At 74.9% G+C, this 101,946-nt stretch carries 85 protein-coding genes, 1 other RNA gene and 1 riboswitch; of the genes, 41 read left to right on the forward strand and 45 right to left on the reverse strand.

All coding sequences use genetic code 11. The features are described from left to right. Positions 1-58: 58 nt before the first annotated feature. The gene (locus tag ACFVVL_RS03645) at positions 59-499 is read right to left on the reverse strand and encodes a hypothetical protein (RefSeq protein ID WP_387671130.1); all 441 of its coding nucleotides are present in this window, start codon (positions 497-499) and stop codon (positions 59-61) included. 118 nt (positions 500-617) lie between these two features. Further along, entirely contained in the window at positions 618-1,274 is a 657-nt protein-coding gene (locus ACFVVL_RS03650; protein ID WP_387671132.1) for a TetR/AcrR family transcriptional regulator C-terminal domain-containing protein, read from the reverse strand. Positions 1,275-1,395: 121 nt separating this feature from the next. Between ACFVVL_RS03650 and ACFVVL_RS03655 the strand changes: the two genes are divergently transcribed. Next, positions 1,396-3,000, forward strand: a complete 1,605-nt coding sequence (locus tag ACFVVL_RS03655) for an FAD-dependent monooxygenase (RefSeq protein WP_387671134.1) — start codon at positions 1,396-1,398, stop codon at positions 2,998-3,000. Between the two features lie 127 nt (positions 3,001-3,127). On the opposite strand, the gene ACFVVL_RS03660 is transcribed toward ACFVVL_RS03655, so the two are convergent. Then, the gene (locus ACFVVL_RS03660; protein WP_380297898.1) at positions 3,128-3,892 is read right to left on the reverse strand and encodes a hemerythrin domain-containing protein; all 765 of its coding nucleotides are present in this window, start codon (positions 3,890-3,892) and stop codon (positions 3,128-3,130) included. Between the two features lie 256 nt (positions 3,893-4,148). Between ACFVVL_RS03660 and ACFVVL_RS03665 the strand changes: the two genes are divergently transcribed. Beyond that, entirely contained in the window at positions 4,149-4,682 is a 534-nt protein-coding gene (locus ACFVVL_RS03665) for a sigma-70 family RNA polymerase sigma factor (protein ID WP_387671136.1), read from the forward strand. A 54-nt stretch (positions 4,683-4,736) separates the two neighbouring features. Then, complete coding sequence (locus ACFVVL_RS03670; RefSeq protein WP_387671138.1) at positions 4,737-5,612, forward strand: hypothetical protein; 876 nt, start codon at positions 4,737-4,739, stop codon at positions 5,610-5,612. A 19-nt stretch (positions 5,613-5,631) separates the two neighbouring features. Here ACFVVL_RS03670 and ACFVVL_RS03675 read toward each other — a convergent pair whose 3' ends face one another. After that, positions 5,632-6,774: an alpha/beta hydrolase gene (locus tag ACFVVL_RS03675; protein ID WP_387671140.1), complete on the reverse strand. Its 1,143-nt coding sequence runs from the start codon at positions 6,772-6,774 to the stop codon at positions 5,632-5,634. Positions 6,775-7,149: 375 nt separating this feature from the next. On the opposite strand from ACFVVL_RS03675, the gene ACFVVL_RS03680 reads away from it, so the two are divergent. Beyond that, positions 7,150-7,893 carry an SDR family oxidoreductase gene (locus tag ACFVVL_RS03680; protein WP_380297893.1) on the forward strand — a complete coding sequence of 248 codons (744 nt, stop codon included), beginning with the start codon at positions 7,150-7,152 and terminating at the stop codon, positions 7,891-7,893. Between the two features lie 243 nt (positions 7,894-8,136). Here ACFVVL_RS03680 and ACFVVL_RS03685 read toward each other — a convergent pair whose 3' ends face one another. Together ACFVVL_RS03685 and pulA are read right to left on the reverse strand one after the other, a co-directional pair. Continuing rightward, the gene (locus ACFVVL_RS03685; RefSeq protein ID WP_387671143.1) at positions 8,137-10,434 is read right to left on the reverse strand and encodes a M4 family metallopeptidase; all 2,298 of its coding nucleotides are present in this window, start codon (positions 10,432-10,434) and stop codon (positions 8,137-8,139) included. Between the two features lie 609 nt (positions 10,435-11,043). Beyond that, on the reverse strand, positions 11,044-16,548 hold the full coding sequence (gene pulA, locus ACFVVL_RS03690; RefSeq protein WP_387671145.1) for a pullulanase-type alpha-1,6-glucosidase: 5,505 nt from the start codon (positions 16,546-16,548) through the stop codon (positions 11,044-11,046). 331 nt (positions 16,549-16,879) lie between these two features. Here pulA and ACFVVL_RS03695 point away from each other — a divergent pair, with 331 nt between their 5' ends. Next, positions 16,880-17,791 (forward strand): phosphatase PAP2 family protein, encoded by a 912-nt coding sequence (locus ACFVVL_RS03695; protein ID WP_387671147.1) that lies wholly within the window; start codon positions 16,880-16,882, stop codon positions 17,789-17,791. 94 nt (positions 17,792-17,885) lie between these two features. On the opposite strand, the gene ACFVVL_RS03700 is transcribed toward ACFVVL_RS03695, so the two are convergent. The 3 genes from ACFVVL_RS03700 to ACFVVL_RS03710 form a co-directional block, all read right to left on the reverse strand. Next, positions 17,886-20,909 (reverse strand): bifunctional [glutamine synthetase] adenylyltransferase/[glutamine synthetase]-adenylyl-L-tyrosine phosphorylase, encoded by a 3,024-nt coding sequence (locus ACFVVL_RS03700; protein WP_387671149.1) that lies wholly within the window; start codon positions 20,907-20,909, stop codon positions 17,886-17,888. Between the two features lie 161 nt (positions 20,910-21,070). Beyond that, the gene (locus ACFVVL_RS03705) at positions 21,071-22,204 is read right to left on the reverse strand and encodes a hypothetical protein (RefSeq protein WP_387671151.1); all 1,134 of its coding nucleotides are present in this window, start codon (positions 22,202-22,204) and stop codon (positions 21,071-21,073) included. Between the two features lie 153 nt (positions 22,205-22,357). Further along, complete coding sequence (locus ACFVVL_RS03710; RefSeq protein ID WP_376150213.1) at positions 22,358-23,719, reverse strand: glutamine synthetase family protein; 1,362 nt, start codon at positions 23,717-23,719, stop codon at positions 22,358-22,360. Positions 23,720-23,868: 149 nt separating this feature from the next. On the opposite strand from ACFVVL_RS03710, the gene ACFVVL_RS03715 reads away from it, so the two are divergent. Further along, positions 23,869-25,623, forward strand: coding sequence for an NAD+ synthase (locus ACFVVL_RS03715; RefSeq protein WP_380295867.1), 1,755 nt, complete (start codon positions 23,869-23,871; stop codon positions 25,621-25,623). A gap of 25 nt (positions 25,624-25,648) precedes the next feature. Here the strand turns inward: ACFVVL_RS03715 and ACFVVL_RS03720 are convergent, their stop codons facing one another. The 3 genes from ACFVVL_RS03720 to ACFVVL_RS03730 all read right to left on the reverse strand — a co-directional run bounded on the left by ACFVVL_RS03720 (position 25,649) and on the right by ACFVVL_RS03730 (position 29,583). Further along, positions 25,649-26,698, reverse strand: coding sequence for an endonuclease/exonuclease/phosphatase family protein (locus tag ACFVVL_RS03720; protein WP_380295865.1), 1,050 nt, complete (start codon positions 26,696-26,698; stop codon positions 25,649-25,651). A gap of 292 nt (positions 26,699-26,990) precedes the next feature. Continuing rightward, complete coding sequence (locus tag ACFVVL_RS03725; RefSeq protein WP_387671153.1) at positions 26,991-27,632, reverse strand: TetR/AcrR family transcriptional regulator; 642 nt, start codon at positions 27,630-27,632, stop codon at positions 26,991-26,993. A 316-nt stretch (positions 27,633-27,948) separates the two neighbouring features. Next, a complete protein-coding gene (locus ACFVVL_RS03730; protein WP_380295177.1) occupies positions 27,949-29,583 on the reverse strand; it encodes an MFS transporter in 1,635 nt (544 codons plus the stop codon). Positions 29,584-29,858: 275 nt separating this feature from the next. Here ACFVVL_RS03730 and panB point away from each other — a divergent pair, with 275 nt between their 5' ends. The 3 genes from panB (at position 29,859) to ACFVVL_RS03745 (ending at position 32,718) form a co-directional block, all read left to right on the forward strand. After that, positions 29,859-30,731: a 3-methyl-2-oxobutanoate hydroxymethyltransferase gene (gene panB / locus ACFVVL_RS03735; RefSeq protein WP_380295175.1), complete on the forward strand. Its 873-nt coding sequence runs from the start codon at positions 29,859-29,861 to the stop codon at positions 30,729-30,731. 149 nt (positions 30,732-30,880) lie between these two features. Then, the gene (locus ACFVVL_RS03740; protein ID WP_387671155.1) at positions 30,881-31,909 is read left to right on the forward strand and encodes an ATP-binding cassette domain-containing protein; all 1,029 of its coding nucleotides are present in this window, start codon (positions 30,881-30,883) and stop codon (positions 31,907-31,909) included. Beyond that, entirely contained in the window at positions 31,906-32,718 is an 813-nt protein-coding gene (locus tag ACFVVL_RS03745; RefSeq protein WP_380295171.1) for an ABC transporter permease, read from the forward strand. Before ACFVVL_RS03740 ends, ACFVVL_RS03745 begins: the two co-directional genes overlap by 4 nt. A 111-nt stretch (positions 32,719-32,829) precedes the next feature. Here the strand turns inward: ACFVVL_RS03745 and ACFVVL_RS03750 are convergent, their stop codons facing one another. After that, a complete protein-coding gene (locus ACFVVL_RS03750) occupies positions 32,830-36,186 on the reverse strand; it encodes a BTAD domain-containing putative transcriptional regulator (RefSeq protein ID WP_387671158.1) in 3,357 nt (1,118 codons plus the stop codon). 205 nt (positions 36,187-36,391) lie between these two features. Here ACFVVL_RS03750 and ACFVVL_RS03755 point away from each other — a divergent pair, with 205 nt between their 5' ends. Then, positions 36,392-37,207 carry a site-2 protease family protein gene (locus ACFVVL_RS03755; RefSeq protein WP_380295167.1) on the forward strand — a complete coding sequence of 272 codons (816 nt, stop codon included), beginning with the start codon at positions 36,392-36,394 and terminating at the stop codon, positions 37,205-37,207. A gap of 8 nt (positions 37,208-37,215) precedes the next feature. On the opposite strand, the gene ACFVVL_RS03760 is transcribed toward ACFVVL_RS03755, so the two are convergent. After that, positions 37,216-37,401 (reverse strand): hypothetical protein, encoded by a 186-nt coding sequence (locus ACFVVL_RS03760; RefSeq protein ID WP_380295165.1) that lies wholly within the window; start codon positions 37,399-37,401, stop codon positions 37,216-37,218. A 109-nt stretch (positions 37,402-37,510) separates the two neighbouring features. Beyond that, a complete protein-coding gene (npdG, locus tag ACFVVL_RS03765) occupies positions 37,511-38,203 on the reverse strand; it encodes an NADPH-dependent F420 reductase (protein WP_380295164.1) in 693 nt (230 codons plus the stop codon). A gap of 46 nt (positions 38,204-38,249) precedes the next feature. Here npdG and ACFVVL_RS03770 point away from each other — a divergent pair, with 46 nt between their 5' ends. Continuing rightward, entirely contained in the window at positions 38,250-38,846 is a 597-nt protein-coding gene (locus ACFVVL_RS03770; protein WP_387671161.1) for a hypothetical protein, read from the forward strand. 97 nt (positions 38,847-38,943) lie between these two features. Beyond that, positions 38,944-40,308: an MFS transporter gene (locus tag ACFVVL_RS03775; RefSeq protein ID WP_387671162.1), complete on the forward strand. Its 1,365-nt coding sequence runs from the start codon at positions 38,944-38,946 to the stop codon at positions 40,306-40,308. Between the two features lie 16 nt (positions 40,309-40,324). Here the strand turns inward: ACFVVL_RS03775 and ACFVVL_RS03780 are convergent, their stop codons facing one another. Next, positions 40,325-40,558, reverse strand: a complete 234-nt coding sequence (locus tag ACFVVL_RS03780) for a hypothetical protein (protein WP_380295158.1) — start codon at positions 40,556-40,558, stop codon at positions 40,325-40,327. A 157-nt stretch (positions 40,559-40,715) separates the two neighbouring features. Here ACFVVL_RS03780 and map point away from each other — a divergent pair, with 157 nt between their 5' ends. Beyond that, complete coding sequence (map, locus tag ACFVVL_RS03785) at positions 40,716-41,561, forward strand: type I methionyl aminopeptidase (RefSeq protein ID WP_380295156.1); 846 nt, start codon at positions 40,716-40,718, stop codon at positions 41,559-41,561. 66 nt (positions 41,562-41,627) lie between these two features. Here map and ACFVVL_RS03790 read toward each other — a convergent pair whose 3' ends face one another. Then, positions 41,628-42,329, reverse strand: a complete 702-nt coding sequence (locus ACFVVL_RS03790; protein ID WP_380295154.1) for a bifunctional DNA primase/polymerase — start codon at positions 42,327-42,329, stop codon at positions 41,628-41,630. 406 nt (positions 42,330-42,735) lie between these two features. Between ACFVVL_RS03790 and ACFVVL_RS03795 the strand changes: the two genes are divergently transcribed. Together ACFVVL_RS03795 and ACFVVL_RS03800 are read left to right on the forward strand one after the other, a co-directional pair. After that, complete coding sequence (locus tag ACFVVL_RS03795; protein WP_380295152.1) at positions 42,736-42,966, forward strand: hypothetical protein; 231 nt, start codon at positions 42,736-42,738, stop codon at positions 42,964-42,966. Positions 42,967-42,995: 29 nt separating this feature from the next. Further along, on the forward strand, positions 42,996-43,193 hold the full coding sequence (locus ACFVVL_RS03800) for a hypothetical protein (protein ID WP_380295150.1): 198 nt from the start codon (positions 42,996-42,998) through the stop codon (positions 43,191-43,193). Positions 43,194-43,226: 33 nt separating this feature from the next. Here the strand turns inward: ACFVVL_RS03800 and ACFVVL_RS03805 are convergent, their stop codons facing one another. Further along, the gene (locus tag ACFVVL_RS03805) at positions 43,227-43,883 is read right to left on the reverse strand and encodes a PadR family transcriptional regulator (protein ID WP_380295148.1); all 657 of its coding nucleotides are present in this window, start codon (positions 43,881-43,883) and stop codon (positions 43,227-43,229) included. 180 nt (positions 43,884-44,063) lie between these two features. Here ACFVVL_RS03805 and ACFVVL_RS03810 point away from each other — a divergent pair, with 180 nt between their 5' ends. Together ACFVVL_RS03810 and ACFVVL_RS03815 are read left to right on the forward strand one after the other, a co-directional pair. Next, the gene (locus tag ACFVVL_RS03810) at positions 44,064-44,480 is read left to right on the forward strand and encodes an ACT domain-containing protein (RefSeq protein WP_387671166.1); all 417 of its coding nucleotides are present in this window, start codon (positions 44,064-44,066) and stop codon (positions 44,478-44,480) included. Positions 44,481-44,586: 106 nt separating this feature from the next. Then, positions 44,587-44,844 (forward strand): Prokaryotic metallothionein, encoded by a 258-nt coding sequence (locus ACFVVL_RS03815; RefSeq protein ID WP_380295144.1) that lies wholly within the window; start codon positions 44,587-44,589, stop codon positions 44,842-44,844. 65 nt (positions 44,845-44,909) lie between these two features. Here the strand turns inward: ACFVVL_RS03815 and rnpB are convergent. Continuing rightward, positions 44,910-45,308: RNase P RNA component class A (gene rnpB, locus ACFVVL_RS03820), an RNA gene on the reverse strand. Positions 45,309-45,321: 13 nt separating this feature from the next. Next, the gene (locus tag ACFVVL_RS03825) at positions 45,322-46,821 is read right to left on the reverse strand and encodes an MFS transporter (RefSeq protein ID WP_380295143.1); all 1,500 of its coding nucleotides are present in this window, start codon (positions 46,819-46,821) and stop codon (positions 45,322-45,324) included. Positions 46,822-47,031: 210 nt separating this feature from the next. Here ACFVVL_RS03825 and yaaA point away from each other — a divergent pair, with 210 nt between their 5' ends. Then, positions 47,032-47,817, forward strand: a complete 786-nt coding sequence (gene yaaA, locus ACFVVL_RS03830; RefSeq protein WP_387671423.1) for a peroxide stress protein YaaA — start codon at positions 47,032-47,034, stop codon at positions 47,815-47,817. 48 nt (positions 47,818-47,865) lie between these two features. On the opposite strand, the gene ACFVVL_RS03835 is transcribed toward yaaA, so the two are convergent. Genes ACFVVL_RS03835 through ACFVVL_RS03845 form a run of 3 tightly spaced genes read right to left on the reverse strand, consistent with a single transcriptional unit; the run spans position 47,866 to position 50,628 of the window. Continuing rightward, positions 47,866-49,014: a bifunctional RNase H/acid phosphatase gene (locus tag ACFVVL_RS03835; protein WP_380295141.1), complete on the reverse strand. Its 1,149-nt coding sequence runs from the start codon at positions 49,012-49,014 to the stop codon at positions 47,866-47,868. Positions 49,015-49,024: 10 nt separating this feature from the next. Beyond that, positions 49,025-49,768 carry a zinc ribbon domain-containing protein gene (locus ACFVVL_RS03840; RefSeq protein WP_387671169.1) on the reverse strand — a complete coding sequence of 248 codons (744 nt, stop codon included), beginning with the start codon at positions 49,766-49,768 and terminating at the stop codon, positions 49,025-49,027. Positions 49,769-49,791: 23 nt separating this feature from the next. Then, positions 49,792-50,628 (reverse strand): Nif3-like dinuclear metal center hexameric protein, encoded by an 837-nt coding sequence (locus ACFVVL_RS03845; protein ID WP_380295137.1) that lies wholly within the window; start codon positions 50,626-50,628, stop codon positions 49,792-49,794. Between the two features lie 546 nt (positions 50,629-51,174). Between ACFVVL_RS03845 and ACFVVL_RS03850 the strand changes: the two genes are divergently transcribed. Next, entirely contained in the window at positions 51,175-53,190 is a 2,016-nt protein-coding gene (locus tag ACFVVL_RS03850) for an alpha/beta fold hydrolase (RefSeq protein WP_387671171.1), read from the forward strand. 244 nt (positions 53,191-53,434) lie between these two features. Then, positions 53,435-53,611, forward strand: a complete 177-nt coding sequence (locus ACFVVL_RS03855; RefSeq protein ID WP_380422771.1) for a hypothetical protein — start codon at positions 53,435-53,437, stop codon at positions 53,609-53,611. Positions 53,612-53,672: 61 nt separating this feature from the next. On the opposite strand, the gene ACFVVL_RS03860 is transcribed toward ACFVVL_RS03855, so the two are convergent. After that, positions 53,673-54,749: an alcohol dehydrogenase catalytic domain-containing protein gene (locus ACFVVL_RS03860; RefSeq protein WP_387671173.1), complete on the reverse strand. Its 1,077-nt coding sequence runs from the start codon at positions 54,747-54,749 to the stop codon at positions 53,673-53,675. A gap of 159 nt (positions 54,750-54,908) precedes the next feature. On the opposite strand from ACFVVL_RS03860, the gene ACFVVL_RS03865 reads away from it, so the two are divergent. The 5 genes from ACFVVL_RS03865 to ACFVVL_RS03885 all read left to right on the forward strand — a co-directional run bounded on the left by ACFVVL_RS03865 (position 54,909) and on the right by ACFVVL_RS03885 (position 60,946). Continuing rightward, entirely contained in the window at positions 54,909-56,279 is a 1,371-nt protein-coding gene (locus ACFVVL_RS03865) for a M48 family metallopeptidase (protein WP_387671175.1), read from the forward strand. Between the two features lie 211 nt (positions 56,280-56,490). Continuing rightward, on the forward strand, positions 56,491-57,147 hold the full coding sequence (locus ACFVVL_RS03870; protein WP_380291892.1) for a class I SAM-dependent methyltransferase: 657 nt from the start codon (positions 56,491-56,493) through the stop codon (positions 57,145-57,147). Between the two features lie 208 nt (positions 57,148-57,355). Continuing rightward, positions 57,356-58,633, forward strand: coding sequence for a hypothetical protein (locus ACFVVL_RS03875; RefSeq protein WP_387671177.1), 1,278 nt, complete (start codon positions 57,356-57,358; stop codon positions 58,631-58,633). A gap of 7 nt (positions 58,634-58,640) precedes the next feature. Then, complete coding sequence (locus ACFVVL_RS03880) at positions 58,641-59,762, forward strand: N-acetylmuramoyl-L-alanine amidase (protein WP_387671178.1); 1,122 nt, start codon at positions 58,641-58,643, stop codon at positions 59,760-59,762. Positions 59,763-60,013: 251 nt separating this feature from the next. Next, positions 60,014-60,946 carry a hypothetical protein gene (locus ACFVVL_RS03885; protein ID WP_387671180.1) on the forward strand — a complete coding sequence of 311 codons (933 nt, stop codon included), beginning with the start codon at positions 60,014-60,016 and terminating at the stop codon, positions 60,944-60,946. A 122-nt stretch (positions 60,947-61,068) separates the two neighbouring features. On the opposite strand, the gene ACFVVL_RS03890 is transcribed toward ACFVVL_RS03885, so the two are convergent. The 3 genes from ACFVVL_RS03890 to ACFVVL_RS03900 all read right to left on the reverse strand — a co-directional run bounded on the left by ACFVVL_RS03890 (position 61,069) and on the right by ACFVVL_RS03900 (position 64,385). After that, the gene (locus tag ACFVVL_RS03890) at positions 61,069-62,151 is read right to left on the reverse strand and encodes a prenyltransferase (protein ID WP_387671182.1); all 1,083 of its coding nucleotides are present in this window, start codon (positions 62,149-62,151) and stop codon (positions 61,069-61,071) included. After that, on the reverse strand, positions 62,148-62,921 hold the full coding sequence (locus ACFVVL_RS03895) for a class I SAM-dependent methyltransferase (protein ID WP_380291901.1): 774 nt from the start codon (positions 62,919-62,921) through the stop codon (positions 62,148-62,150). Before ACFVVL_RS03895 ends, ACFVVL_RS03890 begins: the two co-directional genes overlap by 4 nt. 153 nt (positions 62,922-63,074) lie before the next feature. Beyond that, entirely contained in the window at positions 63,075-64,385 is a 1,311-nt protein-coding gene (locus tag ACFVVL_RS03900) for a glycosyltransferase family 4 protein (RefSeq protein WP_387671184.1), read from the reverse strand. Between the two features lie 211 nt (positions 64,386-64,596). On the opposite strand from ACFVVL_RS03900, the gene ACFVVL_RS03905 reads away from it, so the two are divergent. The 6 genes from ACFVVL_RS03905 (at position 64,597) to ACFVVL_RS03930 (ending at position 71,281) form a co-directional block, all read left to right on the forward strand. Further along, entirely contained in the window at positions 64,597-65,202 is a 606-nt protein-coding gene (locus ACFVVL_RS03905) for a TetR family transcriptional regulator (protein ID WP_387671425.1), read from the forward strand. A gap of 159 nt (positions 65,203-65,361) precedes the next feature. Then, positions 65,362-65,427: riboswitch (cobalamin riboswitch) on the forward strand. A 116-nt stretch (positions 65,428-65,543) separates the two neighbouring features. Continuing rightward, positions 65,544-66,827 (forward strand): hypothetical protein, encoded by a 1,284-nt coding sequence (locus ACFVVL_RS03910; protein ID WP_387671186.1) that lies wholly within the window; start codon positions 65,544-65,546, stop codon positions 66,825-66,827. 116 nt (positions 66,828-66,943) lie between these two features. Beyond that, positions 66,944-67,579 carry an SCO2322 family protein gene (locus tag ACFVVL_RS03915; protein ID WP_387671427.1) on the forward strand — a complete coding sequence of 212 codons (636 nt, stop codon included), beginning with the start codon at positions 66,944-66,946 and terminating at the stop codon, positions 67,577-67,579. Positions 67,580-67,635: 56 nt separating this feature from the next. Next, the gene (locus tag ACFVVL_RS03920; RefSeq protein WP_387671188.1) at positions 67,636-68,817 is read left to right on the forward strand and encodes a CbiQ family ECF transporter T component; all 1,182 of its coding nucleotides are present in this window, start codon (positions 67,636-67,638) and stop codon (positions 68,815-68,817) included. Then, complete coding sequence (locus ACFVVL_RS03925; protein WP_387671190.1) at positions 68,814-70,430, forward strand: ABC transporter ATP-binding protein; 1,617 nt, start codon at positions 68,814-68,816, stop codon at positions 70,428-70,430. The genes ACFVVL_RS03920 and ACFVVL_RS03925 overlap by 4 nt, the downstream gene beginning before the upstream one ends. Further along, complete coding sequence (locus ACFVVL_RS03930; protein WP_387671192.1) at positions 70,427-71,281, forward strand: ECF transporter S component; 855 nt, start codon at positions 70,427-70,429, stop codon at positions 71,279-71,281. The genes ACFVVL_RS03925 and ACFVVL_RS03930 overlap by 4 nt, the downstream gene beginning before the upstream one ends. Positions 71,282-71,375: 94 nt before the next feature. On the opposite strand, the gene ACFVVL_RS03935 is transcribed toward ACFVVL_RS03930, so the two are convergent. Next, positions 71,376-71,702, reverse strand: a complete 327-nt coding sequence (locus ACFVVL_RS03935) for an antibiotic biosynthesis monooxygenase family protein (protein ID WP_380291912.1) — start codon at positions 71,700-71,702, stop codon at positions 71,376-71,378. A gap of 111 nt (positions 71,703-71,813) precedes the next feature. Beyond that, on the reverse strand, positions 71,814-73,886 hold the full coding sequence (locus ACFVVL_RS03940; RefSeq protein WP_380291914.1) for an MFS transporter: 2,073 nt from the start codon (positions 73,884-73,886) through the stop codon (positions 71,814-71,816). Between the two features lie 316 nt (positions 73,887-74,202). On the opposite strand from ACFVVL_RS03940, the gene ACFVVL_RS03945 reads away from it, so the two are divergent. Next, positions 74,203-75,462: a peptidoglycan-binding protein gene (locus ACFVVL_RS03945; RefSeq protein WP_387671194.1), complete on the forward strand. Its 1,260-nt coding sequence runs from the start codon at positions 74,203-74,205 to the stop codon at positions 75,460-75,462. Between the two features lie 29 nt (positions 75,463-75,491). Here ACFVVL_RS03945 and ACFVVL_RS03950 read toward each other — a convergent pair whose 3' ends face one another. The 4 genes from ACFVVL_RS03950 to ACFVVL_RS03965 form a co-directional block, all read right to left on the reverse strand. Further along, on the reverse strand, positions 75,492-76,079 hold the full coding sequence (locus ACFVVL_RS03950; RefSeq protein WP_380291918.1) for a TMEM165/GDT1 family protein: 588 nt from the start codon (positions 76,077-76,079) through the stop codon (positions 75,492-75,494). A gap of 242 nt (positions 76,080-76,321) precedes the next feature. Continuing rightward, the gene (locus tag ACFVVL_RS03955; RefSeq protein ID WP_380291920.1) at positions 76,322-77,107 is read right to left on the reverse strand and encodes an ABC transporter permease; all 786 of its coding nucleotides are present in this window, start codon (positions 77,105-77,107) and stop codon (positions 76,322-76,324) included. 3 nt (positions 77,108-77,110) lie between these two features. Continuing rightward, positions 77,111-78,718, reverse strand: coding sequence for a dolichyl-phosphate-mannose--protein mannosyltransferase (locus ACFVVL_RS03960; RefSeq protein ID WP_387671197.1), 1,608 nt, complete (start codon positions 78,716-78,718; stop codon positions 77,111-77,113). Between the two features lie 220 nt (positions 78,719-78,938). Then, on the reverse strand, positions 78,939-80,267 hold the full coding sequence (locus ACFVVL_RS03965; RefSeq protein WP_387671199.1) for an MFS transporter: 1,329 nt from the start codon (positions 80,265-80,267) through the stop codon (positions 78,939-78,941). A 181-nt stretch (positions 80,268-80,448) separates the two neighbouring features. On the opposite strand from ACFVVL_RS03965, the gene ACFVVL_RS03970 reads away from it, so the two are divergent. Next, positions 80,449-81,009, forward strand: coding sequence for a MarR family winged helix-turn-helix transcriptional regulator (locus ACFVVL_RS03970; RefSeq protein WP_380291926.1), 561 nt, complete (start codon positions 80,449-80,451; stop codon positions 81,007-81,009). Between the two features lie 112 nt (positions 81,010-81,121). Here ACFVVL_RS03970 and ACFVVL_RS03975 read toward each other — a convergent pair whose 3' ends face one another. From ACFVVL_RS03975 to ACFVVL_RS03985, 3 genes are all read right to left on the reverse strand, one after another. Further along, positions 81,122-82,921 (reverse strand): glycosyl hydrolase family 18 protein, encoded by a 1,800-nt coding sequence (locus ACFVVL_RS03975; protein ID WP_387671201.1) that lies wholly within the window; start codon positions 82,919-82,921, stop codon positions 81,122-81,124. A 339-nt stretch (positions 82,922-83,260) separates the two neighbouring features. Further along, positions 83,261-83,890 carry an FxLYD domain-containing protein gene (locus tag ACFVVL_RS03980; protein ID WP_387671203.1) on the reverse strand — a complete coding sequence of 210 codons (630 nt, stop codon included), beginning with the start codon at positions 83,888-83,890 and terminating at the stop codon, positions 83,261-83,263. Between the two features lie 152 nt (positions 83,891-84,042). Next, a complete protein-coding gene (locus ACFVVL_RS03985) occupies positions 84,043-84,603 on the reverse strand; it encodes a DoxX family protein (RefSeq protein ID WP_387671205.1) in 561 nt (186 codons plus the stop codon). Between the two features lie 181 nt (positions 84,604-84,784). Here ACFVVL_RS03985 and ACFVVL_RS03990 point away from each other — a divergent pair, with 181 nt between their 5' ends. Further along, on the forward strand, positions 84,785-85,420 hold the full coding sequence (locus ACFVVL_RS03990) for a MarC family protein (protein WP_380291934.1): 636 nt from the start codon (positions 84,785-84,787) through the stop codon (positions 85,418-85,420). A gap of 37 nt (positions 85,421-85,457) precedes the next feature. Here ACFVVL_RS03990 and ACFVVL_RS03995 read toward each other — a convergent pair whose 3' ends face one another. Beyond that, positions 85,458-86,000: an NADPH-dependent FMN reductase gene (locus tag ACFVVL_RS03995; protein WP_387671208.1), complete on the reverse strand. Its 543-nt coding sequence runs from the start codon at positions 85,998-86,000 to the stop codon at positions 85,458-85,460. A gap of 22 nt (positions 86,001-86,022) precedes the next feature. Then, positions 86,023-86,457, reverse strand: a complete 435-nt coding sequence (locus ACFVVL_RS04000) for an Lrp/AsnC family transcriptional regulator (protein ID WP_380291938.1) — start codon at positions 86,455-86,457, stop codon at positions 86,023-86,025. Positions 86,458-86,693: 236 nt separating this feature from the next. On the opposite strand from ACFVVL_RS04000, the gene ACFVVL_RS04005 reads away from it, so the two are divergent. Further along, positions 86,694-87,524, forward strand: a complete 831-nt coding sequence (locus ACFVVL_RS04005) for a tryptophan 2,3-dioxygenase (protein WP_380291940.1) — start codon at positions 86,694-86,696, stop codon at positions 87,522-87,524. A 71-nt stretch (positions 87,525-87,595) separates the two neighbouring features. Continuing rightward, complete coding sequence (kynU, locus tag ACFVVL_RS04010) at positions 87,596-88,822, forward strand: kynureninase (protein ID WP_387671210.1); 1,227 nt, start codon at positions 87,596-87,598, stop codon at positions 88,820-88,822. Positions 88,823-88,980: 158 nt separating this feature from the next. Here kynU and ACFVVL_RS04015 read toward each other — a convergent pair whose 3' ends face one another. Next, positions 88,981-90,552: a choice-of-anchor A family protein gene (locus ACFVVL_RS04015; protein WP_387671212.1), complete on the reverse strand. Its 1,572-nt coding sequence runs from the start codon at positions 90,550-90,552 to the stop codon at positions 88,981-88,983. Positions 90,553-90,850: 298 nt separating this feature from the next. Here ACFVVL_RS04015 and ACFVVL_RS04020 point away from each other — a divergent pair, with 298 nt between their 5' ends. The 3 genes from ACFVVL_RS04020 to ACFVVL_RS04030 all read left to right on the forward strand — a co-directional run bounded on the left by ACFVVL_RS04020 (position 90,851) and on the right by ACFVVL_RS04030 (position 93,027). Then, positions 90,851-91,537 (forward strand): 4'-phosphopantetheinyl transferase family protein, encoded by a 687-nt coding sequence (locus ACFVVL_RS04020; protein ID WP_387671214.1) that lies wholly within the window; start codon positions 90,851-90,853, stop codon positions 91,535-91,537. Positions 91,538-91,671: 134 nt separating this feature from the next. Beyond that, a complete protein-coding gene (locus tag ACFVVL_RS04025; protein WP_380291948.1) occupies positions 91,672-92,154 on the forward strand; it encodes a DUF2269 family protein in 483 nt (160 codons plus the stop codon). Between the two features lie 33 nt (positions 92,155-92,187). Continuing rightward, complete coding sequence (locus ACFVVL_RS04030; RefSeq protein ID WP_387671216.1) at positions 92,188-93,027, forward strand: helix-turn-helix domain-containing protein; 840 nt, start codon at positions 92,188-92,190, stop codon at positions 93,025-93,027. On the opposite strand, the gene ACFVVL_RS04035 is transcribed toward ACFVVL_RS04030, so the two are convergent. Together ACFVVL_RS04035 and ACFVVL_RS04040 are read right to left on the reverse strand one after the other, a co-directional pair. After that, the gene (locus tag ACFVVL_RS04035; RefSeq protein WP_380291952.1) at positions 93,028-93,447 is read right to left on the reverse strand and encodes a hypothetical protein; all 420 of its coding nucleotides are present in this window, start codon (positions 93,445-93,447) and stop codon (positions 93,028-93,030) included. Between the two features lie 156 nt (positions 93,448-93,603). Further along, positions 93,604-94,620 (reverse strand): Lrp/AsnC family transcriptional regulator, encoded by a 1,017-nt coding sequence (locus ACFVVL_RS04040; protein ID WP_387671218.1) that lies wholly within the window; start codon positions 94,618-94,620, stop codon positions 93,604-93,606. A gap of 99 nt (positions 94,621-94,719) precedes the next feature. On the opposite strand from ACFVVL_RS04040, the gene ACFVVL_RS04045 reads away from it, so the two are divergent. Beyond that, a complete protein-coding gene (locus tag ACFVVL_RS04045) occupies positions 94,720-95,532 on the forward strand; it encodes an inositol monophosphatase family protein (RefSeq protein WP_387671220.1) in 813 nt (270 codons plus the stop codon). Between the two features lie 258 nt (positions 95,533-95,790). On the opposite strand, the gene ACFVVL_RS04050 is transcribed toward ACFVVL_RS04045, so the two are convergent. The 4 genes from ACFVVL_RS04050 to ACFVVL_RS04065 form a co-directional block, all read right to left on the reverse strand. Further along, positions 95,791-97,428, reverse strand: coding sequence for an acyl-CoA dehydrogenase family protein (locus ACFVVL_RS04050; RefSeq protein WP_387671222.1), 1,638 nt, complete (start codon positions 97,426-97,428; stop codon positions 95,791-95,793). Further along, on the reverse strand, positions 97,412-98,041 hold the full coding sequence (locus tag ACFVVL_RS04055; RefSeq protein WP_387671224.1) for a TetR/AcrR family transcriptional regulator: 630 nt from the start codon (positions 98,039-98,041) through the stop codon (positions 97,412-97,414). Before ACFVVL_RS04055 ends, ACFVVL_RS04050 begins: the two co-directional genes overlap by 17 nt. 241 nt (positions 98,042-98,282) lie before the next feature. Next, a complete protein-coding gene (locus tag ACFVVL_RS04060; RefSeq protein ID WP_380294731.1) occupies positions 98,283-99,758 on the reverse strand; it encodes a S28 family serine protease in 1,476 nt (491 codons plus the stop codon). A gap of 154 nt (positions 99,759-99,912) precedes the next feature. After that, entirely contained in the window at positions 99,913-100,827 is a 915-nt protein-coding gene (locus ACFVVL_RS04065) for a serine protease (RefSeq protein ID WP_387671226.1), read from the reverse strand. A gap of 197 nt (positions 100,828-101,024) precedes the next feature. On the opposite strand from ACFVVL_RS04065, the gene ACFVVL_RS04070 reads away from it, so the two are divergent. Beyond that, on the forward strand, positions 101,025-101,897 hold the full coding sequence (locus ACFVVL_RS04070) for a metallophosphoesterase family protein (protein WP_380294734.1): 873 nt from the start codon (positions 101,025-101,027) through the stop codon (positions 101,895-101,897). The last annotated feature ends 49 nt before the right edge of the window (positions 101,898-101,946 follow it).

The raw sequence follows: 101,946 nt of genomic DNA on the forward strand, positions 1-101,946 counted from the left end.
GCGCTCACCCGTGCCGGACCGGTCCGGCACGGGTGAGCGCAGGTGGGCACGGGTGGGGTCAGCGGACGACGCGGAGCTCGGCGGTGTGGTCGTGCGCGTTCGCGTGGCGCAGGGTGACCGTCGCGGAGCCGATGACGGTCGCGGCCCCCTCGGTGAGGGTCCTGGTCTCGTCGCCGAGCTTGACCTCGGCCGTGGTGTCGGTGATCCGGCCGACGGTCAGCTTGAGGGTCTTGTCGCCGCCGAACACCTCGGCGCTGTAGGTGGAGTCGGCGTTCTCGGTCCGGACGGCGACGTCGCAGCTGTTGTCGTCGAGGCAGAGCGAGACGCCGCCCTTGCAGGCGGTGAGCCCGGCGCCGAGGAGCAGGACGGCGCCGGCCGCGAGCGCGGCCGAGCGGACGGCCGGCCCCCGGCGGCGGCCGGGGCTCGGGCGGGACCGGCGGGCGGCCGGGCGGGAGGTCGGGTGACGGTCCTGGTGCGGGGAGGTGGGCGCACTGGTCATGGCTCCGACGGTAGGCGCGCGCCGTCAGCCGCACATCGGCCCCCGGCGGTACCCGGCCCCTGGCCCGTCCCGGACGCCCCCGGCCGCCGATCGGCCCCGCGCCCCGAGGGGTGAACCCTTAGGGGACGGCCGGAGTTGACGGTGCGACCTGCGAGGCCCCGATCCCGGCGACGACGATCGCCAGGCCGCGTTCGAAGCGCTGCTCGAAGTCGCCGAAGAGCTCCCGGCTCGCCGCGGCGGCGAGGGCGTGCTCGGGCTCGATGCCGGCGGCGCGGCGGTCCGGGTCGTAGCCGGGCGCCCGCTCCCCCGGCACCGGGTGGACGGCCTGCTCCTCGATCACGAAGCCGGTGGTGAACGCGTACGCGGTGGTGAAGGCCAGGACGGCGTCGGCGAGTTCGAAGCCCGCCCGGTCGAACACGGCCAGCAGGGCGTGCTGCCGTCCGGCGTGGCCGGAGTCGGTGAGCCGGGTGCCGCTGAAGACCTTGGCGCCGTCCCGGTAGCCGAGCAGCGCGGCGCGCAGGGCGCGGCAGGTGCCGGTGAGCGCCTCCCGCCAGTCGTCCGGGACGGCGGGCGGGCCGGCGGACATCCGGCGGAGCATCTCGGTGGCCATCTCGTCGAGCAGCGCCTGCTTGTTGGCGAAGTGCCAGTACAGCGCGGGGGCCTTGACGTCCAGCTCGGTGGCGATCCGGCGCAGGGTGAGCCCGTCCAGCCCGGTCTCGTCGAGCAGCCGCAGCGCGGTGTCGACCACCTGCGCGCGGTCCAGCTTCGGCGGCATCTCGCGGTTCCCTCCGGGCGGCTGCTGTCGTCCCGGCCCGATGGCCGGCATTGACAATTTAACACCGTTAAGCCGATGCTTCCGGATGTCCGCCACTTAACAACGTTAAGGAGAGTGTGCGATGGCGCACGCCCAGAACCGGAGCGGGACCGGCGTCCCGAGCGAGACCGACGTCCTGATCGTCGGCGCCGGGCCGACCGGGCTGACCCTCGCCTGCGACCTGGCCCGGCGCGGGGTGTCCGCGCTGCTGGTCGAGCAGGCTCCGGCGCTGTTCCCCGGCTCACGCGGCAAGGGCCTCCAGCCCCGCACCCAGGAGGTCTTCGAGGACCTCGGCCTGCTCGCCGCCGTGCACGCCGTCGGCCGCCCCTACCCCCGCATGGTGAACTGGGAGAACGGCGAGCGGCAGGGCGAGTGGGAGCTCGTCGGACGCCCGGAGCCGGACCCGACCGTGCCGTTCCCGGCGGTCTGGATGCTCCCCCAGTGGCGCACCCAGGAACTGCTGCACGACCGGCTGCGCGAGCTCGGCGGCGAGGTCACCCTCGGCACCGCGCTGAGCGGCCTGGAGCAGCACCCCGACCGGGTCGAGGCCCGGCTGACCGGCCCCGACGGCATCGCGCGCACGGTCGCCGCCCGCTATCTGGTCGCCGCCGACGGCGGCCGCTCCACCGTCCGCAGGGCGGTGGGCATCCCGATGGCGGGCGAGCAGGTCGACCCGCACCCCGCGCTGGTCGCCGATGTCGAGATCGACGGCCTGGACCGCGACAACTGGCACTGCTGGCCGAAGGCCCCCGGCGGCGCGCTGCTGCTCTGCCCGCTCCCGGGCACCACCGCCTTCCAGCTGTTCGCCCGGTTCGACGCGGCCGGGGACGGCGCGACGGGGAATCCCGCGGCGGACGGCGGCACCGCGGGCGGCGGCCCGGCGGGCGACGGCACCGCGGGCGGTGACCTCGCGGAGCCCGACACCTCGGCCCGGGCCGTGCGGCGGACCGTCGCGGCCCGCACCCACCTGCCGGAATCCGCGGTCGGCGCCGTGCACTGGGCGTCCGGCTTCCGGCCGCGCGCGGCGCTGGCCGAGCGGTTCCGCGAGGGCCGGGTCTTCCTGGCCGGCGACGCCGCGCACATCCACTCCCCGGCCGGCGGCCAGGGCCTCAACACCAGCGTCCAGGACGCCTACAACCTGGGCTGGAAGCTCGGCCAGGTGCTGCGGCACGGCGCCGACGAGGCACTGCTGGACAGCTACGAGCAGGAGCGCCTGCCCGTCGCCGCCGAGGTGCTGGAGATCTCCACCCGGCTGCACCGCGCGGGCGGGGTCCGGGCCGGCGGGCTGCGGCGCGGCCCGCGCACCGAGCAGCTCGGGCTCGGCTACGAGGACGGCCCGCTGACCGTCGAGGCACGGCCCGGCCTGCCCGAGGACGCGCTGCGGGCCGGCGAGCGCGCACCCGACGCCCCGCTGGACGGCAGCGGGCTGGACGGCGCGCCGGTGGCCGCCGTGGCCGGGCGCCGGCTGTTCGACCTGTTCCGCGGCCCGCACGTCACCGTGCTCGCGATCGGCCGCGCCCTGCCGCGGCTGCCCGCCGGGGTGCGCGGGCACCGCGTCGACGGCGGCGTCGCCGAGCGGGCGTACGGGCAGGGCCTGTTCGTCGTCCGGCCGGACGGCTACCTGGGCCTGGCCACCCACGATGCGGCCGACCTGCCGGGCTACCTGGCCCGCCTCGGCCTGCACTGAACGGCGCCCACCCGGGCCGTGGCCCGCCCGGGGCGCGTCCGGGCACATGCCACGGGCTCATGCCACGGCCTCATGCCTCACGGGTATGCCACGCGCGTAGATCAACGGCCGACGAAAAGCCGGGCGTTCAGTCGCCGGCCGTGTCCCACGCCCCGGGCGCGCCCCACAGCGGCGCCGTGCAGCGCTGGTAGGTGGCCTGCCAGTGCGGCCAGTGCCGGGCCACCAGGTCGTCGCAGTCGGCGAGCAGCCGCTCGACCACCGCCGGCTCGACGCCGTCCAGCAGCCAGGCGAGCGCGTCCGGGCTGCCCGGCCCGTCGGCCGAGTGCAGCACGTCCAGCAGCTCGGGCAGGCTGCCGACCCGCGAGCTCTCCGCGAAGACCCCCTCCATCCGCGGCAGCAGCTGGCGCTCCTCGACCCGCAGGTGGGTCTCCAGCCGGGCCGCCAGGTCCTCGATGGCGTAGGCCACCGGCCAGACCGATCCGGTGTCCCGGCTGGCGATCCGGACCAGGGTGGTGACCCGGGTGAACGAGTGGTCGAGGTTGTGGTGGTCCGACTCCAGCCAGTTCAGCAGCAGCCTCAGCTCGGGCGCGAACCGGCGCACGATCGGCCAGATCCGGGTGTCCTGCTGCTCGTGGTGGCAGGTCAGCATGGCGGTGACGAAGGTCCAATGGCGCAGCAGCGCGGCGCCCTTCTCGTCCTCGCCGGGCTGCAGCAGTCGCAGCGCGTTGGGCAGCCTGGCGAGGTCGCGACGGAGCGCGGCGTGCACCAGCCGCAGCCCGGCGAAGCGCATGACCTGCGGTTCCTCGTCGGCGGTGTGCTCGTGCACGGGGCCGCCCTGGGCGGGCACGACCGCCGGGGCCGGGGACGCTACGGGCAGCAGGTGGCTGGGCATGGCACTCTTTTCACGCTCGGGCAAGGGCTTGGCTCGACCTGGCACAACTGGCGGGCTGGCTCTCCCACCACAGTGGTGAGAGGACATCAGAGGCGAATCAATGTCCGATTGACGTGCAGCTCAGCGGCCGTTCGACCGGTTCCGGCGGGCGGCCCGGCGAACGCGACGCAACATTCCGCCGCACCCGCCCCGTGTAACAGGGCGAGGGTGCGCCACCCGTCGCACCGGGGAAGCCGACGAGGAACAGCGAGGCCGGATGTCACCGGATCAGGAGCGGACGTTCGACGAGTTCGTCGCGGGCCGGTACGCCGCGCTGCGCCGCACCGGGTATCTGCTCTGCGGCGACTGGCACCTCGCCGAGGACCTCGTGCAGACCACCCTGGTGAAGCTGTACGCCCGCTGGCCGCGGCTGCGCGAGCCGGAGACGGCGTACGGCTACGCCCGGACGACGCTGGTCCGCGCGTACGTCGACACCCGGCGCCGGCGCGCCGCGCAGGAGGTGACCGCGCCGGACCCCGGCGTCCTCCTGGAGGACGGCCGCGGCGGCGGGCGGCGGACCGGCTCGCAGGCCGACCCGGAGCGGCGGCTGGCGCTGCTGGCGGCACTGGCGCAGGTCAGCCCGGCCTACCGGGCGGTGCTGGTGCTGCGGTTCTGGGAGGACCAGTCGATCGAGTCGACGGCGGCCGCCCTGCGGCAGAGCACCGGCGCGGTGAAGTCCGCGACCAACCGGGGCCTGGCCCAGCTGCGGGCGATCCTCGGCGACTCGGTGCACGAGATCGCCGCGGGCTGACCGGGCACCGCGGGCTGAAACGACCACCACGGGCTGACGAGGAGAGGGAGGACCATGGGCCAGGAGGACCGGGATCTGGGCGCCGAGCGGATGGGCGCGCTGTTCCGCACGGTGTTGGACCAGCAGGAGCCCGCCGTGCCGCCGGTGGGACCGCAGGTGAAGCGGGCCGGCGCCAGGCTGCGGCTGCGGCGGCGGGTGCTGACCGTGACGGCGGCGGCGGTCGCGGTGGCGGCGGTCGCCACGGCCGGGGTCGCGGTGACCGGCCGCTCCGGGCCCGAGGCCCCGGCGGCGGCGCCGACCACCGCCCCGGCCTCCGTGACCACCTCGACCGCCCCGACCGCGCCGCCCACCCCGACGCTCCCACCCGCTCCGGCCGCTCCGGCCGCCCCGACCGCCCAGACCTCCCAGACCTCCCAGGAGCTCGTCGCCGAGGACTGGCGGCTCAACGCCGTGGGCCACGCCGAGCTGCTGCGGTTCCTGCGCGAGCACCCGCTGCCGGGCGTCACCGCGGTGGAGGAGGGCGCGAGCTCCCGCGACTTCACGCTGCAGCGCGCGAACGACGGCCGGATCAGGTTCATGCGGGAGTTCAACGGCCCCGCCCACAGCCCCTACGACCGGGAGACGCCCTGCGCCCCGAAGCTCCCGAGCGGCGAGCCGGCGAACCCCTTCGGCACCGACTGTCTCGCCGTGCCGCTCCCCGACGGCGCCCTGGCGTGGGTCCTGCACCCGGTGCACCGCGGGCCGTCGGCGTCCTCCGTCTGGATCTGGCTCGTCACGGCCCAGGGCCGGATGCTGATCCTGAGCCTCGACTCCGCCCCGGTGAACGGCGTCTACACCACCCCGCCGCTGGAGACGGTGCGGGACTTCGCCATGACGCCCGGGTTCGTCCGGGCGGTCGACGAGGGCTGGCGGGACTCGGCGGTCCGCTGAGCCCGCCCGGCCCCCGGGCTCAGTCGCCCTGCGGCCCCGCGAGGTTCTTGCTGAGCCACTGCAGGGTGTCCGGGATCATCTTCTTGAAGTCGCTGGTCAGGTGCTTCCCGCCGGGCTGCTCGTAGTACTCGACGGTGAGCGGCGGCGCGGCCTTCGCGACCCAGGCCTTGACCAGCTTCATCTCGTACGCGTTGCCGCCGCCGGCGGTGGCCAGCATCCGCACGTCGGCCTTGCCCTCGGCGACCAGCAGGTCGGGGCTGTTGGCCTGGCGCTCGGCCTCGTGGCCCTTCCAGAGCGGCGAGTCGGGATTGAAGTAGCCGTCGATCGGGACGGCGGCCTTGAAGGTGTCGGGGTACTGGAGGGCGAGCTTGGCGCTGCAGAACGCGCCGGTGGAGGCGCCCATCAGGCCCCAGCCGTCGCGGCCCTTCACGGTGCGGAAGTTGGCGCGGACGAAGTCGGGGATGTCCTCGGCCATCCAGGTGCCCATCTTCGGCTGGCCCGGGATGTCCGCGCACTCCAGGGCCTTGGCCTCGTTGGAGTCGAGGTTCTGCACCGGCATGATCATGATGAACGGATGCGCCTTGCCCTGCTTGGCGAGGTCGGCGTCGACCTCCTGGATCGGCAGCTGGTTGTCGGTCCAGGTGTTGTAGCCGGCGCTCTGGCCGCCCGCGTACAGGGTGAGCACCGGGAAACCGGTCCTCGCGTACTTGGGGTCGTTGTACTCCGGCGGGAGCCAGACCCAGACCTTGCCGGTGACCCCGGACTTGGGGCCGGTCAGCGTGGTCATCATGATCTGGCCGGCGGCGGTGTCCCTGGCCTTGCCGAACGCGGCCTGCGGGCCGGTCGGCATCAGCACCTTGCCGCTCGGCGCGGGCGGCGTGGTCGCGGGCGGCGCGCCCGTGGCCGCCGTCGGGCTCGAACCCGCGGCCGAACCCGAACCCGAACCCGCGGCCGGGGACCCGGGCGCGGACGACGACGCCGAGCCCGTCGAGCCACCGGCGCCGCCGGCGACCGCCGCCGCCGCGGTGGCGCCCTTCGCCGCGTCCCCCGACTTCCCCGCGGTCCCGCCGTCCGCGCTCCCGCAGGCCGCCAGCGCGGCGGCCAGGGTGAGGACGGTGGCGCCGGTCAGCACGGCGCGGGAACGGGAGGACTGCGGCTGCACGGTGAGAACTCTCCGACCGGTGTCGCGCCCGCTCCCACGGAGCCGGGCGGTGGCCCCCGGGTGGGGCCGGACAGGCCCGGGGCGCGGCTGTCTGCGAGACCCCCGGGAGGCTGCGCGCCGCCCTCACGAGGGGCGCGCCGCCCTGCGATCTTATGACGTGGACCGCCCCACCCCGGTTGCGCATTGGCCAGCACCGATCCAATGTTTGTTCCCGATCGGGTAAAGCCCGCCGGGCGCCCCTCCCGACCGGCGGGGACCCTCCCCCGCCACTCGGCGGGGCCGGTCCCGGGCTGGCAGCGGGAGTCCGTCGCTGACATCGTTGAGCGGATCGCGCAGTCCGTCCGAGCCCCGCAGTCCCCGGCCGAGGAGCCCGCCATGCTGGAACGCGTCGCCGTCGTCACCGGAGCCGGAAGCGGGATCGGGCGGGCGGTGGCGGTGGAACTCGCCGCCGGGGGGTGGCGGCCGGTGCTCGCCGGGCGGCGGGAGGCGGCGTTGCGGGAGACCGCGCGGCTGAGCGGCGCCGGGGCGGTCGCGGTGCCGACCGACGTCACGGACCCCGGGGCCGTGGACGCGCTGTTCGCGGCCGCTGTGGAACGCTTCGGGCGGGTGGACCTGCTGTTCAACAACGCCGGGGCGTTCGGTCCCGCCGGCACGGTGGACGAACTCGACGTCGACGCGTGGCGGGCGGTGGTCGACGTCAACCTCACCGGCGCCTTCCTCTGTGCCCGCGCCGCGTTCCGGCAGATGCGGGCGCAGCAGCCGCAGGGCGGCCGCATCATCAACAACGGGTCGATCTCCGCGCACGCCCCGCGTCCGCGCTCGGCCGCCTACACCGCGACCAAGCACGCCGTCACCGGGCTGACCAAGTCGCTCTCGCTCGACGGCCGTCCGTACCGGATCGCCTGCGGGCAGATCGACATCGGCAACGCCGCCACCGAGATGACCGCCGCGATGAGCAGCGGCGTGCCCCAGGCGGACGGGCGGGTCGCGGTGGAGCCGACGATGGACGTCGCCGACGTGGCGCGCACGGTGCGGCACATGGCGGAGCTGCCGCTGGAGGCCAATGTGCAGTTCGCGACGGTGATGGCGAGCGCGATGCCGTACATCGGCCGCGGCTGACCTCCCGCTCAGCTCAGCCGGACGACGGGACCCCCGTCCGCCGGAGACGAGGGTCCCTGATCCGCCGGACGCGCTCTTCTGCCAGGTGCCGGAGCCGGACCGGAGCCCGTCAACACCTCGCGCACGCCGCCCCGGTGCGCCTCCCGCGCACGACACCCCGCGCACGACACAGGGCCCGGCGGTCGCACCCGCCGGGCCCTGCCCCTGTCTCACCTGGTTTCCGCCGGTTTCACCGGCGCCGGGTCAGCTCGTGGCGATCGAGGTGTCGTCGATGACGAAGCTGGTCTGCAGCGAGGCGTCCTCGGTGCCGGTGAACTTGAGGGTCACCGACTGGCCCGCGTAGGCCGAGAGGTCGAAGGTCCGCAGCTGGTAGCCGGCGGCCGCGTCGGCGTTGGAGTAGGTCTTCAGCGTGGTGCCGTTGACCTGGACGGTCAGCTTGTCGTACGCGGTGGTGCCGGACTCACCGGTGTCGATGTGCAGGTAGAAGCTCAGCGTCGCCTTGCAGCCGGCCGGAATGGAGACCGTCTGGGACAGCGTGTCGGTGTGGGTCGAGCCGTAGCCGTTCAGCCAGGCCTTCCACGAACCGCCGTGCGCCGCCTGCGAGGACGAGTTGTCGACCACCCCGCTGGAGGCGGTCCACGGCGTGGCCGTGCCCGTCTCGAAGCCGGCGTTGCCGAGCAGCTGCGCCGGGGTGCAGCTGGTGTTGGGGTCGGTGACCGCCCAGGTGAAGCTGGTGGTCCCGGTCTTGCCCGCCGAGTCCTTGGCCGTCACGGTGACGCTGGAGCTGCCGATGGTGGTCGGGGTGCCGGTGATCACGCCGGTGGAGGCGTTGATCGACAGCCCGGCCGGCAGGCCGGTGGCCGAGTAGGTCAGCGCGCCGGTGCCGCCGCTCGCCTTGATCGCGAGGTTGACCGCGGTGCCGGCCTTGGTGCTCTGGTTGCCCGGGTTGGTGACGGTGACGCCGCCCGGGTTCGGGGGCACGGTGCCGACGTTGACGCCCGCCCAGGCGGTGCCGACCGCGATCACCTCGGGGCTGCCCGCGCCGTAGAGGTCCTTGGCGGCGTTCTCCGTCGCGGTGCGCGCCGCGGCGTAGTTGGTGGTGGAGGTCATGTACGAGGTCAGCGCCTTGTACCAGATCTGCAGCGCCTTGTCCCGGCCGATGCCGGTGACGGTGACGTTGTTGGCGGTCGGGCTGTTGTAGCTGACGCCGTTGATCACCTTGGCGCCGCTGCCCTCGGCCAGCAGGTAGAAGAAGTGGTTGGCGACACCGGACGAGTAGTGCACGTCCAGGTTGCCGACGCCCGAGTACCAGGAGTCGGCCGAGCGGCCGTCCTTGGAGGGCTTGTCCATGTAACGCAGCGGCGTGCCGTTGCCGTTGATGTCGATGAGCTCGCCGACCAGGTAGTCCGGGTTGTCCTTCGGCAGGTTGGCGTAGAACTCGACCGCGTTGCCGAAGATGTCCGAGGTGGCCTCGTTCAGACCGCCGGACTCGCCGGAGTAGTTGAGGTTGGCGGTGGCGGAGGTGACGCCGTGGCTCATCTCGTGGCCGGCCACGTCCAGCTCGGTCAGCGGGTGGGTGTCGCCGTCGCCGTCGCCGTAGGTCATGCAGAAGCAGCCGTCGTCCCAGAAGGCGTTGACGTAGCCGGTGTCGTAGTGGACCCGGCTGAAGGCGCCGACGCCGTCGTTGCGGATGCCGCTGCGGCCGAAGGTGTTCTTGTAGAAGTCCCAGGTGGCGGCGGCGCCGTACTGGGCGTCGACCGCGGCGGACTCGCGGTTGGCGGCCGAGCCGTTGCCCCAGGAGTCGGTGGACTTCGAGAACAGCGTGCCGTTGCCGGAGGTCCGGTTGCCCATGTCGGTGGTGTACTGACCGCCGCGGGTGCCGTCCTTGAGCTGGTACGAGGACCCGCTCTGGGTGGTGGTCAGCGGCACGGTGCCGACGAAGACACCGTTGCCGGTGCCGGTCTTGATGCCCTCGACCTTGCTGAGCACGGCGCCGGTGGCGGCGTCGGTGACGACCTTGAGGCGGCTCGGGGTGCCGTTCTCCTGCTTGCCGGAGACGACGGTCTCCCAGGCGAGCTTCGGGGTCCCGTCGGCGGCCCAGACGACCAGGCGCGGGGCGGTGTCGAGCGCGGAGCCGGACTCGGAGGCCAGCGCGGCCTCCTGGGCCTTCGGCGCGGCGAGCTTCGGCGTGGTGGTGACGCCGCTCAGCACGGCCTCGCTGGCCTTGGTCACGCCCGTGGTGGCGCCGGTGGCGTCCTGGTGGACGATCAGGTCGCCGCCGAGCACCGGCAGGCCGGCGTAGGTGCGCTCGTAGCGCAGGTGGCGGGCGCCGTTGGCGTCCTGGACGACGTCCTTGGTGACCAGCTTCTCGTCGCCGGTCAGGCCCAGGGTCTGGGCGAGGCCTACGGTCTGCTGGTTCGCGGAGGCGATCAGCTCGGCCCGGCCGGCCTGCTGCGCGGCGACGGCCGCCGGCGCGTCAGGGGTGACCGCCTGCGCGATGACCGGGATGCCGGTCACCAGCAACGCAGTGGTTGCGGCCATGACAACCGCTGCCTTCCGGGCGTGGGCGTAACGGGACATGCGGACTCCTTTTCCGACCGCCACGGGGTTCGCGGCGGTGGAGAGAACCTGGCCGCAGGGTTGCGGCTCAGTGGGGGCCCCCGCCGCCGATACGCGGCGCGGGTGCGGTTGCGGAGCGAGGTGGTCGGGCGTTTTCCGGCAGGGGACGCGCTGTTCCTCACCTGGGACAGCTGCACCGGGGGGTGGGGTCCCCTCGTCTGCAGCCGGAGGAATCGTGGCAGCAAACGAGCCGTTAATGACAGATGCATGCCATGGATTGGCCGATTAGCTACCGGCCCGTACATCCGTCAGGAGGGCGGCGGTGTTACGGCGGTAAGAACTTCTGAAGATCGTTTTCACTACCGCCGAAAAGGTTTGATCACCTCCGGCGGGCACTGACCAGCGCTCAGGGCCCGCACCCGGCCCGAACGGCGGCGGACAGCGCCGGACGGGCGCGGCACGTCACCTTTCCGGCCGTGCCATGGTCGGTTTTCGGACAACTCCATTCATTGAATGGAACCGGAAGCGGCTCGAAACAGTCCGGGCCCCGCACCGCCGGAGGCGGCACGGGGCCCGGACGGCGACGCCCCGTCAGCGCTGCACGAACACCGCCACGGTGCGGCCCGGCACGGTGAAGGTGCCGGTCGCGGCGTCGAAGCCGGCCTGCTTCACCACCGGGTCGGCGCCCCGCGCCTGCACCGGGTGCAGCGCCTGAGCCGTCCCGGCGAGCCCGGGGACGCGCTGGCCCTGCGCGTCCGGCGTGGCGTTGAACACCACCGTGACGCCCTTCTCCGCGCCCGGCAGCCCGGCGCCGTCGAGGTGCAGGGTGATCACCCCGGGCAGTTCGCCGGAGGTGCCGGACAGCGGGTAGGAGAGCCGCTGCTGGACGGCCGCCAGGGTGGGCAGCGCGAACAGCGGCGAGGAGCCCTTGATCCGCACCAGGTCCTGGTACCGCGCGCTCGCCGCCCGGATGTCACCCGCACCGACGGTCAGCCGCGGATCCGCCAGCAGGCCCTTCGCGGCGGGCCACATCTCCCGGTTGTCCGCCGCCGGCGGCAGGCCCCGCCCCCAGCCGTTGCCCTGCGCCGGGTCCCAGTGGATGGCGTTGAACCAGTCCCCGGAGTCGAAGGAGTTGGCGTCCAGCGACTTGGAGCGCAGCAGGTCGCTGCCCGCCTGGGCGAAGCCCGGCCCCTGGGAGAGCGCGGTCAGTGACAGCGCCAGCACCTGCATCCGGGCCCGGTCGGCGGGCGCGGTACCGGCCGGCAGCTTGTACGCGAGCGCGTCGAACAGGTCGGCGTTGTCGTGCGCGTCCACGTACGCGAGGGCCTCGCCGGGCCGGGCCGCGTAGCCGGTCGGGGCACCGTTGTAGTCGACGTCCTTGCCGGTGACGGTCCGTCCGGAGCTGTCGGTGAAGGAGTAGCCGGCCAGGTTGCCGGTCAGCCCCACCTTGAGCTGGTCCATCTGCCGCAGCAGCCGGGCCCGCTGCTCCTGCGGCGTGCCGTTGGCGGGCGAGCCGTTCGGGTCGGTGAACAGGCCCGAGGCGAAGCCCTGCCGGGGCGCCGAGGAGAGCTGGAAGTCACCGCCGCGGGCGGCGTCCCGCAGCCGGTCGTCGAAGGTGGCGATGCCGGTGCCCGCCATGGTCAGCTGGGTGGCCTGCTCGAACCGGGCGCCGTTCGCGACCGTGCCGAAGTTCCAGCCCTCGCCGTAGAGCAGGACGTTCCTCCCGTCCACGCCGTCCGAGTCCGGGGTCATCCGGCGCAGCGCGGCCTGCACGTCGAGCATGGTGGACTTCGGGTCCAGGCCCATGAGGTCGAAGCGGAAGCCGTCCACCTTGTACTCGCGCGCCCAGGTGGTGACCGAGTCGACCACCAGGCGGTTCATCATGGCGTGCTCGGGCGCGGTGTCGGCGCAGCAGCTGTCGGTGGTCACCCTGCCGTCGGCGTCCAGCCGCTGGTAGTAGCCGGGCACCACCCGGTCCAGCACCGAGTGGCCGTCCTGGCCGGCGGCGGCGGTGTGGTTGTAGACGACGTCGAGCACCACCCGCAGGCCCGCCGCGTGGATCGCCTGCACCATCCGCCGGAACTGCACGGTGCGCGCGGTCCCCTCGGGGTCGGTGGCGTACGAGCCCTCCGGCACGGTGTAGTGCAGCGGGTCGTAGCCCCAGTTGTAGGCGTCCTCGGCGGCGACGGCGGCCACGCACTCCTGCTGCCGGTCGCTGTCGGCGGCCAGTGCGGCGAGGTCGCAGGCGGGCAGCTTCTGCTCGGCCCGGTTCTCCCGGACGGTCGCGAGGTCGAAGACCGGCAACAGGTGGACGGTGGTGACCCCGGCCCCGGCGAGTTCGCGCAGGTGCTGCATGCCCGCCGAGCCGGACTCGGTGAAGGCCAGGTAGCTGCCGCGCTCGGCGGCGGGCACGGTGTCGTCGGCGACCGAGAAGTCACGGACGTGCAGCTCCTGGATCTGCTCCCGGCCGAGCGGGACGGCCGGCGGCACGGTGTGGTCCTCCCAGCCCGGCGGCTTCAGCCCCGTCGCGGAGAGGTCGGCGACCAGGCTGCGCCGGGAGTCGGTGGAGAGCGCGACGGAGTAGGGGTCGGTGACGGTGTTGACCACCACCTGCTGGACGGACGGCGCCCAGACCTTCACCTGGTACAGGTAGTACCGGCCGTCGAGCTCCGCCTTGTCGCGGACCACCTCCCAGACGCCGGTCTCGTCGTCGCGCTTGAGCGGCAGGGTCCGCGGGGTGCCGCCGGCGGCGGTGTCGAAGACCTGGACGGAGACCTCCTGCGCGGTCGGCGCCCAGAGCGAGAGCGCGACCTTGCCCCGGTAGTACGCGGGGCCGAAGTCGACCCGGCCGGTGCGGCGGGCGTACAGGTCGTCGAGCACCCCGGGCAGTTGCACGCCGGTGGCGGCCAGCACGGCGCCGTTGGGCAGGTGCTCGGTGAAGAGCAGCTGGCCGCGCAGCGCGGCGGGCACCCGGGCGGCGTCGCGCGGGTCGACGGTGAAGGCGCGGTAGCCGGCCAGGTGCGGGTACGCGCTCCGCTGGGCGTCGCTCAGCCCGCCCCGGACGGGCTCCAGCCGGATCCACCGGCCGGGCTTGCTGAGCACGCCGTTCTCGGCGCGGATGCCGCCGGCCGGGTCGTACACCAGCTGGGCGCTGGTGCCGGCGGCCAACGCGGCGTCCCCGGCGCCGTACCCCGGCGGAACGACGACGGTCCGCGCGTCGATCCACTGCGCCTTGGCGGTACCGGGGTCCAGCTGGGAGGAGGCGGTGGCGGTCTGCGGCAGCAGGTGGCCGGGGCGGCCGCCGAGGAGCCAGACCTCGCGGCCGTCGGCGGAGAGGTCGAGGGACTGGTCCTCGGGCAGGTCCTTGTCGTTGCCGCGGTGCAGGATGTAGGCGAGGCTGCCCGCCCCGGCGGCGAGCGGCACCTCGAAGACGGCGCCGAAGGCGTCGCGGCGCACCGGCAGGAGCGGCTTGCCCCAGTCGGTGGGGGTGGCCGCGCCGGTCCAGGTGTGCAGGCCCCAGCCGTCGTAGTCGCCGTCGGCCCGGTTGTAGTGGAGGACGGCGGTGCCGGCGGGCTGGGTGTTCACCGGGCCGGGGTTGGTGGTGCGGACGGTGGGGTCGCCCTCCTTCACCCAGACCTCGCCGGTGGTACCGACGTCGAGGTGACGGTCGGCGTCGACGTCCTTGACCCCGTTCTTCTCGACAACGAAGCCGACGTCCGAGGCGCCGGGCTTGAGCTTCACGTAGGCGAAGGCCCCGTAGGCGTCCCGGCCGGTGAACGGGTGGCCGGCCGGCCACGGGGTGCTCTCGCCGTCGGCGAGGTCGCCCCAGGCGTAGAGGTTCCAGCCGTCGTAGTCGCCGTCCTCGCGCTGGTAGTGGACGACCGCGTAGGGGCGGGTGGCGGCGGTGGGCACCGGCTGGGGCGCGGGGGTGCCGGTGGTGAAGCCGCCGGTGGCGGAGCCCAGCCGGCCGGCGGCGTCCTGGACCACGGCCTTGTAGCGCACCGGCGTGCCGGGGGCGACGCCGGCGAGGTCCTGGGTGACGGCGTAGCGTCCGGTGTCGGAGGTGCCGAGCACCTGCCAGGGCCGGTCGCCGACCTGGGCGGCGAAGGTGACCCGGCCGAAGCCGCCGCCGGGGACGTCCGCGCGGACGGTGACGGTCCCGGTGGAGCCCTCGGCGGGTGCCCCGAGGGTGATCGCGGGCGCTCCCGCGGCGGAGGCCGTCCTGCCGGCGGCCCTGAGCACGACCGAGGAGAGCGCGGGCACGGTGACGGTGACCTTGCGGTCGGCGCCGCTGGTGGCCCGCTCCCCCGCGGCCGGGTAGATCCGGTCGAAGGCCAGGCCGGCCGAGAAGGTGTCCAGGGTGACGGTCTTCGCCTCGGTGGCGTTGTTGACCGCGACCAGGTACTCGACCTGCTGGGCCGCGTCGATCCGGGAGAAGGCGTAGACGCCCGGCCCGTCGGCGGCGTAGCGCTCGATCTGGGCGCCGTCGGCGAGCGCCGGGTGGTCGCGGCGCAGCTTCGCGAGGGCCGCGACCACCCGGTACGGCTCGCCGTCCTCGCCGTAGCGGTCGGCGGAGCCGGCGGTGCCGCCGAGCACCCGGTCGGTGTTGTAGGAGGGGGTCTGCGAGGCGAAGAGGTCCTGCCGGGCGTCCTTGTCCCCGCCGGCGCCGGTGAAGCCCTGCTCGTCGCCGTAGTAGACGACGGGCTGGCCGCGGGTGAGGAACATCAGCTCGTTGCCGAGCCGGTCCTTCTTCAGCAGGGTGGCCTCGTCGGCGCCCGGGTTGTCGGCGAGCAGGAAGGAGCCGAACCGGCCCATGTCGTGGTTGCCGAGGAAGGTGGGCAGCTCGTAGGCGTCGGTGGCGGCGGTGGTGTAGCGGTGGTCCTGGGCGTAGAGGTCGGCGAGGGCGCGCGCCGGGCCGCCCTGGGAGGCGTAGGAGCGGGCGGCGTTCTGGAACGGGAAGTCGAGGGTCGCCTGGAGCCTGCCCCTGGTGACGTAGGGCGCGGTGACCGCCGGGTCGCCGGAGTAGACCTCGCCGAACATGAAGAACCTCTTGTTGCCCTGCTCGGCGGCGAAGTCCTTGAGCGCGGGAGCCCACTGCTGCCAGAAGGCGAGGTTGACGTGCTTGACGGTGTCGATCCGGAAGCCGTCCACCCCGGCGTCCTCGATCCACTGCCGGTAGATCTTCTCGAAGCCCTTGACCACCTTGGGGTTCTGGGTGTCGAGGTCGTCGAGGCCGGAGAAGTCGCCCTCGGTGGCGGACTCCCCGGTGAAGGTGGAGTCGCCCCGGTTGTGGTAGAGCGCGGGGTCGTTGAGCCAGGCCGGGGTCTTGGCGGTGGCGTCGGCCGGCTTGCGGAAGACCGGGCTGTAGGGGAAGGAGTCCCGGGTGAGCTTCGGCCAGGCGGCTCCGGTGCCGGCGAGCGCGGTCTCGTCGACCGGGTTGCCGTCGGTGTCCAGCACCGGGTAGGCGCCGGTGCTGCGGTAGCCGGACTGCTGCTGCCGGTTGTCGATGACGTCGGCGGTGTGGTTGGTGATGACGTCGAAGAAGACCTTGATGCCGCGGGCGTGGGCCTTGGCTATCAGCTCCTTCAGCTGCTCGTTGGTGCCGAAGTGCGGGTCGATGCGGGTGAAGTCGGTGATCCAGTAGCCGTGGTACCCGGCGCCGGCGTCGTCCCCGCTGCCCTGGACCGGCTTGTTGACGAAGAGCGGCGCCATCCAGATGGCGGTGGTGCCGAGGTCCTGGATGTAGTCGAGCCGCTGGATCAGCCCGGCGAGGTCGCCGCCGTGGTAGAAGCCCTTGTCGGCCGGGTCGAGGCCGTGGTCCAGACGGGTCCCGGTGATGCCTCCCGTGTCGTTGCCCCGGTCGCCGTTGGCGAAGCGGTCCGGCAGGACGAAGTAGAACTGCTCGCGGGTGAGGTCGTGGCGCCCGGCGGTGGCCGCGAGCGCGGCGTCCGAGGGCGGGGCCGGCGGGGCGGCGGCGAGGGCGGCGGGACCGGCGGTGCCGAGGGTGGCGGCGGTCAGCGCGACGGCGAGCAGCACCGCCGTCCGGCCGGGTCCGCGGGGGTTGCTCCGCCTGCGGCGGGGCGGGAGTTCGGCCACTGGGGGCTCCCTTGCGGGGGTGAGGGTGGTCGGGTTGCCGAGAAGTTGCCGAGACGCTAGCGGGCTGCAATATGTTCCAGCAAGATGCAGAAAGTGTTTCGGGCGACGACGATGCGTTCCCCCCGTCCACTGCCCCACCCCCGATTGCGCCACCCGGCCCTCCCGGCATGACAATGGGACGTATGCCCGTCCCACCGGTCCGCACCAGACCCGATCGCACCCCCTCCCCCGGTGGGAGCCACCCCCTCCCTCTCAAGGGGGACAGCCGGTGAAGAATCCACTTCCGGAGGATGAGCGGACGGCTACGGGACGTCTGGCAGACTTCTCGTCCATGGGGGAACCGACCGAGATCCAGCAGAACGGCGGCCGCATGCCCGACGGAGCCACCCGCGCCGCCCAGACCCGTACCTCCGCCCTGCGCGACCGCGTCCGCGACCAGCGCCGTTCGCCGGCGCGCCCGCGGATCTGGTTCGAGCTGGCGCTGATCGGTCTCAGCTACTGGGTCTACTCGCTGGTGCGCAACGCCGTCCCCGAGCAGGAGTCGGTGGCGCAGAAGCACGCCGGCTGGATCTGGGACCTCGAACACTCCCTCGGCGTCGCCGTCGAGCGCTCGGTCAACCACGCGGTCGACAGCGTCGGCTGGCTGATCACCGGGATGAACTACTACTACGCGACGCTGCACTTCATCGTGACCATCGGCGTCCTGGTCTGGCTCTACCGTTGGCACCCCGGCCGCTACGTCGCGGTCCGCACGGTGCTGTTCGTCACCACGGCGATCGCGCTGGTCGGCTTCTACTTCTTCCCGCTGGCGCCGCCCCGGCTGATGACCGACGGCGGCTTCATCGACACCGTGAAGACCCACGGCACCTGGGGCTCGATGGCCTCCGGCCCGGCCACCCACGTCTCCAACCAGTTCGCCGCGATGCCCTCGATGCACATCGGCTGGTCGACGTGGTGCGGTCTGACCATCTTCTTCCTGGCCCGCCGGACCTGGGTCCGGGTGCTCGGCCTGCTCTACCCGGTGGCCACCCTGGTGGTGATCGTCGCGACCGCCAACCACTTCTGGATGGACGCCGTCGGCGGCCTGCTCTGCCTGCTGGTGGGCTTCCTCGCCGCCCGCTGGCTCTACCACTCCTGGGTCTATCGCCTCCCCCAGGTGCCCGCCCGGGAGGCGGAACCGGCCGAGCCGGTCACCGTCCCGGAGCAGTGGAGCGAGCCCGCGGTGACCAGCGCGCGGCGGTAGCGCCCGCACATCGCGGAAGAGGGGCCCCGGATCACCGGGGCCCCTCTTCCGTCGCCCCGCTGCCGCGCCCCGACCAGCCCCTCCCCGCCCCGTCTCAGCCGTAGAACAGCCGCTCCACCACCGACCGGGCCCGCCGGGTGGTGCGCCGGTAGTCGTCCACCAGCTCACCGCTGTGCCCGGCCCCGTACCCCAGGTAGCGGGCCACCCCCGCCAGCTCCCGGGCGTCCGCCGGGAAGGAGTCCCCCGGCCGGCCGCGCACCAGCATCACCGCCGAGCGCACCCGGGAGGCCAGCACCCAGGCCGCGTCCAGCACCTCCGCGTCCTCCGCCCCGACCAGCCCGGCCCCGGCCGCCGCCGCCAGCGCCGCCCTGGTCCGGGTGGTGCGCAGCCCCGGCAGCCCGTGCCCGTGCTGCAACTGGAGCAGTTGGACGGTCCACTCGACGTCCGCCAGCCCGCCCCGGCCGATCTTGGTGTGGGTGGTCGGGTCGGCGCCGCGCGGCAGCCGCTCCGCCTCGATCCGGGCCTTGATCCGGCGGATCTCCAGCAGGTCCCGCTCCGGGACCCCGGTGCCCGGGTAGCGCAGCGGGTCGACCAGCTGCCGGAACCGCTCCCCCAGCCCGGGGTCGCCCGCCACCGGCTCGGCGCGCAGCAGTGCCTGGCTCTCCCAGGCGTGCGACCAGCGCCGGTAGTACGCCGCGTACGAGGCCAGCGAGCGCACCAGCGGGCCGTTGCGCCCCTCCGGCCGCAGGTCGGCGTCCACCTCCAGCGGCGGCTCGGTGGACGGCGCGGCCAGCAGGGCGCGCAGCTCCAGGCAGACCGCCTGGGCGGCCCGGGCGGCGTCCTCCTCCAGCGAGCCGAGCAGCGGCTCGTGGACGAAGAGCACGTCCGCGTCCGAGCCGTAGCCCAGCTCGTGCCCGCCGAACCGGCCCATCGCGATCACCGCGATCCTGGTCGGCAGCGCGCCGTTGCGTTCCTCCCAGCCCGCCACGCAGGCCCGCAGCGCGCCCTGCAGGGTGGCGGCGTTCAGCGCGGTCAGCGCCTCGCCGGCGGTGTCCAGCGCCTGCGCCGGGTCCTCGCCGAGCCGCCCGAGCACATCGGCGGCGGCGGTGCGGAACAGCTCGCGGCGGCGCACCGAGCGGACGGCGGCCACCGCGGCGGCGGTGGAGTCGGCCCGGCCGGCGGCGGCCAGCACCTCCCGCTCCACGGCGGCCCGTCCGCGTGGCACCAGGCCCTGCGGGTCGCCGAGCACGGCGACCGCCTCGGGCGCCCGCAGCAGCAGGTCGGGGGCGAGCCGGCCGGCCGACAGCACCCGGGCCAGCTGTTCGGCGGCGGCGCTCTCGTCGCGCAGCAGCCGCAGGTACCAGGGGGTGCGGCCGAGCGCGTCGGAAACCTGCCGGAAGTTGAGCAGCCCCGCGTCCGGGTCGGCGGAGTCGGCGAACCAACCGAGCATCACCGGCAGCAGGGTGCGCTGGATGGCGGCCTTGCGGCTGACCCCGGAGGCGAGCGCGGTGAGGTGGCGCAGCGCCGCCGCGGGATCGGCGTAGCCGAGCGCCTCCAGCCGGGCCCGGGCCGCCTCCGGACGCAGGCCGGCCGCGCCCGGCGGCAGTTCGGCGACGGCGTCCAGCAGCGGCCGGTAGAACAGCTTCTCGTGCAGCCGCCGCACCTCGACCGCGTGCCGGCGCCACTCCCGCTGGAGGGCGGCGACCGGATCGGCCCGGGTGTCGTCGTTGATCAGCGGGGCGAGCGAGCGGGCGAGCCGGCGCAGGTCCTCCTGGCCGGTGGGCATCAGATGGGTGCGGCGCAGCCGGTGCAGCTGGATCCGGTGCTCCAGCGAGCGCAGGAACCGGTAGGCGGCGTCCAGCGAGGCGGCGTCGGCGCGCCCCACGTACCCGCCGCGGGAGAGCGCGGCCAGCGCCTCCAGGGTGTTGCCGCTGCGCAGCGCCTCGTCGGTGCGGCCGTGCACCAGCTGGAGCAGCTGGACGGAGAACTCGACGTCGCGCAGCCCGCCGGGGCCGAGCTTGAGCTGGCGGTCCAGTTCGGTGGCGGGGATCGAGTCGACCACCCGGCGGCGCATCTGCTGCACGTCGGCGACGAAGTTCTCCCGGGCGGCGGCCTGCCAGACCATCGGCGCCAGCGCGGCGGTGTACGCCTCGCCGAGCTCCTGGTCGCCGGCCACCGGGCGGGCCTTGAGCAGCGCCTGGAACTCCCAGGTCTTGGCCCAGCGCTGGTAGTACGCGAGGTGGCTGGCCAGGGTGCGGACCAGCGGGCCGTTGCGGCCCTCGGGGCGCAGATTGGCGTCGACCGGCCAGATGGTGCCCTCGCCGGTGGTGTCGGCGCACAGCCGGGTGAGCGCGGCGGCCAGCCGGGTGGCGGCCCCGACCGCCTCCTGCTCGTCGACGCCCTCGCGCGGCTCGGCCACGTAGATGACGTCGACGTCGGAGACGTAGTTGAGCTCGCGCCCGCCGCACTTGCCCATGCCGATGACGGCGAGCCGGCAGGCCGCGGCGGCCTGCGGGTCCTCGGCGGCGGCCAGGTCGAGGGCGGTCTGCAGGGTGGCGCCGGCCAGGTCGGCGAGTTCGGCGGCGGTCTGGGCGAGGTCGGTGGTGCCGGTGAGGTCGCGGGCGGCGATGGCCAGCAGGCAGCGGCGGTAGGCGACGCGCAGCGCGTCGGCCGGGCGGCCGGCGGGGCCGGCGGCGACGCCCTCGGCGAGCGCGCGGCGGAAGTCCTCCGGGCCGGGGTGCATGTCGCGCAGCTCGAAGGTGACCAGCACGTGCCAGTCGTGCGGGTGCCGGGCCAGGTGGTCGGCGAGGGCGGTGGAGGCGCCGAGCACGCCGAGCAGCCGGTCGCGCAGCGGTTTGGAGGTGGTCAGGGTGTCCCGCAGGGTCTGCCGGTCGACCGGGTCGGCCGCCTCCAGCAGCCGGGACAGGCCGAGCAGCGCGAGATCGGGGTCGGCGGTGGCGGCGAGCGCGTCGAGCAGCAGCGGGTCCGCGGCCAGCCCGTCCAGGGCCGGTTCGGCGAGCAGCCGCAGCGCCTGCCCCGGATCGGTGAACCCGCGCCGCACCAGCCTGATCTCCGGCCGGCTGACCCGGCTTCCGGCCCGCTGTTCGTCCACCGCCATCGGCCTCTCCGTCCGTCCGCTCCAGCAGGGTACGCGCCCGCGGCCCGCCCCACCCGCGAGCCGCACACGACCGACGGGCGGTGCGCCGTCTCGCGCACCGCCCGTCGGTCGTTCGTTCCTCCGCTCACGCGCTCACCCGGCGCCCTGCGGGCCGGGCCCGGTCACGCGGACCGGCGGCCCCGGCCGACCCGCACGGCCGCGGCGCCCGCCGCGACCAGCGCCGCCGAGAGGCCGAGCAGGGCCGGCGAGGCGCCGCTGCCCGTCTCGGCCAGCTCCTCGTGGTGACCGCCGTACTCCTGCCCGTGGTGGCCGCCGTACTCCTCGCCGTGGCCGCCGCCCTGGCCGCCCTCGTGGCCGTGGCCGCCCTGACCGCCGCCCTGGCCCTGGTGGCCGGAGTGGGACGGCTTGTAGGACGCCCGCTCCTTCTCGCCGAACTTGGCCTTGTTGACGTTGGAGAGGCTGTTGTTCTGCGAGGCCGACTGGTTGGTGTTCGCCGTGTTGCTGGCGGTGTTGCTCGCCGAGTTCTGCGCGGAGTTGTGCACCGTGTTCTGCGAGGTGTTGTTCGCGCTGCTGGTGGCGCTGTTGTTCGCGCTGTTGTCGTTGTGGATGTGGTTCTGCACGATGACCGTCACGTTGACGTGCTGCGACTGGGCCTGCTCACCGCTCTGGGACTGGCCCTGGGCCTGCTCCTGGGCCTGCGCCTGCTCCTGGGCCTGGGCCTGCTCCTCGGACTGGGCCTGCTGGCCGCCGCTCCCCCCGTTGCCACCGTTCCCGCCGTTGCCGCCGTTGCCGCCGTTCCCGCCGTGACCCTCGTGGCCGCCGTGGCCCTCGTGGTCACCGTGGTGGCAGGGGCAGACGGGCTCCTCGTGGCAGTGCTTGCCGGTGGGGGCCGACGCTTCGAGCAGCTCCTCGCCGGCGACCGGCGTCGACGGCCGCGGCGCGGGCCGGCCGCGGTCCGCCTCGTCCTGCCCGACCGCCGCCTCCGCCGGCCGGGCCGCCTCGACCTGCCCGGCGGCGGCCGCCGCGTCGGCGCCGTCGGTCCAGAAGGAGTGACTGACCGTCGCCTCGGCCGGGAGGACACCGCGGTTGTCGAAGGTCCAGGTGTGGACGGCGCTGTCGCGGCCCTCCGCGGCCTGGCGGAGAAGCCCGTCGACCCATTCACCCTGGGCCTCCGCCGATTCGGCGCCGACACGGTGGTCCACGGAGGACGAGGCGTAGGCCGCGGAGGCGGTACCCCACACGAGGGCGGCCGAGGTCAGTCCGGACAGAGCCAGGATGGTGATTCGAGTACGCATGACACTCCAGGGTGATCCGCAAAACGGATCTTCTGAATACGCCCCTTCACCGCCCCGCACCGGCTCGCACCGCTGCAGAGTAACCGCAATGGCCTAACGGATTACCGTGCGCGGGGGACACCCCCCGCACGGCCCCCACCGCTTGACGTACCGTCAGAGCACCTGGAGGTTCTTCCGCAGCTCGAACGGGGTGACCTCGGAGCGGTACTCCTCCCACTCCTGCTTCTTGTTGCGCAGGAAGAAGTCGAAGACGTGCTCGCCGAGGGTCTCGGCGACGAGTTCGCTGCGCTGCATGAGGTCGATGGCCTCGCCGAGGTTCTGCGGCATCGGCTGGATGCCGAGGGCGCGGCGTTCGGCGTCGGTGAGGGCCCAGACGTCGTCGTCGGCGCCGGGCGGGAGTTCGTAGCCCTCCTCGATGCCCTTGAGGCCGGCGGCCAGGGTGACGGCGTAGGCGAGGTAGGGGTTGCAGCCGGTGTCGAGGGAGCGGACCTCGACGCGGGTGGAGCCCTGCTTGCCCGGCTTGTACATCGGGACGCGGATCAGCGCGGAGCGGTTGTTGTGGCCCCAGCAGATGTAGGACGGGGCCTCGCCGCCGGCGCCGGCGGTGCGCTGGGAGCCGCCCCAGATCCGCTTGTAGGAGTTCACCCACTGGTTGGTGACGGCGGCGGTCTCGGCGGCGTGGCGCAGCAGGCCGGCGATGAAGGAGCGGCCGACCTTGGAGAGCTGGTACTCGGCGCCGGACTCGTGGAAGGCGTTGCGGTCGCCCTCGAACAGCGAGAGGTGGGTGTGCATGCCCGAGCCGGGGTGGTCGGAGAACGGCTTGGGCATGAAGCTCGCGTGGACGCCCTGCTCCAGCGCGACCTCCTTCATCACCAGCCGGAAGGTCATGATGTTGTCGGCGGTGGAGAGCGCGTCGGCGTACCGCAGGTCGATCTCCTGCTGGCCGGGGGCGCCCTCGTGGTGGGAGAACTCCACCGAGATGCCCATCGACTCCAGCATGGTGATCGCCTGGCGGCGGAAGTCGTGGCCCACCCCGCGCGGGGTGTGGTCGAAGTAGCCGGACTGGTCGGCGGGGATCGGCGGGGTGCCGTCGCCGGGCAGGTTCTTCAGCAGGAAGAACTCGATCTCGGGGTGGGTGTAGAAGGTGAAGCCCTGGGCGGAGGCCTTCTCCAGGGTGCGCTTCAGCACGAACCGCGGGTCGGCGTACGAGGGCGAGCCGTCCGGCATCAGGATGTCGCAGAACATCCGGGCGGTGCCCGGGGTCTCCGAGCGCCACGGCAGGATCTGGAAGGTGGTCGGGTCCGGCTTGGCGATCATGTCGGACTCGTAGACCCGGGCGAAGCCCTCGATCGCCGAGCCGTCGAAGCCGATGCCCTCCTCGAAGGCCTGCTCCAGTTCGGCCGGCGCCACCGCGACCGACTTCAGGAACCCCAGGACATCGGTGAACCAGAGCCGGACGAACCGGATGTCACGCTCTTCGAGCGTCCGAAGCACGAACTCCTGCTGCTTGCCCATGGGGACAGTCTCACCTCTGCTCTTTACGTTCGTGTTACGCCCGGAACCGCCCGGAAGCGGCCCTCCCCATCATGGCGGATCACCGCGCCCGGGGGCAGCGGCGACCCCGGCCGAGACATTGCGTCAGATCGACGATTAGACTCGGTGGCATGCCCAATCTCCGTCTCGCCCTCTGCCAGACCGACCCGTGGGTCGGTGACCTCGCACGCAACAGCGATGAGGTGATCCACTGGACCAAGCGGGCCGCCGAGGCCGGTGCCCAGCTGGTCGCGTTCCCCGAGATGGCCCTGACCGGGTACCCGGTCGAGGACCTCGCGCTGCGCCGTTCCTTCGTCGAGGCGTCGCGGGCCGCGCTGGTCGAGCTGGCCGCGCGGCTCGCCGCGGAGGGACTCGGCGAGGTGCCCGTCGTGGTGGGCTACCTCGGCCGCTCCGACCAGGCCTCGCCGCGGTTCGGCCGGCCGGCCGGCTCGCCGCAGAACTGCGCCGCCGTGCTGTTCCGGGGCGAGGTGGTCACCCGGTTCGCCAAGCACCACCTGCCGAACTACGGCGTGTTCGACGAGTACCGCTGGTTCGTCCCCGGTGACCAGCTGCCGGTGCTGCGGCTGCACGGGGTGGACGTCGCGCTGGCGATCTGCGAGGACATCTGGCAGGACGGCGGCCGGGTGACCGCCGCCCGCGAGGCCGGGGCCGGCCTGCTGCTGGTGATCAACGGGTCGCCGTACGAGCGGAACAAGGACGACGCCCGGCTGGAGCTGGTCCGCCGCCGGTCCGCCGAGGCGGGCTGCGCGCTCGCGTACGTGAACATGGTCGGCGGCCAGGACGAGCTGGTCTTCGACGGCGACTCGATCGTGGTCGCCCCGGACGGCGAGGTGCTGGCCCGCTCGCCGCAGTTCGAGGAGCACCTGCTGGTGCTGGACCTCGACCTGCCGGCCGCGAGCAGCGACCACACCGACGGGCTGCTGCTGGCCGACGGCCTGCACCTGGTCCGTGCCGAGCTGGGCGGCGAGCCGGGCCCGGCGCCCGCCGAGCCGGTCCGCGCCGAGGTGGCGCCGCGGCTGAGCGACGAGGCGGAGATCTGGTCCGCGCTGGTCTCCGGCACCCGGGCCTACGTCCGCAAGAACGGCTTCCGCTCGGTGCTGATCGGCCTGTCCGGCGGGATCGACTCGGCCCTGGTGGCCGCCCTCGCGGTGGACGCGCTGGGCGCCGGGAACGTGCACTGCGTCTCGATGCCGAGCCGCTACTCCTCGCAGCACTCCCGGGACGACGCGGCCGAGCTGGCCCGCCGCACCGGGCTGAACTTCCGCACCGTGCCGATCGCCCCGATGTTCGACGCCTACATGGCGGCCACCGAGCTGACCGGCCTGGCCGAGGAGAACCTGCAGTCCCGGCTGCGCGGCACCCTGCTGATGGCGATCTCCAACCAGGAGGGGCACATCGTGCTCGCGCCCGGCAACAAGAGCGAGCTCGCGGTCGGCTACTCCACCCTGTACGGCGACTCGGTCGGCGCGTTCGGCCCGATCAAGGACGTCTACAAGTCGCTGATCTTCCGGCTGGCGCGCTGGCGCAACGAGGAGGCCGAGCGGCTCGGGGAGGTCCCGCCGATCCCGGAGAACACCATCTCCAAGCCGCCGTCCGCCGAGCTGCGGCCGGACCAGAAGGACACCGACTCGCTGCCCGACTACGACCTGCTGGACACCGTCCTCGACCTGTACGTCGAGGGCGACCAGGGCCGGGACGCGATCGTGGCGGCCGGCTTCGACCCGGCCGTGGTGGACCGGGTGGTGCGGCTGGTGGACACCGCCGAGTACAAGCGGCGGCAGTACCCGCCGGGCCCGAAGATCTCGGTCAAGGGCTTCGGCCGGGACCGCCGGCTGCCGATCACCAACCGGTGGCGCCAGGGCTGAGCGGCGCCCGCCCGGTCCGCGGACCTCACCGGTAGCGGTAGGTGGCGGCCACCGCGAGGTGGTCGCTGCCGTCCCGCTCCAGGGTCCGCGAATCGGTGGGCGTCAGCCCGCCCTTGCTCATGATCTGGTCGATCCGGGCCATCGGGAACGACGCCGGCCAGCTGAAGCCGAAGCCGTCGCCGGCCGCGCCCTGGGCCGAGCGCATCTGCGAGGTGACCGGCGCCAGGCTGCGGTCGTTCATGGTGCCGTTGAGGTCGCCGAGCAGCAGCACCTTCTTCACCGGCTCGGCCTGGATCGCGTCCCCGAGCGCCTGGGCGCTGACGTCCCGCTGGTTGACGGTGAAGCCGCCCTCGGCCTTGAGCCGGACCGACGGCAGGTGTGCGACGTACACCGCGAGCGGGCCCTGCGGGGTGCTGACCTCGGCCCGGAACGCCCTGGTCCAGCCCATCTTGATGTCCACCACCCGGACGTCGCCGATCGGGTACTTGGACCAGAGCCCGACGGTGCCCTCGACGGCGTGGTACGGGTAGCTGTCGGCCAGCCCGGACTCGTAGGCGCGCAGCGGCCGGCCGGCCAGCTCCTGGAGCGCGACGATCTGCGCCCCGGACTCCTCCAGCATCCGGACGGTGCCCTGCGGGTCGGCGTTGAGGGCGGCCACGTTGTGGCTGACCACCGTGAAGTCGCCGGTGCCGCCGCTCTTGTCGGTGAGCAAGCCGCCGAACATGTTGGTCCAGATCACCGTCGGCACCAGCAGCGCGAGCAGCGCGGTGGCGGAGCGGCGCAGCAGGGCGGGGACGAGCAGCACCGGCACGGCCAGGCCCACCCAGGGCAGGAAGGTCTCCAGCAGGCTGCCGAGGTTGCCGGTGCTGTTGGGCACCTCGGAGTGGAAGGCCATCAGGGCGCCGGCGAGCAGGGCGAGGACGGCGAGCACCAGGCCGCGCCGCCAGGCGGTGGCGCCCCGGGCGTCCCGGCCCCAGCGCCGCACCCCGAGGAGTCCGGCCGCGGGGCGCCGGCCGGATCCCGGGTCGCCGGCCTCCGCCGTGACCACCCGGTCCGCCCTGTCCGCCTGCGCCATGCCGTGGCTCCCGTCGTTCGTGCCGTCCGGCCGCCCGCGGCCGGTCCGGCGCGGGCCTCCGCCGGGTGGCGGGAGGGCGTGCCGGACTGGTGCGGGTTTGGCCGGATTCCCGGCTCAGCCTATGCCGGGACAGACGTCCGGCCGGTGGACCGGGGTTCCGGCGTGGCCCGGTTGGTGAGCCAGGCCACGTGCGCCGGGGCGGTGTCCCCCCGGCGATCCCCGGCGATCCCCCGGTGATTCCCCGGTGATTCCCCGGCGGCCCTGCGGCGGTCCCCCGGCGGGCCGTGGACGGTCAGGCGGGCACGGGCGGGCGCAGGGCCGGGCCGGCCAGGCCCTTGAGCAGCGCGTCGACCATCCGCTCGGCGAGTTCGGGGTCGTCCAGGTCGGAGTCGTCCCACAGGATGCTGCGGGCCAGGATCGGGCCGATCAGCAGGTCGGCGAGCAGTTCCTCGTCGAGGTCGGCGCGCAGCTCGCCCCCGGCGATGCCCCGGCGGATGACCTCGCGGGCGGCCTCCCGGCGCGGCACGATCACCCGTTCGCGGTAGGCGGCGTGCAGTTCGGGCCAGCCGTGCATCTGGCCGAGCGCCGCCTTGAGCACCCAGCGGGAGCGCTTGGCGAGCCCGCGCAGCCGCATGTACTCGATCATCGCGACCAGGTCGCCGCGGATCGAGCCGGTGGACTCGGGCAGCGGCTCCTCCATCCTGCTGACCATGTCGACCAGCAGGGCCTCCTTGTTGGGCCAGCGCCGGTAGATGGTGGCCTTGCCCACGCCGGCGCCGGTGGCGATGCCCTCGATGGTCAGCTCGGACAGGCTGGTGCCGGCCGCCATCTGCTCCTCGACGGCAGCGAAGATCGCCTGCTCGGCGGCCTCGCTGCGGGGCCTGCCCCGGCGCGGGCCGGTGCAGGGCGGCGCGGCCGTCGGCTCGGTCTTCATCTCACATCTCCCGGTGGTGGGGCTCCCGCCCCGGCGCGGGGGCGGGGGTCGCACGCGCTCGTGGGCCCTGGCGCCGGCGGGTTCCCGGTGCCAGGGCCCCATTCTCGCTCAGCGCGGCCCCGGGCCGGACGTGCCCGGCCCGGGGTCGCGGACCGGTCGTCGCAGGTCGGGCGTCCGCGGGCGGGTGTCGCGGCCCGGGCGGGCCCGGACCGGGCGGGCCGGGACCGGGCGTCCACCCGGGCCGCGCGGGCGACGGGCCCGGCGTGCGCGGCCCGGTGCCCGAGACTCGGCCGCCCGAGGCTCAGGCGTCCGCGGCTCAGGCGTCCGCGGCCGCCGCGCTGCGGAGCGCCGCGTCCGGTGCGCCCGCCTCCTTCGCGCCGGACGGCCCGCCGGGAGCCCCCGCGGCACCCGCCGGGGCCTTGCCGGGCAGCAGGAACCAGGCCAGCAGCGCGCCGACCAGGGTGATCCCGGCGGAGAGCGCGGCCACCACGTGCATGGCGTGGATGAAGGAGTCGTTGGCCGGGCCGATCAGCTCCGTGCCCCGGTCGCCGAGCCGGGCGGCGACCGCCAGGGTGGCCTCCAGCGACTCGCCGGCCTTCTCCCGCAGTTCGGCGCTGGGCAGCTGGGCGAGCCGGTCGGAGATCCCGTCGCGGTAGACGGTGGAGAGCACCGCACCGAGCACGGCGACCCCGAGCGAGCCGCCGACCTGGCGGAAGGTGTTGTTGACCGCCGAGCCGGCGCCCGCCTTCTCGCGGGGCAGCGAGCCCATGATCGCGACGGTGATCGGCGGCATGACGTGCGCCATGCCGACGCCCATCAGCAGCCCGAGCACGACCAGCACCCAGATCGGGGTGGTGGCGCCCAGCAGCAGGTAGCCGAGGAAGCCGACCGCGATGAACAGCATGCCGACGGCGCAGGTGGCGCGGACGCCGAAGCGGTCGACCACCAGCCGGGCGCGCGGGGCGAAGACCAGCTGGGCGGCGGCCAGCGGCAGCATCAGCACGCCGGCCTCCAGCGCGCTGTAGCCGCGCACGCTCTGGGTGTAGAAGACGCCGAAGAACGAGACGCCCATCAGCGCGAAGAAGACCACGCCGACCACCACCACCGAGGCGCTGAACACCTTGTTGCGGAACCAGTTGACGTCCAGCGCGGGGTGCGCGGCGCGGCGCTCGTGGAGCACGAAGGCGGCCAGCGCCAGCAGGCCCACCAGCACCGGGCCCCAGGCCTCGACCGCGGTGAAGTCGGCCAGCTCGCCGCCCTTGATGATGCCGTAGATCAGCGCCACCAGGCCGACGATGGACAGCAGCACGCCGACCGGGTCCATCCGGCCCGGGTTCGGGTCCTTGGACTCGGGGACCAGCACCGTCATGGCGATCAGCGCCACGACCACGATCGGCACGTTGATCAGGAAGACCGAACCCCACCAGAAGTGCTCGATCAGCAGGCCGCCGGTGATCGGGCCGATCGCGATGGCCAGGCCGACGGCGCCGGCCCAGATGCCGATCGCCTTGGGCTGCTCGGAACGCTCGAAGACGTTCATGATGATGGCGAGCGTGGCCGGCATGGCCAGCGCGCCGCCGACGCCCATCAGCGCGCGGTAGCCGATCAGCTCGCCCGGCGTACTGGCGAGCGCGGAGAGCAGCGAGGCGACGCCGAAGACGGCCATGCCGGCCAGCAGCGCCCGCTTCCGGCCGAAGCGGTCACCGAGCAGGCCGGAGGTGAACAGCAGTCCGGCGAAGACCAGGGTGTAGGAGTTGATCGACCATTCCAGGTCGCTCTGGCTGGCGCCGATGCCGGTGGGCGCCGGGGACGCGATGGTCTTCATCGCGACGTTGAGGATCGAGTTGTCGAGGACGACGACGAGCAGGGCGAGCACCAGGGTGCACAGGATCGCCCAGCGGCGGCGGTGGATGGCTTCCGGCACACGGGGTGGCGCGGCTGCGGTGGTCATGGATTCTTCCCGTCGTGGTACGGCGTGGCACTGGCGGGCATTTCGATCCGCGATCGTCTCGTAAACCCCCCTCGGCCAGCGTAGCGAGCTTTTCGATACGAGACGAATCCGTATCGTAAAACCGTGGCAAAGACTCACCGGTGCCCCGGCGGCGGGCCGCCGCAAGCGGAGTGACCCCCGCCCCTTTTGCGCCCGCGCCGGGCCGTGCAAGCATGGAGGTGATCCGGGGACGCCGCACGGCGCCACGAGACGACAACCCTTCAGGAGCCTGTTCGATGAACGCTTCTTCGCCCTCGCCTGCCCAGAACCGGGCGACGACGACCGCCACCCTCTACGGTGGGGTCACCAACCGCCGCGTCACCGTCCGCGACCTCGCCGCCGCCAAGCAGCGCGGCGAGAAGTGGTCGATGCTGACCGCCTACGACGCCCTCACCGCCGGCGTCTTCGACGAGGCCGGCACCCCCGTCCTGCTGGTCGGCGACTCCGCCGGCAACTGCCACCTCGGCTACGAGACCACCGTGCCGGTGACCATGGATCAGATGGTGATGCTCGCCGCCGCCGTCGTCCGCGGCACCGAGCGGGCCATGATCGTCGCCGACCTGCCGTTCGGCTCGTACCAGGAGTCCCCGGCCCAGGCCATGCGCAACGCGGCCCGGCTGATGAAGGAGGCCGGGGTCGGCGCGGTCAAGCTGGAGGGCGGGGAGCGCAGCGCCCGCTCGATCGAGCTGCTGGTCGAGGCCGGCGTCCCGGTGATGGCCCACATCGGCCTCACCCCGCAGTCCGTGCACGCCTTCGGCGGCTACCCCGTCCAGGGCCGCGGCGACGAGGCCGCCCACCAGCTGCTGCGCGACGCCAAGGCGGTGCAGCAGGCCGGCGCCTTCGCGGTGGTGCTGGAGGCGGTGCCCGCCGAGCTGGCCCGGGAGGTCACCGAGCAGCTCGCCGTTCCCACCGTCGGCATCGGCGCCGGTGCGGACTGCGACGCCCAGGTGCTGGTCTGGACCGACTTCGCCGGGATGACCGCGGGCCGGGTGCCCAAGTTCGTCAAGCAGTACGCCGACCTGCGGGCCGTCCTCGGCGGCGCCGCCCGCGCATTCGCCGAGGACGTGCGCGGCGGCGCCTTCCCGGCTCCGGAGCACACCTTCCACTGACGCGCACCGTCACCGGGGCCCGGCCGCGGCCGTGGCCGGGCCCCGGTGACAGCGGGCTGACAGCGGGCCGACAGTGCCCCGCGGGCCCGCCGCCGCACCGGCCGGCCCGCTGACAGCGGGGTGACAGCCGGGGCGGACAGCCTTGGGGCATGACACGCATCGCCACCGCCCCGAACGACCGGGGGCCCGCCGCGGGGAACGCCGTGGAGGTCCACGGCATCGTCAAGCACTTCGGCGAGACCAAGGCCCTCGACGGGGTCGACCTCACCGTCCGCGAGGGGACCGTCCTCGGTGTGCTCGGCCCCAACGGGGCCGGCAAGACCACCCTGGTCCGCGTCCTGTCCACGCTGATCAAGCCCGACGCCGGCACCGCCTTCGTCGGCGGCTACGACGTGCTGCGCCAGCCCAAGCAGCTGCGCCGCACCATCGGCCTCACCGGCCAGTACGCCTCCGTCGACGAGCTGCTCTCCGGCTACGAGAACCTCTACCTCATCGGCCGGCTGCTCGACCTCTCCCGCCGCGACGCCAAGGCCCGCGCCACCGAACTGCTGGAGCGGTTCTCGCTCACCGAGGCCGCCAAGCGGCCCGCCAAGACCTACTCCGGCGGCATGCGCCGCCGCCTCGACCTGGCCGCCTCGATGATCGGCCGGCCCCGGGTGCTCTACCTGGACGAACCCACCACCGGCCTCGACCCGCGCACCCGCAACGAGGTCTGGGACGAGGTCCAGCGGATGGTCGCCGAGGGCTCCACCGTGCTGCTCACCACGCAGTACATGGAGGAGGCCGAGCAGCTCGCCGGCGAGCTGACCGTCATCGACCGCGGCCGGGTGATCGCCGCCGGCGGCGTCTCCGACCTCAAGGCCCAGGTGGGCGGCCGGACCCTGCAAGTGCGCCCGGTGCGCCCGGCCGAGCTGCCCGAGATGGCCCGCTGCCTCCAGGACACCGGCATCACCGCCACCTTCTCCGCCGACACCGGCGTGCTGTCGGTGCCGATCACCGCCGACGAGCAGCTGACCGCCGTCATCGGCGTGCTCGGCACCCGCGGCTTCGCGGTCGCCGGCATCGACACCAAGCTGCCCAGCCTCGACGAGGTCTTCCTCGCCATCACCGGCAAGCCCGCGGACCGTCCGGCCCCCGCGGACACCGTCCCCAGCCTCGCCAAGGAGCCCGTCGCATGACCACCGCCACGCTCGCCCCCGCCCGGGCCGAGGACACCGGGATCGGCCTGGCCGGCCACCTGCGGCACGTCGGCGCCCTGACCCGCCGCAACCTGATGCGGATCAAGGCCGACCCGGAGTCGATGTTCGACGCCGTCCTGATGCCGGTCATCTTCACGGTGCTGTTCGTCTACGTCTTCGGCGGCGCCATCTCCGGCGGCCAGGACGCCTACAAGCAGTACATGATCCCCGGCCTGCTCGGGCAGACCGGGCTCACCCTGGCGATGGCCGTCGGCACCGGCCTCAACAGCGACTTCCAGACCGGCGTGATGGACCGCTTCCGCACCCTGCCGATCGGCCGCTCCTCGGTCCTGCTGTCCAAGATCGCGGCGGAGACCTGCCGCGCCCTGCTGTCCTTCACCATCCTGATCGTGTTCGCGCTGATCCTCGGCTTCGAGCTGAACGGCGGCCCGCTGAGGACGCTGGCGGCGGTCGGCCTCTCGCTGGTGTTCGGCATGTCGATCGTGTGGATCTCGATGCTGCTGGGCATGGCCCTGCGCAGCGCCCAGGCCGTCCAGGGAGTCGCCATGCTGGTGCTGATGCCGATGCAGTTCGGCAGCTCGATCTTCGCCCCGACCGACACCATGCCGGGCTGGCTGCAGGCCTTCACCAAGGTGAACCCGCTGTCCGGACTGGCCGACGCCTGCCGGGCGCTGATGAACGGCCACGGCGCGGTGGCGCACCCGACCTTCGTCGTGCTGGCCTGGTCGGCCGCCATCACCGCGGTCTTCGCGCCGCTCGCCGTCGCCCGGTTCCGCAAGCGGACCTGAGCGGTGGGCGAACGACCGGACCCCGGGGTGCGCGAGGGGAGCACCCCGGGGTCCGGCGCGTCCCGGGCCGTGGGGCGGCCGTCGGCGGGGCGTGCGCCGGCGGGGCGGCCGTCAGCCGACCACCCGGTTGAGCAGCGCGGTGGCCTCCAGCACGGACAGCGCGCGCCCCTCGGCGGCCACCGCCTCGAACACCGCGTCACCCAGCAGGTCCCGCAGGCTCTCCTCGGCCCGCTCGCGCTCCACCCGGTCGAGGAAACCGCCCCGCGGCCCGTTCATCCCGGCGTGCGCGCCGAACAGCACCGCGGCCCGGCGGGCCTTGTCGAGGTCCCCGTCGCGCCGGGCGAAGACCTCCAGCACCCCGATCACCGGCGGCAGCATCATCACCGACAGCTGCTCGACGAACCCGCTCGCGGCCGCCGACACCGAGCGCAGCAGCACCCGTCCCTCCTGGACGAGTTCGAGCCCCCGGTCCGGATCGCCGCCACGGGCGGTGATCCAGCCCCGGGTGACGGTCAGCATCCCGCCGACCACGTCCGGGGCGAACGCGCCGACCCGCGTCCAGTTCAGCGCGTCCAGCTCCGCCAGCGCCGCCTCGTGGTCGCCGCGCAGGGCCTGGATGCCGCAGAGCATCAGGCGCCCGAAGAGCAGCGCGCCGTTGGTCGACTGCTTGTCGCCCGGCGTGATCCCGGCCAGCGCCTCGCGGATCACCCGCTCCCCCGCGTCCCTGTCCTGGTCCAGCATCGCCGAGCCCAGGTGCACCCGCAGCATCGGCACCTCCTGCGGCGCGCCCAGCTCCTCGGCCAGCTCGATCGCCCGCCGGTACGCCTCGACGGCCTCCGCCGCCCGCCCCTGGTTGGCCAGCGACTCGCCGCGCGCGGACAGCGCCTGGGACATCCCCCACAGGTCGCCGGACCGGCGGTACAGCTCCAGCGACTCCTCGCCGTCCAGGGTGCTCTGCGCCGCGCCGTCCGGCCAGTCGTTCATCATCTTGGCCCGGATCTGCAGGATGAACGCCAGGTCGGTGGAGCTGCCGTGCCGCCGGCAGCCCTCCACCGCGTCGTCCAGCAGCTCCTGCATGGTGTCCAGCTGCCCGACCAGGAAGGCGCCGAAGACCCGCATCAGCCCGGGGAAGCGGTAGGCCTGCGGCAGGTCCGGGGTGTAGGCCTCGGTGACGTTCCGGGCCAGGGCGACCGCGTCAGGGTCCGCCAGCACGTCCAGGTTGCCCTCGAACAGGCTGATCAGCCGGCAGATGACGACCGCCCGGCGGGCCTCGTCGGCCACCTCCGGCGGCATCGGCAGCGGGTACTCCAGCACCGGCCGGTCCAGCGGCACCGGGCGGGTGTCCGGGCCGAACGGGTCCGGGCCGATCGTCAGCACCGCCTCGTACCAGCGGCGGGACTCCTGGCTGAAGCCGCGCAGCGACCAGTACCAGCTCATGCCCAGCACCAGGACCAGCGCCTCGCCCTCGTCCCGGCGGTCGACGGCGCGGCGCAGCGCGGTCCGAATGTTGTCGTGCTCCCGCTCCAGCACCGCCAGCCAGTGCAGCTGCGCCGGGCCGTGGACGTTGAGGTCGGCGGTGCGGACGAGCTCGCGGAAGTACGCGACGTGCCGGGCCTCGGTCGCCCCGGTCTCCCGCGCCTCGGCCAGCCGCTCGACCGCGTACTCGTGGATGGTCTCCAGCATCCGGTAGCGCGGCGGGCCGTCCCCGGTCAGGTCGGCGACCAGCAGGGACTTGTCGACCAGCGAGAGCAGCAGGTCGGCGACCTCCTCGCCGGGCACCTCGGCGCCGTCCGAGCAGACCGCCTCGGCCGCCTCCAGCGTCCAGCCGCCGGCGAACACCGCCAGCCGGCGCAGCACCGCGCGCTCCTGCTTGCCGAGCAGGTCCCAGCTCCAGTCGACCACCGCGCGCAGCGTCTGCTGACGCGGCAGCAGGGTGCGGCTGCCGGCGGTGAGCAGGGCGAACCGGCCGTCCAGCCGGTCGGCGATCTGCCGGGCGGTCATCACCCGCAGCCGGGCGGCGGCCAGCTCGATGGCGAGCGGCAGGCCGTCCAGCCGCCGGCAGATCTCGGCGCACGCCTCCGGGTCGCTCTGCGGGTCGAAGCCGGGCCGGGCGGCGGCGGCCCGCTCGGCCAGCAGCCGCAGCGCCACCGGGTCGGGCAGCGGCTCCACCGGCAGCACGGTCTCCCCCGGCACGCCCAGCGGCTCGCGGCTGGTGGCCAGCACGGTCAGGCCGGGGCACTCGGTGAGCAGGCTCTCGGCGAGGTCGGCGGCGGACTGGATGAGGTGCTCGCAGTTGTCCAGGACGAGCAGCATCCGGCGACGCCCGCAGTACTCGACCAGCCGGCGCACCGGGTCGTCGCTGCGGGCCTCGATCACCTCGGCGACCATGCTGGCGCCGGTGTGCAGGACGGTCTCGCGCAGGCCGAGCGCGGAGACCACCGCGCCGGGCACCGCGTCCGGGCGCTCCAACGGGGCCAGCTCGGCCAGCCAGACGCCGTCCGGCCAGTGCCCGGCGGCCTGCTCCAGGCGTCCGGCCTCGACCGAGAGACGGGTCTTGCCGGAGCCGCCGGGGCCGGTCAGGGTGACCAGTCGGCTGGTGGCCAGCACCGAGCGCAGGGCGGCGAGGTCGTGCTCGCGGCCGACGAAGCTGGTGAGGCGGCCGCGCAGATTGCCCGCGGGGCGGGCCGGCGCCGGGGCGGGGGGTACCGGGGCCGCGGGCGCCGCTGTCGCGGGCGGGGCCCCGGTGGGCGGTCCGGCGGGGGCCAGCAGCTCGGCGTGGAGGGTCCGGAGCTGGCGCCCCGGGTCGACGCCGAGTTCCTCGGCCAGCGCGCGCCGGGTGCGCTCGTAGTGCTGCAGCGCCTCCGCCGTCCGGCCGCTCTCGTGCAGCGCCCGCACCATGAGGTACTGCAGCGGCTCGTCCAGCGGCTGCCGCTCGCACAGCTCGGCGAGCTCGGCCACCAGCTCGGCGGCCCGGCCGAGGCCGAGGTCGGCGGTGATCCGGTGCCGGCGGGCCTCCTCGCGCTGCGCCTCCAGCCGGGTGGCCGGGCCGCCGCGGTCCGGCAGGTCCGCGAGCACCGGGCCGCGCCACAGCGCGAGTGCGGCCCGCAGCCGCTCGGCGGCCTCGGCGTGGTCGCCGCGCTCCAGCGCCCGGCGGCCCTCGCCGGCCAGCCGCTGGAACTCGCCGAGGTCGGTCACCGGGTCGGTCAGCCAGTACCCGGCCGGGCCGGAGCCCACCCGGTCGCGGCCGATGGTGCGGCGCAGCCGGCCGACCAGGGTCTGCAACGCCGCCGAGGAGTCCTGCGGCGGATCGGCGTCCCACACCTCGTCGACGAGCAGGTCGGCCGGCACCGGGCGCCCGTGCCGCAGCGCCAGCGCGGCGAGCAGGGCGCGCAGCCGGGCGCCGCCGAGCGGAACCGGGGTGCCGTCGTCGTGGTGGGCGGTGGTGGTGCCGAGGATGCCGTAGTGCACCGCACCATTCTGGTGGATCGGCGCGGCCGGCCACGCACATTTGTCCGGTCCGCCACCCTGACCCGACCCTGACTCCCGGAGCCCCCCGGAACCGGTACCGGGCTCCGTACGTTCATCCGGGGCGGCTTGTCCGGCGCGGGCGCGCCCGGCATGATCGGCCTCTGCCCCTTCCCCACGCGACCCCGACCACCGGAGCACCCACACCATGACCTTCGCCGCCACGCAGCGCTCCCGCAGCGAGGACCGCCGGATCAGTCCGGTGTTCTGGGCGCTGCTCGCGATCCTCGTCACCGCCGGCATCGCCGTCCACCAGGGGTACGGCAACGCCCGTTTCGGGATCTTCCTGTTCGTGGTGGCCGGCTGGATGGTCTCGCTCTGCCTGCACGAGTACGCGCACGCGCGGACCGCGCTGCACGGCGGCGACATCAGCGTGGGCGCGAAGGGCTACCTGACCCTCAACCCCTTCAAGTACGCCAACGTGCTGCTCAGCTTCGTGCTGCCGATCGTCTTCGTGCTGCTCGGCGGCATCGGCCTGCCCGGCGGCGCGGTGTGGATCGAGCGGCACCGGGTCCGGGGCCGGCTCAAGCACAGCCTCATTTCGGCCGCCGGACCGCTGGTGAACCTGCTCGCCGCCGTGCTGCTGCTGGTCCCGGTCGGCGCCGGCTGGCTCGACGACCCGGCGGTGCACGCGGTCTGGAACGGCTTCGAGCTGAACGTCTCGCCGTTCGCGCTGGCGCTGGGCTTCCTCGGCATGCTGCAGCTGAGCGCGACCCTGCTGAACCTGCTGCCGGTGCCCGGCCTGGACGGCTACGGGATCATCGAGCCGTGGCTGTCGTACCGGACCCGGCGGGCGATCGAGCCGTTCGCGCCGTACGGCATGCTGGCGGTCTTCGCGCTGCTCTGGCAGCCCGAGGTGAACCACTGGTTCTTCGAGGCCGTGTACGGCGTGATGGACCTGCTGGGCGTCGACCGCGCCTACCCGCAGGTGGGCCACGAGCTGTTCACGTTCTGGAAGGACTGACCCGCGGGTCAGGACTGCTCGGCGGCCGCCCGGGCCAGCTTCTCGCGGCGCACGTTCATCCAGAGCACGTTGCTGGCGATGCCCGCCATCGGAAGCCAGATCAGGCCGAGCCACCAGCCCTGCACCAGCGAGACCACGGCGGCGGCCAGCGCGAGAACGGCGACGATCGAGGCGAGGACGGACGTGCGGGGCATGGCGGCAGACTCCTGGGGCCGGTGGACGGACGGTCCCCATTCTCGCCGACCTCACCTGCGGACCGGGTCCAGGGGTGAGGTCGGCGAGCCGGTGATCGGACGTCGGTGATCAGACGTCGGTGATCCGCAGGCCCGCGTGGGCCTTGTAGCGGCGGTTGACCGAGATGAGGTTCGCCACCAGCGACTCCACCTGGTGGGCGTTGCGCAGCCGGCCCGCGAAGATGCCGCGCATGCCGGGGATCCGCCCGGCCAGCGCCTGCACGATGTCGGTGGCCTCCCGCTCCTCGCCGAGCACCATCACGTCGGTGTCGATCCGCTCGATCGACTCGTCCTGGAGCAGCACCGCCGACAGGTGGTGGAAGGCGGCCGTCACCCGGGAGTCCGGCAGCAGGGCGGCGGCCTGCTGGGCGGCGCTGCCCTCCTGCGGGACGAGCGCGAAGGCGCCCTGCTTGTCGAAGCCGAGCGGGTTGACGCAGTCCACCACGATCTTCCCGGCCAGCTCCTCGCGGAGCGCGGTGAGCGTGGCGGCGTGGCCGTCCCACGGCACCGCGACGATCACGATGTCGCTCTCCCGGGCGGTGGCGGCGTTGTCGGCGCCGCGCACGCCGTGGCCGATCGCGTCCGCCGAGGCCTGCGCGCGGGCCGCGTCGCGCGAGCCGATGATCACCTGCTGGCCGGCCTTGGCCAGCCGCAGGGCCAGCCCCCGCCCCTGGTCGCCGGTGCCGCCGAGGACACCGACCACGAGCTGCGAGACGTCCGGCAGCTCGTGGGCCGGGTTTGTCGCTGAATCGAGGGAAGTCATGGCCCGATCCTGCCAACCGCCGGGCCTCCGCGTCATCCTGTGGCCCATGGACGCGGTGAGAGTTTCGGCACTTCGGGAGCGGTTGGAGGGCACCGGCTGGCTGGAGGCCGTCGGCGGTTTCGCCGGTGAGCTGCGGCGGTCGGTCTCCCGGCGCGGCGCGGGCGAACTGCTGCTGGTCGGCACCGAGGCCTACGAGCCCTGGCACCTGGCCGCCCATCTGGAGGACGAGGCCGCCTGGTCGGCCGTCCCCCGGCTGGCCCCGACGCTGCTGCGGCACCGGGTCCCGGAGCGGGCGCCGGCGCACCTGGCGCACGGCCTGGGCCGGCTGACCGGGGCCGGGCGCGGGGCGACGGTGCTGGTGGTCGCCCCGGCGGCGGCCGGCGGGACGCTGCTGGAGCGGGTGCACGACGCCCGGCGGCACGGCGCGACGGTGCTGGCGGTGGACGGCGCCGGGTCCGCCGACCTGGCCGGGCTGGCGCACCGGCGGCTCACCGTCGGCACGGGCGAGGAGGAGCCGTTCGACCTGGCGCAGCACCTGGTCAGCGCCGCCGCCGGGCAGCGGCCCGCGCGGCGGGCGGCGCTGGACCGGCTGGCGGCGCTGGCCGGGCGGCTCGCGGCGGGGCCGACGGTCAGCCGCTGGTAGGGCGCGCGGCAGGGGCCGGGGCGGGGGTACGGCCGGGGGCGCGGCGGGCCGGTAAATCGATTGCGGCCCGGCCGGGCGCCCCGCAGGATGGTCGCTCGTGAACGACGCCGCCGCGCCCCCGACCGGCCGGGCGAGGTCCCTGCTGCGCTCGGTCGCCCCCGACCTCTCCCCCTGGCGCTCCTCCCGGGACTTCCGCCTGCTCTGGCTCTCCGGCTGCGTCACCAGCTTCGGCAGCTTCCTCACCTACGTCGCCGTGCCGCTGCAGATCAAGGAGCTCACCGGCTCCTCCTTCGCGGTCGGCCTGGTCGGCGCCTTCGAGCTGGTCCCGCTGATCGTCTTCGGCCTCTGGGGCGGCGCCCTCGCCGACGCCCTGGACCGCCGCCGGCTGGTGCTGTTCGCGGAGGCCGGGCTCGGCCTGCTCAGCGTGCTGCTGCTGGTCAACGCGCTGCTGCCGACGCCGGTGCTGTGGCCGGTCTACCTGGTGGCCGCGCTGGTCGCCGCCGCCGACGGCCTGCAGCGCCCGTCGCTGGACGCGCTGACCCCGCGGGTCGTCCGGCACGACCAGCTGGCCGCCGCCTTCGCGCTCAACTCCCTCTACCGCAACGTCGGTTCGGTGGCGGGACCGGCGCTGGCGGGCGTCGTGGTGACCTTCGCCGGGGTGCAGACCGCGTACGCGCTGGACGTCGTCACCTTCGGTGCCTCGTTGCTGCTGCTCGCCCGGATCCGCGCCGTCCCGCCGCCGACCGACGCCGAGAAGCCCTCGGTGCGGGCGGTGCTCACCGGGATCCGCTACGCGTGGAGCCGCAAGGACCTGCTGGGCACCTACGCGATCGACCTCTGCGCGATGCTGTTCGCCTTCCCGGTGGCGATCTTCCCGTTCCTGGCCGCCGATCTGCACGCCGACTGGGCGCTCGGCCCGATGTACGCCGCCTCGGCGGTCGGCGCCCTGCTCGTCTCGGTCACCAGCGGCTGGACCTCCCGGGTCCACCGGCACGGCCGGCTGCTGCTGGCCGCCGCGCTCGGCTGGGGCGCGGCGATCGCGGTGGCGGGCCTGTCCGGCTCGGTCTGGTGGGTGCTGCTCTGCCTGGTCGCGGCCGGGGGCGCCGACGAGGTCAGCGGCATCGCCCGCTCCACGCTGTGGAACCAGTCGATCCCGGACGAACTGCGCGGGCGGATGGCCGGGGTGGAACTGCTCAGCTACTCCGTGGGGCCGCAGCTCGGCCAGGTCCGGGCGGGCGGCATGGCCGGGCTGGTGGGCGTGCGGGCCTCGGTGTGGATCGGCGGCGCCGCCTGCGTGGTGGGCGTGCTGGCACTGGCCACCGCGTTGCCCCGGCTGCTCTCGTACGACGACCGCACCGACCCGAACGCGGCCGCCGTCCGCGCCGAGCACGAGCGGGCGGCCGCCCTGCGGGAGGCGGCGGAGCGGGGGCCCGCGGAGCAGGCGCCGGCGGACGCGTCCTGAGCCGGCGCCCGGCCCGTCACTCCCCGGGCGGGTCCGCGGGCCTGTCGCTCCAGCGCGGGTCGTTGGTCCACTCCCGGTTGCGCAGCTCGGCGGTCTCCAGCGCGTGCGCCGCCTCCTCCCGGGTGGCGTACGGGCCGAGGCGGTCCTTGGCCGGGCACTCCGGCCCCTCCTCGACCTTGCCGTGCTTGATGCAGTAGAACCACTCGCCGGGCCGGCCGGTCGGCTTGCTGCGGCGGAATCCCAGGGGCATGGTGTGGTCACCTCCGTGTCAGTGGGTCGTGGCTCGCGTTCCCGGTGCGGCGTCGCGTCGTCCCGATCATTCCCCGCCCGGGCACCGTCCGCACACCCGGTGCCCGGCCGCGGCGCCCGGCCACGGCCTGCGGGGCCCGCCAACTAGACTCGCCGCCATGGCTCTCGTACCCGGCATCCAGTCCCCCACTCGCAAGGTCCCGGCGCACATCGCGCGCCCCGAGTACGTCGGGAAGCCCGCCCCGGCGGCGTACACCGGGCCCGAGGTGCAGACCGCCGAGACGATCGAGAAGATGCGGATCGCCGGCGGGATCGCCGCCCGGGCGATGGCCGAGGCGGCCGCGCTGATCGCGCCCGGCGTCACCACGGACGCGCTGGACGCGGTCGCCCACGCGTACATGTGCGACCACGGCGCCTACCCGTCCGACCTCGGCTACCGGGGCTTCCCCAAGTCGGTCTGCACCTCGATCAACGAGGTCATCTGCCACGGCATCCCGGACTCGACCGTCCTCCAGGACGGTGACATCGTCAACATCGACGCCACCGCCTACATCCACGGGGTGCACGGCGACCTCAACGCCACCTACCCGGTCGGCGACGTGGACGAGGAGTCCAGGCTGCTGGTCGAGCGGACCCGGGAGTCGCTCGACCGGGCGATCAAGGCGGTCAAGCCCGGCCGCCGGATCAACGTGATCGGGCGCGTCATCGAGTCCTACGCCAAGCGCTTCGGCTACGGCGTGGTGCGGGACTTCACCGGGCACGGCATCAACACGTCGTTCCACTCCGGCCTGATCATCCCGCACTACGACAGCGAGCGGGCCACCGAGGTGATCAAGCCGGGCATGACGTTCACCATCGAGCCGATGCTCACCCTCGGCACCCACGACTACGAGATCTGGCCGGACGGCTGGACCGTCGTCACCAAGGACCGCAGGCGCACCGCCCAGTTCGAGCACACCCTGGTCGTCACGGCGGACGGCGCAGAGATCCTCACCCTGCCGTGACGACCGCTCCGGCGCGCCCCGGGCCGAGGGGCGCGCCGGAGACGGGCGTGCGGTCGAGGGCGCTGGTCAGCCGATGAGCCACTGCTCCTCGGCGACGGCGCCCACCTCGGTGCAGGCGTCGGTCAGCACGTCCAGGACGCGCAGCGGGTCCGGCAGCGGCAGCTCGGGGCCGCGCAGCCAGCGCACCTCGGAGCCGTCCGGCAGCGCGGCCGGCGGCAGCAGGGTGTACGAGCCGCGGCAGTGCCAGCGCAGGCCGGGGTGCTCGGACATGGTGTCCGGCGTGGAGTCCAGGGCGCTCGGCCACCACTCGTCCTCGTCCACCGGGGTGCCCCTGGTGGCGGTGAAGAACAGGTAGCGGTCCTCGCCGACGGCGGCCACCGGACCCTCGACGCCGAGGGCGGCCAGCCGCTCCAGGGCGAGGCGTCCGGCCTCGGCCGGTACGTCCAGCACGTCGTGGACGCGGCCGGTGGCGGTGATGAAGTTGGCCTGCGGGTCGCGGGAGAGCCAGCGGGCGAGCTGCTCGGGATCGGTGGTCGCCTGGGTCTGCCAGGCGAAGGAGACCGGGTGCTGGGCGGGAGCAGGACAGGCGACCCGGTCACAGGAACAGCGGTAGCCCGCCGGATGGGCCGCGGGGGCGAGCGGGAACCCGGCGCGGACCGCGCCGAGCAGTTGGTCCAGTCTGGCTGCGGGGCTGTCGGCGGCCGCCGGGCGGCCCCTCTCACGGTCACGCTTCTGCCACCAGGCCGTCCACCTGCCGCCGGATTCCATCGGGCCCCTTCCGCGCATTGCCGTGCCTGGTGTGACACAGCGTTCGACGTACCACTCCGACGCAACGCACGGCGCCCCCCGCTGCTTCCCCGGGTGGTGCTCGGCCCTGCATTCCCGCGCCCTGCCGGCCGGAGCCGGGGTAGCCGGACGGCCGACGCCGGGGTCACGGTACGGAGTCACTGCGGCACGACGGCTGCGGCTCGGCGGCCCGGCGGGGCACGGTGAGGTGCGCCTCGCCCGGCCCGTACGGGCCCGCTGACCCGGGTGGACCCCGAGGGCGTAACAGGAAGGATAAGGGTGCGCGGGCCCTCCGGATGACCGGGGGCGGTGCCTCTCCGGTCACACTCCCGCCACCCGGCCCCCACACCGCCTCCGCCCCGCCCCCGCGGGGTGAGACCCTGGTGGGGTGAAGAGCGCGGACACCGAATTCGTCGGCGGCCCCCTGGACGGCCGGATCCTCCCCGTCCCGCTGGGGCCGATGTACGGCGTGCCCAAGAAGTACACCGTGCCGGTCCCTTCGCACGGGGACACCCCGGCGCGCACACTGGTGTACGTCCGGGCCAAGCAGCAGCGGGGCGCCCGCTGGTTCTGGCGTTACGAGTACGACGAGGCGGCCACCGCCCGCGCTTCCGGGTGACGGCCGCCTCCCCTCGCGGGAGGACGGCGATGGCGAGAACCGTACGGCACCCCAGGACGCGCGCCGAGGCGGTGGCGCACCACAACCGGCAGGTGGCCGCGGTCACGGCCGTCCTGCTGGTGGTGGTCAGCCTCTACAGCGCGGTGCTCGGCCCCGACGGCTGGCTCTGGTTCGGCTGGTCGGTGCTGCTGCTCGTGTGCGTGGGGCTGTTCGCCGTCCGCTCCTGAGCGGCGCACCGCCGTCCGCCGCCGTCCACCCGGTCAGGCGTCCTCGGCGAGGATCAGGTAGAGCTTCTTGCGGGCCTCGTTGAGCACCTCCAGGCCCTTGGCCCGCTGCGCCTCGTTGCCCGTCGTCATGACCTGCCGGACGGCGTGGTCCACGGCGCCGAGCGCCTGGCCGACCTCCTGGACCGCGGCCCAGTCGATCTCCTGGCCGGCCTCCGCCCACGGCTCGTCCGGCCCGGCCTCGGCCTCGGCCCGGCCGGCCCCGGTGAGCGAGACCAGCCGCTTGCCGCCGGTCTCCTCCGCCGTGACCAGGCCCTCCTCCTCCAGCAGCTGGAGGGTCGGGTAGACCGAACCGGGGCTCGGCCGCCACGCCCCGCCGGACCGCTCGGCGATCTCGGCGATCATCTCGTAGCCGTGCATCGGCCGTTCCTTGAGCAGCGCCAGCAGCGAGGCGCGCACGTCCCCGCGCCGGGCCCGCCCGCCGCGCCGGCCACCGCGGACCCACGGCGGGCCGCCGAAGCCGCCCCGGCCCCACGGCGGACCCTGCCGTCCGCCCGGCCCGCCGAACGGCGGCGGGCCGAAGGGACCGAACGCCCCCCGGCCCTCGTGGTACTCGCCGGGCATCCCGGCGAACTCCGGCCCCGGGCGGCACCCGCCGGGGCCCGACTCGCCACGGAATCGTCCTGGGCGCATCGCACCCACCTCCCGTTCGGGCCGCTCCGGGGCGGCCCCGTCGACGATGAACAGACGATCGGAACGAACAGTCGTATCACTGTCCCGATAACTCGACGATATATCGGTGACTGTCGGCCGTCAACGGATTCCGGTCCGGCCTGCGGCGCGTCGCGGCGCCCGGACGCTACGGTGCGGGGCATGGCCGGAGAACGAGACCTCGCGACACTGCTGCGCGACCTGCGCCCCCAGCTCAACCCGGGGCGGTACGTCTACTGCACGCTGCCCACCAGGCTGCCCGCCGGACTGCGGCCGGTGGCCACCGTGGCCGAACCCGAGGGGGTGACGGTGGTGGTCGCCCAGGAGGAGGCCGACGCGCTCGGTCTGCCCTACGCGTACGTGGCCGCCTGGATCACCCTGCGGATCCACTCGGCGCTGGAGGCCGTCGGCCTCACCGCCGCCGTCGCCACCCGGCTGGCCGAGGAGGGGATCAGCTGCAACGTGCTGGCCGGCTACCACCACGACCACCTGTTCGTCGCCGCCGACGACGCCGAGCGCGCCCTGCGCGCCCTGGAGGACCTCTCGGCCCGCGCCGCGCGCACCGCCCGCACCGTCTGACCGGCCGGACGCGCCGGGTGGCCGCCCCGCCGGGCGGCTCGGAGACTGGAGGGGCCGGGCACCCCCGCCCGGCCCCTCCCCTCCGCCCGGAAGGAAGTGCGCCGCCATGGCCATCTGCGTCACCTGCGGCAACGACTACTGGCTCGCCTTCGAGATCAAGACGGTCACCGGCGACGTCTACACCTTCGACAGCTTCGAGTGCGCGATGGAGAAGCTCGCCCCGCGCTGCGAGCACTGCAACGTCCGGATCGTCGGCCACGGCGTCGAGGTGGCCGGCATGTTCTTCTGCTGCGCCAACTGCGCCCGGGTCAACGGCGGCCTGGGCTCCCAGGTCCGCGACGCCGTCGGCGCCCACCCGGGCTGATCCGGCGCCCCCGGAACGACGGAACCCCCCGGCCGGGTGGTGTCACCCGGCCGAAGGGGAAGGGGCGGAAGAGTCGGCCTGTACGCCGGGTTCTGTCACCCGGGTTGCTCACGCGGCCCGGGGAGACGGCCATCCATCTAGGGCTGCCGTTGCCGACAGCCTCGTGCGGTCCACCCGCGGACTCGGGCGAGCAGCCCTCAAGCATCCGCGCACGGCGCCCTGGGGCGCCGATCTTGACCTTGCTCCAGGTGGGGTTTACCGAGCCGGCCGGGTCACCCCGGTCGCTGGTGGTCTCTTACACCACCGTTTCACCCTTACCCGTCGCCGAAGCGGCGGGCGGTCTGTTTTCTGTGGCACTGTCCCGCGGGTCACCCCGGGTGGGCGTTACCCACCACCCTGCTCTGTGGAGCCCGGACGTTCCTCGGCGGGTCCTGAGGACCCGTCGCGGCCGCCCGGCCGGCTCTTCCGCCGTAGTGGTCATGGTAGCCGCTCGGGCGGGGCGTCCCGTACTCCGGGGCGGGTCAGCGGCGGATCGCCGCCGAGGCGGGCGGCCACCCGGGTGGCGGTGGCGGTCCCCCAGGCGGAGGTGGTGACCAGGCCGAGGATCCCGATCGTGGCGCCCAGGGCCGCCACGATGTACCAGCCCGCGTGGCTCGCCGGGGCGAAGCCGGAGGCGACCGTGCCGACCACCGAGGAGGTGACCACGGTGCCGATCACCGCGACGCCGAGCGACTGGCCGACCTGCCGGCTGGTGGAGGCCACGGCCGCCGCCACCCCCGCCTGGGCGCGCGGCATGCCGGAGACGGCGGCGTTGGTGATCGGCGCGTTCACGAAGCCGAAGCCGAAGCCGAACAGCCCGTACGCGGCCAGCAGCAGGCCCGGCGGGGAGTCCGCGGCCAGCCGGGTCAGCAGCAGCCCGCTGGCGACCAGGCCGAGGCCGGCCAGCACCAGCGGCACCCGGGGCCCGCGGGCGCCGACGATCCGGCCCGAGAGCGGCGCGCAGACCAGCATCATCCCGGCCATCGGCAGCGTCCACAGACCGGCCTCCATCGGGCTGTAGCCGCGGACGTCCTGGAGGTAGAGGGTGTTCAGGAAGAGGAATCCGCCCAGCGAGGCGAAGGCGCAGACCGCCGTCACCGTGGCGCCGGTGAACGGCGCGCTGCCGAAGAACCTCGGGTCGACCAGCGGCTCGGCGACCCGTCGCTCCCAGAGCGGGAAGGCGACCAGCGCGGCGAGCGCCGCCGCGGCCAGGCCGAGGATCAGCGGGGACGTCCAGCCGTGCGCCGGGCCCTCGATGATCGCGCCGGTGCCGCAGCCGAGCAGCACCATCATCAGCAGCTGCCCCACCGGGTCCGGCCGGCGGGCCCGGGGCGCGCGCGACTCGGGCACGTACCGGGCGGTCAGCAGGAAGGCCAGCAGGCCGACCGGAACGTTGATCAGGAAGATCGCCGGCCAGCCCGCGGCGTGCACCAGGAAGCCGCCGAGCAGCGGCCCGAGCGCCATCGAGATGCCGACCACCCCGCCCCAGACGCCGATCGCCCGGGCCCGCTCGCGCGGCTCGGTGAAGGTGTTGGTGATGATCGACATCGCCACCGGGTTGAGCATCGAGCCGCCCACCGCCTGCACCGCCCGGAACGCGACCAGCCAGCCCAGACCGGGTGCCAGGCTGCAGAGCAGCGAGCCGAGCACGAACACCAGCAGGCCGGTCTGGAACACCCGACGGCGCCCGAGGCGGTCGGCCAGCGAGCCGAACAGCATCAGCAGCGAGGCCAGCACCAGCGTGTAGGCGTCGATGATCCACTGCAGGCCGGAGGCGGGGGCGTCGAGGTCCCGCTGGATCTGCGGGAGGGCGATGTTCACCACGGTGTTGTCGAGCCCGACGATGAACAGGCTCAGGCAGCAGATCGCCAGGACGAGCTGCCGGCGGCGCCGCCCGGGATCGGTGGACGGCGGGCTCAGGGGGGTCGCATCGGACACGGATCGATCCTCCCACCCGGGCGGTCGCCGGGCGGTGGCGGAGCAACCCGTCCGGGTGGCGCGCCCACCGGCGGCTTCAGCGCCCGGGGAGCGCGCGCCGCACCGGGGCGAACGGGCCGGCCGGGCGCCGGCGGCCGGCCGTTTTCCGAGGTGGGGGTGGGTTGCGTAGGGTGGCGTGGTCCCGTGGCCCGGAGTGTGGAGGAGTCCGTCGTGCTGGTGCTGTTGCCGCCCTCGGAGGGGAAGGCCGCGTCCGGAGACGGCGTGCCGGTGGCGCTCGGCGGGCTGTCGCTGCCCGGGCTGACGGCGGCGCGGGCGGAGGTGCTGGAGGCGCTGGTCACGCTGTGCCGCGGGGACGAGGACACCGCCGCCGAGGTGCTCGGGCTGAGCCCGGGCCTGCGTGGCGAGGTGGCCCGCAACGCCGGGCTGCCGACGGCGGGGGCGCTCCCGGCCGGGCAGGTGTACACCGGGGTGCTGTTCGACAACCTCGGGCTGGCGACGCTGGACGAGGCCGCGTACGGCCGGGCCGAGCGCAGCCTGCTGGTGTTCTCCGGCCTCTGGGGCGCGGTGCGGATCGGCGACCGGATCCCGCCCTACCGCTGCTCGATGGGGGTGAAACTCCCCGGCCCCGGGGCGCTCGGCGCGTTCTGGCGGCGGGCGATGGCGGACGTGCTGCCGCAGGCGGCCGACGGCCTGGTGCTGGACCTGCGCTCCTCCGTCTACGCGGCGGCCTGGAAGCCGGCCGGCGAGGTGGTCTCCCGGACGGCGACCGTACGGGTGCTCCAGGAGCGGGACGGCCGGCGGACCGTCGTCAGCCACTTCAACAAGGCCACCAAGGGGCGGCTGGTCCGCGACCTGCTGGTGGCGGGCGCCGAGCCGAAGACGCCGGGCGAGCTGCTGGACGCGCTGACCGGCCTCGGCCACCGGGTGGAGGTCGCGGCCGAGGGCACCGCGCGCAAGCCGTGGCAGCTGGACGTGGTGGTCACCGACGTGCACTGAGCACGGCGGAGCGCCGGGGCCGGCCGGTCCGGCCGGCCCCGGCGGCCGTCAGCGCAGGTGCCCGGTGTCGTTGAGCAGCCGCAGCGAGGCGTTGCCGTCCGCGTAGTACTGGACGGCGCAGAGCGAGGCGGCGGACAGCTCCATCCGGTACAGCGCGTCCGGCGGGGCGCCGAGCGCCAGCCGGACCAGCGTCTTGATCGGGCTGACGTGCGAGACCACCAGCACGGTCTTCCCCGGGTGGCGGGCGAGGACCTTGTCCCGGGCCACCCCGACCCGGTGGGTGAGGGTGGCGAAGCTCTCGCCGCCCCCGGTCGGCCGGACCTTGGTGGAGCCGAGCCAGGCGGTGAGGTCCTCCGGGTGGCGCTCCCGCACCTCGGCGAAGGTCAGCCCCTCCCAGGCCCCGAAGTCGACCTCGCGCAGCCCCTCCTCGTAGCGGACGTCGAGGCCCAGCCGGGCGGCGACGGTCTCCGCGGTCTGCCGGGTGCGCCGCATCGGCGAGGCCACCACGGCCTGGATCGAGCCGCGCGCGGCCAGCGCCTCGGCGGCCCGCTCGGCCTGCCAGCGGCCCTTCTCGGAGAGCTCCGGGTCGGTGCCGCCGCTGCCGGAGAACCGCTTCTCCGGGGTGAGGTGCGTCTCGCCGTGCCGGAGCAGGACGAGCGTGGTCGGGGTGCCGAGGTCCGCCGGGGCCGCCCAGCCCGCCTTGGGCGCGGCGGTCTCCAGCGGTTCCTCGGCGAGGGGCGCGGCGGCCGGTCCGGACGCGGCGGCGGGCCGGGGCTCCCACGGGCGGCCGGCCTTGCCCGCGTCCATCGCCTCGTTGGCGAGCCGGTCGGCCTCCTTGTTCTTCTCGCGCGGGATCCAGGAGTACTGGACCCGGCCGCGCGGGAAGACCTCACGGGCCTCGGCGGCGAGCGGCTGCATGTCCGGGTGCTTGATCTTCCAGCGGCCGGACATCTGCTCGACGACCAGCTTGGAGTCCATCCGGACGTCCACCGCGGCGTCCGGGTCGATCTCCCGGGCCGCGCGCAGCCCGGCGATCAGCCCCTTGTACTCGGCCACGTTGTTGGTCGCGTGGCCGATGAACTCCGCCGCCTCGGCGAGGATCCGCCCGGTGTCGCCGTCGCGGACCACCGCGCCGTAGCCGGCCGGCCCCGGGTTGCCCCGGGAGCCGCCGTCCGCCTCGACGACGAGCCTGCGCACCGCCACCGGCTCAGACGCCGGAGTCGGCGGTGCGGACCAGGATCCGCGAGCAGTTCTCGCAGCGGACCACCTTGTCGGCCGGCTCGGCCTTGATGGAGTTGAGCTCGGTGATCGAGAACTCGGTGCGGCAGCCCTCGCAGCGACGCTGGTACAGCCGGGCCGCGCCGACGCCGCCCTGGGTCTCGCGCAGCTTGCCGTAGAGCTTCATGAGGTCGGCCGGGATGACGGCGGCGACGGCCTCGCGGTCGCGCCGGACCTTCTCGGCCTCGGCGTCGATCTCGGCGTACGCGGCGTCCCGGCGGGCCTCGGCCTCGGTCAGCACGACGGTGGAGTGCTCCAGGCGCGCGCCCAGCTCGGTGACCCGGGTCTGGGCGGACTCCAGCCGCTCCATGATCTCCAGCACGACGTCCTCCAGGTCGCCCTGGCGCTTGGCCAGCGAGCCGATCTCGTGCTGGAGGTTCTCCAGGTCCTTGGGCGAGGTGATCGCACCGGAGTCCAGGCGCTGCTGGTTGCGGGCGGCCCGGCTGCGGACCTGCTCCACGTCCTGCTCGGCCTTGGTGAGCTCGCGGGTGGTGTCGCCGTGCTGGGCCTGGGCGGCGACCACCAGGTCCTTGAGGGCGGTGTGGTCGGCGGTGACCTTGTCGATCTCGGCATGCTCGGGCAGGCTGCGCCGCCGGTGGGCCAGCTGGTCGAGCTTGGAGTCGATGGCCTGGAGGTCGAGCAGGCGGATCTGGTCGGCGGGCGCGGCGTTCAAGCGGAGAGCTCCTGTGAATCGGGTCAGGCGGGGAAGGACATGGGGGCGTGCGCGGTCCACGGGTCGGTGACCGTGCGGGAGACCCGGGTCTCCACGGTCCAGCCGTGCTTCTCGGCGGCGCCGTGCAGCGCCCGCTCGGCCAGCGGCAGCCACGGCCACTCGGTGGCCCAGTGCGCGGCGTCGACCAGGGCGACCGGTGCCGCCTCGGCGGCCTCGGAGGCCGGGTGGTGGCGCAGGTCGGCGGTCAGGTAGGCGTCCACACCGGCCGCGCGCACCTCGGCGAACAGGCTGTCGCCGGAGCCGCCGCAGACCGCGACCCGGCTGACCAGGCGGTTCGGGTCACCGGAGACCCGCACGCCGGCGGCGGTGGCCGGCAGCCCCTTCGCGACGTTCGCGGCGAACACGGCGAGGGTCAGCGGGGGCTCCAGCAGGCCGACCCGCCCGGTGCCGCGCCGGCCCAGCGGGTCGGTCGGGTCCGGGACGAGCGGGCCGGTGACGGTCACGCCGACCGCCCGGGCGAGCGCGTCCGAGACGCCCGGGTCGGCGTGGTCGGCGTTGGTGTGCGCCACGTGCAGGGCGATCCCGTGGCGAATCAGGGTGTGCACGACGCGGCCCTTGAAGGTGGTCGCGGCGACGCTGGTGGTGCCGCGCAGGTACAGCGGGTGATGGGTGACCACCAGGTCGGCCCCCCACTCGACGGCCTCGTCGACGACCGCCTGCACGGGGTCGACGGCGAACAGCACGCGACGGACCTCGGCCTGAGGGTCCCCGCAGACCAGGCCGACGGCGTCCCAGGACTCCGCCCACTGCGGCGGGTACAGCTCTTCGAGGGCGGTGATGACGTCGGACAGTTTCGGCACCTGTCGAGACTACCGTGCGCGCGGGGGACGGCGGTCCGCGCGGTTGCCCCGCGGGACCCCCGGCGCCCGCCCCGGCACGGCGGTCCGGGGCGTACGGCTGCGCGTCAACCTGCGGCGCGGTGTGCGCGGGCGGGCGGCGCGGGCCCGTCCGGCCGGGCCCGGGGGCGGTTCGCACGGGACGGCGGGGCGTGCGCCGCGCACACCGGCCCGTTCGCGGGCGGGCGGAACGGCGAGCGGATCACCCTTACGAGTGAAGTGACCGGCTTCGGATTGAGCACGCCCCACTACCGAACGTAACTTCACTTCCGCGAACGGGAGTTGTCCGACCGGGGTCCGGAGGGCGCTCCGCCGGGCCCGGCGACGACACCGCCGGCACCGGCGCAGTGGGGACCGGCGGGGCGCGCCGGCACCGGACGAAGGGATGTGGTGGCGGATGGGGGCGGGCACATCGCTGCGGACGACGCGGACGGCGCGGACGGCCGGCGGAACGGACCCGGCGCGGCCGGCGCCGCACCCGCACCCGCACCCGACGGGGCGGGTGACGGCATGACCGTGGCCGCCCGCACCGCCACCCGGGCCCTGCGCCGGACCGGCTTCACCTTCGCCGCCGACGGCAGCCACGCCGCCTGCCTCGCCTCCGCCTCCGACGGCGGCTGGTACGCGGAGAGCTGGCGCCTCCCGCAGGACGGTCCGGCCGTCCCGACCGCGCTGCGCCTGCCGGGGCCCCGCTTCGAGAGCCCGTGCTCCCAGCCGGTCGCCCTTCCGGACGGGTCGGTGCTGCTCTGCCGGCACGACGGCGAGCGGCACGACCTGGTGACGCTCCACGCCGCCGACGGCCCCGACGGCCGGCCCGTCGCCGTCGAGCGCCCGCCGGCCACCCTGCGGATGCCGGGCCTGCGCCTGCTGCCGCTCCCGGCGGGCGCGCCGTCCGGCCCCGGGGCGCCGGTCGCGCTGGCGCTGGGCAGCGACACCCGGCCGGCCACCACCGTCTGGCTGGTGCGCGCCGACGGCTCCGCGCCGCAGCAGATCGCCGGGATCCCGGGCCTGTACGGCGGCGGCGTCTGGCTGGACCACTGCGGCGCGCTGCTGGCGCTCGACCGGGTGGGCGACGGCCTCGTGCGCACCGTGGCGCTGGACCTGCGCACCGGCACCGTCACCCCGCTGCTGGAGATCGGCGGGCGCAGCAACGACCGGCTGGTGCTGTTCGACCCGGACAGCCGGTTCGCGATGGTGCGCAGCGACGCCCCCGGCGCCGACCGGATCGGCTGGGGCGTGCTGGGCGGCGGCCGACCGCTGCGGTTCCCGGACGCGCTGCACGTCGCGGGCATGTTCCTGCGACCGGTGGCCCTGCGTCCGGGCCCGGAGGGGGTCCGGGTGGCCCTCCAGGTCGACCACGGCGCGGGCTGCTCGCTCGCGCTGTGGCAGCCGGCCGCCGGCCGGCTGGACCCGCTGCCTGTCCCGCCGGGGCGGCTCGGCGCGGTGGGCCACTGGTCGGCGGGCGGGCTGCGGATGCCGTACTCGGCGCCCGACCACCCGGCCGGGCTCGCCACCCTGGACGTGGACGCGCTGCTGGCGCACGACCCGGCCGCCACCGCGTCCGGTCCGGTCCCGGTTCCGCTGCCGCTGCAGCTGGCACCGCTCGGCTCCGGCCTGCCCGGCCCGTGGCGGGACACCGTCCTGCCCTGGCGCCCGGGCACCGTCGGGCGCGTCAACTCCTCCGCACCGCCGCGTGGTTGGCGACTGGACGGCTCCGCCGCGCCCGGTGACGGCGGCCGCTGGCAGCCCGCGCAGAGTCTCGAACTCGCGGGACCGGCCGGGCCGTTGGAGGCAGTGGTGTACGGCGGGGACGGGTGGCTGAGCAGCCCGCACCTGGTGCTGGCGCTGCACGGCGGGCCGGCCGACGCCTGGCGGCTGGAGTTCGACCCGGCCCTGCAGCGGATGGCGGCCGAGGGCCTGGCCGTGCTCGCGCCGAACCAACGCGGCTCCACCGGCTACGGGTTGGCGCACGCGATGGCCGTCCGGGGCTCCTGGGGCGGGCCGGACCTCGACGACGTGCTGCACCTGCTGGAGGCCGTCGCCGGTCAGCGCGCGGCGCTCGGCCTGGAGCCGCCGGCCCTGTTCGGGGTCAGCTACGGCGCGTTCCTCGCCCTGCTGGCGGCGGCGCACGCGCCGGCCGAGCAGCTGACGCGCTGCGCGGTCGTCGCCCCGTTCCTGTCCGGCGCCCGGCTGCTGGCCGAAGCCTCGGCCCCGGTACGGGCGTTGACCACCCGGCTGGGCGGCGGCGAGCCGATCGAGGACGCCCGGGGGCCGCGCGACGTGCTCCAGCTCGTGCACCGGATCGGCGCGCCGCTGCTGGTCGTGCACGGCGACCGGGACGAGGTGGTCCCGGTGAGCCAGTCCCGTGCGCTGCGGCACGAGTTGCTGCGGATCGGGCGCGCGGAGGGGAGCGACTTCCGCTACGTCGAGGCGGCGGGGGCCGGGCACGAGGTGCTCGCCGAGGAGGGCGGCGCGGTGCTGCACGAGCTCCTCGCCACGTTCCTGCGCACCGGCCGGCCCGGGTAGCACCGGGCGTCGGGGCGTCCGGGCACCGGGCGGGAACGCCGGATCCACCTGCGGATCCGCGCCCGTTCGGGGCCGCGCCGCTCCCCGGACGGCCGTCATGATCTCGATAGGATCTCGCCCGCTCCGGCGGTTAAGGTGGCGGCCGGAGTACGGGCCGCGATCACCGGCCACGCCCCGACCGCGCCCGCGACGTGCCGGCCGGGCGCCGAACCACCTGCACCCTCGCAAGGAAAAGACGATTCTGATGTCCGACACCCTCACCGACACCACCGGACCCGTCGCCGGGACCGACGCCGACGAGAAGACGGCCGAGGACACCGCGTCGCACGGCCGCCACCGCGGCCGGTCCGCCGCCGACGACCGCCCCGAGGCCGACCCGCACGGCCGCCACCGCGCCGCCGACGCGGCCGGCCGGGGCTGAGCGACCGCGCCGTGGGGCCCGCCGGAGCGTCCGGCGGGCCCCGCGGCCGTCCGGCCGGGCGTCAGCCCGGCGTCACCACCGTCCGCAGCGCCTCGCCGCCGCGCATCTGCGCGAGCGCCTCGTTGACGTCGGCCAGCGCCACCCGGTGCGTGATCATCCCGGCGAGGTCGATCCGCCCGGCCCGCCACAGCTCCACCACCAGCGCGACGGTGCGCGTGAGCGGCGCGCCGCCGTAGAGCGAGGGCAGCAGCCGCTTCTCGTTGAAGAACAGCTCGCCCATGCTGAAGCTCGCGAGGTCGTCCTGCGCCCCGGCGCCGATCACCACGACCGCGCCCCCGCGCCGGGCGGCGCCGTACCCGGCCCGGACGGTGGCCGAGCAGCCGACCGCCTCGAAGACGTAGTCGAAACCGCCGCCGGGCAGGCCCTTCGCCACCGCCTTGAGCTCCTCGGGCGCCAGCGCCTCGGTCGCGCCGAAGGCCAGCGCCCGCTCCCGGCGGGAGACCACCGGGTCGACCACGGCGATCCGGCCCGCGCCGCAGACCCGGGCGCCCTGCACGGCCGCGACGCCCACCCCGCCGGCGCCGATCACGGCGACCGAGGCGCCCGGCTCGACCCGGGCGGTGTGGACGGCCGCGCCGATGCCGGTGGTCACGCCGCAGCCGATCAGCGCGGCCAGGTCGTAGGGGAGGTCGGCGGGCACCGGGACCACGGCGTCGCGCTCGACCACCACCTCCTCGGCGAAGGTGCCGGTGCCGTAGAACCCGGACGCCTCGCCCCCGCCGTAGCGGAAGTTGGGCGTACCGAGGCGCCGCAGGCTGGCCACGCAGAGGTGCGAGCGGCCGCGCTCGCAGTGCGCGCACCGGCCGCAGGGCGCCATCCAGCAGAGCACCACGCGGTCGCCGGCGGCGACGTCCGTGACGCCCTCGCCGACCTCGACGACGTCCCCGGCGCCCTCGTGACCGGGGACGAACGGCGCGGGCTGGGGCAGGACGCCGTTCATCGCCGAGAGGTCGGAGTGGCAGAGGCTGGCGGCGCGCAGCCGGACCCGCACCTTGCCGGGGCCGAAGCCCACGGCCTCGACGTCGTCACGGACGTCGAGCGACTCCTGACCGGTCGTGTGCAGGATGGCTGCGCGCATGGGGCTGCTCCCGGGTCCGTCGCGGATCGCTGGTCGGGGCGATTCTGGCACGGCGCGCCGGGGCCGAGTGGAACACGTTCCACCCCGGCACCGGCGTAGTGGAATCGATGGTTCCGGAGGGTTCCCCCGGGTCCGTGCGCACTGGCATGATCGTCCGCCGTGCCCAACCCCGCCGCTCCCCCGTCCTCCGGGTCCGCGCCCGCGTCGCCGTCCGCGCCGTCGCCGTCCGCCGCCGACCGTCCCCGCTCCTGCCCGGCGTGCTCCGGGCCGATCGACCCCGACCCCCGGTTCACCGCCTGGTGCCCGGCCTGCGAATGGAACCTCGTCCCCGCCGAGGAGGCCGCCGAGGAGTGCGAAAGGTCCCCGAAGGACCTCGCCCGGGAACGGGCGGCGGCCGAGCGGACCGAGCGGCTGTTCCAGGAGGTCGCGGCAGGCCGCACCGACACCACCCGCCGCGAGTGGCTCGCCGCCTCGGCCCTCGCCGTCCCCGTCCACGCCGTCACCGTCGCCGTGGCGGGCGCTGCCGCCTGGCTGCTCGTCACCGGCAACACGCCGCTGCGCTGCCTGGGCGCGCTCCTCCTCGCCGTCGCCTTCCTGCTCCGCCCGCGGCTCGGCCGGGTGCCGAGCGGCACGGACGTGCTGAAGCGCGGCGAGGCCCCCGCGCTGTACGGGCTGGCCGACCGGGTGGCCGCCGCACTCGGGGCGCCGCCGGTCGGGGCGATCCGGGTCACCGAGGACTTCGACGCGAGCATGGAGGTCGTCGGACTGCGCCGGACGTCGGTCCTCACGGTGGGCCTGCCGCTCTGGGAGGCGCTGGACGACCGGCAGCGGATCGCGGTGCTCGGGCACGAGATCGCCCACCAGGTCAACGGCGACAACCGGCGCGGGCTGTGGCTCGGCTCGGCGATGCGGGCGCTGGCGCACTGGTACGAGCTCGCCCGGCCGGCCGAACGGAGCCGGGGCGGCTACGGCGTGGTCGCGCTGCTGTCGCTGATCGGGGACTACCTGGGCAACGCCTTCCTGCACCTGGTCAGCCAGGTGCCGTACCGGGCGTACCTGCTGCTCGACCGGCTCACGGCGCGGGCCGGCCAGCAGGCCGAGTACCGGGCCGACGGGCTGGGCGCCCGGGTCGCGTCCACGGAGGCGGCGAGCGGGGCCCTGGAGACGCTGCTGCTCGGTTCGGCGACCGGGACGGTGACCATGCGGCTGCGCGCCGAGATCCAGTCGCGGCCCCGGTCCGGGCGGCGCGAGGCCGCTCCGGCACCGGACGTCACCGAGCTCTGGCCGCAGCTGCGCGCGCACCTGGCCGCGATCCCGCCGCTGGAGCGCGAGCGGCTGCTCCGCCGCTCGCGGCGGGCCGGCCACACCGTGGACGCCTCGCACCCGCCGACCCACCTGCGGCTGGCGCTGCTCGCCCGGCAGGCCCCGCTTCCGGCGGCCGTCACCTGCGCGCCGGACGAGGCCGCCGCCGTCGCCGCCGAACTCGCCCCGCACCGCACCCGCGTCGCCCGTACCCTCCTCGCCGGCTGACGGGCGGCCCGGACACCCGCCACGCCCCCGCCCCCCGCCCGCCCCGGAGCAGGACGTCGGACCGGCCGACTTCCTGCGCCGAAGCCCCCGCCGCCCCGGCGTCCGCCGTGCGGCGAACCGGGTGGGGGCGGGCTCGGGGGCGGGGGCGTACCGTCGAGTAGGGTCCGACGGCGAGCAGGGAACACTGGACCACCCGTCGAGGAGCAGCACCATGTCCGACCTCCTGGAAACCACGCGGCCCCGGCCCGAGGTGCTGGCCGCGTTCGAGGGAGCGACCGGGTTCATGCCCGTCGACGAGGGCCTCGCGCTGTACGCCGCCGCCGTGACCGCCGCGCGCCGGACCGGGTTGCCCGTGCTGGAGATCGGCACCTACTGCGGCCGCTCCGCGATCCTGCTGGCCGACGCCGCCCGGGAGGCCGGCACGGTGGCGCTGACCGTCGACCACCACCGCGGCTCCGAGGAGCAGCAGCCCGGCTGGGAGTACCACGACCCGACGCTGGTCGACCCGGAGGTCGGCCGGATGGACACCCTCCCCCGGTTCCGCCGCACCCTGCACGCGGCCGGCCTGGAGGAGCACGTGGTCGCCCTGGTCGGCCGCTCGCCGCAGATCGCGGCCCTGTGGGGCGGGCGGCTCGCCCTGGTCTTCATCGACGGCGGCCACACCGACGAGCACGCCACCGCCGACTACGAGGGCTGGGCGCCGCACCTGGCGCCCGAGGGCCTGCTGGTGGTCCACGACGTCTTTCCCGACCCGGCGGACGGCGGCCAGGCGCCGTACCGGGTGTACCTGCGGGCGCTGGCCGAAGGCTTCGAGGAGGTCTCGGTGACCGGCTCGCTGCGCGTCCTGCGCCGCCGCACCGCCGGCTGAGCCCCGGCCCGGGCGGGTGTCCGGAATCTGCCGGCCGCTCCCACGCGCGATCACAGATGCTCTAACGTCGTGCCGGGGCTGCCGGGCGGGGGCGCGAACGGTACGGTGTCCGCGCGGTCGCGGACGCCCGCGAGCGCGGCACGGCCGCATGACACCAGCAGAGCATCCGGGCGGAGCGCACCCGGGCCGACCGTGGGGGCCAGCACAGATGACGGACCAGCAGAACACCGCTCCGGCGGTCTGGGACCCGACCGCCCGGGGCGGGGCGGGCGGCTGGGTGCGCGGTCCCCAGCAGCCCTCCGCCCCGTCGGCCCCCGCCGAACCCCCGACCGCTCCCGCCGCACCGCCGCGCCCCCCGCAGTCACCGGCCGGACCGCCCGCCGACGACGCCCCGACGGCCGTCATCCCGCAGCCGGTGGCGCCGCAGCCCGCCGCGCCCGGCCCGCTGCCGCCCCGGACCGCCCCGGCGTTCCCGCAGGCCGCCCCGGGCGGCGGCCCGTCCTACGGCGCGCAGCCCCCGCAGCAGGCCGCCTTCCCGCCCCCGCCCCAGCAGGGGTACGGCGCCCAGGCCCCGTACGGCCACCCCGGCCACCCCCGGCCCGGTTACGAGCAGCCCGGTCACGACCCGTCCGGCTACGAGCAGCCCGGCTACGACCCGTCCGGTTACGACCGCGCGGCCCCCTACGGCCGGCCGGACTACCCCCAGCCCCCCTACCCGGCCGGCCGGCCGGAGTACGACGACGAGGACGGCCCCCGCAACCGGCGCGCTCCGCTGCTGATCGCCTTCGCGCTGCTCTTCGTGCTGGCCCTGGGCGGCGGCATCCTCTGGGCGGTCCGGGACACGGGTTCCACCACCGACCAGGCCGGCCCCGCCACCCCGTCCCCCGCCGCCACCGGCACCGGCGACGCGTCCGGGAACCCGCCGCCCGCCCCGGCCCCCAACGGTTCGGGCGCACCGGCCCCGACCGCCTCCGACACCGCGCCGGCGAGCGCGACCCCCACCCCGACCGAGACCACCGGCGGGCCCAACGCGCAGTCCCAGGCCAAGGCGCTGGACGAGCTGCTCACCCAGGGCGAGAGCGCCAAGGCCCCGATCGGCAGCGCGGTCGCCAAGGTGAACAGCTGCCCGGCCAAGCCCGACATCGAGTCCGCCGCGCAGACCTTCGACAGCGGCGCCAAGCAGCGCGACCAGCTCCTCACCAAGCTGGCCACGCTGAGCGTCACCGACCTGCCGGGCGGCGCGGACGCCGTCCAGTCGCTGAAGTCCGCCTGGCAGCTGTCCGCCGACATCGACCGGGCGTACGCGAGCTGGGCCCGTACGGTCGCCAACCAGGGCTGCTCGGGCGCCGCGCCGAACACCGCCGACAAGAAGCGCGCCGACGAGCTCAACCCCCAGGCCACCCAGGCCAAGAAGGACTTCGTGACGAAGTGGAAGGTGATCGCCGACCAGTTCGGACTCACCGCCCGTACCCAGGACCGGATCTGAACCACCCGTGACGCGCACCACGCACCACCCGGCCGAACCCGCCGAGCCGATCGAGCCCACCGAGCCCGCAGACCCCACGGACCCCGCCGAACCCGCCGGGGCGATCGAGCCGCCGGACCCGGCGGTCCCGGCCGACGCCCCCGCCGCCCCGCGCCGGCGCTCCGCGCTGCGGCGCACCGCGACGGTGGCCGGCGTCCTGGCCCCGCTCGGCCTGGCCGGCTGGCTCGGCTGGCAGGCCGTCGGCAGCCCCGACCCGAGCGCGCCGTCCGCCGCCTCCACCTCCCCCGCCGCCTCCGCGACGGCCGCGGGCCCCGCACCGGCCGCCCCCGGCACGGCGAGCGCGACGACGAGCGGCCCGACGAGCGGCACGACGACCGGAACGCCGGCCCCCGGCACGAGCGCCGCCCCCGCCCACCCCGCGTTCCCGGCCCCGGCCCCCGGCGCCGCCACGGCCACCACCCTCACCGGCCGCACCGTCCTGCTCGACCCGGGCCACAACACCGGGAACTCCGCCCACACCACCGACATCAACCGCAAGGTCGACATCGGCAACGCCCGCAAGGAGTGCGACACCACCGGCACCGCCACCAACGCCGGCTACACCGAGGCCGAGTACTCGCTCGACGTCGTCCACCGCGCCCGGGCGATCCTCGCCGCACGGGGCGCCACCGTGGTCCTGGTCCACGACGGCGACCGGTCCTGGGGCCCGTGCATCGACGAGCGCGCCCGGATCGGCAACACCGCCCACGCCGACGCGGCGGTCTCGGTGCACGGCGACGGCGGCCCGGCGAGCGGCAGCGGCTTCCACGTGATCATGCCCGCCAGGGTGGTCGCGGGCACAGCGGACACCGCCGCGATCGTCGGCCCCTCGCACCGGCTCGGCCTGCTGCTGCGCGAGAACTTCCACGCGGCGACCGGCGAGCCCTACGCCGACTACACCGCGAACCAGGGCCTGGACACCCGCTCGGACCTCGGCGGACTGAACCTCTCGACGGTCCCCAAGGTGTTCATCGAGTGCGGTAACATGCGCAACCCGGCGGACGCCCGCCGGATGACGGATCCTCAGTGGCGCCAGCAGGCCGCCCAGGGGATCGCCGACGCGCTGACGGCGTTCCTGACCACCCGGTAGGAGGCCGCCGGGGCCCGGCGGAGCCTGGCGGAGTCCGGCGGGCCCGGCGGAAGGGGTCGGAACCGCGTGGTTTGCAACGACTTCGCCCCATTCCCGTGCCCTGCCGTGCACCCGCGCAGCCGTTGGCCCTAGGCTTCTGGTCCGTTCGGGGTTTTCCGGCCGGTCAGCGGACCGGACGGGCGCCGACACCACACCGGCCGAGCGCCGGAACGAAAACCGCCGACCACGACACACCAACGAGGGGAACGTTAGTGAATCTGCGCGCTCTCACCAAGGGAGACGCCGCCGTCGCAGGTGCGGCCGTCCTGCTCTTCATCGCCTCCTTCCTGCCCTACTGGACCGTCGACTGCAAGGGCAAGTACTGCGGCGACACCTCGACGAACGCCTGGGACAGCGTCCTGTTCCCCGTGCTGCCCTCGGTCTTCCTGCTCGGCATCCTCGCCGCCGCCCTGATCCTGGTCCAGCGCTTCCAGGGCCAGGCGGCCGCGAACCGCCAGATCCTCGGCCTGCGCCTGGACCAGTGGGGCATCGCCTTCTCGGTGGCCGCGCTCTGGGCCGCGCTCTGGTCGCTCGGCGGCGGCCTGGAGGGCATCGACCACGGCATCGGCGCCTGGCTCGCCGTCATCGCGCTGATCGTGCTGGCCGGTGCGGCCGCCGGCGGTCAGCTGATCCCCGTGCTCAAGACCCCGCTGGTCACCGACCGCCCGGCCGCCCCGGCCGCCTTCCAGCCCGGCGGGTACCCGGCCCCGGGCCAGCCCGGCCAGCCCGGCCCGCAGGGCCACTACGGCTACCCCGCCCCCGGTCAGTCCGGCGGCTACGGCTACCCGGTCGCGGGCCAGCCCGGCCAGCCCGGCGCGCAGGCCCCGGGCCAGCCGCAGGACGTCGCCGCCCAGCAGGCCGCGGCCGCGCAGGCCGCCGAGGCCGAGGCCGCCCGCCAGGCCGCCGCCCAGCAGTCCGCCCAGCCGCAGCCGGCCCCCGCGGCCGACTTCGCGCCGTTCTGGTTCGCCGTCCCGGCGCCGCGCCAGCTGGCCCCGAAGGACGGCCCGGCCGGCGCGCCGGTCGGCGAGCTCGTCCCGGGCACCTGGTACCTGGCGGTCGAGCAGCGCGGCACCGCGCTGGTCGCCCAGCTGCAGGACGGCACCCAGGGCGTGCTGGCCGACACCTCGGGCATCCAGCGCGGCTGACCCCGCAGGGCGCGCGAAGCGCGACGCACACCGTGGGCGCACGCCCCCGACGCCGAAGGGGCGGGACCGGATTCCTCCGGTCCCGCCCCTTCGGCGTACCCGCCGCGGAGCTCCGTCCCCGCTCAGCAGCAGTCCTGGACCACCAGCCCGGCCGGCAGCTCCTCGCCGCCGAACACCGCCACCGTCGCCGGGTCGCCGCCGAGCGCCGCGACCGCCAGCAGCAGCGCCCCCGCCGTCCAGGTGGTGCGCTCCTCGGGCCAGATGGCGTCGTCCTCGAAGACGTACCCGGTCCAGTACGAGCCGTCCTCGTGCCGCAGGTGCTTCTGGATCCAGCGCAGGATGTCCACCGCGCGGTCGGACTCGCCGACCGCCCAGAGCGCCATGGCCAGCTCGGCGCTCTCGCCGCCGGTCACCCAGGGCCGGTCGCTGACGCAGCGCACGCCGAGGCCGGGGACGACGAAGCGGTCCCAGTCCCGGGCGATCCGCTCCAGCGCGGCCGGGCCGCGCAGCGCGGTGCCGAGCACCGGGTAGTACCAGTCCATCGAGTAGCGGTCCTTGTCGAGGAACCGCTCGGGGTGGTGGGTGACGGCGTGCCGCAGCCGGCCGGCCGCGAGCTCCCAGTCGGGCTGCGGCTCCTCCAGGTAGTCGGCGACGGCCAGTCCGCAGCGCAGCGCGTGCAGGATGCTGGACGAGCCGGTGAGCAGCGCCTCGTCCGTGGCGGCGCCGTGCTCGTCGACCCGCCAGGCGATCGGGCCCCCGGGCAGCCGTTGGGCGACGATGAAGTCCAGCGCGCGCCGGACGGTCGGCCAGATCCACTCCAGGAAGGCGTCGTCGCCGGTGGAGAGGTGGTGGTGCCAGACGCCGACGGCCACGTAGGCGCAGAAGTTGGTCTCCTTGGCGGCGTTGCAGACCGCGCCGTCGGCGTGGCCGGGCTGCCCGTAGGCGTAGCCGGCGTACCAGGAGCCGTCCGGGTTCTGACGCGCGGCCAGCCAGCGGTAGGCGGCCTCGGCGGCGGCGTGCTCGCCGGCGGTGTCCAGCGCCATCGCCGCCTCGGTGTGGTCCCAGGGGTCGAGGTGGTGGCCGCGGAACCACGGGACGGCGCCGTCGGGCTGCTGCTCGGCGAGGATGCTGCGGACGGTGCCGGCGGCCTGCTCGGCGTCGAGCACCCCGTCGAGCAGCAGGACCTCCGGGACGGCGGCGGTCACTCCGCCCCGCCCGCTGCCCGGTCCGCCGTGCCGCCGCGCTCCGCGGTCCGGTGGGGCTTGGACGCGTAGGCGACGAAGCTCTTGCCGATGACCGGGTTGAGCGCCCGCTCGGCGGCCTTGGTGAGGGTGCTGATCACGGGGGTGCCGACGATGTCCCAGACCAGCAGCTGGTGGTACGCCTTGACCGGCAGCGCCTTGTCGTTGTTCACGCCGACCGCGCACTTGATCCACCAGTACGGCGAGTGCAGCGCGTGCGCGTGGTGGGTGCCGTACGGCTCCAGGCCGGCGTCCTTGAGCTTGTCGAGCAGTTCGTCGCCGCGGTAGATCCGGATGTGGCCGCCCTCGACCTCGTGGTACTCGTCGGAGAGCGCCCAGCAGATCTTCTCGGGCAGCCAGCGCGGCACGGTGACGGCGAGCAGCCCGCCGGGCTTGAGGACCCGGAACATCTCGGCGAGCACGCCCCTGTCGTCCGGGATGTGCTCCATCACCTCGGAGATGATGATCCGGTCGAAGTGGCCGTCCTCGAACGGCAGGGCCAGCGCGTTGCCCTCCATCGCGACCGCGGACGCGCCCTCGGGTGCCTCGCCGGCCTGCTCCATGGCGGCGAACCACTTCCTGACCTCGGCGATCTCCTCGGCGTTCTGGTCGAGGGCGATCACGTCGGCCCCACGCCGGTAGCACTCGAACGCGTGCCGCCCCCCGCCGCAGCCCAGGTCGAGCACCCGGTCGCCGGGGGCGAGCGGGAAGCGCGAGAAATCAACGGTCAGCACTGCGGACTCCCATTCCTTCGGTACCCAAGGTCCCTGACGCCGGGTCAGAGAAAGCGCGGGGCGCACGGCGCGGGCCCGGGGCGGGCGGGGCGGCGCGCACCACCGCCGGCGGGTGCGGTGGGCCGGCCGGCCCACCGGTCGCCGCGGACAGCGTCAGGCCACGTAGCGCCAGCCCGGCCCGGAGCGGGCGCGGCTCCCGGCGCCGGTGGCGATCGCGGCCCGGTAGCCCTCGACGGTCAGCTCGGCGGCGCGCTCCCAGGTGAACCGGGCGAGCACCCGCGCCCGGCCGGCCTCGCCGAGGCTCGCGCGCAGCCGCGGGTCGTCCAGCAGCCGGCCGAGCGCCGACGCGAGCGCGTCGGGGTCGCCCGGGGGCACCGCCAGACAGCTCTCCCCGTCCGGTCCGGCGACCTCGGGGATCGCCCCGCCGGTGGTGGCGACCAGCGGGGTGCCGGTGGCCATCGCCTCGGCGGCCGGCAGCGAGAAGCCCTCGTAGAGCGACGGCACGCAGGCCACCTCGGCCGAACGGTAGAGGTCCACCAGCTCCCGGTCGGTCAGCCCGTGCCGGAACTCGATGTGCTCCTCCAGCCCGAAGGCGCGCACCGCGCGGGCGATCGGCCCGTCGTCCTTCTGCGGCTTGCCGACCACGACCAGGTGCGCGTCCCGCTCGGTGCGGACCTTGGCCAGCGCGCCGACCAGGTGCACCAGGCCCTTCAGCGGGACGTCCGCGCTGGAGGTGGTGACGATCCGTCCGGGCACCCGCGCCACCGTGTCGGACGGCGACCAGAGCCGGGTGTCGGCGCCGACCGGCACCACCGAGACGGCGTGCGGCGCGGCGCCCAGGTGCTCGGCGATCTCGCGCTTGGAGGTGCCGGAGACGGTGATGATGTGGTCCAGCCGGGCGGCGACCCGGCGCTGCATCCGGGTGAAGGCGTACCAGCGGCGCAGCGACAGCCGCCTGAGCCGGCTGGTGGCCGCGTCCAGTTCGACCCGGCGGTCCACGGTGATCGGGTGGTGGATCGTGGTGACCAGCGGGAAGCCGTGCCGGCCGAGGCCGAGCAGGCCGTAGCCGAGCGTCTGGTTGTCGTGCACCACGTCGTAGCGGCCGCGGTGGCGGGCCAGGTACTGGCGGGCGCGCAGCGAGAAGGTCAGCGGCTCGGGGAATCCGCCGGTGCGCATGGTCAGGTACTCCAGGACGTCCACCGGCCCCCGGTACTCCTCGCGCGCCGGGGTCCGGAAGGGGTCGTCGGCCCGGTAGAGGTCCAGGCTGGGCAGTTCGACGAGCCGCACCGAGCCGGGGCCCGTGACCTCGTCCAGGACGGGGTACGGCTGGGCGCCGATCACGTCCACGTGGTGACCGAGCCGGGCCAGCTCACGCGACAGGTGCCGTACGTACACGCCCTGGCCGCCGCAGAACGGGTCGCCGCGGTACGAGAGCAGGGCAATCCGCAGCGGCTGCGCGGTCATCGTCGGCCCTCATCTCTGCTGCTGTCTGTGCTGCCGGTCGGTAAAGTAGATCAGGTTTCAGTGGGTGTGGAGTCCACCGGTGACCATGTGAACAATGAGAGACCTCGAAGATACCGGCCCGTAGCTTCCGCTCAGGATCCAGGGCTGGTGATTCGCGCCACGCCCGGGAGCGTCCTTGCCGTCGTCATCGTCACCGCCCTCACCGCCGCCCCTGCCGCCCCCTCGGGCACAGGCTCCGCCGCAGGAACCGCCGCTCACCGCCCGGCAGGCGGAGCGGCGGCGGCGGATCCTGCGGACCGCGACCGCGCTGGCGGCGCGCGGGGGGTACGACGCCGTCCAGATGCGGGAGGTCGCGGAGGGCGCGCAGGTGGCGCTGGGCACGCTCTACCGGTACTTCCCGTCCAAGGTGCACCTGCTGGTGGCGGTGATGCTGGAGCAGCTGCGCGGCCTCCAGGAGCAGGTCCGGCGGCATCCGCCGAGCGAGTCCGAGCCTGCGCCGCGGGTCGCCGAGACGCTCACCCGGGCGTTCCACGCGCTGCAGCGCGAACCGCTGCTGGCCGAGGCGATGGTCCGGGCCCTGTCCTTCGCCGACCGCTCGGTGGGCGCCGAGGTGGACCAGGTCTCGGCCGCCACCGGGCAGCTCATCCTGGACGCCATCGGGCAGTCCGGACCGCCCACCGAGGCGCAGCGCGCCGCCGTCCGGGTGATCGAGCACACCTGGCACGCGGCGCTGGTCGCCTGGCTCTCCGGCCGCGCCTCGATCGCCGAGGTGCGGGCCGACCTGCACACGGCGGCCCGGCTGCTCACGCTGCCCTGACCGCGCCCCGCCGGGCCGCACCGCGCCCCGCGGCAGCGGCGGGGCGTTGTCCCGGCGGGTGAACTGGAACCTGTTCTCACCCGGCCCGCACCGGGCCGCCCGGCCCGGCGGCTAGAGTCGACGGGCAGGACAACTCCATCCGCTCCTCCTCCGGGGAAAGCCGGTGCGAATCCGGCGCTGACCCCGCAACCGTGAGCCCGGCGCCCGTCCGCCGGGCGAGTCGGAGTGCCCGGGGAAGGGCGAGCGGCCCCGCGTCCGGCGGACCACCGCCGGGCACCGTCGAGGACTACGGAACGGCCCGCCCGGGCCGGCACCGCTCACCGAAAGGCACACCTCCGATCATGCTGACCGCCGCCCGTCTGGGCGCCGCCGCCCTGACCGCCGCGCTGCTCACCGGCACCGCCGCCGCCCCGGCCCTGGCCGACACCCCGGGCACCGGCACGGCCTCGGCCGCCGCGATCCCCGACGGCCTGTACGGCAAGGGCGACCCCGGTTACGACGGCGTCTGGCGGCAGTCGCTCGCCCTGACCGCGCTGACCGCCGCCAAGGTGACCCCGGCCGACTCCGCCGTCGCCTGGCTCACCGGCCAGCAGTGCGCGGACGGCGGCTGGCCCTCGTACCGCGCCGACGCCTCGGCCGCCTGCGACCCCGCCACGGAGGACAGCAACGCGACCGCCGTGGCGGTCCAGGCGCTGGTCGCCCTCGGCGGCCACCAGGACGCCGTGGACAAGGGCGTGCAGTGGTTCAGGGCCAACCAGAACGCCGACGGCAGCTGGGCCTACAACCCCGGCAACCCGGGCGACGCCAACTCGACCGGCCTCGCCGTCAACGCCCTGCTCGCCGCCGGGGCCGACCCGGCGGCCGTCGCCAAGGCCGGCCGGAACGCCTTCGACGGGCTCGCCCTCTTCCAGCTCGGCTGCGCCGCCCCCGCCGAGCAGCGCGGCGGCTTCGTCTACCAGACCTCGCCCGACGGCACCCCCGCCGAGGCCAACGGCCTCGCCTCCGGCCAGGCCTCGCTCGCCGCGGCCGGCGGCAAGCTGCCGGTCACCAACACCAACCGCACCGACGCCGCCCCCAAGGCCCTGGCCTGCCCGGAGGGCGGCGCCGGCGCCACGGCCGTCCCGCGCGCCGACTCCGGCGAAGCGGCGGGCGCGTACCTCACCGCGCGGTTCGCGGCGAACGGGCAGCACCTGACGCTGACCCTGCCCGGCGCCGCCCCCGCCCCCGACTACGCGGCCACCGCCTGGGCCGCGCTCGGCCTGGTCCAGGGCGGCCACCCGCAGCAGGCCGCGGGCGCCGTCGACTGGCTGGCCAAGGAGGGCGGGACCTGGACCAAGGGCGGCACCGACGCCGCCGCCACCGCCACGCTGGTGCTGGTCGCCCAGGCCGCGCAGCGCGACCCGGCCGCCTTCGGCGGGGCCGACCTGGTCGCGCAGCTGACCGCGCTCGGCCCGGCGCCCAAGGCCACCGGCGCCGCGTCCGCCCCGGCGACGGCCTCCGCCCCGGCGAAGAAGGACGACGGCGGCTCCCTCGACAAGTACTGGCCGCTCGGCATCGGCCTGCTGGTCGGCATCGGCGGCGGCCTCCTGCTGAGCCTCCAGCGCAAGCGCGGCCAGAAGCTGTGACCACCCCCGGCCGGGCCCCGCGGCCGGCCCCGCCGGCGGACACCGTCACCACCACCGCCGCCGGGTCCGGGACCCGGCGGCGGGTGGTGCGGGCGGCCGTGCGGTTCGCGGCCGGGATGATCACCGGGGTGCTGATCCTGCTCGTGCTCGGAGCGGCGCAGGCCCAGGCCGCCGGGTACCGGTACTGGTCGTTCTGGCGCTGGTCCGACGGCGGCTGGGCGTACCAGCAGCAGGGTCCCGCGGTGCACGTCCCGGCGGACGGCGCGGTGGACGGCTGGCGGTTCGCCGTCAGCCCGGACGGCGGGCAGGACGCCGCCCGGCCCGGGACGCCCGGGGACTTCGCCGCGGTCTGCGCCGGCACGCCGGCGGAGGCCGGGCGCAAGCGGGTGGCCGTGGTCCTGGACTTCGGGGCCGCCGCCGACGCGCCCGGCGGGGAGAGCCCGCCGGCGCCGCGCACCGCGTGTGCCGTCGTCGCGCCCCGGGCCAGCTCGGCGGAGGTGCTGGCCACCGTCGCCCCGCCGCTGCGGTACGACACCAACGGCCTGCTCTGCGCCATCGCCGGCTACCCGCGCGGGGGCTGCGCCGACCAGCTCGGCGCGGCCGGCGCGCCACAGGAGGGCGAGCGCCCCGCGCAGGGCGCGAGCGCCGCCCGGACCTCCCCGAGCGGACCCGTCCTCGGAGTGGGCGCCGGCCTCGCGCTGGTCGTCGCGCTCGGCGCGGGCGCCGCCTGGCAGGCGCACCGCCGCCGCTGAGCGCCCCGGTGCCGCGCCCCACCCCCCCTCGACCGCCCCACCCCCTGGACCCCACCGTGCCCCCACCCCGCGCCGCCCGCCGCCGGCCCGCCGCCGGACCCCGCCACCTCCACCCCGGCGCCTGGTGGCTGTGGGCGCTCGGCCTGGGCGCGGCCGCCACCCGCACCACCAACCCGCTGGTGCTGCTCCTGCTCGCCGCCGTCGCCGGCTACGTCGTCGCCGCCCGCCGCGGCGACGCGCCCTGGTCGCGCTCCTACGGCGCGTTCCTGCGCCTGGGCCTGCTGGTGCTCGGCATCCGCCTCGTCTTCGCCGTCCTGCTCGGCTCGCCGGTGCCCGGCACCCACGTCCTGTTCACCCTGCCCGAAGTCCCGCTCCCCGACTGGGCGCAGGGCGTGCGGATCGGCGGACGGGTCACCGCCGAGGGCCTGCTCGCGGCGCTGTACGACGGACTGCGGCTGGCCACCCTGCTGGTCTGCGTCGGCGCGGCGAACGCCCTCGCCAGCCCGGCCCGGCTGCTGCGCACGCTCCCCGGCGCGCTCTACGAGGCGGGCGTCGCCGTCGTGGTCGCGATGACGTTCGCGCCCAACCTGGTCGCCGACGTCCAGCGGCTGCGCGCCGCCCGCCGGCTGCGCGGACGCACCGACCGCGGCATCGCCGCCGTGCTCAGCGTCGGACTGCCCGTCCTGGAAGGCGCGCTGGAGCGCTCGGTGGCGCTGGCGGCCGCGATGGACACCCGCGGGTTCGGGCGCACCGCCGCGGTGCCGCGCCGGCTCGCCGTGCTCACCGCCGCCCTCACCCTGGCCGGGCTGCTCGGGATCTGCCTGGCCGCGTACGGGCTGCTGACGGCGGGCGGCGGCGGGTGGGCGCTGCCGGTGCTCCTGGCCGGACTGGCCGCCGCGTTCGCCGGGCTGCTGCTCGGCGGCCGGCGCTCGGTGCGCACCCGCTACCGGCCCGATCCGTGGGCCCTGCCCGAGTGGCTCACCGCCGGGTCCGGGATCGCGGTCGCCGCGGCGACGGCCTGGCTCGCCTCGCTGGACCCGCTCGCGTTCGCCCCGACCGTCGTCCCGCCGACCGCGCCCGTCCTGCCGGTCACCGCCGCGGCGGCCGTCCTGCTGGGCCTGGTCCCCGCGTTCGCCGCCCCGCCCCCGCCGTCCACCACCGCGGACCCGCACCCCCCGGCCGTCCCCACCGATCTGACCGCCCCGGCCGACCCGGCCGGGCCCCGGAGGACCTCGTGATCACCTTCGAACAGGTCGGCGTCCAGTACGCCGACGCCGCGGCGCCCGCGCTCACCGGCGTCGACCTGACCGTCCCCGAGGGCGAGCTCTGCCTGCTCGTCGGCCCGTCGGGCTCCGGGAAGTCCACCCTGCTGGGCACGGTGAGCGGCCTCGTCCCGCACTTCACCGGCGGCGTGCTGCACGGCCGGGTCACCGTCGGCGGGCGCGACACCCGGGAACACCGGCCGCGCGACCTCGCCGACCTGGTCGGCACCGTGGGACAGGACCCGCGCGCGCACTTCGTCACCGACACCGTCGAGGACGAACTCGCCTACGGCATGGAGTCCCTGGGCCTGCCGCCGGACGTGATGCGGCGCCGCGTCGAGGAGACCCTCGACCTGCTGGGCCTGGCCGACCTGCGCCGGCGCGCACTCGCCTCGCTCTCCGGCGGCCAGCAGCAGCGGGTCGCGATCGGCTCGGTGCTCACCGTCCACCCGCGGGTGCTGGTGCTGGACGAGCCGACCTCCGCCCTGGACCCGGGCGCCGCCGAGGAGGTGCTCGCGGTGCTCCAGCGGCTGGTCCACGACCTCGGCACCACCGTGCTGATGGCGGAACACCGGCTGGAGCGGGTGGTCCAGTACGCCGACCAGGTGCTGCTGCTGACCCCCGGCGCACCGCCCGTGCTCGGCGAGCCGGCCGAGGTGATGGCGCACTCGCCGGTCCACCCGCCGGTGGTCGGGCTCGGCCGGCTGGCCGGCTGGCGCCCGCTGCCGCTCACCGTCCGCGACGCCCGCCGCCGGGCCGCCGGGCTGCGCACCCGGCTGGACGGCCGGCGCCCGCCCGCCCCGGCCGCCGCCGCGCACCGCGGCACGCCGCTCGCCACCGTCTCCCGGCTGGTCGTCCGCCGCGGCCCGGTGCCCGCCCTGCGCGGGGTCGACCTCACCCTCCGCCCGGGCGGGATCACCGCCCTGATGGGCCGCAACGGCGCCGGGAAGTCCACCCTGCTCGGCGCCCTGGTCGGCCTGCACCCGCCGGCCGCCGGCTCGGTCGCCGTCGGCGGGTGCACCCCGCACCGCACCCGGCCCGCCGAGCTGATCCGCCACGTCGGCCTCGTCCCGCAGGACCCGCGCGACCTGCTGTACGGCGAGAGCGTCGGCGCCGAGTGCGCGGCCGCCGACCGCGACGCCGCCGCCGCACCGGGCACCTGCCGCGCCCTGGTCGAACGGCTGCTGCCCGGCCTCGACGACACCGCCCACCCGCGCGACCTCTCCGAGGGCCAGCGCCTCACCCTCGCCCTGGCCGTGGTGCTCACCGCCCGGCCTCCGCTGATCCTGCTCGACGAGCCGACCCGGGGCCTCGACTACGCGGCGAAGGCCCGGCTGGTGGAGATCCTGCGCGGCCTCGCCGCCGACGGCCACGCCGTGCTGCTCGCCACCCACGACGTCGAGCTGGCGGCCGAGCTCTCCCACCGCACGGCCGTGCTGGCCGACGGCGAGATCGTCGCGGACGGACCGACGCCCGAGGTGGTGCTCGGCTCGCCCGCGTTCGCCCCGCAGGTCGCCAAGATCCTGGCGCCGGGTCCGTGGCTCACCGTCCACCAGGTCGCCGACGCCCTCGCGGAGGCCTCCGCGTGACCGGCCCGCTCGCCCGCCCGGTCCCGCTCGGCCGCCGCTCGGTCATCGCCCTGGCCCTGACCTCCCTGGTCGGCGTGGCCGGCTTCGGCTGGCCGCTGCTCGCCGCGACGGACTCCGCCCTGGTCGGCCACTCCGCCGACGCCCCCTGGCTGTTCGCCCTGCTGCTCCCGCTGCTGCTCGCCGTCGTCGTCGCCCAGATCTCCGAGGGCCGCACGGCGGGCGGCGGCGCGCCCGGCCTGGACGCCAAGTCGGTGGCCCTGCTCGGCGTGCTGGCCGCCACCGGCGCCGCCCTGCGCCCGCTCGGCGCGGGCACCGCCGGGCTGGAGCCCATGTTCTTCCTGATGGTGCTGTCCGGCCGGGTGCTCGGGCCGGGCTTCGGCTTCGTGCTCGGCGCGCTGTCGATGTTCGCCTCCGCCCTGCTGACCGGCGGGGTGGGGCCCTGGCTGCCGTTCCAGATGCTCGCCATGGGCTGGGTGTGCCTCGGCGCCGGCCTGCTCCCCGGCCCGGCCCGGCTGCGCGGGCGCCGCGAGCTCGCCCTCCTCGCCGGGTACGGAGCGACGGCCTCCCTCCTCTACGGCGTGATCATGAACCTCCAGGGCTGGCCCTACATCGCGGGCCTGGCGAGCTCGATCTCCTTCGTCCCCGGCGACCCGCTCCCCGACAACCTGGTCCGCTTCGCCGCCTACTGCCTCACCACCTCCCTCGGCTGGGACCTCCCCCGCGCCGCCCTCACGGTCACCCTCTGCCTCACCCTCGGCACCCCCGTCCTGCGCGCCCTGCGCCGCGCCACCCGCCGCGCCGCCTTCGCCGCCCCGGCCGCCTTCCGCCCGCCCGCCGACCCCGGCCCCTGACACCTGGCCCCTGACCGCTGACCGCTGACCCCTGACCGGACGGCACCGCGCCCCGGACCGAAACGGTCCGGGGCGCGGTGTCTCCCGGCGTGGCTCAGGCCTTCGGGCCGGTGGCCTGGACGACGTCGAAGGACCAGAGGGTGGAGCCGGTGGCGGCGGGGCGCTGCGGGGCGCCGCCCTCCGGGGAGGCCGGACGGTGGGCGGCCTGCATCGGGCCCGACAGCCAGGCCTGGAAGGACTCCTCGTCGCGCCAGCGGGTGTAGACGAGGTACTGGTCGGTGCCCTCGACCGGGCGCAGCAGCTCGAAGTACTCGAAGCCGTCGGAACCCTCCACCGCGCCGGCCCGGGCGGCGAAGCGCTTCTCCAGTTCCTCCCGCTGCTCAGCGGGGACGGTCAGGACATTGATCTTGACGACGGACACGCCGTACCTCCTCAGGGTTGTCTGCGAAGGCAGTCTGCTACACCTCACACGGTCCACGGCGGGGAACCCGTTCCAGCCGGACACCTCCGGTGGCCCGGGAGCGCGCGGCCGTCAGAAGGAGCGGCCCTCGCCGCGGTACGGGGGCTCGTGGCCGACGGGGTCCGGCCGGTCCCGGGGGTCGGCGCAGAGCGAGGACGCCAGCCGGGTGAGCAGTGCGGCGAGGTCGTCGAACTGCTTCTCGTCCCAGTCGCCGAGGAGTTCGGCCAACTGCTCGCGCCGGGCGGCGACCAGTTGCAGCGCGGCCGCCTCACCCGGCTCGGTGAGCCGCAGCGGCAGCCCGGCGCTGCGCGCGGCCAGGCCCCGGCCCTCGACCTCGCGCGCCGCCTCCTCCACCACCGCGAAGGGGACGACCCGGCGCTCCGCCAGTTCGCCGGGATCCACCGAGCCGTGATGGTGCATCTGGAGCAGCAGCCAGCTGGAGGCGGGCTTGAGGTCGAGCCCGGCGGTGGCGGTGATCCGCTTGAACAGGTCGCGCCGGGCCTCCCGGGTGTTCAGCACCGACAGGGCCCGGCCGATCTCGTCCAGCGAGGAACGCTCCACCGGGTTGACGCCGATCGACTCGCCGAGGTCGGGGGCGGTCACGGTGCTGCGCAGCTTCTGCTCCCGCAGGAACAGCGACAGGACGAAGGCGACGGCGGCCACCGGCACCGCGTACAGGAAGACCCGGGTGATCGACTCGGCGTAGGCGTGGTGGATCCCGTCCTGGACGGCGGCGGGCAGCGCCTCGATGACGCGCGGGTCGGAGGTGATCGCCCCGGGGTCGAAGCCGGGCGGCAGCGGGACGCCGGCCAGGGCGTCCCGCAGCCGGCTGTTGAGACCGGAGGCGAAGACCGTGCCGAAGACCGAGACGCCGACCGAGGCGCCGATGGAGCGGAAGAAGGTGGCACCGGCGGTGGCGACGCCGAGGTCCTGGTAGCCGACCGAGTTCTGCACGATCAGCACCAGCACCTGCATGACCAGGCCCAGGCCCAGGCCGAAGACCAGGAAGTAGCAGCTCATCACGAAGGTGCTGGTGTGCTCGTCGAGCATCGAGAGCAGCAGCAGGCCGACGACCGTGATGGCCGAGCCGGCGATCGGGAAGGTCCGGTAGTGGCCGGTGCGGGACACGATCTGACCGGAGCCGATCGACGTGATCAGCATGCCGATCACCATCGGCAGCATGTGGACGCCGGACACCGTCGGCGAGACACCCATGACGACCTGGAGGAAGGTCGGCAGATAGGTGAGCGCGCCGAACATCGCGAAGCCGACCACGAAGGAGATGACGGCCACCAGGCTGAACGTCCGGGAACGGAACAGCCGCAGCGGCAGGACGGGTTCGGCGGCGGTCCGCTCCACCAGCACGAAGGCCAGCAGCAGGACCAGCCCGAGCACGCCCAGGCCGATGATCTGCCAGGAGCCCCACGCCCAGGTCGTGCCGCCGAGCGAGGTCACCAGCACCACGCAGGTGGCGACGGCGGCGATCAGCGTGGTGCCGAGGTAGTCGATCCGGTGCCGGCGGCGGGTCTGCGCCCCGGGCAGCACGGCCGCGACCACGGCGAGGGCGACCACGCCGATCGGCAGGTTGATGTAGAACACCCAGCGCCAGCTCAGGTTGTCGACGAACAGCCCGCCGAGCAGCGGTCCGAGCACGCTGGTGACGCCGAAGACGGCGCCGAAGACGCCCTGGTACCTGCCGCGGTCCCGGGGCGGCACGAGGTCGCCGACGATGGCCTGGGACAGCACCATCAGACCGCCGCCGCCCAGGCCCTGGAGGGCGCGGAAGGCGATCAGCTCGCCCATGTTCTGGGCGATGCCGCACAGCACCGAGCCCAGCAGGAAGATCACGATGGACGCCTGGAAGAAGACCTTCCGGCCGTACATGTCGCCGAGCTTGCCCCAGAGCGGGGTGGCCGCGGTGGAGGCGAGCAGATAGGCGGTGACCACCCAGGAGAGGTGCTCCAGCCCGCCGAGGTCGCTGACGATGGTGGGCAGCGCGGTGGAGACGATGGTCTGGTCGAGCGCCGCGAGCAGCATCGCCAGCAACAGGGCGCCGATCGGCACCCACAGACTGCTCCCGGTGGCCCGGGGCGGGCCCGGTTCGTCCGCCGGGACCCGGTCGGACGCGGCGATCGGATCCGTCATGGCGTCTCCGTATCCGTAGCGGCTCGGCGGCGATCACTCCCGGCTCACCATGGTGTCAGAAATGCTCCGTTTTGCGCGTTTTCAGTTGAGCCGAACGTAAGGGCGTCCGCTATCAGGACGTTCGCATCGCCACATCGACCGTTCAGCGATCCCCAACCCCCACCAACCGGCACAAGGCCCCCACGGCGGGCCGGACCGCCCTGTCCCCTCCCAGGGACGTCCTGCATAATCAGGCCCGTCCACCGCCTGGACCCCAGGACGAACGCAGCCCGAGTCCGAGACCGCCACCGACCGCGACACCGAGGAGGGCCGGCCGATGCCGGACCAGCACTGCCCGACGTGCGGCACCGCACGCTCCGCAGGGTGCGGCTGCCTCGTCCCGGACGGCAGCCTCGACGAGACCGCCGTCCTGCCGCACCTGGAGGGCCCGCCGCTGGTCCGCCCGTACGTGCCGCAGGCCGTCGGCCAGGTCGTGGACGGCCCGCCGCCCGGGGCGGGGGCCGAACCGCCTGCCGGACCTTCCGCCGGACCGTCCGCCGGGCCTTCCGCCGGTCCGGCAGCAGCGCCCGTGCCGGCGCCACCGGCCACCGACCCGTTCGGCACGACCGTGCTGCCGCCGCCCGCGGCCCCGCTGGGCCCGGACGCCGACGCCTACGCGACCACCGTGCTGCCGCCCGTCGCCTCCGCCCCGCAGTTCCCGCCGGAGCCGCCGCAGCAGCCGGTGTCGCGGCCCCAGGCGCCGCCCGCGCCCGCCGGCGAGCCCGCCGCCGAGGACGCGGACGAGCTCGGCGTCTTCCCGTTCGCCCACGCCGCCCCTGCGGCCACGGCCACCGCCGCCGGTGGCGGCCGCGCCGCCCGGCGCGCGGCGGCGCAGGAGGACGGCCGGGGCCCGCTCGCCCGCCGCAAGGGCCTGCTGATCGCGGCCGGCGCCGGTCTGCTGGCGGTGACCGTGGGCCTCGCCTACGCGCTCACCCCGTCCGCCGGGCCGGACGACCGGGCCGCCCCCGCGCCGACCGCCACGCTCGGCCTCGCCCCGGTGGAGCCGACCGTCCCGGCCCAGCCGAGCCCGAGCGCGCCGCCGCCCACCGAGGACAGCCCCAGCGCGACGCCGACGCCGACCCGGACCAGCGCCAGGCCCTCCCCGGCCCGGACCACCGCCACCACCCCGCCGCCGGCCGCGCCCGCCACCACGGCGGCCGCCGCTCCCCCGGCCCCCGTGCCGGTCCCGGTGCCCGACCCGGTGACCACGCCCCCGGCCCCGGACCCCGTCACGCCGGCGCCCACGACCGCGGCGCCCGTCCCGACCGCCACCACCCCGCCCGCCACCCCGACGCCGGCCCCCACCCCGACGGTCCGCACCCTGGAGCGCGGCATGGAGGGGCCCGACGTCCTGGCGCTCCAGCGGAAACTCGGCGTCGTGATCTGCTGGCAGAAGCTGCCCCCGACCGGCAAGTACGACGACCGCACCGAACTCATGGTCATGTACTTCCAGGACATCAACGGCATCCGGGGCGACACCCGCGGCGTCTACGGTCCCAACACCCGCGCCGCCCTGGACAACCGCAACAGCTGCTGACCGGGCGGCGGGGTGCGGGGCCCGCCGCGTCAGCCCTTGATCGCCTGGAAGATGCTGAACCCGGCCATCAGCACCATCACGCTCGCCGCGACCCGGATGATCATCTTCATCGGCACGTGCTTCAGCAGCTTCTGCCCGCCCAGGATCGCGATCCCGGCCACCGCGCACAGCGCCAGCCAGGCGCCCAGGCCCACGGCCAGCGGGTCGGCGTACTTGGCGGCCAGGTTGGCGGTCATGATCTGGGTCAGGTCACCGAACTCGGCGATCGCCACGACCACGAAGCTGGCCCCGGCGACCTTCCAGAAGCTGTTGGCGGACGGCTCCTTGGCGGCGTGCCCGTCCTCCTCGTCGCCCCCGCCGTGGAACAGCAGCATCGCCGCGCCGGCCAGGAACAGGACGCCGGTGACGCCCTCCACCCAGCGGTGCGGCAGCAGCGAGAGCAGCTTCCCGGCGACCAGGGCGATGCCCACCTGGAGGGCGAAGGCGGCGGCGATCCCGGCGAAGACGTAGCTCGCCCGGTACTTGGCGCCGAGCATCAGGCTGGCCAGGGCGGTCTTGTCGGGCAGTTCGGACAGGAAAATGATGCCGAACGTGATCGCGGCGACGGTCAGACTCATCGGGGGTGGTGTCCCTCGGGTTCGGGCCGCCGGACCGCAGCAGCTCCGTCAGGGGGTCGCTCCGGCCCGACAGCACTGGTTGGCAATCCACGGGTCGCGCACGACGCGCGCCCGTACACACAGCACTGCGGCCGAAGGTCTCGCCGGCACCGGTCGTGGAACCGCGGTGCCCCGGGCGCCGGGCCCGAGGGCCAGTATGTCGACGGTCCGGTGGAGGGCTACTCCCCTTCAACGCGCCCAGCCTACCCGATCCCCCCTCCCGGCCGCCCGGCCCGCACCAGCCCCCGGCCGACCAGCTCCAGCACCACCACGACCGCCACCGCCTCCACCGCCAGCAGCGCGACCAGCACGAACAGCTGCACCGCGCCCGCCTGGACCGGCGAGGCCCCGCCGAGCAGCATGCCGACGAACGCGCCCGGAAGGGTGACCAGGCCCACCGTCCGGGTCTGGTCGAGCGCCGGGACCAGCGAGGTCGCGGCGGCGGTGCGGCAGATCTCCATCCGGGCGTCGCGCTCCTCGAAGCCGAGCGCCAGCGCCGCCTCGACCTCGCCGTGCCGCTGGCGCAGCTCGTCCAGGGCGCGCCGCCCGGACAGCGAGGTGGCGGTGAGCGCGCCGCCGATCAGGATGCCGGCGACCGGGATCACCGACAGGCCCTTCGGCGGCAGCAGTCCGCTGCCGAGCAGCAGCACCAGCACCGGCAGCACCCCGGCCCCGACCGGTGCGGCCGCCCACAGCCAGCCGCGCCCGGGGGCCGGCACCATCCGCCGCCCGGCGGTGCGCACCGCGACCGCGAACATCAGCAGCACGAACAGCGCCGACCACCAGCGCGAGCCGACCACCCAGGTGATCACCAGCGCGACGGCGGCGAGCTGCACCACCGCGCGCAGTCCGGCCCGCAGCACGGCGCGCCCCTGGCCGAGCCGCCCCCACCCGGCGACCGCGACGGCGGCCAGCAGCAGGACGGCGGTGACCGCGCCCAGCCCCGGGGTGACCGGCAGCAGCTGCCCCCCGGCAGCGAGCCGGAGCACCGGTCAGATCCAGCTGGTGAACCACATCCGGTCCTGCCAGGACGTCATCGGGATCACCTCCGCGGTGTACAGCGGGTAGAAGAAGGCGAAGCAGGCCATGATCGCCAGCACGATCAGCCCGGCGCCGACCGCCCCGATCCGGCGCCGTTCGGGCGAGCACCCCTGCGGCCCCAGCATCGCGCCCAGCATCTGCGCCACGGCCAGGCAGAGGAAGGGGACGAGCACCACCATGTAGAAGGAGAAGACCGTCCGCTCCTGGTACTGGAACCACGGCAGGTAGACGCCGGCCACGCCGCACAGCACCGCGCCGGAGCGCCAGTCGCGGCGGAAGAACCAGCGCCAGAGCAGGTAGACCAGCGCGAAGCAGGCCGTCCACCAGAGCAGCGGGGTGCCGAGGCCGAGGATCTGCGCCGCGCAGCCGCCGGACGCGGTGCAGCCGCGCTGGCCGGCCGGCACCTGCTCCCAGAACATCGAGACCGGCCGGCCCTGGACCAGCCAGCTGAACGGGTTGGACTGGTAGGTGTGCGGGCTGCTCAGGCCGGTATTGAAGTCGTACATCTGGGCGTGGTAGTGCCACAGGCTGCGCAGCGGGGCGGGCACCCAGCTCATCGACACCTGCGGCAGCCCGACGCCGAGGACGCTGTCCGGGGAGAGCCCGGCCCGGTCGTCGGCCCAGTGCCGGTCGAAGCCGCCGCCGGTGAACAGCCAGCCGGCCCAGCCGCCGAGGTAGACCACGAACGCGGAGCCGACCATGGCGAGAAAGGCGGGCAGCGCGTCGAGGCGCAGCATCGAGCGCCAGGGGCGGCGGGCGCCGGCCCAGCGGCGGCCGGACTGGTCCCACAGCACGGTGAGCAGACCGAAGGCGGCGAGCACCATGGCGCCGTTCCACTTGACCCCGGCGGCGGCGCCCAGGCAGAGCCCGGCGGTGATCCGCCAGGGGCGCGGGCCGAGGCGGACGGTGTCGCCGCCGTGGCCGGGCAGCACGGCGGCGAGCCGGGCCCGGGTGCGGTCGCGGTCGATCAGCAGGGCGCCGAAGGCGGCCAGGACGAAGAACATCTGGACGCCGTCGAGCAGGCCGATGCGGCTCATCACCAGCTGGAGGCCGTCGACGGCCATCAGCAGGGCGGCGGTGCAGCCGATCAGGGTGGAGCCGAAGAGCCGGCGGCCGATCCGGGCGAGCATCAGCACGGTGACGGTGCCGAGCAGCGCGGTCATGAACCGCCAGCCGAAGGGGTGCAGGCCGAAGGCCCACTCGCCGAGCGAGATCACCCATTTGCCGAGCGGGGGGTGGGCGATGAACTCGGGTGCGGAGGTGAGCGGGATCTGCTGCGGGACGGCGAGGACCTGCTCGTTCGCGTGCTCCGGCCAGGTGCCCTCGTAGCCCTGGCGCAGCAGCGACCAGGCGTCCTTGGGGTAGTAGGTCTCGTCGAAGACGAAGGCGTCGGGGTGGCCGAGGTTCCAGAACCGCAGCAGTCCGGCGAAGAGCGCCACGGCGATCGGTCCGAGCCAGTCGGAGCGGTCCGCCGCCCGGCGCAGCAGCCCCCGCCGTCGCGGTGCCGGGCCGGCCCGGTCCGCTGCCGCCGGGGGGTGGGTGAGCGCCGCTTGCGTCATGGTGTCGGTTGCCTCGCCGGTTCGCCTGTCTCGCCTGTGCCGGCCGCCGGCGCTGTGCCCCGGTGGCCGCGGTCGGCCCGCGCCGGCCGGGGCGGCCCGCACCGGCCCGTCCGACCTCGGCCGGACGGCCGACAGCCACCGACACTATGTGCCGGTGGGCGCGAAACCAAGCGCGACGGGCGCCGGACAGGTGACCTGTCCGACGCCCGTCAGGGCCGTGTCACGCGGCGGTCTGCAGTTCGCGGACCGGCCGGGCCGGGGCGCGGACCGGGGCCGAGGGGGCCTGCTCGTCCCCGGCGGAGCCGTCGGCCGCGTTGTCCTGGGCCGCGGTGAGGTGGGGCCGCAGGCGCAGCGCCAGGACGACGATCAGCACGGTGCAGCCGGTCATCGCCGCCAGGTAGAGCGGCCAGGTGCCGGAGCCGACCAGCAGGACGCCCACGGCCGGGCCGACGGCGATCGCGATCTGCTTCACCAGGGCGTACCCGGAGTTGTAGGTGCCGAGCAGCCGCGCCGGGGCGAGGTCCGCGACCATCGGGCCCATGGTGGGGGCGAGCAGCGACTCGCCGACGCCGAACAGGGCGTAGATCGCGACGATCGCGACGGTGGCGGCCATCGCCTCGGTCCGGATCAGGCCGGCCACCAGGGCCATCGCCCAGGCGCCGAGCCAGACCACGCCGGCGGCGGCCATCGCGGTGGTGCGCCGGCGGCGGGCGGTGATCCGCACCATGAACATCTGCAGCACCACGATGGTCAGCGCGTTGGCGCCGATGGCGATGCCGAGGGTGGACGGGGCGGTGCCGACGGTGTCGGTCGCGAAGGCGGCGACGCCGGACTCGAACTGGCCGTAGCAGGTGAAGAAGATCAGTCCGGCGAGCGCGCTGAGCCGGAGCATGGCCTTGTCGGCGAGCAGGGCGCGCAGGCCCTGCGGTCCGTCGGTCCGCTCGTGGACGAGCAGCGGCGCGGCCTTCGGGATCCGGGCGGTGCCGGTCACCAGGGCCAGGCCCAGGAAGGTCAGGGCCTCGATGGTGAACAGCCGGGTCAGGCTGGCCGGGTCGGCGACGTCGACGATCTGCCCGCCGACCAGCGCGCCGACGCCCATGCCCAGGTTGATCAGGGTGAACTGCAGCGCGAAGGCGTGCGAGCGGGTCGCCGCGGTGGAGCAGCGGACGATCATCGTGGCCAGCGCCGGCTGGCAGGTGGTGACACCCGCGCCGAACAGGAAGGAGGAGACCAGCAGGGCCGGGGTGCCGGTGGCGTGCCCGAAGGCGAACGCGCCGGTGGCGGCCAGCGCGGCGCCGGCGAGCAGCACCGGGCGCGGCCCGTACCGGTCGATGCCGCGGCCGGTGAACGGCAGGACGGCGAGCGCGGCCAGCGCGAAGACGGTGAACACCATCCCGGCCGCGAGCGAGCCCAGCCCGCGCACCTGGTCCACGTACACGAACATGTACGGCATCGTGAATCCGCTGCCGAACGCACTGAGCGCGTTTCCGATCTGGACGCGGCGCAGCGGGCCGCCCGCCCCGCGTCGCTGCTGCCTCTGCTGCTTCACCGTGCCGGTCACCGTGCACACCCCTTCGTTGCGGACGGAGGCGTCAGGGCTCCGTCAGTTTCGCTGCGTACTCTTAAGGGAAGAAGACTTAAGAGCTAAAGTTTGACTCTAAAGTCTTAGCACCAGAAGAGTGCTGAGTCAAAGGCTTAAGGAGTGCACTTCACATGGGAGACTGGTCCGCATGACTGCAGAGAAGCCCGCGCCGGCCACTCCCCGCGAGCTGGGCATCAGCGAGCAGGTGGCCCTCTACCAGCGGGAATTCCCCACCGTCGACCCGCAGGTGGAGACCATCGTGCAGACCCTCTCCCGGGTCGCCCGGCGGATGACCGTCGCCTACGACCGTCAGCTGACTGTGCTCGGAATCACCTCGGCCGAGTGGGAGGTGCTCAAGGCCCTGGTGGTCTCCGGCAGCCCCTACCGGCTCGGGCCCGGCGAGCTGGCCAAGCGGCTCGGCCTCACCCCGGCCGCGATGACCCACCGGATCGACCGGATGGTCACCGAGGGGCTGGTCACCCGGGAGCGGGACGAGGCCAACCGGGTCCGGGTGATCATCGAGCTGACCGAGCTCGGCCGGGACAAGTGGCTGGAGTCGATGCGGATGGCCGCCGTCTTCGAGGAGGAACTGCTCCAGGACCTCGTCGGCGAGGACCGCACCGTGCTCTCCGGGATGCTGGCCCGGATGCTGCGCCGGATCGAGGAGAGCCAGCCGGACGCCCTGGGGCGCACCGCCGACCTGGGCTGATCCGGCCCGTGACGACGACAAGTCCGGCCCGCCGGGGGACTCCCCCGGCGGGCCGGACTCTTCGTGCGGTGGGTGCGAGGGTCCGTCAGGCCCTCATCCGGTCAGTGGTGGGTCAGCAGGGGCCGTTGTCGGTCCAGACGCCCCACTGGCCGCTGGCGCTCGGGTCGTCGCCCTTGGTCCACCACTTGTTGGTGTAGTAGTGACCCTTCCAGGAGACCTTGGTCGGGGTCGCGTAGGTGGCGGCCGAGTCCCAGCTCGGGGCGCCCGCGCAGCCGGCCGGGGTGGTCGGCGGCGTGGTCGGCGGGGTGGTCGGCGGAGTCGTGGGCGGGGTGGTCGGCGGCGTCGTCGGCGGGGTGGTCGGCGGCGTGGTCACCGGCGGGGCCGGGCAGGCCGCGGCGGAACCGTTGGTGGCCTCGACCATCTTGTCGAACAGCGCGGTCTTGGTGCCCAGGTCGTACAGCGAGAAGGCGAAGGAGCCGCCGAGGCCGTTGCAGTGGGCGTAGTCCAGCTTGGCCTGGATCGAGCGGGCGTCCTCACCGGACCAGAAGACGTTGCCGTCGTAGAAGTAGGTCGCCTTGGCCGCGTCGTCCCAGTAGGTCTTCGACGGGTTGTCGACGAAGCCGGCCAGTTCCTTGTACATCTGGATGCCGGGGACGTTGCCCGACAGGGCCGCGCCCGGGGCCGGGGCGGTGGCGGGCTGGAACAGACCGTTCTTGCCGTTGTTCTGGACGCCGGTCCAGCCGCGGTAGTAGAACGGCACGCCGACGTTGATCTTCTTGGCCGGGAAGCCGCCCGCGATGCCGTACTGCGGGTCGCCCACGGTGTACGCCTTGATGGCGTCGTCGATCGAGTACTTGCCGTTGCCGCCGGGGACCGGGGTCATCGGGTCGTTCGGACCGGAGTAGATCGGGGCCTGGTGGTTGGTCGGGCCCTTGGACTCCCAGCCGCCGTGCATGTCGTACGTCATGACGTCGAGGAAGCTCAGGTACTGACCGATCTTGTCGGTCTCGACGTTCTTGATCTTGTCCTGACCGGCACCCACCGCGGCCGCGGTGTAGTACTGCTTGCTGTCGGTCTTGCCCTGCGCGTCGAGCTGCTCGCGCAGCTCCTTCAGCAGCAGGGTGAAGTTCTGCTTGTCGTTCGGGCTCGCCTGGTTGCCGAGGTGGCCGCCGCCGCCCGGGTACTCCCAGTCGATGTCGATGCCGTCGAAGATGCCGGCCGCCGAGCCCGGGCCGCCGTAGCCGGCGTCGACCGGCAGGTTGCCCTTGATGAACATGTCGATGCAGGACGAGACCAGCTTCTTGCGCGAGGCGTCCGTGGCGGCCGCCGACGAGAAGTACTTGGAGTACGTCCAACCGCCCAGCGAGATCAGGATCTTGAGGTTCGGGTTCTTCGCCTTCAGCTTCTTCAGCTGGTTGAAGTTGCCCGCGATCGGCTGACCCCAGACGTCACCGACGCCGTCGACCGAGATGTCCGGGCCGAAGCTCTTCTGGTAGTCGGCGAACGCGTCCGCCGCACCGTCACCCGCGTTGGGGTTGTTCTCGTCCTGGCTCGCGGCCTTGGTGGCCTGGAAACAGGTCCCGTTGGTGGGGTGGATGTTGGCGAACGAGTAGATCATGTAATCCAGCTTCCCGGCGACGCCGGTGTCCTGGATCGTCTTCGCGTAGTACGCGTTCGAGTAGATCGACCACTGGTCGAAGTAGGCGACCTTGATGCCACCGCTGGTGGCGGGCGCGCCGGTGCTGTTGCCGACGGCGGCGTTGGCCGCGGTGCCGCCGCTGAGCGCGAGGCCCGCGCCGAGCAGCAGGGAGGCCGTGGTGCCGGCGGCGATCGCGGTCAGGCTCTTGGACCGCTTGCGACGGCCGCCCTCCTGAACCGGGGCCCCGGCCCTTTCGATGCGTGAACGGAGCATGGGTGCGTGACTCCTGGTGTGGGGGATTCCGACGTGTCCCGGGACGCAGGTACGGGGTGGGGCCGTACGACCGGGGCATGACAGAACGGGATGGGGGAATCGAGCGGATACATGCCTTGACGGACGCCGGGATATGCCGAACCGGCGCCTGCGGCGGACCGCTGACGCCGGTTCAGGGGCTCCCTGCACCTGGGGACTAAAATGGACTAGACCAACTACCCCGTCAAGAGGTGACGTTGCGGCTTGAGCCGCCCTTAAGGTTCGCCGGGACCCGAACCACCCCCGCTGACCTGCGGATCAGCGGGGGTGACGCGGAGCGGCCGGACGGTCCGGCCGCGCTCAGTAGCGCACCGCGTTGGCCACCACGGCCTTCACCGAGCCCGAGAGGTCCCGGTTGCTGCGCGCCTTCACCTCGGTGCTCTGACCCGCCGCCAGGTCCGGGACCGTCACGGCCGTCACGTCCAGCACGTTGCCGCTGTCGTCGGTGAAGTTGACCTGGATCACGTACCGGCCGGTGTCCTGGCCGTGGTTGGTGACGGTCAGCGCCGCCTCGGCCTTGCCGTCCACGAAGGCCACCGTGCCGACCGCGACGTCGCCCTTCGCGTCGAGTCCGCCCTTGATGCCGGCGATCGCGGAGGACGCCTTCGCCTGCGCCGAGGCGACCGCGGAGGCCGCCGCCGAGGGCAGCCCGCCGGCCGCGCCGGCCAGCACCGACTCCGCCGCCGAGGCCGCGGCGGAGGCGGCGCCGGCGATCGCCGAGCCCGCCTGCGCGGCGGCCGAGGAGGCCGCGGCGCCCGTCTTGCCCCCGTCGCCGTCGGACGAGCAGCCCGCCAGCGCGGCCCCGCCGAGCAGCGCCGCCACCACCCCCGCGGCCAGGGCGCGGTACGGGCGGCGGACGGCGGGGGCGTGCGGGTCCGCGGCGGTCGGCCGGGGCGGGGACGCGGGGCGGCGGGTCGGTTGGCGGTCCATCGGGATCCTCGATTCTGGCCGTCGGGGTTCCGGCCGTCGGGTCCGGCCGTGCCGGGCTGCCCGGCGGGCCTCCCCGCCCACGTTCCGTGGACCGGGAGGCGTTCGCCACCAGGGCCGGGGCGTTCGGGTGAGCCCGCCCCGGCCGGGGCGGGTCAGGAGAGCCCCGAGCCCTCCTGGGTCTCCGCCTCCACCGCCGCGCGCTCCTCCGCCAGCCGCACGGCGTGCCGGCGGCGGGCCACCACCGCGCCGGCCCCGGCCGCGCTCGCCGCGAAGGCCAGCACCCCGACCCACGGCCGGTTGAACGCGTGCCCGCTCAGGTGGTCCAGCGAGTACCGGCCCGGCCCGGCCAGACCCACCGCCAGACCGGCCGCGCCGAGGAACGCCGGGTACTCGTAGCCGCCGGACATCGCGAAGAACCCCGCCGGGGCGTGCACCGCGACCGCGCCCGCCATCGTCCCGGCCACCACCGCGCCGGCCGCCGGCGTGGCCAGCCCGGCGACCAGCAGCGCGCCGCCGCCCGCCTCGCCGAGGCCCGCGGCCAGGGCGCTCTGCCGCGGCGGGTGGAATCCCATCGCCTCCATCGCCTGGGCGGTGCCCTCCAGGCCGCCACCGCCGAACCAGCCGAACAGCTTCTGGGTGCCGTGGGCGATCAGCACCCCGCCCAGGGCGCCGCGCAGGGCCAGCAGACCAAGGTCGCTACGGTTCAGAGCCATGTCCAAGTCCCCTTCGGGAGCCCTCCGCCGCGCGGAGGGAGGTCCGGCTTCCATGGCAGCGGAAACCACCGGCCGGCTCGACCCGGGGCAGCCGTTCGGGCGAATCTCGGTGTGAACGGGAATAACCCGGGCCCAGGCGTGGCAGCCGGGCGGCGATGATCGCCGCGGCCATGCTTGGCACATGTTCGTCTTCGACCTGAGCAGCGCCTTCATCGCCTTCTTCGCCGTGGTCGGCCCGCCGAAGGTCCTGCTGTCCTTCGCCCGGCTGGCCTCCACCCGGACCTCCGGGGAGCTGCGGCGCCTGGCGGCCTGGAGCACGCTGATCTCGGCGCTGATCGGCGTGGCCCTCGCCTTCAGCGCCGACTTCGTGACCTCGCTGTTCCACATCAGCGACCAGTCGCTGCAGCTCGCCGGCGGCCTGATCTTCTTCGTCTACGCGGTCGCGCTGGTCTTCGGCGTCCACCTGGGCGCCGGCGCCGAGGAGACGGACGAACACCTGGCGAATCCGCTGGTGGAGGGCATCCGCGAGCTGCTGCTGCCCTACCTGGCCAGCCCGCTCGCGGTCACCGCCGTCCTGGTCGGCTCGCTCGCCAAGGACGACTGGGGCTGGCACGCCACCGTGGCCGGCGCGTACGTCGCCGTGGTGGCGATCAACTACGTCTGCGTCGCCGTGCTCGCCCCGCTGATGCTGCGCACCCACCGGACCTCGCTGGAGGTGGTGGCCCGGCTGCTCGGCCTGCTGCTCGCGGCGGTCGGCGCCGAGCTGTTCCTGGAAGGACTCGCCGGGCTCGGCGTGCACCTGCCCGAGGAGCACTGAGCCGCGGGCGCGGCACAGCGGCGCGGGCGACGGCGGCTCAGGCGGACGCGGCCAGCCGGAGCAGGGCCTCGCCGATCCGGTCGCGCACCAGCGGGTCGGCGACCAGCCCGTCCGCGCCGACGTCCCCGCGCGCCAGCGGCACCCGGACGCAGGCCGCCTCGACCACGGACGCCCCCGTGTGGCGCAGCACCGTGCGCAGCGCCTCCTCGGCGCCCAGGCCCCGCCCGGTCCCGGCGGCGTTGATCCAGGCGGCCGGTTTGTCCGCGATCTCGATGCCGCCGACCGTCCAGTCGAGCAGGTTCTTGAAGGCGCCGGGCAGGGTCCCGGCGTACTCGGGCGTACAGATCAGCAGGGCGTCGGCGGCCTCGACCGCCGCCCGCAGCGCGGTGACCGGCTCCGGCAGCGGGTCGGTGTCGAGGTCCGGGTTGAAGTGCGGAAGACCCGCCAGCCCGGTGTAGTAGGTGGTCGCGACGCCCTCGGTGGCCAGCGCCACGGCGGCGGCGGTGCGCAGCACGGTCTCGTTGACGGACCCGGCGCGCAGGCTGCCCGGGAGCAGCAGGATGTGACGGTCGATCGGCATGGGCAGGAACCTATCGGCCGGTTCAGGGCACGACCACCGGCCGCCAGGGAACCGGGCTGGAGAGGATCATCGAACTGGCCGGCTGCCCGTAGCCGCCGAGCCGGTCGATGAGGGCCTCGAAATCGGCCATCGCCGGAACCGCGACCAGCAGCACGCAGCAGGCACCGCCGGTGACCCGGTGCAACTGCAGCACCTCCGGCCAGCCGGCCACCTCGGGGTCGCGCAGCACGCAGCGCGGACCGTAGCACTGCAGCTGCACCAGCGCGGTGATCGGCAGGCCGGAGCGGGTGAGGTCGACGTGGGCGTGGTACCCGGTGATCACCCCGTCGGCCTCCAGGCGGCGGACCCGTTCGGCCACGGCGGGTGCGGACAGGCTCACCCGGCGGGAGAGTTCGTTGTAGGAGAGCCGCGCGTCGGCCTGCAGCTCGGCCAGCAGGCGGCGGTCGACGGCGTCCACGGCGGCTCCTGAGGGTGTGGTCCGGTTGGCTGGATCCCGCTGCTTTGCGATCGTGAAGAGGATCGGGAAAACACCTCTCGTACGACAGGCCCGGCCGCGGTTGCCGTGCCCGTCGCCCATTCAAATGCGCGACGGGCCGCCGCACAATGGGGCCCCGGCGAGGACCGGGGCCACCGGTGCGGATCCCGGGCCCGTCCGGCGGTCCGGCTCGCCGGCGACTTCAGGAGGGATCGGACATGGGGCACGACACGGTGGAGAAGCCCAGTCTGTCGTTCGACCGGGCCGGGGAGCCGGAGCGGGGCACCCCGTACGCGCGCTACGTCCGGCTGGACGAACTGCACAGCCTGCAGCACCCGCTCAGCGACACGCCCGCCGAGCTGTCGTTCATCGTCACCACCCAGGTGATGGAGCTGCTGTTCGGCCTGCTGCGGCACGAGTGGACGCTCGCCCAGCGTGCCCTGCGCGAGGACGACCTGCCGGGCGCGCTGTCCGCGCTGCGCCGGGGCACCCACGTCCAGGACGTCCTGGTGGAGTCCTGGGACCTGCTGGCCACCCTCACCCCGGCGGAGTTCAACTCCTTCCGCCCGCTGTTCGGCGAGGCCTCGGGCTTCCAGTCCTCGGCCTTCCTGCACCTGGAGTTCCTGCTCGGCAACAAGAACGCCGCGCTGCTGGCCATGTACCGCGACAGCCCGCGGACGCACGCCGAGCTGGCCGCCGCGCTGCGCTCCCCCGGCCTCTACGACGACGCGATCGCGCTGCTGGGCCGCCGCGGCCTGACCGTGCCGAGGACCGTCTCCGAGCAGCGCCACCAGCCGGACGAGGCCGTCGCGGCCGCCTGGCGACGGGTCTGCACCGAGCCCGGGTACGCCGCTCTGCAGCCGCTGGCCGAGGCGCTGCTGGACGTCGCCGAGCGGGTGACCCGGTGGCGCCAGCGCCACCTGGCGGCGGTCAAGCGGGCGATGGGCGGCAAGCCGGGCTCCGGCGGCTCCAGCGGTCTGACCTGGCTGCGCCGCTCCGCCGAGCAGGACGTCTTCCCCGAGCTGTGGGCGATCCGGGACGGAATGTGACGAACCCGAGCACGGCGGGCATGAACGAGCTGGTGGGCAGTGGGCACGAGGAAGCACGGGAGAGGCCGGACATGATCACGCGCGAGGAGTGCGCGGCGCTGGACGCCGCCGACCCGCTGGCGGCGTTCCGCGGGGAGTTCGCCCTGCCGCCGGGGGTGATCTACCTGGACGGCAACTCGCTCGGCGCGCTGCCGGTCCGCACCCCGCAGCGGGTGCGCACGGTGGTCGAGCAGGAGTGGGGCCGGGAGCTGATCCGCAGCTGGAACGACGCGGGCTGGTTCGAGCAGCCGTACCGGCTGGGCCGGCGGATCGCCCCGCTGGTCGGGGCCGCCCCGCACGAGGTGGTGGTCTGCGACACCACCTCGGTGAACCTGTTCAAGGTGCTGGCGGCGGCGCTGCGGCTGCGTCCGGGCCGCTCCGCCGTGCTGGGCGACCGCGCGGCCTTCCCGACCGACCTCTACATCGCCGAGGGCGTGACCGGGCTGGTCCCCGGCGCCCGCAGCGTGCTGGTCGACCCGGCCGGGCTGGACGCGCACCTGGACGGGGACGTCGCCGCGGTCGTCCTCTCGCACGTCGACTACCGGACCGGCGAGCTGCTGGACATGCCCGGGATCACCGCCCGGGTGCAGGCCGCCGGAGCGCTGATGATCTGGGACGTCTGCCACTCGGTGGGCGCGCTGCCGGTCGAACTCTCCGCGAGCGGCGCCGACTTCGCGGTCGGCTGCAGCTACAAGTACCTCAACGGCGGTCCCGGCGCACCGGCCTTCCTGTACGTCGCCGAACGGCACCTGGAGTCGGGCGCGCCGCAGCCGCTGAGCGGCTGGTTCGGGCACGCCCGGCCGTTCGCCTTCGAGCCCGGCTACGAGCCGAAGGAGGGCATCGGCCGCTTCCTCACCAGCTCCCCCTCGCTGCTCGGCCAGGCCGCGCTGGACGCCTCGCTGGACGTCTGGGAGCGGGCCGACCCGGCCGCCGTCCGGGCCAAGAGCCTGGCGCTGACCGATCTGTTCATCGCCCTGGTCGAGGACCTGGACGGCATCGAGGTGGTGACCCCGCGCGAGCACGCCCGGCGCGGCAGCCAGGTGGCGCTGCGGCACGCCGACGGCTACCCGGTGGTGCAGGCGCTGATCGCCCGCGGCGTGATCGGGGACTTCCGGGCGCCGGACCTGATGCGCTTCGGCTTCACCCCGCTCTACCTCTCGCACGCCGAGGTGTGGGACGCGGCCCGGCACCTGGCGCAGGTACTGGAGAGCGGCGAGTGGAAGGACGAGCGCTTCTCCCGGCGCGGCGAGGTGACCTGACCGGCCGGCCACCGGCCGGGGCCTGCGGCCGTCGCCGAGCGGGCCGGGGCGGTGGCACGGCGGGGGCGCGGCGGAACCGGCCGGGGAACGCGCGGGGCCGCCCGGTCGAAGGACGACCGGGCGGCCCGCGGCCGTGCGGCGGCTACCGCGGGCGGGCGCTAGCCGTGGCGGCCGCGGCGGCGGGTGGCCAGGAAGGCGAGGCCGCCGCCGAGGGCGAGCAGGACGCCTCCGGCCACGCCGAGGACGACCGGGGTGTTGCCGGCACCGGTGGAGGCCAGCTGGCCGCCGCCCCCGCCGGTGGTGGGCGCCGGGTGGCCGGCGGTCGAACCGCCGCCGCTCGGGCCGCCGGTGGCCGGGCCGCCGCTGGTCGGCGCCGCGCTGGACGAGCTCGCCGTGGCGCTCGGGCCGGTCGGGGCCGGGGAGGTGGCGGTCCCGGTCGGCGCCGGGGACGTCGGGGCCGGGGAGGTGGTGCTCTCCGTGGCGGTCGGCGCCGGCGACGTCGCGGTCGGGGACGTCGGGGCCGGGCTGGTCGGCGCCGGGGAGGTGCTGGTCTCCGTCGCGGTCGGGGTCGGGGAGGTCGGGGTCGGCGACGGCGCGGTGGGCGTCGGGCTCGGCACGACCTCGCAGTCCGGCAGGTCCCCGTCGAACGGGTAGCTGTGGATCTCGTAGCCGCCGTTGCCGGTCTGGATCAGATTGCCCGCCAGGTACACCCGGCCGTTCATGCCCGGCATGTTGATGGTCGTGGTGCCGGCCGGGTTGCCCGCCATCACCGAGCCCTGGAACTGCGCGCTGCCGTTGATCTGCGCCCCGGTGGACGTGGGGAAGTTCCACATCAGCTTGGAGCGCATGTCGGTGGTCGGGTCGCCGGGCAGCCCGGTGCCGGTGTAGGTGTTGATGACCGGGTCGGCCGCCAGCATGTTGACCACGACGGTGGCGCCGGCCGGGACGTTCGCGAACACCAGGCCGATCTGCCCGCCGGTCGGCGAGGCGAGGTTCCCGGGGACGTTGAAGACCTGCTTCATGCTGGTCCCGTCGCCGGTGAAGGTCGCCTCGCTGCCGGTGACCTCGACGGTCCCGGTGGCGGTGGCCCGCCCGACACAGGCCGAGACCTCCTCGATCCGGGTGAGCACCGACCGGTACGGCGCGGCGGCGTCGGCGTCCTGGATCGCCTCGCCGGTCGGGTCGATGGAGACCGTGCCGGTGACCGCGCCCGCGTGCCGCAGGTTGCCGAAGGCCTGGCCCTGGGAGTCGCTGCCGCCGATCAGCAGCGAGTTGCCGGGCAGGACGCCGACGTCGCCGCCGACGGTCAGGAAGTCGCTGCCGTTCGGCGGGACGACCCGCGAGCCGACGCCGACCACGCCCGCGTTGAAGGCGCCGCCGCCCTGGCTCTTGTCGACGGTGAAGTCCCCGAGGGTGACGATCTTGCCCTCGGCCTCGGCCGCCCGGCCGGTGACCGTGTAGGAGCCGCCGGTGAAGACGTTGATGGTGGCGTCCCGGCCGGAGAAGTCGCCGTTGTTGACCGGCGGCCAGGTGGCGGGGCAGTCCGGACCGCTGCACGCCCCCAGCGGCGGGGCCAGCGGCGCGGCCGAACCGACCGTCAGCACCGCCGCGAGCGGCAGCACGGCGGCGGCGGTCGCCACCGCGATCCGGGCGTGGCGTCGTCCGCGGGAGGCGGGGACCCGCTCCGCGGTGGCTCTTCTGTGACCGGGCGTACCGGTTCGCTGACTCATCGGCACATTCCTCCGCGCGGCGAGAAGGCAGGCAGGAGAGGCACGCCTGCCACATTCCAGTTGATCCCGGATCATCCCGGTCACATCCCGGAGATTCCAGAGATTCGGTGTATCAGATACCAAATCGGACGAACCATACCCTACAGACCATCAGTGTGAATATGAAAATCTGATGAGTAGGCAGGCAATCCGTGTCCTCCCCGGGCCGCCCGCCACCGGCCCGCCCCCCCTTCGAGCCCTGCGGCCCCTTCGGCTCCTTCGGCCCCTGCGCCCCCGGCGGCCCCGCTAGGTTGGGGGCATGACTTCCGACGCGATCGCCACCGTCGCCACCAGCGCCGACGTGCTGCGCCACCCCGGGGCCGGCGAGCACCTGCTCACCGCCGTGGAGAAGGAGCGCGCCGCCCGGTTCCGGCACGAGTCCGGGCGGGTCGACTTCATCGCCGCGCACGCGCTGGTCCGGCTCTGCGCCGCCGGACTGCTCGGCGTCCCCGCCGACCGGCTGGCCCTCGCCCAGCACTGCCCCGACTGCGGCAAGGGCGACCACGGCAAGCCCTACCTGCCCAACCACCCCGGCATCGAGGTCAGCCTCTCCCACACCAAGGGCGTGGTCGCGGCGGCCGCCGCCCACCGGCCGGTCGGCGTCGACGTCGAACTGACCGACCGCGGCGGCACCCTGCTCGACGTCGCGCCCCGGGTGCTCACCGCGCAGGAGCTGCGGCAGGTGCGGGAGCACCCCGACCCGGCGCGGGCCTTCCTGCGGCTCTGGGTCCGCAAGGAGGCGCTGATCAAGATCGGCCGGACGACGCTGGACGGCCTCGCCGAGGTCGACCTCTCCGGGCTCCCGCTCGACCTGCCCGGCGGCCGGCCGCGGCTCAGCGCCTTCGAGGGCCTCCAGCTGCTCGACTGGGTGGACGAGGCGCACGGCGCGGCCGTCGCGGCGGTCAGCGAGGTGCCGCCGCGGGCGGTGGAGCTGGGCGCCCTCTGAGCCCGACCTGGGAGGGGCCGGTCGGATAAGCGGTGTTAGCGTCCTGGGCGGGGCGGGGAGAACCGGCCGCCCCGGCTGCCCGCGCCGCGACCGCCGACGGGGCCGCCCCCGATGAGTCCCAAGGGTGCCCCGCCATGGCCAAGTTCCTGCTGAGCCTGCACGTCCTCGCCTCGGTGCTGTTCATCGGCCCGGTGGCCGTGGCCGTCAGCATGTTCCCGCGCCGGGCGAAGGCCGCGCTGGCGGGCGGGCCCGAGCAGGCCGCCGACGCCGGCGTGCTGCGGCTGCTGCACCGGATCACCCAGGTCTACGCGCTGCTCGGGATCGCCGTGCCGGTCCTCGGCATCGGGGTCGCCCAGGTGATGGACGTGCTCGGCCAGTCCTGGCTGATCGCCTCCATGGTGCTGACCGCGGTCGCCGCCCTGGCGCTGCTGCTGTTCGTGCTGCCCGCGCAGCAGGCCGCGGTGGACGCGCTCGGCGCCCGGGCCGACTCGGAGGACCACGGCAGGGCCGTCAAGGGGCTCACGCTGCTGCCGATGACGGCGGGCGTCTTCAACCTGCTCTGGGCGGTCGTCGTGGTGCTGATGATCATCCGCCCGGGCTCGACCACCGGCGCCTGACGCCCCGGCGCGGGCGGTAGTACCCTCCCGGCCATGACGATCATGGTGGGGATGGGGCCGGAGGCCGCCGGGACGGGCGTGGGCGTGCTGCTGCGCGGCTGGCGGGAGCGGCGCCGCCTCAGCCAGCTGCAGCTGGCCCTGCTGGCCGACTCCTCGGCCCGGCACATCAGCTTCATCGAGAACGGCCGCGCCCGGCCCAGCCAGGAGATGGTGCTCAGGCTCGCCGAGCACCTCGACGTCCCGGTCCGCGAGCGCAACGCGCTGCTGCTGGCCGCCGGCTACGCGCCGCACTACCCGGAGAAGCGGCTGGACGACCCGGCGATGGCGGCCCTGCGCTCCGGGATGGAGCGGCTGCTCGCCTCGCACGACCCGTACCCGGCGCTGGTCGTCGACGGGACCTTCCAGGTCCTCGCGGCCAACCGGGCGCTCGGGCTGCTGCTGTCCGGGGTCGCCCCGCACCTGCTGGAGCCGCCGCTCAACGCGATGCGGATCACCCTGCACCCGGAGGGCGTCGCGCCGCGGATCCTGAACCTGCGGCAGTGGCGGCGGCACCTGCTGGAGCGGATGGAGCAGCAGGTCGGGCTGGTCCGCTCGGAGCCGCTGCGGGCGCTGCTGGAGGAGGTCCGGGCCTACCCCGAGCCGCCCGGCGCGGCGGCCGGCGACGGGGGCGAGGAGGACATCACCGAGCTGTTCCCGTTCGCGCTGCCGCTGCGGATCGCCCACGAGGGGCGGGTGCTGTCGTTCCTGTCGACGATCGCGACCTTCAACACGCCGATGGACGTGACCGTCTCCGAGCTGGCCATGGAGACCTTCCTGCCGGCCGACGAGGAGACGGTCGCGTTCCTCCAGCACGCCGTGGGCACGGCGCGGTAGTCACCCGGGCAGCCGGCGCAGGGCGGCGAACTGGAGACCGGCGAAGAGGGCCACGGTGGCGGCCTGGAGCGGGATCCAGACGTAGCCGGCGGTGGTCGGCCCGAACCACAGCTCCATCGCCACCACGCTGAGCACCGCCCAGGCCAGGTTGACGTCGATCACCGCCCGCACCGCGAGCCCCGGCGGCTGCGGGCGGGCCGCCAGCAGGCCGACCGCGAGGCCGAACACCGCCAGGACGGCGCCGAGTTCGAGCAGGGTCGAGCGGCCGACGCCGAGCAGTTCGCCGAGCGGGCCGGGGAAGGCCAGGTAGGCGAGGCCGTTGCCGCCGCTGACGACGGCGTCGAGGGCGAGGAGGCCGCGCAGCGCCCTGAACGGGGCGGGCGCGGTGCGGCGGGCGGTGGTCAGGGTGTGCGCGGACATGGCGGACCGGCCTTCCGGAGGTGGGGTGGGATCCCGGTCGGCGGTGCCGCCGCCGGGTGAGCACCACTGTGCCGGGGCCCGGAACGGGCGTCGATTACCTCGGACGTCATGCCTCCCCGGACGTCGCCCGCCCCCGGACGTCACCCGCCGTGCCCGTCACGCCCGGGCCGGGCGCGGCAGGCCCGCCGCACCCGGCCGTCGCAGCACCACGCCCGCCCGTTTGACCGCCCGCGCCACGATCGTGGTCTCGGCCCGGGCGACGCCGAGCGGGCCGAGGGTGTCGGTGACGAACCGGTAGAGCCCGCCGTGGTCCCGGCAGAACACCGCCGCCATCAGGTTGGCCGGCCCGCTGGTCGCGAGGACGCCGTGCACCCGGGGGTGCCGGGCCAGCGCCGCGCCGACCGCCGCGAGCCGGCCCGGCGGCACGTCCAGCCACAGGTTGGCGTCCACCGCGAAGCCCAGCAGCCGCGGGTCGACGGTGACATGGGTGCGCACCAGCCCGGCCCCGTCCAGCCGGTGCAGCCGGCGCCGGACGGTCGACTCGGGGGTGCCGACGGCCGCCGCGAGCATGGCGTGGGACTGCCGGGCGTCCTCGCCGAGCCGGGCCAGCAGCGTCCGGTCCAGCGCGTCCAGCGGCACACTGCCCGGGGCGGGCCGCTCGACGGGCGGTCCGGCGAGCGCGGCCGCCTCGGCCTCGGTCAGGTGGCCGGAACGCCACTGGCCGGCGTCGGCGAAGGCGTGCAGCACGGCGTGCACGGTGGTCTCGGCGACGGCGGTGGTGGCGGGCAGCTGCCCGTGGAGCAGGCGGTCACGGGCGCCGGCCTCGCTGAGCATCACCGCGCCGATCTCCCGACCGCCGAGCATGACGTCGACGAACGGCACGTCCGGCCGCTCGGCGAGGGCCTGGGCGACGGTGTCGGCCCTGCCGCCCAGCACCCGGATCCGCAGCAGCAGCGCGCCGACCGCGGCGTCCTCGGCGTCGGGCATCCGGACCACCCGGACCAGGCCGGTCTGCTGCAGCCGGGTGAGCCGGCGGGTGACGGTCCGCCCGGAGACACCGAGCACCTCGGCGATCCGCCCGGCCCCGGCCCGGCCGTCGACCTGGAGCGCGCAGACCAGCCGGCGGTCCAGGGCGTCCAGCACGGTGTCCGGATCAGCAGCTGTGACGTCCATGGTGTCCGATCTCCGTCGATCCGTCGCCGTCCGGCGTCCTGCCCGGCCACTGCGACGGTACTCCTGGAGCGGACGAGCGGGACGAACGGGAGAGGGACGATGGGCGACGACGAGGTGCGGGAACTGCGCGGACTGCTGGCGGGCGTGGAGGGGGCGGTCCGGGCGGTCGGCGCGGAGCTGGCCGCCCGCCGGCCGCAGGGGCCCTCCCCGGTGTCCACCCTGGCGCAGGCCAGGGCGCGGTTCGCCGCGCTGGACGGCCCCGCGTCCGCCGAACTGCGCGCCCGGCTGGGGCCGTTGTGCCCCGGGGCGGGCTGGGTGGACGGCGAGCTGGAGGGCACGGTGCCCGCCGGGGGCGCGTGGTGGCTCTGCGACGCCACCGACGGCGCGGTGCAGTACCTGCTCGGGCTGCCGCAGTGGGCGGTGACCGCGACGCTGCTGCGGGACGGCGCGGCGGTGCTGGCCGTGGTGCACGCACCGCAGCTCGGCGCCACCTACCGGGCGGTGCGCGGCGGCGGCGCCGAGCTGGACGGGCGGCCGATCGCCGCCGTGGAACGGGAGTTGGCGGCGACGGTGGCCGGCACCAGCCAGCCGCCGCTGGTCTCGCGGGACCCGGTGGCGCTGCGCCGCGCGGGCGCCTCGCTGTCGGCGATGGCGGGCGCGGTGCCGGCGGTGCGCAACCTCGGGCCGACCTCGCTCCAGGTGGCCCAGGTCGGCTCCGGACACCTGGGGCTGTTCTGGGAGTTCGGGCCCGACGCACCCAATCTGCTGCCCGGCGCGCTGATCGCGGCGGAGGCGGGCGCGACGGTGACAGACGCCGCCGGCGCCGCGTGGACGCCCGTCGCGGACGGCTTCCTGGCCGCCGCGCCCGGGCTGCACGCCCGGGCGCTCCCGCTGCTCAGGAGAATCGACTGAGCGTCACATTCCGTACAGTGAGACTGCGTTGTGGTGGCGAACGCACGGCAGCCACTCCTCCCCCGACCACCGACGCTGCGGCGTCGCGGCGTTGCGACATCGGCGAGCCGGCCGCGTCGAAGGACGCCCACACCTTGTCCAGGACGTTCTGCGGCCCGGTGGGCCCCTCCTGCCCGATGGCGGGCACGGCGGGAGGGTGCGGACGTCGATCAGGCCGGGGCCGCACCCCGGCCGCCCCGGCCACCGGGCCGGGGGCGCTCAGGCGGCGGGCACCGGGCGGGCGCGGTCGATGATCGCCGCGGCGTCCGGGCCGGGCGGCAGGGTGCCGAAGGCCGCGCCGTGGTCACCGGCGAGCCGGGAGGCGCAGAACGCGTCGGCCACCGCCGGGTCGCCGTACCGGACGAGCAGCGAGCCCTGGAAGGCCAGCGCCATCGCCTCCACCAGCCGGCGGGTGCGGTACTCCAGCCGGTCGAGGTCGGAGAGCTGCTTGCGCAGCCCGGCCACGGCCGCGTCCAGGCGGCGGTCGGCGCCCGCGGCGGCGTCCAGCTCGCCGAGGAAGGCGTCGACCGTCTCCGGGCGCTTGGCCATGGCCCGCAGCGCGTCCAGGGCGGCGACGTTGCCGGAGCCCTCCCAGATGGAGACCAGCGGCGCCTCCCGGTAGAGCCGGGGCATGCCGGACTCCTCGACGTAGCCGTTGCCGCCCAGGCACTCCAGGGCCTCGGCGGCGTGCGCCGGGCCGCGCTTGCAGACCCAGTACTTGGCGACGGCCAGGCCGAGCCGGCGCACCAGCGCCTCCTGCTCGTCCCCGGCGAGGGCGGCGTCGGTGGCCTGGGCGAGCCGCATCGCCACCGTGGTCGCCGCCTCGGACTCGACGACCAGGTCGGCGAGCACGTTGCGCATCAGCGGCTGGTCGGCCAGCGCCTTGCCGAAGGCCCGGCGGTGCAGGGTGTGCTGCACGGCCCGGGTGGCGCCGAGCCGCATGCCGGAGGCGGCGCCGATGGTGCAGTCCAGGCGGGTCATGTTGACCATCTCGATGATGGTCCGCACGCCCCGGCCCTCCTCCCCGACCAGCAAGCCGTACGCCTCGTCGTACTCGATCTCGGCGGAGGCGTTGGACTTGTTGCCGAGCTTGTCCTTGAGCCGTTGCAGGCGCAGCCGGTTGCGGGAGCCGTCCGGCAGGACGCGCGGCAGCAGGAAGCAGCTGAGGCCGCCGGGTGCCTGGGCGAGGGTGAGGAAGAGGTCGGACATCGGCGCCGAGGTGAACCACTTGTGGCCGGTCAGCCGGTAGCTCCCGTCCGGCTGCGGGACGGCGGCGGTGGTGTTGGTGCGGACGTCGGAGCCGCCCTGCTTCTCGGTCATCGACATGCCGGCGATCAGCCCGCGCTTGCCGTGCGGCTCGCGCAGGCCGAAGTCGTACGTGGTGGCGGCGAGCAGCGGCTCGAACTCGGCGGCCAGCGCGGGGGTGGCGCGCAGGGCGGGCACGGCGGCGTAGGTCATCGAGACCGGGCAGGTGTGACCGGCCTCGACCTGGCCCCAGACGTAGAACTTGGCGGCGCGGGCGGTGTGCGCGCCGGGGCGCTCGTCCCGCCAGGGGGCGGCGTGCAGGCCGTGGCCGACGGCGGTGCGCATCAGCTCGTGCCAGTACGGGTGGAACTCCACCTCGTCGATCCGGTGGCCGAAGCGGTCGTGGGTGCGCAGCACCGGCGGGTTCTCGTTGGCCAGCCGGCCCCACTCGGCGGCCTGCTCGGAGCCGGCCAGCCGGCCGAGTCCGCGCAGTTCGGGCTCGGCCCAGCCGGCGCCGGCCCGGTGCAGCGCGGCGAGCAGCGCCGGGTCGGCGGCGGTGTCGTGCCCGTACGGCGGCGGGACCTGGTTGGTGACCTCATGCGTCGCTGGCATCGCGTTCTCCAAGGGCTCGGAGGGTGAAGGAGACGAGGGCGGGGACCACGGCGCCGGGGGTGGTCCCGGGGTCGGACGGCGGGACGGCGGCGAGCGGGCCGGTGAGCGCCTCGGCGGTCGCACCGACGATCGCGGCGGCGGTCAGCTGCGGGTCCTGGGGCGGCAGCTGGCCCGCGGCGAGGGCGGCGGCGATCTCGGCGGCGAGCACGTCGCGGAAGGTGCGGCGGAAGACCAGGCGTTCGGCGTCCACCACGGTGTCGGCCGGTTCGACCAGCAGGGCGTGGGCGAGCCGGGGGGCGCGCAGGGCGCGGGCGGCGAAGGTCTCCACGACGGCCGCGACCCGCTCCCGGGGGGTGTCGTGGCGGGCGACGGCCTCGTGCACGGCGGCGACCTCCCGGGTGACCACCCGGCGGAAGAGCTCGACGGAGAGATCGGCCTTGCTCGCGAAGTGCCGGTACATCGAGCCGGTGGCGATCCCGGCCCGGTCGGCGACGGCGGCCATGCTGCAGCCGCCGTAGCCGCGCTCGGCGAGCAGGCCGACCGCGGCCTGGAGCACCGCCTCGCGCTGGGCGTCCAGGCGGGCTTGCACGGCGGGGGTGCGTCGGTAGGCCATGGAAGCATTGAAGCACTGATTCACTGCTTCGGGGAGGGGGTGTGCAGGGCCCCGTCGGGGTGCACGGGGTCCCGTCGGGGCGCGCGGGGGTGCGCGGGTCCGGGTACGGCGAAGGGCCGGGTACGGCGAAGGGCCGGGTACGGCGAAGGGCCGGGTACGGCGAAGGGCCGCCCGGCGACCGGGCGGCCCTTCGTCGTGCTTCGGTGCGGTGGGACCGGAGACCGGACGTGCGCCGGGCGGACTACAGCCGGACGCGGTCCTGCCGCAGCCCCGCCTCGTCCAGCGGGCCGATCGGCGGCACCTGGTACCCGCCGCTCAGCGCGCGGGCGGCGTCGGCGCCGAGGCCGGCCCACTCCAGCACCTTGGCGGTGGCCGCCGCGGACTCCCCGGCCGCGAGCCCGGCGATGTTCGAGCCGTGGTTGCCGCCGGGCACGGTGTAGACGTAGCTGTCCTCGCTGCCCCGGCCGAGGCGGAACGGCTCGGCGCCCCACGGGTCGTTCTGGCCGTAGACGAAGATGATCCGCTCGGCGGAGTTGCGCACCCAGCGGTCGATGTCGCGCATGGCGGACGGGTCGAACCGCATCGGGATGGTGCGCGGCACGTAGGTGCGCGGCGCGTACAGCTCCTTGTAGTCGTAGTGCAGCACGCCCTTGAGGTGCGAGACGTCGAAGGAGGGCGAGCCCAGCTCGGTGCCGGCCTGGTAGTAGTACGCCGTGTACCCCGCGAGCGCCTGGTCGCTGTTGCCGGTGATGCCGACCTGCGCGTCGAGCCAGGCGTACAGCGCGTCGTCGGTGCCGGCGGCGCCCGGGACGTTCACGCAGTCGGCGGCCAGGCTGTACTGCCAGAACGCCCAGACCGAGTCCAGCACGGCGAGCTCGTAGGCCCGGTCGGCGCTGCCGATGGTGGTGAAGGCGGAGCCGGCGGCGGCGTTGTCGGCGGCGTAGCGGGCCCCCAGCCGGTCACGGCGGACCAGCAGTTCGCGCTGGGTGGCGTTCAGCGCGGCCCGGCACTCGGGGGTGCCGACGTTGCGGAAGAACCGGCTGTACGCGGAGTCCTCGCGGTCGTCGACGTCGTTCGGCGCGACGTAGGCGACGGTGCCGGCCACGTCGTCGGGGAAGAAGCGGCGGTGGTAGGTGGAGGACATGCCGCCCTTGGAGCCGCCGGTGGAGAGCCACTCCTCCCGGTAGATCCGCTTCAGCGCGGTGATCAGCCGGTGTGCGTCGGTGGCCGCCTGCTCGATGCCGGCCTTGGACCAGTCGGCGGGGGCGGGCCGGGAGGGCGTGAAGTAGCGGTACTCGATGGAGACCTGGTTGCCGTCGACCAGCCGGGTCGGCTCGGTGCGGGTCGGCGCGGTGCGCAGCGTGTAGCCGTTGGTGAAGAAGACGGTCGGCCGGTCGTAGCCGCGGTGCAGCACGCTGAGGCGCTGCTGGAAGGTGCCCAGCCAGGGGCGGTTGTGGTCGACCGGCTGGGTGTAGGTCAGCAGGAAGAAGCGGTGGCCGGTGGTGGTGGACTGCTCCTCGGTGACCGTCATGCCGGGGAGCGCCGCCAGCCGGGCCTTCACGTCGGCCGACGGGTCGTCGGCGGGCGAGCCGGGGCGGGCGGCCGTGGCGGCGCCGGGGGCGTCGGTCCCGGCGGCGAGGGCCGTCGGGGCCAGGCCGAGGCCGAGCAGCGGTATCAGCAGAACGGCGACCAGCAGCCTTCTCATCGTGGTGGTCATCAACTCTCCATCGGGTCAACGGAACTGGGTGGTGCCGTGGTCCGTACTACTCTCCGGCAGCCGGTGGTCGGCCGCCGGGCGGACCGGCCGTCCGGTAGACGGCCGAATGGGCCACCCGCCGGTCGCGGATGGCCCATCGGGGCGAAAGTGCTGGTCAGGGGCGCGGCAGGGTGCAGCCGGCCTTGGTCAGGTCGAGCCTGTTGCCGGTGCTGAAGCAGGCGGGGATGAGGTACGTCTCCTGGGCGTAGCCGATGCCCCGGCGGACCGTCACCGTGCCGTTCTGGTCCACCTCGCACGGGTTGTTCAGGGTGCAGCGCTGGCCGCTCTCGTTGATGGTGTTGTTCACCGCCACGACCTGGCCGCTGGTGGCGTCGACGACCGGCGAGCCGGAGGTGCCGCCGATGACGTTGCAGCCGGAGGTGTAGCGGAGGGAGTCCTTGAAGGTCCAGTCCGCTTCCTTGAGCCGGTAGGCGAAGCCGTCGGCCGAGCAGGAGTAGATCCGCTTCCAGTACCCGGAGACGACCCTGATCGAGGTGCCCTGGACGGGGTGGGTGGCCGCGACGGTCAGCGGGGCGATGCCGTAGCTCGACTGGATGGCCGCGTAGGTGGTGTTCAGCTGGTAGATCGACACGTCGGTGTCGGTCATGGTGCCGTAGACCAACTTGGTGGCGCGCAGGGTGCCGGCCGAACCGCCGCTCGCGTTCAGCAGCGTGAAGGTGCGGCTGGAGGCCTGGTTGACGACCACCTGGCCGGGGCCGGGCATCCCGGCCTCCAGGCAGTGGCCGTTGGAGAGCACCAGCGCCGGGTCGTTGGCGGTGGAGGCGGGGAACCGGACGAGCGAGCCGGAACAGTTGCTGAGGGCCACGGTGCCGGCGAAGGTGACGGCGGCGACCTTGCCGGCCTGCGCCGACTCGGCACCGACGGGCGCGGATATCGCGGCGGCGGGCGCGGCGATCGCGGGGGCGGCGATCGCGGGGGCGGGCGCGGCCGTCGCGGCCGGGGCTCCGGCGAGGGCGGTCGCCCCGGCGGTCAGGAGCGCGGCCAGCATGCCTATGAGCGGCTTCTTCATGAGAGACCTCTCGGTGTGGGGGTGCCCCAAAACTGGCGCGGACATGACGCCCTGTCAAGGGATCCGGCACCGGACCGGGTTCCGGACACCGTGTTCCGGCCGACCGGCTCCCGCACGCCCCCGCGACTCCCGCACGCCCCCGCGACGGCCCCGGTACTGTGGCCGGGACGACAGGGACGACCACCTGGGGGGCTCACATGGCCGGTGACAACCACGCGGACGGCACGCGACGGGGAGGGACCGGCGGCCGGCTGCTCGCCGTGAGCGACCTGCACGTCTCCTACCAGCAGAACCGCGACCTCCTCGAACAGGTGCGGCCCGGCTCGCCCGAGGACTGGCTGATCGTGGCCGGTGACGTGGCGGAGTCCACCACCACCATCCGCTGGGCCCTGGGCCTGCTCGCCGAGCGCTTCGCCAAGGTCATCTGGGCCCCCGGCAACCACGAGCTGTGGACCCACCCCAGCGACCCGGTCCAGCTGCGCGGCGTCGAACGCTACGAGCACCTGCTGGGCATCTGCCGGGAGTTCGGCGTGGTCACCCCCGAGGACCCGTACCCCGTGTGGACCGGCGCGGGCGGCCCGGTCGCGGTCGCCCCGCTGTTCCTGCTGTACGACTACTCCTTCCGGGCCCCCGGCACCACCACCAAGGAGGAGTCACTGGCCGCCGCCTACGACTCCGGGGTGGTCTGCGCCGACGAGCGCTTCCTCCACCCGGACCCGTACCCGGACCGCGACTCCTGGTGCCGCGAACGCGTCCGGCTGACCGAGAAGCGGCTCGCCGAACACGACCCCGGGCTCCCGCTGGTGCTGGTCAACCACTACCCGCTGGTCCGGCAGCCCACCGAGATCCTCTGGTACCCCGAGTTCGCCCAGTGGTGCGGCACCGAGCTGACCGCGGACTGGCACCGCCGGTTCAACACCGCCACGATGATCTACGGGCATCTGCACATCCCCCGGCGCACCAGCTACGACGGCGTCCCGTTCGAGGAGGTGTCGCTCGGCTACCCGCGCGAGTGGGGCAAGCGCGGCGTGCCGGACCCGCTGCTGCGCGAGGTCTTCCCCGGCGCCTGACGGACGACGGGCGGCGCGCCCGGGGCCGCGCCCCCCCCCCCCCCCCCCC

The organism is Kitasatospora sp. NPDC058115 (assembly GCF_042884635.1).
Taxonomy (GTDB): domain Bacteria; phylum Actinomycetota; class Actinomycetes; order Streptomycetales; family Streptomycetaceae; genus Kitasatospora.

Coding starts and splice junctions, on each gene's coding strand:
- ACFVVL_RS04065 (WP_387671226.1), bottom strand. CDS start 100,827: ATGAAGAAGCCGCTCATAGGCATGCTGGCCGCGCTCCTGACCGCCGGG.
- ACFVVL_RS04035 (WP_380291952.1), bottom strand. CDS start 93,447: ATGTCCGCGCACACCCTGACCACCGCCCGCCGCACCGCGCCCGCCCCG.
- ACFVVL_RS04055 (WP_387671224.1), bottom strand. CDS start 98,041: ATGGCCTACCGACGCACCCCCGCCGTGCAAGCCCGCCTGGACGCCCAG.
- ACFVVL_RS03670 (WP_387671138.1), top strand. CDS start 4,737: ATGGGCCAGGAGGACCGGGATCTGGGCGCCGAGCGGATGGGCGCGCTG.
- ACFVVL_RS03650 (WP_387671132.1), bottom strand. CDS start 1,274: ATGCCGCCGAAGCTGGACCGCGCGCAGGTGGTCGACACCGCGCTGCGG.
- ACFVVL_RS03695 (WP_387671147.1), top strand. CDS start 16,880: ATGGGGGAACCGACCGAGATCCAGCAGAACGGCGGCCGCATGCCCGAC.
- ACFVVL_RS03945 (WP_387671194.1), top strand. CDS start 74,203: ATGCCGGACCAGCACTGCCCGACGTGCGGCACCGCACGCTCCGCAGGG.
- kynU (WP_387671210.1), top strand. CDS start 87,596: ATGATCACGCGCGAGGAGTGCGCGGCGCTGGACGCCGCCGACCCGCTG.
- ACFVVL_RS04045 (WP_387671220.1), top strand. CDS start 94,720: ATGGGCGACGACGAGGTGCGGGAACTGCGCGGACTGCTGGCGGGCGTG.
- ACFVVL_RS03745 (WP_380295171.1), top strand. CDS start 31,906: ATGACCACCGCCACGCTCGCCCCCGCCCGGGCCGAGGACACCGGGATC.
- npdG (WP_380295164.1), bottom strand. CDS start 38,203: ATGACTTCCCTCGATTCAGCGACAAACCCGGCCCACGAGCTGCCGGAC.
- ACFVVL_RS03810 (WP_387671166.1), top strand. CDS start 44,064: ATGGCCGGAGAACGAGACCTCGCGACACTGCTGCGCGACCTGCGCCCC.
- ACFVVL_RS03800 (WP_380295150.1), top strand. CDS start 42,996: ATGGCGAGAACCGTACGGCACCCCAGGACGCGCGCCGAGGCGGTGGCG.
- ACFVVL_RS03855 (WP_380422771.1), top strand. CDS start 53,435: ATGTCCGACACCCTCACCGACACCACCGGACCCGTCGCCGGGACCGAC.
- ACFVVL_RS03960 (WP_387671197.1), bottom strand. CDS start 78,718: ATGACGCAAGCGGCGCTCACCCACCCCCCGGCGGCAGCGGACCGGGCC.
- ACFVVL_RS04070 (WP_380294734.1), top strand. CDS start 101,025: ATGGCCGGTGACAACCACGCGGACGGCACGCGACGGGGAGGGACCGGC.
- ACFVVL_RS03980 (WP_387671203.1), bottom strand. CDS start 83,890: ATGGACCGCCAACCGACCCGCCGCCCCGCGTCCCCGCCCCGGCCGACC.
- ACFVVL_RS03790 (WP_380295154.1), bottom strand. CDS start 42,329: ATGGAATCCGGCGGCAGGTGGACGGCCTGGTGGCAGAAGCGTGACCGT.
- ACFVVL_RS03665 (WP_387671136.1), top strand. CDS start 4,149: ATGTCACCGGATCAGGAGCGGACGTTCGACGAGTTCGTCGCGGGCCGG.
- ACFVVL_RS03995 (WP_387671208.1), bottom strand. CDS start 86,000: ATGCCGATCGACCGTCACATCCTGCTGCTCCCGGGCAGCCTGCGCGCC.
- ACFVVL_RS03915 (WP_387671427.1), top strand. CDS start 66,944: ATGATCACCGGGGTGCTGATCCTGCTCGTGCTCGGAGCGGCGCAGGCC.
- ACFVVL_RS03655 (WP_387671134.1), top strand. CDS start 1,396: ATGGCGCACGCCCAGAACCGGAGCGGGACCGGCGTCCCGAGCGAGACC.
- ACFVVL_RS04030 (WP_387671216.1), top strand. CDS start 92,188: ATGACGATCATGGTGGGGATGGGGCCGGAGGCCGCCGGGACGGGCGTG.
- ACFVVL_RS04025 (WP_380291948.1), top strand. CDS start 91,672: ATGGCCAAGTTCCTGCTGAGCCTGCACGTCCTCGCCTCGGTGCTGTTC.
- ACFVVL_RS04050 (WP_387671222.1), bottom strand. CDS start 97,428: ATGCCAGCGACGCATGAGGTCACCAACCAGGTCCCGCCGCCGTACGGG.
- ACFVVL_RS03660 (WP_380297898.1), bottom strand. CDS start 3,892: ATGCCCAGCCACCTGCTGCCCGTAGCGTCCCCGGCCCCGGCGGTCGTG.
- ACFVVL_RS03815 (WP_380295144.1), top strand. CDS start 44,587: ATGGCCATCTGCGTCACCTGCGGCAACGACTACTGGCTCGCCTTCGAG.
- ACFVVL_RS04015 (WP_387671212.1), bottom strand. CDS start 90,552: ATGAGTCAGCGAACCGGTACGCCCGGTCACAGAAGAGCCACCGCGGAG.
- ACFVVL_RS03875 (WP_387671177.1), top strand. CDS start 57,356: ATGACGGACCAGCAGAACACCGCTCCGGCGGTCTGGGACCCGACCGCC.
- ACFVVL_RS03705 (WP_387671151.1), bottom strand. CDS start 22,204: ATGCGTACTCGAATCACCATCCTGGCTCTGTCCGGACTGACCTCGGCC.
- ACFVVL_RS03710 (WP_376150213.1), bottom strand. CDS start 23,719: ATGGGCAAGCAGCAGGAGTTCGTGCTTCGGACGCTCGAAGAGCGTGAC.
- ACFVVL_RS03715 (WP_380295867.1), top strand. CDS start 23,869: ATGCCCAATCTCCGTCTCGCCCTCTGCCAGACCGACCCGTGGGTCGGT.
- ACFVVL_RS03910 (WP_387671186.1), top strand. CDS start 65,544: ATGCTGACCGCCGCCCGTCTGGGCGCCGCCGCCCTGACCGCCGCGCTG.
- ACFVVL_RS03740 (WP_387671155.1), top strand. CDS start 30,881: ATGACACGCATCGCCACCGCCCCGAACGACCGGGGGCCCGCCGCGGGG.
- ACFVVL_RS03950 (WP_380291918.1), bottom strand. CDS start 76,079: ATGAGTCTGACCGTCGCCGCGATCACGTTCGGCATCATTTTCCTGTCC.
- ACFVVL_RS04020 (WP_387671214.1), top strand. CDS start 90,851: ATGACTTCCGACGCGATCGCCACCGTCGCCACCAGCGCCGACGTGCTG.
- ACFVVL_RS03860 (WP_387671173.1), bottom strand. CDS start 54,749: ATGCGCGCAGCCATCCTGCACACGACCGGTCAGGAGTCGCTCGACGTC.
- ACFVVL_RS03685 (WP_387671143.1), bottom strand. CDS start 10,434: ATGGCCGCAACCACTGCGTTGCTGGTGACCGGCATCCCGGTCATCGCG.
- ACFVVL_RS03850 (WP_387671171.1), top strand. CDS start 51,175: ATGACCGTGGCCGCCCGCACCGCCACCCGGGCCCTGCGCCGGACCGGC.
- ACFVVL_RS03680 (WP_380297893.1), top strand. CDS start 7,150: ATGCTGGAACGCGTCGCCGTCGTCACCGGAGCCGGAAGCGGGATCGGG.
- ACFVVL_RS03870 (WP_380291892.1), top strand. CDS start 56,491: ATGTCCGACCTCCTGGAAACCACGCGGCCCCGGCCCGAGGTGCTGGCC.
- ACFVVL_RS03760 (WP_380295165.1), bottom strand. CDS start 37,401: ATGCCCCGCACGTCCGTCCTCGCCTCGATCGTCGCCGTTCTCGCGCTG.
- ACFVVL_RS04040 (WP_387671218.1), bottom strand. CDS start 94,620: ATGGACGTCACAGCTGCTGATCCGGACACCGTGCTGGACGCCCTGGAC.
- ACFVVL_RS03730 (WP_380295177.1), bottom strand. CDS start 29,583: ATGACCACCGCAGCCGCGCCACCCCGTGTGCCGGAAGCCATCCACCGC.
- ACFVVL_RS03720 (WP_380295865.1), bottom strand. CDS start 26,698: ATGGCGCAGGCGGACAGGGCGGACCGGGTGGTCACGGCGGAGGCCGGC.
- map (WP_380295156.1), top strand. CDS start 40,716: ATGGCTCTCGTACCCGGCATCCAGTCCCCCACTCGCAAGGTCCCGGCG.
- ACFVVL_RS03805 (WP_380295148.1), bottom strand. CDS start 43,883: ATGCGCCCAGGACGATTCCGTGGCGAGTCGGGCCCCGGCGGGTGCCGC.
- ACFVVL_RS03900 (WP_387671184.1), bottom strand. CDS start 64,385: ATGACCGCGCAGCCGCTGCGGATTGCCCTGCTCTCGTACCGCGGCGAC.
- ACFVVL_RS04005 (WP_380291940.1), top strand. CDS start 86,694: ATGGGGCACGACACGGTGGAGAAGCCCAGTCTGTCGTTCGACCGGGCC.
- ACFVVL_RS04060 (WP_380294731.1), bottom strand. CDS start 99,758: ATGACCACCACGATGAGAAGGCTGCTGGTCGCCGTTCTGCTGATACCG.
- ACFVVL_RS03755 (WP_380295167.1), top strand. CDS start 36,392: ATGACCTTCGCCGCCACGCAGCGCTCCCGCAGCGAGGACCGCCGGATC.
- ACFVVL_RS03770 (WP_387671161.1), top strand. CDS start 38,250: ATGGACGCGGTGAGAGTTTCGGCACTTCGGGAGCGGTTGGAGGGCACC.
- ACFVVL_RS03780 (WP_380295158.1), bottom strand. CDS start 40,558: ATGCCCCTGGGATTCCGCCGCAGCAAGCCGACCGGCCGGCCCGGCGAG.
- ACFVVL_RS03970 (WP_380291926.1), top strand. CDS start 80,449: ATGACTGCAGAGAAGCCCGCGCCGGCCACTCCCCGCGAGCTGGGCATC.
- panB (WP_380295175.1), top strand. CDS start 29,859: ATGAACGCTTCTTCGCCCTCGCCTGCCCAGAACCGGGCGACGACGACC.
- ACFVVL_RS03725 (WP_387671153.1), bottom strand. CDS start 27,632: ATGAAGACCGAGCCGACGGCCGCGCCGCCCTGCACCGGCCCGCGCCGG.
- ACFVVL_RS03645 (WP_387671130.1), bottom strand. CDS start 499: ATGACCAGTGCGCCCACCTCCCCGCACCAGGACCGTCACCCGACCTCC.
- ACFVVL_RS03940 (WP_380291914.1), bottom strand. CDS start 73,886: ATGACGGATCCGATCGCCGCGTCCGACCGGGTCCCGGCGGACGAACCG.
- ACFVVL_RS03985 (WP_387671205.1), bottom strand. CDS start 84,603: ATGGCTCTGAACCGTAGCGACCTTGGTCTGCTGGCCCTGCGCGGCGCC.
- ACFVVL_RS03990 (WP_380291934.1), top strand. CDS start 84,785: ATGTTCGTCTTCGACCTGAGCAGCGCCTTCATCGCCTTCTTCGCCGTG.
- ACFVVL_RS03975 (WP_387671201.1), bottom strand. CDS start 82,921: ATGCTCCGTTCACGCATCGAAAGGGCCGGGGCCCCGGTTCAGGAGGGC.
- ACFVVL_RS03700 (WP_387671149.1), bottom strand. CDS start 20,909: ATGGCGGTGGACGAACAGCGGGCCGGAAGCCGGGTCAGCCGGCCGGAG.